This is a genomic window from Micromonospora sp. NPDC002717 (genome assembly GCF_040295705.1).
GTDB lineage: Bacteria > Actinomycetota > Actinomycetes > Mycobacteriales > Micromonosporaceae > Micromonospora.
Genome location: NZ_JBEOVW010000003.1, coordinates 1 through 114,285, shown reverse-complemented (window position 1 = coordinate 114,285; position 114,285 = coordinate 1). Strand labels below are relative to the sequence as shown.

General features: G+C 73.9%; 100 protein-coding genes, 1 tRNA gene and 3 pseudogenes (1 of these 104 only partly in view). 62 read left to right on the top strand and 42 right to left on the bottom strand.

The genetic code is table 11. The features are described 5' to 3' along the window. The 6 genes from pta to ABT006_RS06905 form a co-directional block, all read right to left on the bottom strand. Positions 1 to 706: the beginning of a phosphate acetyltransferase gene (gene pta, locus ABT006_RS06930; protein WP_350703735.1), read on the bottom strand. It extends 1,364 nt beyond the left edge of the window; only the first 706 of its 2,070 coding nucleotides appear in the window; its start codon is at positions 704 to 706; its stop codon lies beyond the left edge, outside the window. A gap of 142 nt (positions 707 to 848) precedes the next feature. Further along, on the bottom strand, positions 849 to 1,028 hold the full coding sequence (locus tag ABT006_RS06925; RefSeq protein ID WP_350680287.1) for a DUF6104 family protein: 180 nt from the start codon (positions 1,026 to 1,028) through the stop codon (positions 849 to 851). Between the two features lie 156 nt (positions 1,029 to 1,184). After that, the gene (locus ABT006_RS06920) at positions 1,185 to 4,922 is read right to left on the bottom strand and encodes a multifunctional oxoglutarate decarboxylase/oxoglutarate dehydrogenase thiamine pyrophosphate-binding subunit/dihydrolipoyllysine-residue succinyltransferase subunit (RefSeq protein WP_350703733.1); all 3,738 of its coding nucleotides are present in this window, start codon (positions 4,920 to 4,922) and stop codon (positions 1,185 to 1,187) included. Between the two features lie 281 nt (positions 4,923 to 5,203). Continuing rightward, positions 5,204 to 6,016 (bottom strand): DUF2705 family protein, encoded by an 813-nt coding sequence (locus tag ABT006_RS06915; protein WP_350703731.1) that lies wholly within the window; start codon positions 6,014 to 6,016, stop codon positions 5,204 to 5,206. Next, positions 6,013 to 6,948, bottom strand: coding sequence for an ABC transporter ATP-binding protein (locus tag ABT006_RS06910; RefSeq protein ID WP_350703729.1), 936 nt, complete (start codon positions 6,946 to 6,948; stop codon positions 6,013 to 6,015). Before ABT006_RS06910 ends, ABT006_RS06915 begins: the two co-directional genes overlap by 4 nt. Positions 6,949 to 7,079: 131 nt before the next feature. Continuing rightward, the gene (locus tag ABT006_RS06905) at positions 7,080 to 7,742 is read right to left on the bottom strand and encodes a hypothetical protein (RefSeq protein WP_350703727.1); all 663 of its coding nucleotides are present in this window, start codon (positions 7,740 to 7,742) and stop codon (positions 7,080 to 7,082) included. Positions 7,743 to 7,903: 161 nt separating this feature from the next. Between ABT006_RS06905 and ABT006_RS06900 the strand changes: the two genes are divergently transcribed. From ABT006_RS06900 to ABT006_RS06835, 15 genes and pseudogenes are all read left to right on the top strand, one after another. Further along, positions 7,904 to 8,677: a GNAT family N-acetyltransferase gene (locus tag ABT006_RS06900; RefSeq protein WP_350703725.1), complete on the top strand. Its 774-nt coding sequence runs from the start codon at positions 7,904 to 7,906 to the stop codon at positions 8,675 to 8,677. Beyond that, entirely contained in the window at positions 8,674 to 9,729 is a 1,056-nt protein-coding gene (locus ABT006_RS06895) for a lysophospholipid acyltransferase family protein (RefSeq protein ID WP_350703723.1), read from the top strand. The genes ABT006_RS06900 and ABT006_RS06895 overlap by 4 nt, the downstream gene beginning before the upstream one ends. A 115-nt stretch (positions 9,730 to 9,844) precedes the next feature. Next, positions 9,845 to 10,675 carry a DUF4097 family beta strand repeat-containing protein gene (locus tag ABT006_RS06890; protein WP_350703721.1) on the top strand — a complete coding sequence of 277 codons (831 nt, stop codon included), beginning with the start codon at positions 9,845 to 9,847 and terminating at the stop codon, positions 10,673 to 10,675. Continuing rightward, complete coding sequence (locus ABT006_RS06885) at positions 10,672 to 11,289, top strand: PadR family transcriptional regulator (RefSeq protein WP_350703719.1); 618 nt, start codon at positions 10,672 to 10,674, stop codon at positions 11,287 to 11,289. The genes ABT006_RS06890 and ABT006_RS06885 overlap by 4 nt, the downstream gene beginning before the upstream one ends. A 75-nt stretch (positions 11,290 to 11,364) precedes the next feature. Continuing rightward, positions 11,365 to 12,066: a response regulator transcription factor gene (locus tag ABT006_RS06880; RefSeq protein ID WP_350703717.1), complete on the top strand. Its 702-nt coding sequence runs from the start codon at positions 11,365 to 11,367 to the stop codon at positions 12,064 to 12,066. Further along, a pseudogene (locus tag ABT006_RS35075) lies at positions 12,063 to 12,228 on the top strand (two-component sensor histidine kinase); the annotation flags it as partial. The gene ABT006_RS06880 and the pseudogene ABT006_RS35075, both read left to right, overlap by 4 nt. A gap of 182 nt (positions 12,229 to 12,410) precedes the next feature. Next, positions 12,411 to 13,622 (top strand): annotated as a pseudogene (locus ABT006_RS06875) (HAMP domain-containing sensor histidine kinase); the annotation flags it as partial. A 62-nt stretch (positions 13,623 to 13,684) separates the two neighbouring features. Beyond that, complete coding sequence (locus ABT006_RS06870) at positions 13,685 to 15,367, top strand: trypsin-like peptidase domain-containing protein (RefSeq protein ID WP_350703713.1); 1,683 nt, start codon at positions 13,685 to 13,687, stop codon at positions 15,365 to 15,367. 173 nt (positions 15,368 to 15,540) lie between these two features. After that, positions 15,541 to 16,212, top strand: coding sequence for a BON domain-containing protein (locus tag ABT006_RS06865; protein ID WP_350703711.1), 672 nt, complete (start codon positions 15,541 to 15,543; stop codon positions 16,210 to 16,212). Between the two features lie 188 nt (positions 16,213 to 16,400). Next, the gene (locus tag ABT006_RS06860) at positions 16,401 to 17,462 is read left to right on the top strand and encodes a glycosyltransferase family 4 protein (protein WP_350704148.1); all 1,062 of its coding nucleotides are present in this window, start codon (positions 16,401 to 16,403) and stop codon (positions 17,460 to 17,462) included. Between the two features lie 123 nt (positions 17,463 to 17,585). Continuing rightward, positions 17,586 to 18,419: a patatin-like phospholipase family protein gene (locus tag ABT006_RS06855; protein WP_350703709.1), complete on the top strand. Its 834-nt coding sequence runs from the start codon at positions 17,586 to 17,588 to the stop codon at positions 18,417 to 18,419. Further along, entirely contained in the window at positions 18,419 to 19,435 is a 1,017-nt protein-coding gene (locus ABT006_RS06850) for a 1-acyl-sn-glycerol-3-phosphate acyltransferase (RefSeq protein WP_350703707.1), read from the top strand. Before ABT006_RS06855 ends, ABT006_RS06850 begins: the two co-directional genes overlap by 1 nt. Positions 19,436 to 19,444: 9 nt before the next feature. Further along, positions 19,445 to 19,765 carry a divalent-cation tolerance protein CutA gene (cutA, locus tag ABT006_RS06845; protein WP_350703705.1) on the top strand — a complete coding sequence of 107 codons (321 nt, stop codon included), beginning with the start codon at positions 19,445 to 19,447 and terminating at the stop codon, positions 19,763 to 19,765. 47 nt (positions 19,766 to 19,812) lie between these two features. After that, complete coding sequence (locus ABT006_RS06840; protein ID WP_350703704.1) at positions 19,813 to 23,529, top strand: SCO7613 C-terminal domain-containing membrane protein; 3,717 nt, start codon at positions 19,813 to 19,815, stop codon at positions 23,527 to 23,529. Positions 23,530 to 23,672: 143 nt separating this feature from the next. Beyond that, positions 23,673 to 24,722 (top strand): fatty acid desaturase family protein, encoded by a 1,050-nt coding sequence (locus ABT006_RS06835; protein WP_350703702.1) that lies wholly within the window; start codon positions 23,673 to 23,675, stop codon positions 24,720 to 24,722. 56 nt (positions 24,723 to 24,778) lie between these two features. Here ABT006_RS06835 and ABT006_RS06830 read toward each other — a convergent pair whose 3' ends face one another. Continuing rightward, positions 24,779 to 25,546 carry a hypothetical protein gene (locus tag ABT006_RS06830; protein WP_350703701.1) on the bottom strand — a complete coding sequence of 256 codons (768 nt, stop codon included), beginning with the start codon at positions 25,544 to 25,546 and terminating at the stop codon, positions 24,779 to 24,781. A 186-nt stretch (positions 25,547 to 25,732) separates the two neighbouring features. Here ABT006_RS06830 and ABT006_RS06825 point away from each other — a divergent pair, with 186 nt between their 5' ends. Next, positions 25,733 to 26,026, top strand: a complete 294-nt coding sequence (locus tag ABT006_RS06825; RefSeq protein ID WP_350703699.1) for a 4a-hydroxytetrahydrobiopterin dehydratase — start codon at positions 25,733 to 25,735, stop codon at positions 26,024 to 26,026. Then, entirely contained in the window at positions 26,023 to 27,168 is a 1,146-nt protein-coding gene (locus tag ABT006_RS06820; protein WP_350703697.1) for an FHA domain-containing protein, read from the top strand. The genes ABT006_RS06825 and ABT006_RS06820 overlap by 4 nt, the downstream gene beginning before the upstream one ends. 64 nt (positions 27,169 to 27,232) lie before the next feature. Here the strand turns inward: ABT006_RS06820 and rocD are convergent, their stop codons facing one another. From rocD to ABT006_RS06805, 3 genes are all read right to left on the bottom strand, one after another. Further along, positions 27,233 to 28,447 carry an ornithine--oxo-acid transaminase gene (gene rocD, locus ABT006_RS06815; RefSeq protein ID WP_350703695.1) on the bottom strand — a complete coding sequence of 405 codons (1,215 nt, stop codon included), beginning with the start codon at positions 28,445 to 28,447 and terminating at the stop codon, positions 27,233 to 27,235. Next, on the bottom strand, positions 28,444 to 29,259 hold the full coding sequence (gene ddaH / locus ABT006_RS06810) for a dimethylargininase (protein WP_350704147.1): 816 nt from the start codon (positions 29,257 to 29,259) through the stop codon (positions 28,444 to 28,446). Before ddaH ends, rocD begins: the two co-directional genes overlap by 4 nt. Before the next feature lie 408 nt (positions 29,260 to 29,667). After that, a complete protein-coding gene (locus ABT006_RS06805) occupies positions 29,668 to 30,465 on the bottom strand; it encodes a DMT family transporter (RefSeq protein WP_350703693.1) in 798 nt (265 codons plus the stop codon). 138 nt (positions 30,466 to 30,603) lie between these two features. Here ABT006_RS06805 and ABT006_RS06800 point away from each other — a divergent pair, with 138 nt between their 5' ends. Continuing rightward, positions 30,604 to 31,413, top strand: a complete 810-nt coding sequence (locus ABT006_RS06800; protein WP_350703691.1) for an Fpg/Nei family DNA glycosylase — start codon at positions 30,604 to 30,606, stop codon at positions 31,411 to 31,413. Positions 31,414 to 31,425: 12 nt separating this feature from the next. Here the strand turns inward: ABT006_RS06800 and ABT006_RS06795 are convergent, their stop codons facing one another. The 6 genes from ABT006_RS06795 to ABT006_RS06770 form a co-directional block, all read right to left on the bottom strand. Further along, a complete protein-coding gene (locus ABT006_RS06795) occupies positions 31,426 to 32,304 on the bottom strand; it encodes an aminoglycoside phosphotransferase family protein (protein WP_350703689.1) in 879 nt (292 codons plus the stop codon). A gap of 222 nt (positions 32,305 to 32,526) precedes the next feature. Beyond that, the gene (locus ABT006_RS06790; RefSeq protein ID WP_350703687.1) at positions 32,527 to 33,948 is read right to left on the bottom strand and encodes a WGR domain-containing protein; all 1,422 of its coding nucleotides are present in this window, start codon (positions 33,946 to 33,948) and stop codon (positions 32,527 to 32,529) included. Between the two features lie 94 nt (positions 33,949 to 34,042). After that, positions 34,043 to 35,422 carry an FAD-dependent oxidoreductase gene (locus ABT006_RS06785; RefSeq protein WP_350703685.1) on the bottom strand — a complete coding sequence of 460 codons (1,380 nt, stop codon included), beginning with the start codon at positions 35,420 to 35,422 and terminating at the stop codon, positions 34,043 to 34,045. Positions 35,423 to 35,435: 13 nt separating this feature from the next. Continuing rightward, positions 35,436 to 36,584: a carboxylate-amine ligase gene (locus tag ABT006_RS06780; RefSeq protein ID WP_350703683.1), complete on the bottom strand. Its 1,149-nt coding sequence runs from the start codon at positions 36,582 to 36,584 to the stop codon at positions 35,436 to 35,438. 248 nt (positions 36,585 to 36,832) lie between these two features. After that, positions 36,833 to 37,225, bottom strand: a complete 393-nt coding sequence (locus ABT006_RS06775; protein WP_466024093.1) for a hypothetical protein — start codon at positions 37,223 to 37,225, stop codon at positions 36,833 to 36,835. Then, entirely contained in the window at positions 37,222 to 37,689 is a 468-nt protein-coding gene (locus ABT006_RS06770) for a hypothetical protein (protein ID WP_350703681.1), read from the bottom strand. The genes ABT006_RS06775 and ABT006_RS06770 overlap by 4 nt, the downstream gene beginning before the upstream one ends. Positions 37,690 to 38,007: 318 nt before the next feature. Here ABT006_RS06770 and ABT006_RS06765 point away from each other — a divergent pair, with 318 nt between their 5' ends. The 4 genes from ABT006_RS06765 (at position 38,008) to ABT006_RS06750 (ending at position 42,140) form a co-directional block, all read left to right on the top strand. Beyond that, a complete protein-coding gene (locus ABT006_RS06765; RefSeq protein ID WP_350703680.1) occupies positions 38,008 to 38,301 on the top strand; it encodes a DUF6412 domain-containing protein in 294 nt (97 codons plus the stop codon). Between the two features lie 97 nt (positions 38,302 to 38,398). Continuing rightward, the gene (locus ABT006_RS06760; protein ID WP_350703678.1) at positions 38,399 to 39,148 is read left to right on the top strand and encodes a YidC/Oxa1 family membrane protein insertase; all 750 of its coding nucleotides are present in this window, start codon (positions 38,399 to 38,401) and stop codon (positions 39,146 to 39,148) included. Positions 39,149 to 39,220: 72 nt separating this feature from the next. Continuing rightward, complete coding sequence (locus ABT006_RS06755; RefSeq protein WP_350703676.1) at positions 39,221 to 40,633, top strand: carbohydrate-binding protein; 1,413 nt, start codon at positions 39,221 to 39,223, stop codon at positions 40,631 to 40,633. Positions 40,634 to 40,763: 130 nt separating this feature from the next. Next, positions 40,764 to 42,140 carry a chitinase gene (locus ABT006_RS06750; protein WP_350703674.1) on the top strand — a complete coding sequence of 459 codons (1,377 nt, stop codon included), beginning with the start codon at positions 40,764 to 40,766 and terminating at the stop codon, positions 42,138 to 42,140. A gap of 8 nt (positions 42,141 to 42,148) precedes the next feature. On the opposite strand, the gene ABT006_RS06745 is transcribed toward ABT006_RS06750, so the two are convergent. After that, entirely contained in the window at positions 42,149 to 42,820 is a 672-nt protein-coding gene (locus ABT006_RS06745; RefSeq protein WP_350703672.1) for a DedA family protein, read from the bottom strand. An 88-nt stretch (positions 42,821 to 42,908) separates the two neighbouring features. After that, positions 42,909 to 43,511 carry a DUF1349 domain-containing protein gene (locus ABT006_RS06740; RefSeq protein WP_350703670.1) on the bottom strand — a complete coding sequence of 201 codons (603 nt, stop codon included), beginning with the start codon at positions 43,509 to 43,511 and terminating at the stop codon, positions 42,909 to 42,911. A 110-nt stretch (positions 43,512 to 43,621) separates the two neighbouring features. Between ABT006_RS06740 and ABT006_RS06735 the strand changes: the two genes are divergently transcribed. Beyond that, complete coding sequence (locus ABT006_RS06735) at positions 43,622 to 45,274, top strand: alpha-amylase family protein (protein ID WP_350703669.1); 1,653 nt, start codon at positions 43,622 to 43,624, stop codon at positions 45,272 to 45,274. A 50-nt stretch (positions 45,275 to 45,324) separates the two neighbouring features. On the opposite strand, the gene ABT006_RS06730 is transcribed toward ABT006_RS06735, so the two are convergent. After that, on the bottom strand, positions 45,325 to 46,914 hold the full coding sequence (locus tag ABT006_RS06730; RefSeq protein WP_350703667.1) for a DUF4139 domain-containing protein: 1,590 nt from the start codon (positions 46,912 to 46,914) through the stop codon (positions 45,325 to 45,327). 143 nt (positions 46,915 to 47,057) lie between these two features. Between ABT006_RS06730 and fabG the strand changes: the two genes are divergently transcribed. Beyond that, a complete protein-coding gene (gene fabG / locus ABT006_RS06725) occupies positions 47,058 to 47,816 on the top strand; it encodes a 3-oxoacyl-ACP reductase FabG (protein ID WP_350703665.1) in 759 nt (252 codons plus the stop codon). Here the strand turns inward: fabG and ABT006_RS06720 are convergent. Together ABT006_RS06720 and ABT006_RS06715 are read right to left on the bottom strand one after the other, a co-directional pair. After that, positions 47,789 to 48,281, bottom strand: a pseudogene (locus ABT006_RS06720) (hypothetical protein). The gene fabG and the pseudogene ABT006_RS06720 overlap by 28 nt on opposite strands. Then, positions 48,274 to 48,669 carry a hypothetical protein gene (locus tag ABT006_RS06715; RefSeq protein WP_350703661.1) on the bottom strand — a complete coding sequence of 132 codons (396 nt, stop codon included), beginning with the start codon at positions 48,667 to 48,669 and terminating at the stop codon, positions 48,274 to 48,276. The pseudogene ABT006_RS06720 and the gene ABT006_RS06715 overlap by 8 nt, the downstream one beginning before the upstream one ends. A gap of 186 nt (positions 48,670 to 48,855) precedes the next feature. Here ABT006_RS06715 and ABT006_RS06710 point away from each other — a divergent pair, with 186 nt between their 5' ends. Next, positions 48,856 to 49,761 carry a Gfo/Idh/MocA family protein gene (locus tag ABT006_RS06710; RefSeq protein WP_350704144.1) on the top strand — a complete coding sequence of 302 codons (906 nt, stop codon included), beginning with the start codon at positions 48,856 to 48,858 and terminating at the stop codon, positions 49,759 to 49,761. A 517-nt stretch (positions 49,762 to 50,278) separates the two neighbouring features. Continuing rightward, on the top strand, positions 50,279 to 51,076 hold the full coding sequence (gene erm, locus ABT006_RS06705) for an ErmE/ErmH/ErmO/ErmR family 23S rRNA (adenine(2058)-N(6))-methyltransferase (RefSeq protein WP_350703660.1): 798 nt from the start codon (positions 50,279 to 50,281) through the stop codon (positions 51,074 to 51,076). 66 nt (positions 51,077 to 51,142) lie between these two features. Here erm and ABT006_RS06700 read toward each other — a convergent pair whose 3' ends face one another. Beyond that, positions 51,143 to 51,334, bottom strand: coding sequence for a DUF2795 domain-containing protein (locus tag ABT006_RS06700; protein ID WP_350703658.1), 192 nt, complete (start codon positions 51,332 to 51,334; stop codon positions 51,143 to 51,145). 215 nt (positions 51,335 to 51,549) lie between these two features. Between ABT006_RS06700 and ABT006_RS06695 the strand changes: the two genes are divergently transcribed. Further along, positions 51,550 to 52,806: an erythromycin esterase family protein gene (locus tag ABT006_RS06695; protein ID WP_350703656.1), complete on the top strand. Its 1,257-nt coding sequence runs from the start codon at positions 51,550 to 51,552 to the stop codon at positions 52,804 to 52,806. Positions 52,807 to 52,830: 24 nt separating this feature from the next. Here the strand turns inward: ABT006_RS06695 and ABT006_RS06690 are convergent, their stop codons facing one another. The 3 genes from ABT006_RS06690 to ABT006_RS06680 form a co-directional block, all read right to left on the bottom strand. Continuing rightward, complete coding sequence (locus ABT006_RS06690) at positions 52,831 to 55,035, bottom strand: MMPL family transporter (protein ID WP_350703654.1); 2,205 nt, start codon at positions 55,033 to 55,035, stop codon at positions 52,831 to 52,833. A gap of 37 nt (positions 55,036 to 55,072) precedes the next feature. Further along, a complete protein-coding gene (locus ABT006_RS06685) occupies positions 55,073 to 55,618 on the bottom strand; it encodes a TetR/AcrR family transcriptional regulator (protein WP_350703652.1) in 546 nt (181 codons plus the stop codon). A 173-nt stretch (positions 55,619 to 55,791) separates the two neighbouring features. Beyond that, a complete protein-coding gene (locus tag ABT006_RS06680; protein WP_350703650.1) occupies positions 55,792 to 56,223 on the bottom strand; it encodes a winged helix-turn-helix transcriptional regulator in 432 nt (143 codons plus the stop codon). A 77-nt stretch (positions 56,224 to 56,300) separates the two neighbouring features. Here ABT006_RS06680 and ABT006_RS06675 point away from each other — a divergent pair, with 77 nt between their 5' ends. Both ABT006_RS06675 and ABT006_RS06670 read left to right on the top strand, forming a co-directional pair. Beyond that, entirely contained in the window at positions 56,301 to 57,758 is a 1,458-nt protein-coding gene (locus ABT006_RS06675) for an MFS transporter (RefSeq protein WP_350703648.1), read from the top strand. 148 nt (positions 57,759 to 57,906) lie between these two features. Continuing rightward, positions 57,907 to 58,866, top strand: coding sequence for a DNA polymerase domain-containing protein (locus ABT006_RS06670; protein ID WP_350703647.1), 960 nt, complete (start codon positions 57,907 to 57,909; stop codon positions 58,864 to 58,866). Between the two features lie 158 nt (positions 58,867 to 59,024). On the opposite strand, the gene ABT006_RS06665 is transcribed toward ABT006_RS06670, so the two are convergent. Both ABT006_RS06665 and ABT006_RS06660 read right to left on the bottom strand, forming a co-directional pair. Continuing rightward, complete coding sequence (locus tag ABT006_RS06665) at positions 59,025 to 59,687, bottom strand: response regulator (protein ID WP_350703645.1); 663 nt, start codon at positions 59,685 to 59,687, stop codon at positions 59,025 to 59,027. Beyond that, positions 59,684 to 60,829 carry a sensor histidine kinase gene (locus tag ABT006_RS06660; RefSeq protein WP_350703644.1) on the bottom strand — a complete coding sequence of 382 codons (1,146 nt, stop codon included), beginning with the start codon at positions 60,827 to 60,829 and terminating at the stop codon, positions 59,684 to 59,686. Before ABT006_RS06660 ends, ABT006_RS06665 begins: the two co-directional genes overlap by 4 nt. A 243-nt stretch (positions 60,830 to 61,072) precedes the next feature. On the opposite strand from ABT006_RS06660, the gene ABT006_RS06655 reads away from it, so the two are divergent. Both ABT006_RS06655 and ABT006_RS06650 read left to right on the top strand, forming a co-directional pair. Further along, positions 61,073 to 61,576, top strand: a complete 504-nt coding sequence (locus tag ABT006_RS06655) for an anthrone oxygenase family protein (protein ID WP_350703642.1) — start codon at positions 61,073 to 61,075, stop codon at positions 61,574 to 61,576. A 354-nt stretch (positions 61,577 to 61,930) separates the two neighbouring features. After that, entirely contained in the window at positions 61,931 to 62,452 is a 522-nt protein-coding gene (locus ABT006_RS06650; protein ID WP_350703640.1) for a hypothetical protein, read from the top strand. Between the two features lie 624 nt (positions 62,453 to 63,076). Here the strand turns inward: ABT006_RS06650 and ABT006_RS06645 are convergent. The 4 genes from ABT006_RS06645 to ABT006_RS06630 form a co-directional block, all read right to left on the bottom strand. Further along, positions 63,077 to 63,151 (bottom strand) — tRNA-Arg (locus tag ABT006_RS06645). Positions 63,152 to 63,343: 192 nt separating this feature from the next. Then, positions 63,344 to 64,036, bottom strand: coding sequence for a winged helix-turn-helix domain-containing protein (locus ABT006_RS06640; protein WP_350704142.1), 693 nt, complete (start codon positions 64,034 to 64,036; stop codon positions 63,344 to 63,346). A 209-nt stretch (positions 64,037 to 64,245) separates the two neighbouring features. Beyond that, positions 64,246 to 64,911, bottom strand: a complete 666-nt coding sequence (locus ABT006_RS06635; protein ID WP_466024104.1) for a DUF305 domain-containing protein — start codon at positions 64,909 to 64,911, stop codon at positions 64,246 to 64,248. 8 nt (positions 64,912 to 64,919) lie between these two features. Further along, positions 64,920 to 65,753, bottom strand: a complete 834-nt coding sequence (locus tag ABT006_RS06630) for a thioredoxin-like domain-containing protein (protein ID WP_350703638.1) — start codon at positions 65,751 to 65,753, stop codon at positions 64,920 to 64,922. A 100-nt stretch (positions 65,754 to 65,853) separates the two neighbouring features. Between ABT006_RS06630 and argS the strand changes: the two genes are divergently transcribed. The 6 genes from argS (at position 65,854) to ABT006_RS06600 (ending at position 76,155) form a co-directional block, all read left to right on the top strand. Continuing rightward, complete coding sequence (gene argS, locus ABT006_RS06625) at positions 65,854 to 67,518, top strand: arginine--tRNA ligase (protein ID WP_350703636.1); 1,665 nt, start codon at positions 65,854 to 65,856, stop codon at positions 67,516 to 67,518. Between the two features lies 1 nt (position 67,519). Further along, positions 67,520 to 68,905: a diaminopimelate decarboxylase gene (gene lysA / locus ABT006_RS06620; protein WP_350703634.1), complete on the top strand. Its 1,386-nt coding sequence runs from the start codon at positions 67,520 to 67,522 to the stop codon at positions 68,903 to 68,905. An 8-nt stretch (positions 68,906 to 68,913) separates the two neighbouring features. Beyond that, entirely contained in the window at positions 68,914 to 70,227 is a 1,314-nt protein-coding gene (locus tag ABT006_RS06615) for a homoserine dehydrogenase (RefSeq protein WP_350704138.1), read from the top strand. 116 nt (positions 70,228 to 70,343) lie between these two features. Beyond that, entirely contained in the window at positions 70,344 to 71,393 is a 1,050-nt protein-coding gene (thrC, locus tag ABT006_RS06610) for a threonine synthase (protein ID WP_350703632.1), read from the top strand. Between the two features lie 126 nt (positions 71,394 to 71,519). Next, positions 71,520 to 74,795: an efflux RND transporter permease subunit gene (locus tag ABT006_RS06605; protein ID WP_350703630.1), complete on the top strand. Its 3,276-nt coding sequence runs from the start codon at positions 71,520 to 71,522 to the stop codon at positions 74,793 to 74,795. Between the two features lie 115 nt (positions 74,796 to 74,910). Next, complete coding sequence (locus ABT006_RS06600; RefSeq protein ID WP_350703628.1) at positions 74,911 to 76,155, top strand: MFS transporter; 1,245 nt, start codon at positions 74,911 to 74,913, stop codon at positions 76,153 to 76,155. 34 nt (positions 76,156 to 76,189) lie between these two features. Here ABT006_RS06600 and ABT006_RS06595 read toward each other — a convergent pair whose 3' ends face one another. Next, complete coding sequence (locus tag ABT006_RS06595; protein WP_350703627.1) at positions 76,190 to 76,723, bottom strand: hypothetical protein; 534 nt, start codon at positions 76,721 to 76,723, stop codon at positions 76,190 to 76,192. Between the two features lie 139 nt (positions 76,724 to 76,862). Here ABT006_RS06595 and thrB point away from each other — a divergent pair, with 139 nt between their 5' ends. From thrB to ABT006_RS06580, 3 genes are all read left to right on the top strand, one after another. Then, a complete protein-coding gene (gene thrB / locus ABT006_RS06590) occupies positions 76,863 to 77,807 on the top strand; it encodes a homoserine kinase (protein ID WP_350703625.1) in 945 nt (314 codons plus the stop codon). A 294-nt stretch (positions 77,808 to 78,101) separates the two neighbouring features. Continuing rightward, positions 78,102 to 80,126 (top strand): transcription termination factor Rho, encoded by a 2,025-nt coding sequence (gene rho, locus ABT006_RS06585; protein ID WP_350703623.1) that lies wholly within the window; start codon positions 78,102 to 78,104, stop codon positions 80,124 to 80,126. 350 nt (positions 80,127 to 80,476) lie between these two features. Beyond that, on the top strand, positions 80,477 to 83,935 hold the full coding sequence (locus ABT006_RS06580; RefSeq protein WP_350703621.1) for a phosphodiester glycosidase family protein: 3,459 nt from the start codon (positions 80,477 to 80,479) through the stop codon (positions 83,933 to 83,935). Between the two features lie 114 nt (positions 83,936 to 84,049). On the opposite strand, the gene ABT006_RS06575 is transcribed toward ABT006_RS06580, so the two are convergent. Next, entirely contained in the window at positions 84,050 to 84,946 is an 897-nt protein-coding gene (locus ABT006_RS06575) for a phosphatase domain-containing protein (RefSeq protein WP_350703620.1), read from the bottom strand. Positions 84,947 to 85,244: 298 nt separating this feature from the next. Between ABT006_RS06575 and rpmE the strand changes: the two genes are divergently transcribed. Next, a complete protein-coding gene (gene rpmE, locus ABT006_RS06570) occupies positions 85,245 to 85,469 on the top strand; it encodes a 50S ribosomal protein L31 (protein ID WP_350686436.1) in 225 nt (74 codons plus the stop codon). A 106-nt stretch (positions 85,470 to 85,575) separates the two neighbouring features. Then, positions 85,576 to 86,664 (top strand): peptide chain release factor 1, encoded by a 1,089-nt coding sequence (prfA, locus tag ABT006_RS06565; protein WP_350703618.1) that lies wholly within the window; start codon positions 85,576 to 85,578, stop codon positions 86,662 to 86,664. A gap of 37 nt (positions 86,665 to 86,701) precedes the next feature. Here prfA and ABT006_RS06560 read toward each other — a convergent pair whose 3' ends face one another. Then, complete coding sequence (locus tag ABT006_RS06560; RefSeq protein WP_350703616.1) at positions 86,702 to 88,252, bottom strand: GGDEF domain-containing protein; 1,551 nt, start codon at positions 88,250 to 88,252, stop codon at positions 86,702 to 86,704. 43 nt (positions 88,253 to 88,295) lie between these two features. On the opposite strand from ABT006_RS06560, the gene prmC reads away from it, so the two are divergent. The 4 genes from prmC (at position 88,296) to ABT006_RS06540 (ending at position 92,822) form a co-directional block, all read left to right on the top strand. Continuing rightward, positions 88,296 to 89,273, top strand: coding sequence for a peptide chain release factor N(5)-glutamine methyltransferase (prmC, locus tag ABT006_RS06555; protein ID WP_502890871.1), 978 nt, complete (start codon positions 88,296 to 88,298; stop codon positions 89,271 to 89,273). Then, positions 89,273 to 89,917 (top strand): L-threonylcarbamoyladenylate synthase, encoded by a 645-nt coding sequence (locus ABT006_RS06550; protein WP_350704136.1) that lies wholly within the window; start codon positions 89,273 to 89,275, stop codon positions 89,915 to 89,917. Before prmC ends, ABT006_RS06550 begins: the two co-directional genes overlap by 1 nt. Further along, the gene (locus ABT006_RS06545) at positions 89,918 to 90,529 is read left to right on the top strand and encodes an arsenate reductase/protein-tyrosine-phosphatase family protein (RefSeq protein WP_350703612.1); all 612 of its coding nucleotides are present in this window, start codon (positions 89,918 to 89,920) and stop codon (positions 90,527 to 90,529) included. Between the two features lie 181 nt (positions 90,530 to 90,710). Next, positions 90,711 to 92,822 (top strand): transglycosylase domain-containing protein, encoded by a 2,112-nt coding sequence (locus tag ABT006_RS06540; protein WP_350703610.1) that lies wholly within the window; start codon positions 90,711 to 90,713, stop codon positions 92,820 to 92,822. Positions 92,823 to 92,849: 27 nt separating this feature from the next. Here the strand turns inward: ABT006_RS06540 and ABT006_RS06535 are convergent, their stop codons facing one another. Then, a complete protein-coding gene (locus ABT006_RS06535; protein ID WP_350703608.1) occupies positions 92,850 to 94,313 on the bottom strand; it encodes an SDR family oxidoreductase in 1,464 nt (487 codons plus the stop codon). Positions 94,314 to 94,348: 35 nt separating this feature from the next. Here ABT006_RS06535 and glyA point away from each other — a divergent pair, with 35 nt between their 5' ends. The 13 genes from glyA (at position 94,349) to ABT006_RS06470 (ending at position 105,323) form a co-directional block, all read left to right on the top strand. Then, positions 94,349 to 95,638, top strand: coding sequence for a serine hydroxymethyltransferase (gene glyA / locus ABT006_RS06530; protein ID WP_350703606.1), 1,290 nt, complete (start codon positions 94,349 to 94,351; stop codon positions 95,636 to 95,638). Then, positions 95,631 to 96,065 (top strand): hypothetical protein, encoded by a 435-nt coding sequence (locus ABT006_RS06525; protein WP_350703605.1) that lies wholly within the window; start codon positions 95,631 to 95,633, stop codon positions 96,063 to 96,065. The genes glyA and ABT006_RS06525 overlap by 8 nt, the downstream gene beginning before the upstream one ends. A 200-nt stretch (positions 96,066 to 96,265) precedes the next feature. Beyond that, a complete protein-coding gene (locus tag ABT006_RS06520; protein ID WP_350703604.1) occupies positions 96,266 to 96,502 on the top strand; it encodes an AtpZ/AtpI family protein in 237 nt (78 codons plus the stop codon). Positions 96,503 to 96,513: 11 nt separating this feature from the next. Further along, positions 96,514 to 97,311 carry a F0F1 ATP synthase subunit A gene (gene atpB, locus ABT006_RS06515; RefSeq protein ID WP_350703602.1) on the top strand — a complete coding sequence of 266 codons (798 nt, stop codon included), beginning with the start codon at positions 96,514 to 96,516 and terminating at the stop codon, positions 97,309 to 97,311. A 67-nt stretch (positions 97,312 to 97,378) separates the two neighbouring features. Continuing rightward, positions 97,379 to 97,612: an ATP synthase F0 subunit C gene (locus tag ABT006_RS06510; RefSeq protein WP_088975803.1), complete on the top strand. Its 234-nt coding sequence runs from the start codon at positions 97,379 to 97,381 to the stop codon at positions 97,610 to 97,612. 27 nt (positions 97,613 to 97,639) lie between these two features. Then, entirely contained in the window at positions 97,640 to 98,179 is a 540-nt protein-coding gene (locus ABT006_RS06505) for a F0F1 ATP synthase subunit B (RefSeq protein WP_350703600.1), read from the top strand. Further along, positions 98,179 to 99,000 (top strand): F0F1 ATP synthase subunit delta, encoded by an 822-nt coding sequence (locus ABT006_RS06500; RefSeq protein WP_350703598.1) that lies wholly within the window; start codon positions 98,179 to 98,181, stop codon positions 98,998 to 99,000. The genes ABT006_RS06505 and ABT006_RS06500 overlap by 1 nt, the downstream gene beginning before the upstream one ends. Positions 99,001 to 99,092: 92 nt before the next feature. After that, entirely contained in the window at positions 99,093 to 100,748 is a 1,656-nt protein-coding gene (atpA, locus tag ABT006_RS06495; RefSeq protein ID WP_350703595.1) for a F0F1 ATP synthase subunit alpha, read from the top strand. Between the two features lie 10 nt (positions 100,749 to 100,758). Then, positions 100,759 to 101,688: a F0F1 ATP synthase subunit gamma gene (locus ABT006_RS06490; RefSeq protein ID WP_350703593.1), complete on the top strand. Its 930-nt coding sequence runs from the start codon at positions 100,759 to 100,761 to the stop codon at positions 101,686 to 101,688. Then, positions 101,688 to 103,124, top strand: a complete 1,437-nt coding sequence (atpD, locus tag ABT006_RS06485) for a F0F1 ATP synthase subunit beta (protein ID WP_350703591.1) — start codon at positions 101,688 to 101,690, stop codon at positions 103,122 to 103,124. The genes ABT006_RS06490 and atpD overlap by 1 nt, the downstream gene beginning before the upstream one ends. A gap of 214 nt (positions 103,125 to 103,338) precedes the next feature. Beyond that, the gene (locus tag ABT006_RS06480) at positions 103,339 to 104,481 is read left to right on the top strand and encodes an LCP family protein (RefSeq protein ID WP_350703589.1); all 1,143 of its coding nucleotides are present in this window, start codon (positions 103,339 to 103,341) and stop codon (positions 104,479 to 104,481) included. An 89-nt stretch (positions 104,482 to 104,570) separates the two neighbouring features. Next, positions 104,571 to 104,855, top strand: coding sequence for a F0F1 ATP synthase subunit epsilon (locus ABT006_RS06475; RefSeq protein WP_350684044.1), 285 nt, complete (start codon positions 104,571 to 104,573; stop codon positions 104,853 to 104,855). Between the two features lie 12 nt (positions 104,856 to 104,867). Further along, the gene (locus ABT006_RS06470) at positions 104,868 to 105,323 is read left to right on the top strand and encodes a DUF2550 domain-containing protein (RefSeq protein ID WP_350703588.1); all 456 of its coding nucleotides are present in this window, start codon (positions 104,868 to 104,870) and stop codon (positions 105,321 to 105,323) included. A gap of 167 nt (positions 105,324 to 105,490) precedes the next feature. Here ABT006_RS06470 and ABT006_RS06465 read toward each other — a convergent pair whose 3' ends face one another. Further along, the gene (locus tag ABT006_RS06465) at positions 105,491 to 105,886 is read right to left on the bottom strand and encodes a VOC family protein (RefSeq protein WP_350703586.1); all 396 of its coding nucleotides are present in this window, start codon (positions 105,884 to 105,886) and stop codon (positions 105,491 to 105,493) included. Positions 105,887 to 105,918: 32 nt separating this feature from the next. Further along, on the bottom strand, positions 105,919 to 106,491 hold the full coding sequence (locus tag ABT006_RS06460) for a cob(I)yrinic acid a,c-diamide adenosyltransferase (RefSeq protein WP_350703584.1): 573 nt from the start codon (positions 106,489 to 106,491) through the stop codon (positions 105,919 to 105,921). On the opposite strand from ABT006_RS06460, the gene murA reads away from it, so the two are divergent. After that, positions 106,490 to 107,926 (top strand): UDP-N-acetylglucosamine 1-carboxyvinyltransferase, encoded by a 1,437-nt coding sequence (gene murA, locus ABT006_RS06455; RefSeq protein ID WP_350703583.1) that lies wholly within the window; start codon positions 106,490 to 106,492, stop codon positions 107,924 to 107,926. The two genes, ABT006_RS06460 and murA, sit on opposite strands and share 2 nt — an antisense overlap. A gap of 105 nt (positions 107,927 to 108,031) precedes the next feature. Next, the gene (locus ABT006_RS06450; protein ID WP_350703581.1) at positions 108,032 to 108,880 is read left to right on the top strand and encodes a 3-hydroxyacyl-CoA dehydrogenase family protein; all 849 of its coding nucleotides are present in this window, start codon (positions 108,032 to 108,034) and stop codon (positions 108,878 to 108,880) included. A gap of 48 nt (positions 108,881 to 108,928) precedes the next feature. Here ABT006_RS06450 and ABT006_RS06445 read toward each other — a convergent pair whose 3' ends face one another. Together ABT006_RS06445 and ABT006_RS06440 are read right to left on the bottom strand one after the other, a co-directional pair. After that, complete coding sequence (locus ABT006_RS06445) at positions 108,929 to 109,774, bottom strand: ABC transporter permease (protein ID WP_350703579.1); 846 nt, start codon at positions 109,772 to 109,774, stop codon at positions 108,929 to 108,931. After that, positions 109,771 to 110,619: an ABC transporter ATP-binding protein gene (locus tag ABT006_RS06440; protein ID WP_350703577.1), complete on the bottom strand. Its 849-nt coding sequence runs from the start codon at positions 110,617 to 110,619 to the stop codon at positions 109,771 to 109,773. Before ABT006_RS06440 ends, ABT006_RS06445 begins: the two co-directional genes overlap by 4 nt. 151 nt (positions 110,620 to 110,770) lie before the next feature. Between ABT006_RS06440 and ABT006_RS06435 the strand changes: the two genes are divergently transcribed. Further along, complete coding sequence (locus ABT006_RS06435; protein ID WP_350703575.1) at positions 110,771 to 112,777, top strand: ethylmalonyl-CoA mutase; 2,007 nt, start codon at positions 110,771 to 110,773, stop codon at positions 112,775 to 112,777. Between the two features lie 11 nt (positions 112,778 to 112,788). Here ABT006_RS06435 and ABT006_RS06430 read toward each other — a convergent pair whose 3' ends face one another. From ABT006_RS06430 to ABT006_RS06420, 3 genes are all read right to left on the bottom strand, one after another. Then, positions 112,789 to 113,088, bottom strand: a complete 300-nt coding sequence (locus ABT006_RS06430) for a DUF1540 domain-containing protein (RefSeq protein ID WP_350703573.1) — start codon at positions 113,086 to 113,088, stop codon at positions 112,789 to 112,791. Between the two features lie 61 nt (positions 113,089 to 113,149). Continuing rightward, positions 113,150 to 114,085, bottom strand: a complete 936-nt coding sequence (locus tag ABT006_RS06425) for a polysaccharide deacetylase family protein (protein ID WP_350703572.1) — start codon at positions 114,083 to 114,085, stop codon at positions 113,150 to 113,152. Positions 114,086 to 114,097: 12 nt separating this feature from the next. Then, positions 114,098 to 114,285: hypothetical protein (locus ABT006_RS06420; RefSeq protein ID WP_350703570.1), on the bottom strand; the 188-nt coding region annotated here is incomplete at its 5' end.

Below are 114,285 nucleotides of genomic sequence, written 5' to 3'. Positions count from 1 at the left end.
GTGCCGCGCCGACCACGTAGTCGAGCACGTCGCGGCCGAGCGCGTCGTCGTCCCCGGCCAGCAGCGTGGCGCCGAGCGCCGCCGCCACCTCGGCCACCGTCGGCGCCGACACGGTCGGCACCTCCGGGATGGCGTACGCGGGGACCGGCAGGTCCGGCAGGGCCATCGGGCCGGGCACCCGGTTGGCGACGACCGCCAGCACCGTCGCCCCGAGGTCCTCCAGATCGTGGTACGCCCCGCGCGCCGCCGCCGCGATCGCCGCCGGCTCCTGCCCGAAGCCGTCGACCACGGGCACCACCACGCTGCCGAACTCGGTGGCCAGCCGGGCGTTGAAGGCCAACTCGCGGGGCCCGGCGCCGTCGCCGCCGTCGGCGAAGTCGCTGCCCACCACGACCACCGCCGGGCAGCGCCGCTCGACCTCCCGGTAGCGCGTGACGATGCCGGCGATCAGTTCCTCCCGCCGCCCGTCGGCGACCAGCGCGGTGGCCTCGGCGTACGTGGTGCCGCTCAGGTCGGCCAGCGGCAACCCGATCCGGTACCGGTCGCTGAGCAGGGCGAGGATCGGGTCGGGGCCGTGCCCGCCGACCAGCGGCCGGAACGCGCCGATCCGCTCGACCTGCCGGGACAACAGCTCCGCCAGCCCGAGCGCGACGGTCGACTTGCCCCCGCCGGATCCCACGCTGGTCAGGTACACACTCCGGGCCACGCACCCACCCTAGAAGATCGCGTAACCGTCCGCCCGGGACCTTGGACCCACCCGCCCGGGCCGTTGATCATGATGTTTGTTGTCGCCCGCCTCGGCGTGTCGCGGCAACAAGCTCACGATCAACGCGAGGTGGACGGTCGGGTTACTCGTCGTCCTCGTCGTCGAGGCGGGCGAGCCAGGTGGCGAAGCGCTCGATCGGCGTCTCGAACTCGGGGTTCAGGTCGACGAAGTCGCGGAGGCGCTCGCCGAGCCACTCGACGCTGACGGACTCCTCGCCCCGCCGCTGCACCAGTTCCTCGATCCCACGGTCCGTGAAGTACATGCTGTGCGTTCCTCGCTCGTCGGTCTGCTGTGGATGGGCGTTCGGGTCGTCCCGGGACGGAGGCCGGCCGGAACCGCCACGGGCGGCCGGGACGCCGACGGGGCAGAGACCGTCAGCGCGACGGTCCCTGCCCCGGTTGTCGGTGCGGTGCTCAGGTCACGGGCGGGGGAGAGCCGCCTCGATCAGCGCGGTCTGCTCGACGTCGTGCATCTTCGCCGAGCCGACGGCCGGGGCGGCCGCGGCCGGGCGGGAGATGCGGCGCAGCCGGACGTCGGCCAGGTGCTCCAGCAGGTTGAGCGCGACGAACGACCAGGCGCCCTGGTTGGCCGGCTCCTCCTGCACCCAGGCGTAGTCCTCGGCGTTCGGGTACGCCGCGAGCGCGGCCCGGATCTCCTCCACCGGCATCGGGTAGAGCTGCTCCAGCCGGATGATCGCGGTGTCGGTGATGCCGCGCTCCTGCCGGGCCTGGAACAGGTCGTAGTAGACCTTGCCCGAGCAGAGCAGCACCCGCTTCACCGCCTCCGGCGCCGGGGCGCCCGGGTCGCGCAGCACCGGCTGGAAGGTACCGGTGGTGAACTCCTCGACGGAGGAGACGCAGAGCTTGTGCCGCAGCAGCGACTTCGGCGTGAACACCACCAGCGGCTTGCGCTTCGGCGAGAGCGCCTGGCGCCGCAGCAGGTGGAAGTAGTTCGCCGGGGTGGTCGGGATGGCCACCCGCATGTTGTCCTCGGCGCACATCTGCAGGAACCGCTCCGGGCGGCCGGAGGTGTGGTCCGGCCCCTGGCCCTCGTGGCCGTGCGGCAGCAGCAGGGTGACCGCGGAGCGCTGGCCCCACTTCACCTCGCCGGAGGAGACGAACTCGTCGATCACCGACTGGGCGCCGTTGACGAAGTCGCCGAACTGCGCCTCCCAGCAGACCAGCGCGTTGATGTTCTCCACCGAGTAGCCGTACTCGAAGCCCATCGCCGCGTACTCGCTGAGCAGGGAGTCGTGCACGAAGAACCGGGACCGCTCGCCGTCGCCGGTCAGCGACTGCAGGGGCAGGTGGTCCTCGCCGGTCTCGGCGTCGACCACGGCGGCGTGCCGCTGCACGAAGGTGCCCCGGCGGGAGTCCTGACCGGCGAGCCGGACGGTGACCCCGTCGTGCAGCAGCGAGCCGAACGCGATGATCTCGCCGAAGCCCCAGTCGATGTTGCCCTCGACGGACATCTTGGCCCGCCGGTCGAGCAGCTGCTGGATCCGCTTGTGCGGGGTGAAGCCCTCCGGCAGGTTGACGTGCGCCTCGCCGATGGCCTTGACGACGCCGGCGTCGGTGGCGGTCTCCACCTGCGGCTCCGGCTCGTCCTCCCGCTTGGGGCGGCTGAGCTGGCGCGGCATGGTGGCCGCGTCGCGGGTGGCCTTGAAGACCCGCTCCAGCTGCGACTGGTAGTCGCGCAGCAGCTCCTCCGCATCCTCCACGGTGATGTCGCCGCGCCCGATCAGCTCCTCGGTGTAGAGCTTCCGGACGGACCGCTTCGAGTCGATGATCTTGTACATCTGCGGGTTGGACATCGACGGGTCGTCGCCCTCGTTGTGCCCGCGCCGGCGGTAGCAGACCATGTCGATGACGACGTCCTTGTTGAACGCCTGCCGGTACTCGAAGGCCAGCCGGGCGACCCGGACCACGGCCTCGGGGTCGTCGCCGTTGACGTGGAAGATCGGCGCCTGGATCATCCGGGCGACGTCGGTGCTGTAGAGGCTGGAGCGGCTGTACTCCGGGGCGGTGGTGAAGCCGACCTGGTTGTTGACCACCACGTGCACGGTGCCGCCGGTGCGGTAGCCGCGCAGCTGGGAGAGGTTGAGCGTCTCCGCCACCACGCCCTGGCCGGCGAAGGCGGCGTCGCCGTGCACCGCGAGCGGCAGCACGGTGTAGCCCTCCAGCTTGAGGTCTATCCGGTCCTGCTTGGCCCGGACGATGCCCTCCAGCACCGGGTCGACGGCCTCCAGGTGCGACGGGTTCGCCACCACCGAGACCTTGACCGCGTGGTCGCCGTCCGGCGTGGTGAACTTGCCGTTCTGGCCCAGGTGGTACTTCACGTCGCCGGAGCCCTGCGTGGAGCGCGGGTCCAGGTGCCCCTCGAACTCCGAGAAGATCTTCTCGTACGGCTTGCCGACGATGTTCGCCAGCACGTTGAGCCGGCCGCGGTGGGCCATGCCGATGACGACCTCGTCCAGCCCGCCCTCGGCGGACGCCTCCAGCACCTCGCCGAGCAGCGGGATCAGCGACTCGCCGCCCTCCAGCGAGAAGCGCTTCTGCCCGACGTACTTGGTCTGCAGGAAGGTCTCGAACGCCTCGGCGGCGTTGAGCCGGTTGAGCACGTGCTTCTGCTCGTCCGGGGACGGCTTCTCGTACTTGCGCTCGATCCGCTCCTGGATCCAGCGCCGCTCCTCCGGGTCCTGGATGTGCATGTACTCGATGCCGACCCGGCGGCAGTACGAGTCGCGCAGCACGCCGAGGATGTCGCGCAGCTTCATCCGCTGCTTGCCGGCGAAGCCGTTGACCGGGAACTCGCGGTCCAAGTCCCACAGGGTCAGCCCGTGCTGGAGGACGTCCAGGTCCGGGTGCTTGCGGATCTTGAACTCGAGCGGGTCGGTGTCGGCCATCAGGTGCCCGCGCACCCGGTAGGCGTGGATCAGCTCGTGCACCCGGGCCGTCTTGTTGATCTGGCCCTCGCTGTTGACCGCGACGTCGCGCATCCAGCGCACCGGCTCGTACGGGATCCGCAGCGAGGTGAAGATCTGGTCGTAGAAGCCGTGCTCGCCCAGCAGCAGCTCGTGCATGACCTTGAGGAACTCGCCGGACTGCGCGCCCTGGATGATCCGGTGGTCGTACGTGCTGGTCAGGGTGATGACCTTGCTGACCGCCAGCTCGGCCAGGGTGGCCTCGGACATGCCCTGGTAGGGGGCCGGGTACTCCATCGCGCCGACGCCGATGATCGCGCTCTGCCCCTGCATGAGCCGCGGCATCGAGTGCACGGTGCCGATGCCGCCGGGGTTGGTCAGCGAGATCGTGGTGCCGGAGTAGTCCTCCATGGTCAGCTCGTTGCGGCGGGCGCGCCGGACCACGTCCTCGTACGCCTGCCAGAACTGCCGGAAGTCCATCTGCTCGCAGGCCTTGATGGACGGGACCACCAGGTTGCGGCTGCCGTCCGGCTTGACCAGGTCGATCGCGATGCCCAGGTTGACGTGCTCGGGCCGGACCATGACCGGCTTGCCGTCGACCTCGGCGAAGGAGTTGTTCATCTCCGGGTGGGCGACCAGCGCCCGGACCATCGCGTACCCGATGAGGTGGGTGAAGCTGACCTTGCCGCCGCGCCCACGGGTGAGGTGGTTGTTGATCACGATGCGGTTGTCGACCAGCAGCTTGGCCGGGACGGCGCGCACGCTGGTGGCGGTCGGCACGGCGAGCGAGGCGTCCATGTTCTGGACGATCTTCGCCGCCACACCGCGCAGCGGCGTGGTCTGCGGGCCGGCGGCGGTCGGCTTGGTCGGCGCGGGCTTGGCCGGGGCGGCCTTCGCGGGCGCGGGCTTGGCCGGGGCGGCCTTGGCGGCCGGCTTCTCCGGCTTGGCCTCCGGCTTCTTCTCCGCCGGCCTGGCGGCGGCCGGCTGCGCGACCGAGGTGGCCGCCTCCTGCTGTCCGGCGGGCTCCGGCCCGGCGGCCGGCTTCGGGGCCTGCTGTTCAGCGCGGGGCGTGCCGGCGCCGGGCGCCGGACGGTAGTCCGCGAAGAAGTCGTGCCAGGCCGAATCGACGCTGGTGGGGTCGGCGAGGTAGCGCTGGTACATCTCCTCGACGATCCACTCGTTCGGACCGAAACCCGCCAGTGGGTTCTCCTGCGAAGTCTGCTGGGTCGACACGGCCGGTAATCGCCTCTTTCACGCGGGTTTGTGTGTCACGCGGTGTCCCCGTGCCGCCCTGTCTGCGAGCGCCCACGAGACGGCTCCAAGGCTACGCCGTGCGGATGCCGCAGGCATTTCCGCCTCCGCCGCGTGGTCCGTTTCACAGAAGATGCCAGAAGTTGGCCAAACGCTGCGTGTTCCGCCGACTGCTGGTAGGGCCCGTCGTGTCGCCGACCCCAGTACGACGGGGGCGGGGGTGGTGCCCGGCACCACCCCCGCCCCTTCGTCGTCCGAACCCGTCAGGAGATGTCGCGACGGCGGGTGATCGCGACGCCGACCACCCCGCTGACCACCGCGTAGCCGATCAGCACGAGCGCGCCGACCCACCACTCGGGGGTGAAGTCCGTCTGGCCCTCGCTGACCATGACGGTCGAGGCGACGGCCGGCCAGATCACCTGCCACTTGGCCACGGCCTGGTTCTCCAGCACGTTCGCCAGCAGCATGAACAGCAGCCCCACCACCTGCGTGCCGACCAGGTAGAGCACCGCCGCGGTGATCACCGCGCCGAGCTGGTTGGTGATCAGCGTGCCGATCCCCACGCCGAGCACCGTCCAGATCGCGTACGCCAGGAGGTTGAGCAGCAGCGCCCGCTGCACGGCCCACTCGTCGAGCAGGGTGCCGTAGTCGTTGATCGACAGGAAGACCGCCCCGGCGGCCAGGTCGATCACGGTGGTCACCAGCCAGAACCCGAAGCCCAGCAGGCTCGCCGCGACCAGCTTGCTGAGGATCACCGACGTGCGCCGCGGCGTGGACAGGAACGTCGTGGTCGCCGTCTGGTGGAAGAACTCGTTGGTGACCATCAGGATGCCGATCAGCATCACGAACATCAGGCCCAGGTACTGCCCGGAGGTGTAGAGGTTGGCAGCCTGCGCCGCCGCGGACGCCATGTCGCCGGTGACGCCCAGGCTCTCGCCCTTGCCGCTCAGCGTCTCGTCGGCGACCCAGGCATTGAACGCGAACGCCAGCGCGATCGACAGGAACGCGCCGATGGCCAGCCACCACCACGTGCTGGTGGTGCGGATCTTGAGTAGCTCGGATCGGACGAGGTTCATCGGATGCCCGCCTTTCCGGCCGTCAGCTCCAGGAAGACCCGTTCCAGGTCGGGCCGTTCCGTGGTCAGTTCGTGTAGTTCGACGCCGGCGGCCAGGGCGACCCGGCCCACGGTCGGGGCGTCCACCCCGCCCACCAGCAGGGTGCCGTGCTCGTCGACGTCGACGGTGCCCGGGCCGTCCTTCAGCGCCACGGTCAGCGCGTCGGCCTGCGGGGTACGCACCCGCACCCGGACGCCCTGCGCCATCGACCCGATCACGTGCTCGACCGTGCCCTGCCGGACGAGCTGGCCGGCGGCGATGATCACCACGTCGTCGGCGAGCAGCTGCATCTCGGACAGCAGGTGGCTGGAGACCAGCACGGTGCGGCCCTCGTGCGCGAGGTTCTTGAGGAACCCGCGCATCCACCGGATGCCCTCCGGGTCCAGGCCGTTGGCCGGCTCGTCGAGGATCAGCACCCGGGGGTCGCCGAGCATCGCGGCGGCGATGCCGAGCCGCTGCTTCATGCCGAGCGAGTAGCCCTTGAACTTGCGGTTCGCCGCCGGCGTGAGCCCGACCAGCGCCAGCGCCTCGTCGGCCCGCTGCTTCGGCAGCCCCGCCGCCGCGCAGAGCACCCGCAGGTGGTTGATCCCGGTGCGGCCCTTGTGCGCGCTGGACGCCTCCAGCACCGCGCCGACGTGCCGCAGCGGGTCGGTCAGGTCGGCGTACCGGCGACCGCTGATGGTCGCCTGTCCGCCGGTCGGGGTGACCAGGTTCAGCAGCATGCGCAGGGTGGTGGTCTTGCCGGCACCGTTGGGGCCGAGGAACCCGGTCACCCGCCCCGGCTCGACCGTGAAGGACAGATTGTTCACGGCCCGGACGTTCTTGTACTGCTTCGTCAGGCCGGACACCACGATCTGACCGTCACTCGTGGGGCTTCGCTGCCCGTCAGTCATTGCTCTCCTTCGTGCGGGGGCTTCGGGGTACGCCGTGACACAGCGTGGCGGGCGGGCGCAACGAGGTCAATCAGGCGCGCTCCGTAGATCCAACTCCGCCTCAGGCAGGAGGCCCTCCTCCCCAGGAACGACTACCCGCCGGCCGCCGCCACGGCGATCCAGGTCGCCCGGGCCCAGGCCAGAAGGGTGCCGTCGGGGGCGTACAGGCTGGTGTGCACGAGCGCCTTGCGGCCCTCGCCGCCGACCATCGCGCCGGTCACCACGCACTCGTCGCCCGGCTCGGGCAGCGCCGCGACCACCGCCGCGATGCGGCCGAGGACGTACGGCCGACCGGGCGCGATGACGGCCCAGCCGCCGGGGCAGTCCAGCGCCGCCCAGACCGTGGCGGGAGTGACAGACCCCGGCGCGCGGAACGGCGCGGCGGTCCGGCCGTCCGGCAGCCGGCCGGGGAAGATCCGCAGGCCGTCGAGGCGGTCCGGGCCGCAGACGTAGCAGCCCGGGAAGGGGTGGTCGACCAGTCCGGGGTACGCCGCCGACGCAGCCCGCGCAGCCGGCAGGTCCACCGGCGGCACGACCGCGCGGGGATCCTCCGTGGGGCGGACCTGGGCGACGACCAGGCCCTCCGGGTCGCGGACCTCCCCGTCGACGAGAGTGAGCAGGGTCTCCAGCGGGGGCGGGCGGCGCAGCGTCACCTCGACCGGACCGGGGGCGCCGGACGCGGCGGCGAAGACCCCGGCGCTCCAACCGCCGTTGCCCGAGCCCGGCGGCCCGTTGTGGCGCGACTCGATGATCATCAGACACCTCCCGCGGCGCGGCGTCCGGCCCCGTCGCCGGCCCGCCCCCGGCAGCCTCGCACGCCCGCCGGCCGGCCCCGCCACGGGTCGCCGACCGCCGTTCACCTCATCGACACTCCTCACCCCAACGCCCGGCAACCCGGGCCGCCTACACAGGTGCCATGGCCGTTCTGCACGCCGCTGGCGCACCCCTGACGACCAGCGGATACACCCTGCTGATCGCCGACGACCCGAGCGAGGTCGCGGCCGCGCAACGCCTCCGTCACGAGGTGTTCGCCACCGAGCTCGGCGCCACCCTCCGCCCCGACGCCGCCGGGCGCGACGTCGACGAGTTCGACCCGTACTGCGACCACCTGATCGTCCGGCAGGAGAGCACGGGCGAGGTCGTCGGCACGTACCGCCTCCTCCCGCCGGGCCGCACCGACCGCCGGTACGCCGAGACCGAGTTCGACCTCGCGGCGCTCGACCCGCTCCGGGAGCGGTTGGTCGAGGCCGGCCGCTCCTGCGTGCACCCCGACCACCGCTCCGGCGCCGTGATCAACCTGATGTGGGCCGGCATCACCCGCTACCTGCACCTGCGGGGGTCGCGCTGGCTCGGCGGCTGCGCGTCGGTGCCGGTGGCCGACGGGGGCGGGGCCGCCGCCGCGGTGTGGGACGAGGTCCGGGCCCGGCACCTGGCCCCGCCGCCGCTGCGGGTGCGTCCACGCCGCCCCTGGTTCGCCGAGCCGGGCGCGACGACCGGGCCGGCCGACGGTCCGGCGGGGCGGGCCGTGCTGCCGCCGCTGCTGCGCGGCTACCTACGCCTCGGCGCCTGGGTCTGCGGGGAACCCGCGTACGACCCGGACTTCGGGGTGGCCGACTTCTACGTGCTCTTCTCCCTGGACCGGATGAACCCCCGCTACCTGCGGCACTTCCTGGGCGGGGCCGAGCGGTGAGTGCGACACCGCTCTGGCTGCCCACGTCGGGCTGCGGACCGGCCTGCCTCCCGGTCGCCGGCGCGGCGCCGGCCGCGCCGGCGACCCGGCGGGCGGCCCGGCTGCTGGCCGTACTCGGGATGCTGCTGGCGGGCACGGTGCTGGCCGCGCTGCTGCCGGTGCTGCCGGCGGGGGAGCGGGCCGTGGCCGTGCGCGGCTGGGCCCGGGGGACGCTGCGCGCCCTCGGCGTACGCCTGGTGGTGCGCGGCCGGGCGCCGCGGCGGCCGGCGCTGCTGGTGGCCAACCACGTCTCCTGGCTGGACGTGGTGGCGCTGCTGGCCGTCGCGCCGGCCCGGATGGTGGCCAAGCGGGAGGTGCGGTCCTGGCCGCTGGTCGGGCTGCTCGCGACCGCGGCCGGCACCGTCCTGGTCGACCGGGCCCGGCCGCGCGACCTGCCGGCGACGGTGGCCCGGGTCGCCGCCGTGCTGCGCGCCGGCCGCCCGGTGGCGGTCTTCCCGGAGGGTACGACGTGGTGCGGGGCCGCCGACGCGGTCGGCTGCCGCCCCGGCCGGGGGTTCCGCCCGGCCCTGTTCCAGGCGGCGATCGACGCCGGGGCGCCGGTGGTGCCGCTACGGATCGGCTACGCGTGCGCGGCGACCGGCGTGCCGACCACGGCCGCCGCCTTCGTCGGCGACGACAACCTGTTCCGCTCGCTGGGTCGGGTGCTCGCCGCCCGCGACCTGGAGGTCCGGGTGACCGTCTCCGCCGCGCTGCACCCCGCGCGGGACGCCGACCGTCGACTGCTCGCCCGGACGGCCGAGTCGGCCGTGCACCTCGTGCCGCCGCCGGCAGGGTCGGCGGCCCCGGGCGTGCCGGCCCCCGCACCGGCGCTGTCCGTGCCGGTCCCCGCACCGGCGCTGTCCGTGCCGGCGCTGTCCGCGTCGGTCCCCGTGCCGGCATCGTTCCCGCCGGCCGCCGCGCCGGTGCCGTTCCCGCCGCTCGCCGCCTCGTCGGAGCCGGAGCCGCCCGCCGGGCCGGCCGGACCGGAGCGGAGGCTCGACCTGGCTGCCTGACCCGGACGGCGGGGACGTCCGCCGTCCGGCGGCACCGCTTGTCGTATCGCGATGTATCGCGTTACTGTCCTGCCGTGGGACGCGCCGGGCCGGCGCGTCACCGGAGGGAGGACCGATGACCGGCTGGACCGTGGACGCCCCGCAGCGGCTCACCCTGGACGGGCCGGTCACCCGGCTGGACGTCCACCCGCTCGGCGGCCGCCTCAACGTGGTGGCCACCGACGGCCCGGCCCGGGTCGACGTCACCCGGGTCGGTCGCCGGCCGGTCCTGGTCGAGCACCGGGACGGTCGGCTCTCCGTACGCCAGCAGCGGCGCCGGTGGTGGTCGGAGTTCGTCTGGTGGATGGGGCCGCTGTCCCGGCTGACCCGGGCCGACGTCTCCGTCGCGGTTCCCGCCGACGTGCTGGCCGACCTCGAACTGGTCGAGGGCTCGCTGGTCGCGTCGGGCCTGTGCGGCCGGACCCGGGCGGAGGTGACGGCGGGGCGGATCACGCTGATGGGGCTGCGCGGCCCGACGTCGGCGAGGACCACGTCGGGCCCGGTCGAGGCGCTCGGCGTGTCCGGCGACCTCGACCTGGAGACGGTCTCGGGCGAGGTGACCCTCGCCGACAGCGCGGCCGGGCAGGTGCGCGCGGGCACCGTCTCCGGCGCCATCACCTGCGACCTGGACAACCCCCGGCGCAGCGACATCCGGCTCAGCACGATCTCCGGCGGCATCACCGTCCGGGTCCGCGAGGACAGCGACCTCGCCGTGCGCCTGCACACCACGTCGGGCCGGATCACCAGCGGCTTCGCCCAGGTGCGGGGCAGCGCCGCCCCCGGGGCGGTGGTCGACAGCGAGGGAGTGCTCGGCGCGGGCGAGGGTAAGCTCTGGGCTTCCGCCACCTCGGGCAGCATCGCGCTGCTCGCCCGCCCGGTGGACAACCAGGAAGAGGAGCTGCCGTGACCGCCGTGTTCAGTCACGGGCGGCTCCGGCTCTACCTGCTCAAGCTCCTCGACGACGGCCCGAAGCACGGCTACGAGCTGATCCGCCTGCTGGAGGAGCGCTTCCTCGGCCACTACGCGCCCAGCGCCGGCACCATCTACCCCCGGCTGCAACGGATGGAGGCCGACGGGCTCGTCACCCACACCGCCGTCGGCGGCCGCAAGGTCTACGAGATCACCGAGGCCGGCCGGGCCGAGCTGCGCCAGCGGGCCGGCGAGCTGGCCGCCCTGGAGTCGGACATCGCGGCCTCGGTCGAGGACCTGTCCGCGCTGGCCGGGGAGATCCGCGACGAGGTACGCGGCTCGGTCCGCGACCTGAAGCGGGAGCTGCGCGAGGCGGCGCGGCAGACCCGACGGGCCCGCTGGACGCCCCCGGCGCCCGGTCCGGCGCCCGCCCCCGGCCCCGTCGCAGGGCCGGGAACGACGCCGCTCGCCGAGTTCGACCAGCGGCTGGCGGCCTTCGCCGTCGAGGTGGGCGCCCTGGTGCGGGCCCGCAGGCTCACCGACTCGCAGCTGCGTACGGCGATCCGGCTGCTCGACGGCGCGCTGGACGGGCTGCGGCGGCTCCTGCGCTGACCACGGCGGTCGGCTCACAGGCTTTTTCCAGGAAGTGCCCAGCGCGGACGCAGCGAGAGCGCGGATGATGGGCGTATGGCCGCTACCCAGACCGAGGCGCGACTGCTCGTCGTCGAGGACGATCCCAACATCCTCGAACTGCTCTCCGCGAGCCTGCGCTTCGCGGGCTTCGACGTGGCCACCGCGACGAGCGGCAGCGCCGCCCTGCACGCCGCCAAGGACCACCGGCCCGACCTGGTCGTGCTCGACGTGATGCTGCCCGACCTGGACGGCTTCGAGGTCATCCGGATGCTCCGCGAGGGCGGCGCGCGCACGCCCGTGGTCTTCCTCACCGCGCGCGACGCCACCGACGACAAGATCCGCGGGCTGACCCTGGGCGGGGACGACTACGTCACCAAGCCGTTCAGCCTGGAGGAGCTGACCGCCCGGATCCGGGCGGTGCTGCGGCGGACCAGCACCGGCGAGCAGGCGCCCTCCCGGCTGACCTTCGCCGACCTGGAGTTGGACGAGGAGACCCACGAGGTGCACCGGGCCGGTCAGCGGGTGCAGCTCTCGCCGACGGAGTTCAAGCTGCTGCGCTACCTGATGCTGAACGCCAACCGGGTGCTGTCGAAGGCCCAGATCCTCGACCACGTGTGGAACTACGACTTCCGGGGCGACGACAACATCGTCGAGTCCTACATCTCCTACCTGCGCCGCAAGGTGGACAACACCCAGCCCCGGCTGATCCACACCCTGCGGGGCGTCGGGTACGTGCTGCGCAAGCCGGCGGCGTGAACCCGGTCCACCAGGGGAAGGCATGGCTGCGTGGCGTCCCGCTGCGGGTGAAGCTGGTCGCCGCGGTCCTGACCCTGGTCGCCGCCGCCCTCCTGGTGATCAGCTCGCTGACCACCGTCTTCCTCCGGGGCTACCTCATCGAGCAGGTGGACGAGGAACTGAGCCGCACCACCGGCTCGGTGGCCGCGGTGCTGAACCTGTACAAGGAAGGCCGGAAAAGCACCACCACGCTACCCAGCGACTTCATCATCTCGTTGGCCCAGCCGGCCGGGGTGATGTCGCCCGAGTACGACAGCCAAAACATCCGCCCGGAACAGCTGCCGCGGCTACCGAGCACCACCGAGGGGTTCGCCGCGCTGACCGGCGAGCCGCGCACGGTGCTCGCGCAGGACCACAGGTCTCGCTGGCGGATGCTCTACACCCAGTTGGACGACGGCGAGATCCTGGCCGTCGGCCAGCACCTCACCGACGTCGACCAGGCCGTCAAACAGCTGATCTGGATTGACCTGCTGGTCGGCGGGTCGGTGCTGATCCTGCTGGCCTCGATCGGTGCGGCGATCGTCCGGACCAGCCTGAAACCGCTGGTGGAGATCGAGCGTACGGCCGCCGCCATCGCCAGCGGCGACCTCACCCGGCGGGTGCCCGACCCGGAGGAGGGGCAACCCGTCCCGACCTCGGAGTTGGGCCGGCTCTCCCGGGCGCTGAACGCCATGCTGACGCAGATCGAGGCCGCCTTCACCGCCCGGGCCGCTTCGGAGACCGCCGCCCGGGCCGCCGAGACCACGGCGCGGGACGCGGCCGGCGCGGCGCGGGCGTCCGAGGCGCGGGCCCGGCGCTCGGAGGAGCGGATGCGGCAGTTCGTCGCGGACGCGTCGCACGAGCTGCGGACGCCGCTGACCACCATCCGGGGCTTCGCCGAGCTGTACCGGCAGGGCGCGGCGAGCGCGCCGGAGCAGACCGCCGACCTGCTGCGCCGCATCGAGCAGGAGGCGGCCCGGATGGGGCTGCTGGTGGAGGACCTGCTGCTGCTGGCCCGGCTGGACCGGGAACGGCCGCTCGCCCTCGCCCCGGTGGAGTTGCCCGTGCTGGCCAGCGACGCGGTCGAGGCCGCCCGGGTGGTGGCGCCGGAGCGCCGGGTGGAGCTGGAGATCGAGCCCGGGTCCGGCCCGCTGGTGGTCTACGGCGACGACGCCCGGCTCCGCCAGGTGATCGGCAACCTGATGACCAACGCCCTCACGCACACCCCGCCGGACGCCTCGGTGACCCTGCGGCTGCGGGCCGAGTCGGGCAACCTGGCCGTGGTGGAGGTGGCGGACACCGGCCCCGGGCTCACCCCCGACCAGGCGGAGCGGGTCTTCGAGCGCTTCTACCGGGTGGACGCGGCGCGTACCCGGCGGGCCGGCGGCAACACCGGCACCGGGCTCGGCCTGGCCATCGTGGCGGCGCTGGTGCGCGCGCACCATGGCACCGTCGAGGTGGCCGACACCCCGGGCGGGGGCGCGACCTTCCGGGTCCGGCTGCCGCTCGTGCCGGACATCGAGGGTGATGGCGAGTGACTTTCAGCCAACATTCAGGCCGGTTCCAGGCTGGTCGCAGTGCTCCGAGCGAGGGTGGATGTATGACCGAGTACGAGTCCGACCCGCAGCGCCGGCCGGCCGCCACCGACGCCGAGCCGTCGCACCCCACCGCCGAGCTGCCGCGCGTCGAGCGCGCGCAGTCCGACTCCCACCCCGACCCGGCCCCGGCCGCCCCCGGCGACACCGCCGCCCCGGCGTCGGCCGCATTCGCCGCCCCGGCGTCGGCCGCACCCGAAGCGACGGGCGGCGACGCCTTCCGTACCGCCGAGCCGGGCCGGTCCACCGACGCCCCGGTCGCGGGCGACGTCGCGATGCGCGCCCCGGAGCCGGCCCGCGCCCCCGAGGGCGCCACCGCCCCGGACCCGGTCCGTGGCCCCGGCGTCCCGGCCGGGCAGCCCACCCCGGCGGGACCGTTCCCGCCCGCCACGGCCGGCCCGCCCGCCCCGCCCTACCCCGTGTCCGGCCAGGCCCCGGGCGGCCACCCGCACGCGGCCGGGCAGCCCGGCCAGCCGCAGGGCACGCCGTACCCGGGCGCGCCGTGGTACGGCCAGCAGTCCGGCTGGAGCGGCGGGGGACAGCCGGGACAACTGGGGGCGGGCTACGGCCAGCACCCGCACCACCACCCGGGCCAGCCGGTGCCGCCCTGGGCCCCCGCGACGGCGGCCGGCCCCCGGCCGGGCCGGATCGCCAAGCTCGCCGGCGCCGGCGTCGCGGTCTTCGCCCTGATGCTCGGTTCGGGCGTCGCCGGCGGGGCGCTCGCGCTCGCCGTGGACGGCGACTCCGGGACCACCCGCACCTACTCCGCCGCGCCGGTGATCAACAGCGCCGACCTGCCCCGGATCGCCGCCGCCGTGCAGCCCAGCGTCGTCTCCATCGCCACCGACAGCGGCGAGGGCTCCGGCGTGATCCTCACCGCCGACGGCTACGTGCTCACCAACAACCATGTCGTCGCCTCCGCCGGCCAGGACAGCGTCCGGGTGGTCTTCGCCGACGGCAAGACCGCCCAGGCCCGGATCGTCGGCACCGACCCGAAGACCGACCTGGCGGTGGTGAAGGCCGCCGGCGTCAGCGACCTGAAGCCGGCCACGTTCGGCGACAGCGACGCGATGCAGGTCGGCGACCAGGTGCTCGCCCTCGGCAGCCCGCTGGGCCTCCAGGGCTCGGTCACCGCCGGCATCCTCAGCGCTCGCGACCGCACCATCCAGGCCGGCAGCGGCCAGCAGCGGCAGGAGCCGGGCCAGGGCGCCAGCTCGATCGCCGGGCTGCTCCAGACCGACGCGCCGATCAACCCGGGCAACTCCGGTGGCGCGCTGGTCAACACCCGGGGCGAGGTGATCGGCATCAACACCGCGATCGCCACCGCCGGTCAGGGCAGCACCGGCAACATCGGCGTCGGCTTCGCGATCCCCAGCAACAAGGCCAAGGACGTGGCCGGCAAGCTCCAGCGGGGCGAGAAGGTCAGCCACCCGTCGCTCGGGGTCAGCGTGACGGCCGCCGAGGGCGGCGGGGCGCTGGTCGCCGCCGTCACCTCCGGCAGCGCCGCCGAGAAGGCCGGGCTCCAGCGCGGCGACGTGATCACCCGGTTCGGCGACAAGCCGGTCAACGACTCGGACGACCTGGTCGGCGCCGTGCAGGCCGGCAAGGTCGGCGACCGGGTGGCGGTGATTTACAAGCGCAACGGCGCCGAATCCACGGCAACCGTGACGCTCGCCGAGACGTCGTAACACGTAACCGAGACTTTCCTCCTCCCTCCGGCGGCGGGTGGCGGGGCCAAGGGGGTTGGCTCCGTCACCCGCCGCTTCCTCTGACGGCGGTTCGCCCGGTGCGGGTGAGCCGCCGTCACCCGTCGGCCCGGCATCGTCGGTGGCAGACCCGGCGAGGCGTACGGAGGGATGCGATGACCACGGCAGCGGCCGTCCGGACCGACGACCGGATCCAACGGGACGTGCTCGACGAACTGGCCTGGGACGCCCAGGTGCAGCCGAACGACATCGGGGTGACCGTCGCCGACGGCGTGGTCACGCTGACCGGTTGGGTGGACGGCTCCGCCCGCAAGTGGGCGGCGCAACGCTGCGCGCAGCGCGTACGTGGGGTGCGGGCGGTCGCCGACGACATCGAGGTGCGCCTGCCCGGCGAGGCGGGGCATACGGACGCCGAGATCGCGATCGCGGTGAGCCGGGCGCTGGAGTGGGACAGCTTCGTCCCCGCCGAGCTGCTGGACGTCACGGTGGCCAACGGGTGGGTGATGCTGCGCGGCGAGGTGGAGTTCGGCTGGCAGCGGCGTACCGCCGAACGGGAGGTGCGCCGGCTGCGCGGCGTACGCGGGGTGACGAACCTGGTCGAGGTGCGCCCCGCCGCCCGTCCGGACGCCGAGCGGATCCGGCGCGACCTGCAGCGGGCGCTGCTGCGGGGGATCGGCACCGAACGGGTGACCGTCGAGCTGGAGGGGGACACGGTGATCCTCGGGGGCGTGGTCCGTTCCTGGTGGGAACGGGACGAGGCGGAGCGGCTGGCCTGGTCCGCCGCCGGAGTGCGGGCGGTGCGGGACCGGCTCCTCGTGGGCGGGTGAACGCCCGGCTTGTCCGGTTTAGCCGTGCCGTCACCGGGAAACCGCCATCGATCCCGCCGTGTGGGGTGACCGGCCGGAGCGCACATCGACGCCGGCTGCCCACCTGCACCATCGACCGACGGGGAGGACTCGTGGCCGTGAACCACCTGCCGACCGACCGGGCGGCGGAACGGCCGTTGCGGATCGCGATGGTGGTGCCGCCGTGGCTGTCGATGCCCCCGCCCGGCTACGGCGGGCTGGAACAGGTGGTGACCGGCCTGGTGGAGGCGTTGAACGAGCGGGGACACGCGGTGACCGTGTTCGGGGCGGGCCAGGAGCACGGCACCCCCGCCGACTTCGTCTCCACCGTGCCGGAACTGCAGTACGAGCGGCTCGGCGAGGCGCTGCCCGAGCTGGCCCACCTGGCCCGGGTCAACCACCTCGTCGACGCGGCCGACTTCGACGTCGTCCACGACCACACCACGATCGGCCCGCTGGTCGCCGGCCGCCGGGCGGTCCCCACCGTGGCCACCGTGCACGGCAACCCCGTGGGCGAGTACGGCACCGTGCTCAGCGACACCGACCCGGGCGTCGGGCTGGTCGCCATCTCCCACGCCCAGCGCCGGCTCAACCCGCGACTGCCCTGGGTCGGCACGGTGCACAACGCGATGGACGTCCAGGGCATCCCGCACAAGACCGCGCCCAGCCACGGCCCGGTGCTCTGGCTGGCCCGGTTCAGCCCCGACAAGGGCCCGGACGTCGCCATCCGGGCGTGCCGGGTGGCCGGCCTGCCGCTGGTGCTCGCCGGCAAGTGCAACGAGCCGCCCGAACGCCGCTACTTCGACGAGGCGGTCCGGCCCCTGCTCGGCGAGGACGTCCACGTGGTGCTCGACGCCGACCGGGCGGAGGCGCTGCGGCTGCTGGTCGAGGCCCGGTGCCTGATCATGCCGATCCAGTGGGAGGAGCCGTTCGGCATGGTGATGGTGGAGGCCATGGCAACGGGCACCCCGGTGGTGGCCCTGAACCGGGGGGCCGTGCCGGAACTCGTCCGGCCCGGGGTGACGGGCCTGATCTGCGAGGGCGTGGACGACCTGCCCGGCGCGCTGCGTGCCGTGCCCGGCCTCGACCCGGCGGACTGCGTCGCGCACGTGGCGCAGAACTTCTCCACCGCCCAGATGGCCGCCGGATACGAGCACGTGTACCGCCGCTTCATCGCCGACGCGGCCCGGTCCGCCGGGGTCCGGGAGCCGGCCCGGGTGGCCGGGCGTTGACCCCGGTCGGCCGTACCTGACCGGCCTCTCCGGCGGCCCGCTCAGGCCGCGCCGTCCGGCGCGCCGGGGCCGGCCGGCACCGGCACCCGGCGGCCGCTTTCCGGCCCGTGCCAGGATGAGGCCATGGCGCGGGGACCGGTGGCGTTCGTGCTCGGGGGCGGGGGAGTCCTCGGCGCGGTCGAGGTGGGCATGCTGCGGGCCCTGTTCCGGGCCGGGATCCGGCCCGACATGGTGCTCGGCACGTCGATCGGGGCGGTCAACGGCGCCCTGGTCGCCGCCGAACCGTCCGAGGCGGTCACCGACCGGCTGGTCCGGCTCTGGGCCTCGCCCGAGGCGAGCGAGGTGTACGGCGACTCGGTGGCCCGGCAACTGCGCCGGTTCGCCGCCCGGACCCACCTGCACTCGCCCCGCCCGCTGCGCAAGCTGCTGGAGAGCGAGCTGGGCGCGGAGACCACCTTCGCCGACCTCCGGGTGCCGTTCCGCTGCTGCGCCGCGAACATCGAGCGGGCCGCCGAGCACTGGTTCGACAGCGGTCCGCTGGTGCCGGCCGTGCTGGCCTCCGCCTCGGTGCCGGGGCTGCTGCCGCCCGCCCAGATCGGCGACCAGCACTACGTCGACGGCGGGATCGTCAACTCCATCCCGATCGGCGAGGCCGTCGCCGCCGGCGCCGGGCGGATCTTCGTACTCCAGGTGGGGCGGATCGAGCGGGAGCTGAGCCCGCCCCGGCGACCCTGGGAGATCGCCCAGGTCGCGTTCGAGATCGCCCGGCGCCACCGGTTCGCCCGGGAGATGGCGGCCCTGCCCGACGGGGTGGAGGTGCACGTGCTGCCCACCGGCGGGTTGAACCCGCGCGACGACACGCCGTGGGCGTACCGGGACATGGCGGCGGTGGGGCGGCGGATCAGCCGGGCCTACACGGCCTCGCGGCACTACCTGGCCACCCAGGTGCAGCGCTGATGCCCCTGCCGCCGCGGTGGCTGCGCCGGGTGCTCCTGGCCCCCGGCGTGGTGCTGCTCGCCTTCCTGGTGGTGACCACCCTGCCGGTCTGGGCGCTGCTCGCGGCGGCCGCCTCGCCGCTGGTCCCGGGCCGGCTCCGGCCGCTGCGACTGCTCTGGATCGGCTGCGTCTACCTGGTCTGGGACGCGGCGGCGCTGCTCGCGCTCTTCGGGCTCTGGGTCGCCTCCGGCTTCGGCTGGCGGGCCCGCTCGCCGGCCTTCCAGCGGGCGCACTACGTGCTCGCCGGCTGGTTCCTGCGGGTGCTCTTCTGGCAGGCCCGCTGGACGCTGCACCTGAGCATCGACGTGGTGGGCACCGACCCCGACACGGCCCTGCCCGGCCGGCCGGAACTGGTGCTCTGCCGGCATGCCGGCCCCGGCGACTCGTTCATCCTGATCCACGCCCTGGTGAACTGGTTCAACCGGGAGCCGCGGATCGTGCTCAAGGACAGCCTCCAGTGGGATCCGGCGATCGACGTGCTGCTCAACCGGCTGCCCAACCGCTTCCTCGCGCCCGGCCCGGACGGGCGGGGTTCGGTGACCGAGCAGATCGGGCACCTGGCGGAGGGCCTGGACGACGACGACGCCTTCGTGATCTTCCCGGAGGGCGGCAACTTCACCCCGCGCCGCCGGCTGCGGGCCATCGCGCGGCTGCGCGCGCTGGGTCTGGAGCGCATGGCGCTGCGCGCGGAACGGATGCGGCACGTGCTCGCCCCGCAGCCCGGCGGGCTGCTCGCGGCCCTGGACGCCGCCCCCGACGCCGGGGTGATCTTCGTGGCGCACACCGGCCTGGACCGGATGCTCACCGTGGCTGACGTGTGGCGGGAACTGCCGATGGACAAGCGGATCGTCATGCGCTTCTGGTCGGTGCCGCCCGAGGAGGTGCCGACCGGCCGGCAGGAGCGGATCGACTGGCTCTTCGACTGGTGGGCGCGGATCGACGAGTGGATCGCGGCCAATCGGGACGGCGCCGCGTAGGGTGCGCTGGTGGACCAGATCTGCGTGGTGACGACGGTGGTGGACGCGCGGTCGGTCGCCGACGTACTGGCGGCCGCGGCCGTCGCCGGACGGCTGGCGGCCTGCGCGCAGGTGGGCGGCCAGGTGGACAGCACCTACTGGTGGCGTTCCGGGGTGGAGACCAGCACCGAGTGGTCGGTGCAGTTCAAGACCGCGCCGGACCGGGCCGCCGCGCTGGTGGAGCAGATCCGCGCCAGCCATCCGTACGAGGTGCCGGAGATCCTGGTGACCCGGGTGGACAGCGGCGACCCCGCGTACGCCGCCTGGGTGCACGAGCACACCCGCCCCTGAGTACGCGCACTCTGGAGCCGTGACGGGAGCCGGCCGACAATGGCCGGGTGCACAACACCGGTTACCCCTGTCCCGCCTGCGGCGCGCCGGCCTCCCTCGGCTCCGGCTGCTCCGGCTGCGGGCGACCGCCGTACCCGGCCGCCGCCGAGGTGATCCGGCTCGACCGGGAGATCGTCGCACTCGGCGGCGAGGTCGAGCGGGCCCGCGCGGCGTACCAGGGGCTCGCCGACCGGCTGGCGGCGAGCCGGCGGCGCCGGGCGGAGCTGGCCGCCGCGATCCGGGCGGAGTTCCCCGGCCCCGCCGCGCGTCCGGTTCCCGCCGCCGTCCCGGCGTTCGCGCCGGCCCGCCCGGCGCCGGCGTGGCCCGCCGGGGGGCCGGTCGCGCCGGTTCCCGCGCCGGCCGCCGTGGGCGGGGCGGAGACCTCGACCCGGACGGTCCAGAGCCTGCTCTTCGTCCTCGGCGGACTGCTGCTGGGCACCGCGGCGGTGGTCTTCACGGCGGTCGCCTGGGCGGCGGTCGGGGTCGCCGGCCGGGCCCTGATCCTGGCCGCGTTCACCGCGCTCGCCCTGGCCGCGCCGCTGGTGGCGGTGCGGCGGGGGCTGCGCGGCACGGCGGAGACCTTCGCCGCGGTGGGGCTGCTGCTGGTGCTCCTCGACGGGTACGCCGCCTGGACGGTGGACCTGTTCGGGGTGGCCGGCTGGCCCGGCACCCGCTACGCCGCGCTGGTCGGGGGGGCCGGCGCGGCGGTCGCGGCCGGCTACGCCCGGCTCAGCGGGCTGACCGTGCCGTGGTTCGCGGCTCTGGTGACCGCGCATCCGGTGCTGCCCCTGCTCGCCGTCGGGGCCCGGCCGGACGCCGCCGGCTGGGCGGTGGTCTTCGTCGGGGTGGCGCTGCTCGACCTGGCGGTGCTGGTCGCGCTGCGGCCTCGGGGCCCGGCGGGCGGCGCCGCGACCCCGGCCGGCGGGCCACCGACGGTCGCGTCCCCCGGGACCGGGGCACCCACGCCGGCGGTGGCGGTGCCGGGGCCGACGGTCGCGCCACCCGGTGCGGTGGGCGGATCGGGGGAGCGTCCGGTGGTCATCGCCGGGCGCGTCGTCGCCTGGATCGGGTACGCCGGCGCGCTGGCCGTGGCCGCGAGCTGCGCGCTGGTGCCGCTGGCCCTCGGCCGGGCCGCCGGCACCCCGCTGCTGGCCGGGGGCCCGCTGCTGCTGGTGGCACTGACGTTGCTCGGCGCGGCGGTGCTCACCGGCGGTCGGGTGTTCCGCGCCGTCGCCGCCGGGCTGCTGGTGCCGGTGCTGGCCGGGGCGGTCGTCCGCCCCGTCGCGGAGCTGGGGACGGCACCGGTGCTCACGGCGCTGGTCGTGGTGGCGCTGGCCGGCGCGGTGCGGCTGCTGCCCGCCGGCTGGCGGACCGGTCCCCGGGTCGGCGCGCTGCTGGTGGCCGGGGGGACCGCCCAGCTCGCCGTGCTGGGGGCCGTGGTGCTCGCCGGCGGTGCGGTCGGTCGGTCGCTGCCGCCGTGGCACGGTGCCGCCGCCGGGCCGGACATCGCCCGGGGTTGGCAGTTGCCGGTGGTGATCGCGCTGACCCTGGCGGCCGTGGGGCTGCTGCTGCCCCGGGCCGCCCGGCCGGCGCTGGCCGCGTTCGCCGTGGCGGCCACCGTGCTCGCCGTGCCCGCCGGCTGGCCGTCGCCGTGGCCCGCCGTGGTGGCCCTGGACCTGGCTGCGGGGGTGGGCCTGCTGGCCGTCGGGGTGGGGCGGCCCGGCGCCCGGTCCGGGACGACGGTGACGGCGGCGGCGTCCGGAGCCCTCCTGCTCGGGCACGGGCTGCTGGTGGGGCTCGCCGCCCCCGGCGGGGTGGGGGCGGCACTCGCGGTGGTCCTGGCCGCCGGGCTCGCCGTGGCCGCCGCCGGGCGGCGCGGCACGGCCGTCCAACGCGGGATCGCCGGGGTGTCCCTGGCCGTCGCGTCGCCCGCGGTGCCGGCCGTCGCGGCCGTCGCCCTGATCGCGGCCGGCGCGCCGGCCTGGTGGCAGGCGCGGGCGGCGCTGGCCGCCGTCGCGGTGCTGCCGGTCGGGCTGCTCGCGGTCCGCCGGCACTGGCCCGACCTGCGGACGTACGCCTCCGTCGGGCTCGCCGTGGCGGTCGCGCCGGTCGGGTTGGCGCCGGTGATCGTACCGGCCGACGAATCGGTGGCCCTCTACGCCGCCGTGGCGGTCCTGCTGGCGACGCTGAGCGGTGCGGCGCGCTCCGACACCGTCCTGCGGGTGGCCGGCGCCGGGCTGCTGGTGATCTCCCTCGCCGCCGCCGCGCCGGTGGCGTTGACGGTGCTCCTCGCCCCGTACGGCGGGGTGTCGCCCTGGTCCGGGGCGCCTGCGGTCGAGCCCGTCCCGGAGGCGTTCCCGGTCGGCGTGGCGCTGGCCGCGCTGGCGGTGGCCGCGCTGCTGGCGGCGGGGCCCGATCGAGCTGTCCCGGGCGCGGTCCGGCCCGGTGCCGGCAGGTCCGGCGGCGTCGGGGGCGGTGCCGGCACGCCGGGTGCGTTCGGGTCCGGTGCCGGCATGCCAGGCGCCGTCGGGGCCGGCGGCGGAGCGTCGGCGCGCGGCGGGTGGTGGCGGGCCGCGCTCGTCGCGCTGCCGTTCGCGGCGACCGCCCTGCCGGTGCTGCTGGTCGCCGCCGGCGTGCCGTGGCCGGTGGTGCCGGCCGCCACGCTGGCCGTCGGGGTGGTCGCGGTGCTGGTCGCCGCGCTGGCCGCGCCGCGCCCGCTGCTCGCCCCGGTCGGGGTGCCGGTGGGGCTGGCGTTGACCGCCTCCGGGCTGCTCGGGCTGTTGGCCACCAGGGCGGGCACGCTCGCCGGCCTGGGCGTGCTGGTGGTGGCGGCGACCGTGGTCGGCGTGGCCGCCCGCCGGGACGACGCCCGGCTCGTCGGTCGCCTGGTCGCGGTCGCCGCCGCGACCGGTTTCGCGGTCACCGCACCGCTGGCCGGCGGGCTGCCGCTGCGGACGGCCGCGTTCAGCGTGCTCGCCGTCGCGGTGCTCACGCTGGCCGCCGCCGCGCTGCTCGGCGGCCACCGGGCGCAGGTCGGGGCCGCCCCGGCCCGCCGAGGGTCCGCCCCGGCGGCGGTGCTGGACGCGGCCGCCCAGGCGGTGGCGCTGGTCGCGCTGCTGCTCGCGGTCGGGGCGCTCCGGCACGCGGCGGCGGTCTGCGTGCTGTGGGGCGCCGCCGTCGCGCTGCGGGTGTTGCGCCCGGGCGAGCCGGCGGGCCGCCGCTGGTCGTTCGCGGGCATCGCCGGGGGCAGCGAGCTGCTCGGCGGCTGGCTGCTGCTGGCCGCCGGGGGAGTGGCGGTCCTGGAGGCGTACACGGTGCCGGCGGCGGCGCTGGCCCTCGGGGCGGGCGTGGCGGCGCTGCGCACCCGGCCCGGGCTGACCAGCTGGCTGGCGCTGGGCCCGGGGCTCGCGGCCGCGCTGCTGCCGAGCCTGGTGTCGGTGCTGGTGGCGCCGGATCCCCAGCCGTGGCGGCGGCTGCTGCTGGGGGCCGCCGCGCTCGGCACGGTGCTCGCCGGGGCGACCCGTCGCTGGCAGGCGCCGGTGCTGCTCGGCGGGGTCACCCTGGCGCTGCTCGCGCTGCACGAGCTGGTCCGCGGGTGGGACCTGCTGCCCCGGTGGATCTTCCTGGCCGTCGGCGGGTTCGCGCTGATCGGCCTCGCCGCCACGTACGAGCGACGGCGACGGGACCTGGCCCGGCTCCGGGCCGCCGTCGGCCGGATGGGCTGACCGCCGGGGTGCGTGGGGGTAGGGCCTGCCCTACCCCCGCTCGGGGGGTGGACAGGGTTACTCAGCGCAACCGTGCTCGGGAGACTGGACGGCAGGGGCGCGCCGGCCGGCGCGGTACCCGGATCGAGAGAACGGGAGCCGCAATGGTGCTCGCAGCGGTGGCGGACCCGCCGGTACGGCGGGGCAGTGACTACTCACAGTTGTCCCGGCGGATCAGCGGGGCGGGGCTGCTGGAGCGGCGCCCGGGCCGGTACGTGACGCGGATCGTGCTCACCCTGGGCGTCTTCGCGGCGGGCTGGGTCGCGGTCGGGCTGGTCGGGGACTCGTGGGCGCAGCTCCTGGTCGCCGTGTTCCTGGCCGTCGCCACCACGCAGGTCGCGTTCCTCGGCCACGACGCCGGCCACCGGCAGATGTTCCGCCGGCGCGGGCCGAGCGAGGCGGTGGGCCTGCTCACCGGCAACCTGGCGGTGGGGCTCAGCTACGGCTGGTGGGTCGACAAGCACAACCGGCACCACGCCAACCCGAACCACGAGGACGAGGACCCGGACGTCGGGGCGGGCGCGCTGGTCTGGACGTACGAGCAGGCCGCCGCGACGCGCGGCGTCAACCGCTGGCTCGCCCGCCGGCAGGCGTGGCTGTTCTTCCCGATGCTGCTGCTGGAAGGGCTCGCCCTGCACGTGGCGAGCGTGCAGGCGGTCGTCGGGCGGGAGCCGGACGGCGGGTTCCGCACCCCGATGCGGCGCCGGAGGGTGGAGGCGCTGCTGCTGGGCCTGCACGCGGTGGGCTACCTCGGCGGGCTGCTGCTGGCGATGTCCCCGGGCAAGGCGCTGCTGTTCGTCGCCGTCCACCAGGGACTCTGGGGCCTCTACATGGGCTGCTCGTTCGCCCCCAACCACAAGGGGATGCCGATGCCGACCGCCGACGACGAGCTCGACTTCCTGCGCAAGCAGGTGCTGACCTCCCGCAACGTCCGGGGCGGCCGGTTCGTCGACGTCGCGCTCGGCGGGCTCAACTACCAGATCGAGCACCACCTGTTCCCGAACATGCCGCGGGCGAACCTGCGCCGGGCCCAGCCGATCGTGCGCGCGTACTGCGTCGAGCGGGGCATCCCGTACGCCGAGACGGGGCTGGTGGAGTCGTACCGCCAGGCGCTCGCGCACCTGCACGAGGTGGGCCGGCCGCTGCGCGGCTGAGACGCGCGGCGGGGGCGGCGCCGACCGGCGCCGCCCCCGCCTCCGTACGGTCGGGTTCAGGAGCCCATGGACTCGATCAGCTCCTGCGGGGCCTCCTGCGTGTCGCTCGCGGCGGGCTTCTTCACGGTGACCGGGGCGCCGAAGTCCGAGTAGGTGGTGGTCATCATGCCCAGCGACTCGTGCAGCACGCTGGTGTCGATGGCGAACTCGACGAGCCGGCCCTGGTCGTCCACCTTGGCGGTGAACGGGACGGCCTTGGCCTTCTCGCCGAGGGCCTTGATGGACGGGTCGTCGGCCTTCGTGCGGGTGTAGTCGAGGGTGCCGGCGTAGCTGCCGGTGCCCGTCTTCTCGACGTCCACCACGCTCTCGATCATCTGCTTCGCGCCGCCCGGGTCGCCCTCGGGCATCAGGTTGAACTGGCCGCTCTTACCGAGCTTGGTGGTGTCCATGTGCAGCCACTTCTTCGGCATCCCCTGCATACCGGTGATCTTCAGGTAGGCGTCGTCGCCGAGCAGCAGGATCCGGAAGGTGCCCTCCGCGCCCAGCTTCATCGTCATGTCGCCGGTCTTGGTGGCCGGGTCCATCACGCCGCTGCCGTTGACGACCGCCGACTTCAGTTCCATCCGGACGCTCTGCTGGTTGAGCTTCTGCGCGGCGGCGGTCAGCTCGGCACGGGCGTCCGCCGGGGCCGAGCTGGCGGGTGCCGCGCCGGTGCCGTTGCCGGCCGGAGCGTCCGCGTCCGTCTTCGTGCCGCACCCGGTGAGACCGAGGCTGAGCGCGGCGACGATAGCGACCCCCGTGGTCGCCAGCCGTCGAGTGTTCATGCTGAGAATCTCCTCTGGCAGGGTGGGCCGGGGGCGACGCCGGTCGCGGCCCGGCCGGGCCGCCGGTCAGCCTAACGTCCGCCACCCACAGCCGTGGATCTATGTCCCGCCCCGCCGCCTGCCGGGTGGGACACACCTCCCGCCGCTGGTCGGCGTCGTTCCGACCCCTCCCGGTAGGGTCTCCCCATGGCAGACGTGCTCACCGCCGAGGCGGTGCGAGACGAGCTGGGCGGGCTGGCGGGCTGGTCGGGAGACCCGACCGGGATCACCCGCACCGTGGAGCTGGCCAGTTTCCCGGAGGCCATCGCGGTCGTCGACCGGGTCGCCGTGACGGCGGAGGAGCTGGACCACCACCCCGACATCGACATCCGCTGGCGCACCCTGACGTTCCGCTGCGTGACGCACTCGGCGCGCGGGGTAACCCGGCGTGATCTGGAACTGGCCCGGCGGATCGACGAGATCGTGGGGAGCGTCCGATGAGATTCGAGATCAGCAAGGTGCTCGACGCCATCGAGGGGCGGGTCTGCACCGACCCGTCGCTGGCCCGGGCCGTCCTCGACCTGGCCGAGGTGATCCGCTACCAGGACCTCGACGGCGGCCGGCCGGCCAGCCTGCTCCGCCTCGGCATGGTGATCGACGCCCTCGCCCGGGAGCTGGAGGAGGACAGCGTCCCCGTCTACGCGGTCGTCCACCGGGCGCTGCTCTCCGACGCCGACCTCACCTCCAACGAGCGGATGGTGGTCCGCCGGTGGGCCGACGACGGGCTGGTCGAGGTGCTCGACAACCCGGGCGACCGGATGCTGGAGGTGGCCGACCTGCTCGGGCTGCCGGTGCTCACCCGGGTGCGGACGGACGGCCTGCGCGGGCGCTACCCGTGGCTGGTCGAGCAGCCCGGCCGTGTGCTCGCCCCGGTGCCGGGCGCCGGCGGGCCGGCCTTCGTCGCCCACGTCGGCGGCGGGCACACCCCGGTCGCCGGCGACCGGTCGCCGGCCGGCGTGAAGCTGCTCTCCCGGCAGTGGCGCTGCCCGGAGCCGGGCTGCGCGCTCTTCGGCGGCGGGGGCGGCGGGTCCTTCGCCGACCTGGCCCGGGTGGAGCGCAGCCCCGCCGCCCAGCCTCCGCCCTCCCTGCGCGGTGGCGCGCCCACCTGCCCGCGGCACGGCGTCCGGCTCGGCGACGCCGGTCCGCGACCGCGCAGCGAGGTCCTGGCCGTCCGCGTCGGCGGGCTGATCCGGCGCCGCTTCGTGCTCACCGAGGACCAGCCGGCGCTGGTCGGCCGGGCGCCCGACCAGGCCGGCGGGATCGTGCTCGGCCAGTGGCTCAACGACGAGGCGCGCCGGTGGATCAGCCGCAGCCACCTCCGGTTCGAGCTGCGGGTCGGCGAGGTGATCGTGACCGACGTGAGCACCAACGGCTCCGGCATCCGGCCGGGCGGGTCGATGGCGGAGAGCGACCGCGTCCCGCTGGCGCCGAAGCAGTCGCGGGTGGTGGCCGAGGGCGACATGGTCGAGCTCTACCCCGGGGTGCAGATCGGCCGGCCCGGCGAGCTTCCCGCCGGCGCGCCGTACACGCCGAACTCGGTGATGGCCGAGGCCCCCACGATGGCGATGCGCCTGCCCCGCTGACTGTCGGGGAAACGACGGCGGGCGCCGGGACCGTGGTCCCGACGCCCGCCGCTGTCGTACGGGGTCAGCCGGCCAGCACGGCGGCGAGCTGGGCCACCGCGTGGTCGATCTCCTCCTCGGTGATCACCAGCGGCGGGGCGAGCCGGATGGTGGAGCCGTGGGTGTCCTTGGCCAGCACGCCGCGCTCGGCGAGCCGCTCACACGCCTCCCGGCCGCTCATCAGCGCCGGGTCGATGTCCAGCCCCGCCCACAGTCCGCGGCCCCGTACGGCGACCAGGCCCCTGCCGACCAGCGACTGGAGGCCGGCGTGCAGCCGGGCGCCCAGCTCGGTCGAGCGGCGCTGGAACTCGCCGGTGGCCAGCAGCCGGACCACCTCGGTGGCGACCGCGCAGGCCAGCGGGTTGCCGCCGAAGGTCGAGCCGTGCTGGCCCGGCTTCAGCACACCCAGCACGTCGGAGTTCGCGGCCACCGCGGAGACCGGCACGATGCCGCCGCCCAGCGCCTTGCCGAGCAGGTACATGTCCGGTACGACGCCCTCGTGCTCGCAGGCGAAGGTGGCGCCGGTGCGGCCGAGGCCGGACTGGATCTCGTCGGCGACGAAGAGCACGTTCCGCTCGGTGCAGACCCGGCGTACGCCCGGCAGGTAGCCCTCCGGCGGCACGACGACGCCCTGCTCGCCCTGGATGGGCTCGAGCAGCACCGCGACGGTGTTCTCGTCGATGGCGGCGGTCAGCGCGTCCAGGTCGCCGTAGGGCACGACCGTGAAGCCCGGGGTGTACGGCCCGAAGTCGGCGCGGGCGTCCTCGTCGGTGGAGAAGCTGACGATGGTGGTCGTGCGGCCGTGGAAGTTCCCCTCGGCGACCACGATGTTGGCCTCGCCCGGCGTCACGCCCTTGACCTGGTAGCCCCACTTGCGGGCCACCTTGATGCCGGTCTCCACCGCCTCGGCGCCGGTGTTCATCGGCAGCACGAGGTCCTTGCCGCAGAGCTCGGCCAGCTCCCGGCAGAAGTCGGCGAACTGGTCGTGGATGAACGCCCGGCTGGTGAGGGTCAGCTTGTCGAGCTGCGCGTGCGCGGCCGCGACGAGCTGCGGGTGCCGGTGCCCGAAGTTCAGCGCGGAGTAGCCGGCCAGGCAGTCGAGGTAGCGGCGGCCGTCCACGTCGGTCAGCCAGGCGCCCTCGGCGGAGGAGATGACCACCGGCAGCGGGTGGTAGTTGTGCGCGGTCCACCGCTCCGCGTCGCGGACCGCCTCCGGCGTCCGCAGCATGTCCTCGATCACTTGCTCGCCTTTCCCTGACGGAGTCGCAACGTGCAGCACTTCGGCCCGCCGCCGGCCTTCCGCAGCTCGGACAGGTCGACGCCGATGGTCTCGTAGCCCCGGTCGCGCAGCTTCGCGGCCAGGCCGGTGGCCTGCGCGGGCAGCACCACGTGCCGGCCGTCGCTGACCGCGTTCAGCCCGAAGACCTCGGCGTCGGCCAGGGTGGCGTGCACCGCGTCCGGGAAGAGCCGGCGCAGCACGGCCCGGCTGCCGGGCGAGAACGCCTCCGGCAGGTAGGCCACGGTCCGCTCGTCGAGCACGGTGAGCGCGGTGTCCAGGTGGTAGAAGCGCGGGTCGACCAGCTGCATGGTGACCACCGGGTAGCCGAAGACCTCCTGGAGCTGCGCGTGCGAGGCGTGCGCGGTGCGGAAGCCGGTGCCGGCCAGCAGGAAGTCGCCGGCCAGCAGGATGTCGCCCTCGCCCTCGTTGACGTGCTTCGGGTCGTGCATCTCGAAGCCGGCGGCCTCGAACCAGGCGCGGTACGCGGGGGCCTCGTCGGCGCGCTGCGGGTCGCGGAACTGCACGGCCATCGCCCTGCCGTCGATCACCGTGCCGCCGTTGGCGGCGAAGACCATGTCGGGCAGCCCGGGCACCGGAGTGATCTCCTCGACGGTGTGGCCCAGGTCCCGGTAGATCTGGCGCAGCTGCTCCCACTGCCGGACGGCGAGGTCGGCGTCGACCGGGGCCGTCGGGTCCATCCACGGGTTGATCGCGTAGTCGACGGCGAAGTACGTCGGCCGGCACATCAGGAAGCGCTGGCTGGTGGCGTCCATCGTCATTGTCCTGCTCCCAGGGGGTCGGGCGCGCCCCGGCCATCTTCGACCCACGGGGCTGGCGCCGTCCGTCAACGCTATGCGGGCCGGGCCGACAGGATCCACCGGTGATGGTTGCGTGGGGCGGACGATCGTTGCGTATGAGACCGTGCAGCCGTCGAATCGTTGCGTCCTGGCGGAGACGGCCGTGGTCCGGGCCGGCGTGGACCGCTCGCCCGATCAGCCCTGCGACGGAGCGAAGCAGCGCGCCGCCGGTCCAACCGGCCCCGGACGCACTTCGGGGGCGGCGAACCGCCGCCCCCGAAAGGATGTGCCCGGCTGGTGAACCACCAGGCTGGTCGGGCGTCGCCGATGAACCATGAACCACCGGCACTGCCGGCGCACCGCCGGCGAGCCCGACAGTGCCCGCTAGAAGCGGTCCGCAAACTGTGAGTCGAGCCACTCCCGCAGGCGCCCCACCCAGTCGCCGTCGGTGGTCGGCCAGTCGAACTGGCCGGTCATCGCGAGCACGCCCAGCACCACCGCGCCGAGGCCGAACGCGATGCCCAGCAGGGCGTCGGTCTTGCCCGCGATGTGCCGGCGCCGGGTGGCCACGAGACCCAGCACGGCGAGGACCGCGCCGACCGCACCGAGCCCGATGCCGTACCCGGCGAGGGTGCCGGTGAGCACGAAGAGGGCACCGGCGACGCCGACGACCAGGCCGAGCGTGGCGAGCAGGCTGGCCCGGGGCTTCGGGCCGGCGACCACCGACCGCTCCGGGGCGCGGTCGGCGACGCCGTCGCCGTCCCGGTCGACGGGGTGGTCCACCGGGCGGTCCCGGTCCGTCCCGGCGACCCGCGCCGCCGCCGCGTCCCGGTCCAGGTCGACCGTCCGGCCGTCGACGGTCCGTTCGAGGGCCGGGTCCGCGTCGGTGATCCGGGGGTTGCGCCGGGTGTCGTCGTCGGCCGGCCGGGCGGTGGCCGCCCGCGCGACGGCGGCGCGCTCGGCCGCCCGCCGCTCGGCGTCGCCGCCCCGACCGTCGGCTCCGGTCGCCCGACCGTCGGCTCCGGTCGCGGCGCCGCTGCGGTACGTCGCCTGGTCGCTGTCCCGGTCGGTCACCACCGGGCGGTCGGCCCGGCCCGTGTCCTCGGCCCGGTCCCGGCCGCCCGCGTCGTCGTCCGTCGGTGCCGGCTCCGTCCGGCGCGACAGGGAAGGAATCTTGACCACAACACACCTCCTGATGAATGCGCGGCGGCCGATGGAGCGGGTGGCGCCCGCGCGGTAACGAACCCGAGGTACCCAGCCGCGACCTCCGCGACACCCGGCCGCGTCGGCGCCGGCCCCGTCCCGGCTACCGTTGCCGTCGTGCCTGAGGGACACACCATCCACCGACTCGCCGCGCGGCACGCCGAGCTGTTCGCCGGCGACAAGCTGCACGCCGCCAGCCCGCAGGGCCGCTTCGCCGAGGGCGCGGCCCGGCTCAGCGGCACGGTGCTGGAGGCCACCGAGGCGTACGGCAAGCACCTGCTGCACCACCACGCCGGCGAGCTGACGCTGCACGTCCATCTCGGGCTCTACGGCAAGTTCACCGACGGCGCGGGGGACCCGCCGGAGCCGGTCGGCCAGGTGCGGCTGCGGCTGACCAGCGACCGGCACTGGCTCGACCTGCGCGGCCCGGCCGCCTGCGAACTGCTCACCCCACCCGAGGTGGCGGCGCTGCGCGGCCGGCTCGGCCCCGACCCGTTGCGCGCCGACGCCGACCCCGACCGGGCGTACGCCCGGATCTCCCGCAGCCCCACGCCGCTGGCCGCGCTGCTGCTGGACCAGTCGGTGGTGGCCGGCACCGGGCTGATCTTCGTCACCGAGGCGTTGTTCCGGGCCGGGCTGCCGCCGACGCTGCCGGGGCGGCGGCTGCCCCGCGCCGGCTGGGACGCACTCTGGGCCGACCTGGTGACGCTGATGCGGCTCGCCGTCACGCGCGGCCGGATCGACACCGTCCGCGACGCGCACCTGCCCGAGGCGATGGGCCGCGCCGCCCGCGTCGACCGGCACGGCGGCGAGGTGTACGTCTACCGCCGCCCCGGCGCGCCCTGCCACGTCTGCGGCACGCCGGTGGGCCGGGGCGAGCTGGCCGGCCGCAACCTCTACTGGTGCCCCACCTGCCAACCGGCCTGACGCCCGACGCGCTCACCCTGAATCGAGCAGCCAGCGGACCACCTCGACCTGCCGGGGGAAGACCTGCCCCTCGCCGATGCTCCAGGCCAGCGTCTGCCCGACCGTCCAGCTCCGCACCCGCTCCCGGTCCAGCCCCAGTTCCGCGCTCAGCCGGTCCAGCCGGTGCCGGACGGCGTCCGGCGAGTGCCCCAGCTCCGCCCCGCGCACCAGCGGCACGACGCCGAACTCCCGCTCGCCGGTCAGCGGCTTCGGGTCGATCACCAGCCACGGCTCCCGGGTGGCCCGCAGCACGTTGCCGGCGTGCAGGTCCTGGTTGACCAGCACCTGCTCACCCTGGCTGCCGACGAGGTCGCCGAGGAGCCCGAGCGCCGCGTCGAGCAGCCGCCGCTCGTACGGCCGGCCGGCCCGTTCCCAGTTCACCGGCAGCCGCTCGCACCACCCGGCGGCCTCCTCGGCGAGCGGGGTGAACGGCGGGCCGGCCGGTCGCCACAGCCGGGGCAACAGCCCGACCGCCACGTCCAGCGCCGCGTCCGCGGGCAGCTCGTGCAGCGGAGTGCCGGGCACACACCGCTCCACCAGCAGCGCCCGCCGCTCCGGGTCGTGCGCGAGCAGCCGGGCCGCCCCCGCCCCGGCCCAGTGTCGAAGCGCCGTCGCCTCGTGCACGCTGTCCGGGTCCGGGTACTGGAGCTTGAGCACCGCCGGCGTGCCGTCGGGCAGCGCGGCCGGCAGGGCCAGTGACGCGAAGGCGTACGGGAAGGGGCGTCCCACCCGCAGCTGCCAGCGTTCGACGCACTCCGCCAGCCGGGCCGGCAGCACCGCCCGCCACGCCCGGCCCGCCTCGACCTCCTCGGTCCAGCGCAGCCCGTCGGGGATCTCCAGGTCCACGGCCATCCGGTCATCCTCGGCCACGCCGGCGTGTCGCGTACAACCGTTTCCGGGCCGGGGCCGTCTGGAACAGGGAACCCCACGGAGGCCGACGTGACCACCGGAGCCGTGAACAGTCGGGGTTGGACAGCTGGCGTACCGTCCTGAACAACAAGGGCTGGACGGTGCGCTGGACCTGCCGGTGACCGGTCCGGGGGCGGTCCCGCACCGCCCCCGGACCGGAGCATCTCAGCGCAGCCGGCGGATGTCGCCGTACGCCCGGTAGAAGCCGCCCCGGCCGGATTCGCGGACCTGGGTGACCAGGTAGCGCGCGCCCGGCTCGCGGATGCCCTTGGGGAACTGCACCGACCAGTCCGGACGGTAGCCGGGGGAGAGCACGTGCACGCGCAGCCGGCCGCGGTCCTCGACGCACTGCACCACCACGCCGCCGTCGACGTCGCTGGTCACCTCGACCGTCGTCCACGCCGCCGGCTCCGGCAGCCGGGGCGGGGCCTTGACGTCGACCACCTCCGGCACGCTGCCGGCCTCCGCCGCCCGGATCGCCGGCTCGCTGGCGTCGACGCAGGCCAGGTAGCCGCCGGTGGTGACCACGTAGAGCCGCTCCTCGTGGTACTGCATCGAGTAGGCCGAGCCGCAGCCGGTGCCGAGCTTCCACAGCCGGTTGCCGGCCGCGTCGAAGCAGTAGATCGAGGACTGGCTGTCACCGGCGAAGACGAACCGGCCGCCCTCGGCCGTGGCGCAGGAGAAGACCGGGGCGTCGCAGCGGTAGGTGCGCTCCGTGCGGCCGTCCTTCGCCAGCCGCACCACCTCCCGGGTGCCGGTGCCGGCGAACACCGCGCCGGGCTCCTGCCAGCCGAAGAGCACCGAGCCGGTGCGGGTGTGCCACAGCTCCTGCCCGGTGCGCCAGTCGTAGCCGGTCACCCCCTGCGAGTGGCCGTGGTAGACCGCGTCGGCGTCGCAGCGCACCATCCAGGCCGACCGGCCGCGCCCCGCCCGGCGCCAGAGGAACTCGTCCTCGTGGTCGACGGCGGCGATGCCGCCGTCCGCGTCGGAGACGCCCAGCACCCCGTCGTGGATGTCGAGCCAGTAGATGTCGATGTCGGGGGCGATCGCGTACGCCACCCGGGGCACCTTGCCGGACAGGTCGTAGACGTTGCCGTCGTCGCACCCCGCGTAGATCCAGGCGTCGTCGGCGACGATGCACTTCACCCCGTCGGGGAGGCGGACCTGGTCGAGCACCCGGGCGTCGTGGTCGAGCGTGGTGATGACGCCGCGCTCGTTGCCGACCATGCAGGTCTGCCCGTCGACGAAGATGCCGAAGGCCGGGGCGCCGGAGTCGTAGCGCCAGAGCACCGGGGCGGTGCGGGCGGTGGAGCGGGTGCTGACGATCTGTCGCCGGGAGACGGCGCGCTTCTGCCGGGCGCCGCGCACGGCCGGCGCGTATCCCTTGCGGACCTTCTCGCCGATCTTCTTGGCGGCGGCCGCGCGGGCCCGGGCGTTGTCCGGGTATGCCGTGGTCTTGACCTGGCCCTGGTCGCCGATCCGGCCGTAGCGGACGGTCAGCGCGGCGTCGTCGACCACGACCTCGTAGAACTTGTGCGCGCCACCGTCCACTTCGGACAGTTCGAGGTAGGTCGTCTCCTGCGACAAGGGGGCCTCCGAGGGGTCAGCGACCGGCCCGACGTGGCCGGCGCGGCGACAGCGGGCACACGGTAACCGCCACCCCCGACAAGGACCGGCCGGACTACCGGACGGTGGCGGACAGGGCGTCGACGGCCTTGCGGGCGGCGATCAGCACCGGGTCCCAGACCGGGGCGTACGGCGGGGCGTAGCCGAGGTCGAGGGCGGTCATGTCGTCCACCGTCATACCGTTCCACAGCGCCACCGCGAGCGTGTCGATCCGCTTCGCGGCCTCGGACCAGCCGACGATCTGCGCTCCGAGCAGCCGGCCGCTGGGCTTCTCCGCGATCAGCTTCACCGTCATCGGGCGGGAGCCCGGGTAGTAGCCGGCGCGGTTGGTGGACTGCGCGATCAGGGAGACGAACTCGAAGCCGGCCGCCCTGGCGTCCCGCTCGCGCAGCCCGGTGCGCCCCACCTCCAGGTCGCAGACCTTGGTGACGGCCGTGCCGATCACGCCGAGGAAGGTGGCGTACCCGCCGCCGATGTTGATGCCGGCCACCCGGCCCTGCTTGTTGGCGTGGGTGCCCAGTGGCACGTGCACCGGCATCCCGGTGACCCGGTGCACGGTCTCCACGCAGTCGCCGGCGGCCCAGACGTCCGGCACCTCCTGCACCCGCATGCGGCGGTCCACCCGGACCCCGCCGGTGACGCCCAGCGGCAGGCCGGCGGCCTCCGCGAGCGCGGTGTTGGGGCGTACGCCGAGACCGAGGACGACCAGGTCGGCGGGGATCGGCCCCTCGGCGGTGACCACCGCGGAGACCCGGCCGTCGGTCTCCTCCAGGCCGGTGACGGCGAGGCCGGTGCGGATGGTGATGCCGATCGCGCGCATCGCGTCCGTGACCAGCTCGGCCATGTCCGGGTCGACGGTGGACATCGGCTGCTCGCCCTGCTCCACCAGCGTGACGGAGAGCCCGCGCTGGATCAGCGCCTCGGCCATCTCCACGCCGATGTAGCCGCCACCGACCACGACCGCCCGGCGCGGCCGGGGCTGGGACTCCAGCCAGGCGCGCAGCGCCGCGCCGTCGTCGAGGGTCTGCACGCCGAACACCCCGCCGGTGTCGGTACGCGCCCAGTCCGGCTTCGTCGGCACCGCGCCGGTCGCGTACACCAGGGTGTCGAACCGCTCGCGGACCTCGCCGCCGCCCCCGAGGTCCCGCGCGACCACCTCGCGCCGGTCGAGGTCGATGGCGGTGACCTCGTGCCGCGTCCGGACGTCGATGGCGAACTTCTCCCGGAACGTCGCCGGGTCGCGGGCGATCAGCTCGTCCCGCTCGGGCACCAGCCCGCTGATCCAGTAGGGGATGCCGCAGGCCGAGTACGACGTGAAGTGCCCGCGCTCGAACGCGACGATCTCCAGATCGCCGCGGTCGCGGCGGCGGCGCGCCTGGGACGCCGCCGCCATGCCCGCCGCGTCCCCACCGATGACGATCAGCCGTTGCGCCACGGGGACCATCCTGTCACGGACGACCCGCCCCGCGGGTCTGTCGCGCGACGTCGGAGACCACGTCCACGAGCGTGCCGCCGCGGGCGAGGACGGCGCGCTGTCGGGCCGCCCCGCTGCCGTGCCGGCGCAGCCCGCCGACCAGGTCGGTCACCTCGTCCAGGTCGCCGTGCCGCTCCAGCGCCGGGCGCAGCCGCTCGACGAGCTGGTCGAAAAGCTCCCACGCCGGGCGCAGCTCCCCGTCGGTGAGGTCGACGCCGTCGCCCTCCAGCCCGTCGTGCGCCGCCCGCCAGTGCGCGGCGACCAGCAGGTGGTGGTCGGTGCGGATGGCGGGCCGGCCGGCGGCCATGTCGTCCAGCGCGGTCGCCACCATGGCCCGGACCAGCGCGGCGACGAGCACCGCGTCGTCCACGGACGGGCAGACGTCGCCGATCCGGATCTCCACGGTCGGGTACCTGGCCGACAGCCGGGCGTACCAGTAGAGCATCCCCTCGTCGAGCATCACGCCGCTGGCGACGAGCTGCCGGATCAGCCGCTCGTAGTGCTCGTGCGACTCCAGGAACGGGGTGGGCGCCACCGACGGCCAGCGCTCCCACTCGATCGACCGCCAGCTCGCGTACCCGGTGTCCTCGCCCTTGGCGAACGGGGAGTTGACGGTCACCGCGTGCAGCACCGGCAGCCAGGGCCGGACGTGGTTGAGCACCTGCACCCCGGTCTCCGGGTCGGGCACCCCGACGTGTACGTGCATGCCGTTGTTGCCGGGGCCGGGGACCAGCAGGCGGAACCGCTCGACCATCCGGTCGAAGCGCGGCTTGTCGACCACCGGGGGCACCGGCCCGTCCACCGGCCCGGTGCCGATCGCGAGCAGCCGTACGCCGGCCCGCTCGGCGGCGTCGGCGAGCGCGGCACGCAGCACCCCGAGGGAGTGCCGGATGGAGGAGAGTTCCAGGCCGGGCGGGCTGCCGATCTCGATCTGGCTGGTCTGGAACTCCCGCTCCACCTGGCCGCGCAGCTCGGGCGGCACCTGCTCCATGACGAGGTCGACGGCGGGCACCGCGGCCCCGGTGTGCGGGTCGACGAGCAGGAACTCCTCCTCGACACCCACCGTGAGCAGATCCGTCCCCTCGGCCGTCGCGCTCGGGGCCTCCGCCACCTGGCCGGTCATCGCCACCACCGTCCGTTCGCGCCCGGTCGCGGTCCGTCCGTGCCGGGTCGGCCAGTGGTTACCCACCGTGCCGACGCCGGGAAACGCTGCCCGGCGCGTCGCCCGGCGTGTCGCCCGTCGCGTGCGGGCCCGCCCGGCACCCACCGGCGTCGCCGCCGCTGGCGGCAGGCCGGGCGGGGCGGGCGTCGCCGCCGCCGGCGGCAGGCCGCGCGGAGCGGTCGCCGGCGGCCGTCCTCGCCTGCCGGGCGTCACCGTCGGTGGCGGTCGTCCTCGCCGTCCTGCACCATGGCGCGGACCCGGCGCAGGGTCGCGTCCTGGGCCAGGATGGCCTCCCGCCACCGGTCCAGCGTCCGGCGCAGGTCCCAGACCGTGGCCCGGAGCTGCTGCACCTGTTCGCGGGTCGCTTCGAGTTGCGCCCGGGTGACCAGGGCGGTCTCCTCCAGCTCGGCGACCCGGGTGCGCAGCGGCTGCACCAGCGTGAGGGCGGCGTCGGTGAGGGTGTCGGCGGCGTCCGCCTTGAACTTGCCACGCTGCACCACGACGGTCGCGATGGCGGCGAGACCGCCGGCGCCGCCGAGGACCCCGAGGATGCTGAGCAGGACCTGCACCCACTGCGGTGCGCTCGGCGCGGACACGTTCACGTCCCACCTCCGGTGGAGGCCACGCCGCCGCCCAGTCCGGCGGGCTGGGCCGCCTGGGCGGCCCGGGTGAGGGCGCGCAGGTCGCGCACGATCTGTGCGGCGCGCCAGCCCGAGCCGATGGACACCGCTCCGACGAAGGAGGTCGCGGCGACCCCCTGCTGCCCGGCGACCACCGCCACGGCGACGGCGTACATGCCGGTGATCGTGCCGAGCATCAGCACCGAGGCGAGCTCGGTGCCGAGGGCGGTGGAGAGCCGGCCGGGCCAGAAGATGCCGAGCAGCCCGGCGACGCCGGCGACGACGAGGCCGAACTCCCACCCCACCTGGATGGGACCCGGCATCGCCATCTCCACCGACTGCGGTCGGACGTCCAGGGCGATCAGGAGGAGCCCGCAGACGGGGGCGGTCACCATGACGGTGATCTCGAAGGGCTGGTGCCGCGGGCGGATGCGGGTGTGGGGCACGGCGGCTCCTTGGTGGTGATGGCCCACCACCTCGTCGAGGCGGCCCGTCGGGCCGGGCGGGCGCCCGGCCGTGAGGGGGTGTGCCGGGAGGGCCCGCTCCCGCTGGCCCGGTCGGCTCGGCGGCCCGCCCGACGGGTCGGGCGGCGCGTGGGTGACCGGGAGTGACGGCAGGCCGGCGTTGGCCCGTCGATGTCCCAAGTCGTACCACTCCCACGGAGGCTCCGTCCACCCCGGATCTGTCATAAAACCGCAGGTCAGCGCGTTTGGGAGTCGTCGATCGGGCTGGCCGGCGTGACAGCGGGCCCTAGGCTGGTCGGCGTGTCGGGAGCGTGGCGGGTCGTGTTGGGGACGTGGGCGTACGCGCTCACCCACCTGGCCCTGCTCGCCGACCGTCCGGCCGGGCTGCTCGCCGGGGCCGCGCTGACCGCCGTCGTGCTGCTCGCCGCCGTGCTCGCGCTGCACGCGGTGGTCGGCGTCGGCGCTCCCCGGGCCGGCCGCGCCGCCGCCCTGCGGGCCCGGGCCCGCCGTCGCCGGGTGCCCCGGCAGGTCGATCCGGACGCCGCCGGGCGTCCCCGCCCCCGGGCGCCCGGGGCCGTTCCCTCGGCCGCGTAGCGCCGCCGCCGCGCGGCCGATTCCGCCGTCACCCGAGGCTCGGCGACGCCCTGTCGTCCCGTCGGGCCGTCACCCGGAATCGGAACGAGGGGTCACCATGCTCGCCTTCGCACCACTGCACGACGCCGTCGACGCCGCCGGCGGCGCACTCTCCTGGCTCACCACCCTGCTCGCACCGCTGGCGGGCGGCGCCGCCACCGCCGCCGCGATCGTCGTCCTCACCGTGGCCGTCCGGCTGCTGATCTCGCCGCTGACCGTCGCGCAGGTTCGCGGGGAGCGGCGTCGCGCGGCGCTCGCCCCCGAGGTCCGCGACCTCCAGCGGCGGTACGCGCACGACCCCGCCCGGTTGCAGGGCGAGTTGTTCGCGCTCTACCGGGCCAACGGCGCCAGCCCGGTCGCCGGCTGCCTGCCGATGCTGCTCCAGGCGCCGGTCCTGCTGGTCATGTACCGGCTCTTCACGACCGCCGACGGCGGCACGGGGCCGCTCGCCGAGCGGCTCGCCGGGGTGCCGCTGGGTCACCACCTCGGCGACGGCCTGGGCGGCGCGGTGCTGCCGCTGTTCGGCGTGCTGCTGGCAGCCCTGCTCGCCCTCGCGTGGTGGACGTCGCGGCGGATGCGGCGCGCCGCGGCCGCGACCGGCACGGTGGCCGGCACGCCGACGGAGGGACCGGGGGCGGCGGTGCTCGGCCGGCTGCTGCCGCTGCTGCCGTACGCGACCGTGCTGGTGGCGCTGGTGCTGCCGCTGGCCGCGGTGATCTACCTGGTCACCACGACCGCCTGGTCGGCGCTGGAGCAGGCGGTGCTGCGCCGTCCGCAGGTCGCGCCGGCAGGCATCGATCGACATTGACATCTGTCGGGTCGGCACGTACAACTCGTGAGAGAGCGCTCTCTCGACCCGTCCCCGCAGAGAGGCACGTCCATGACACCTGCCCCGGCGGCTCCCGCCGCCCCGCCCCCACGACGCCGGCCGGCCCTGGCGTCGGCCCTGCTCGCCGTTGTCGCCACCACCGCCCTGGCCGGGATGACCGTGACCGCGAACGCCGCCGTGCCGGCACCCGCGCCCGGCTGGAGTCTGGTGTGGAGCGACGACTTCACCGGCGCGGCCGGCACGCTGCCGTCCGCCGCGAACTGGATCATCGACACCGGCACCAGCTACCCCGGTGGCCCGCCCAACTGGGGCACCGGCGAGATCCAGACCTACACCGACAGCACCGCGAACGTCAGCCACGACGGCGGCGGCAACCTGCGGATCACCCCGCTGCGCGACGCCTCCGGCCGCTGGACCTCCGCCCGCATCGAGACCGTGCGCAGCAACTTCAAGCCCCCCTCCGGCGGCGTGCTCGCCATCGAGGGCCGGATCCAGATGCCGAACGTGACCGGGGCCCAGGCGGCCGGCTACTGGCCGGCGTTCTGGGCGCTCGGCTCACCCTACCGGGGCAACTACCAGAACTGGCCGGGCATCGGCGAGTTCGACGTGATGGAGAACGTCAACGGGATCAACTCGGTCTGGGGCGTGCTGCACTGCGGCGTGGCCCCCGGCGGGCCGTGCGACGAGTTCAACGGCATCGGCGCGTCCCGGCCCTGTCCCGGCAGCACCTGCCAGTCCGCGTACCACACCTACCGCTTCGAGTGGGACGCCTCGGTCAGCCCGCAGCAACTGCGCTGGTACGTCGACGGCCAGCTCTACCACACGGTGAGCCAGTCCCGGGTCGGCGAGCCGTACTGGTCGCAGATGACCGGCCACGCCGGCTACTTCCTGCTGCTGAACGTGGCGATGGGCGGGGCCTTCCCGAACGGGGTCGCGGGTTCGGCCACGCCGACGGCCGCCACCGTCCCCGGCCGGCCGATGCTGGTCGACTACGTGGCCGTCTACAGCCGGGGCGGCGGCACCACCCCGCCGCCGACGACCCCGCCTCCCGGTGGCGTGCGGGACGCGTACGCGACGATCCAGGCGGAGTCGTTCAGCGCGCAGAACGGAGTGATCGTCGAGGCGTGCGCCGAGGGCGGCCAGAACATCGGCGCGCTGCGCGACGGCGACTGGGTGCGCTTCGACAACGTCGAGTTCGGCGCCACCCCGCCGCGCGACTTCGTCGCCCGGGTCGCCTCCGGCGCGGCGGGCGGGGTCAGCGGCCTGGTGGAGGTCCGGCTGGACAGCCCGACCGGCCCGCCGATCGGCAGCTTCGCGATCGCCAACACGGGGGGCTGGCAGAGCTGGCGCTCGGTGCCCGGCAACGTCGCCGGACCGACCGGCCGCCGGACGGTCTACCTGACCTTCACCAGCGGCCAGCCCGCCGACTTCGTCAACGTCAACTGGTTCACCTTCCGCCGCTGAGCCGCGGGGAACCCGGGCGGTCGCCGCCCGGGTTCCCCTGCCGGCCACCCCTGGACAGAAACAGTTAACAGTCCTAATAATGGGCGTCAATGTTGATGCCAATGGATGTCGTCCGGGTGTGGAGGGTGCTGTGAAACGGTCCAGGTCTCTGGTGTTGTCGCTGGTCACCGCCGTGGTCGCGGCGGTCGGGGCGGTGTGGGTGGCGATGCCGGCGTTCGCCGCCGGGGCCACCGCGAGCTTCGTCAAGACGTCCGATTGGGGGTCGGGCTGGGAGGGGAAGTACACGATCACCAACGGCGGCGGCACCACCGTCGACGGCTGGGCCGTCACCTTCGACCTGCCGGCCGGGACGACCGTCGGCTCGTACTGGGACGCCCTGCTGACCTCGTCGGGCCAGCGGTACACCTTCACCAACCGGTCCTGGAACGGCAGCATCGCCCCGGGCGCCTCCGTCTCGTTCGGCTTCCTGGGCAACGGGCCCGGCGCCCCGGCCAACTGCCAGCTCAACGGCGCGTCGTGCGGTGACGGCACCGCCCCGCCCACCACCGCGCCCCCGACGACGGCGCCGCCGACCACGCCGCCCCCGACCAGCCCGCCGCCGAACACCGGGCTGCCGAAGCACATCCTCACCGGGTACTGGCACAACTTCGACAACCCCGCCGTGGAACTGCGGCTGCGCGACGTGCCCGCCGAGTACGACGTGGTCGCGGTCGCGTTCGCCGAGGCCACCGCCACTCCCGGCGCCGTCACCTTCGCCGTCGACCCGGGGCTCTCCGCCGCCCTCGGCGGCTACACCGACGCGGACTTCTCCGCCGACGTGCGCGCCCTCCAGTCCCGGGGCAAGAAGGTGATCATCTCGGTGGGCGGCGAGACGGGCCGGGTGGCGGTCAACGACGCCGCCTCCGCCGCGGCGTTCAGCGACAGCGTGCACGCCCTGATCCAGCGGTACGGCTTCGACGGCGTCGACATCGACCTGGAGAACGGGCTGAACCCGACCTACATGGCGCAGGCGTTGCGCTCGCTGCGGGCCAAGGTCGGCAGCCGGCTGATCATCGCGATGGCCCCGCAGACCATCGACATGCAGTCCCCGGGCAGCAGCTACTTCAAGCTCGCGCTGGACATCAAGGACATCCTCACCGTCGTGAACACCCAGTTCTACAACTCGGGGGCGATGCTCGGCTGCGACCGCAACGCCGCGTACGCCCAGGGGACGGTGAACTTCGTCGTCGCGCTGGCCTGCATCCAGTTGGAGGCCGGGCTGCGTCCCGACCAGGTCGGTCTCGGCCTGCCGGCCGGACCGGGCGCGGCCGGTGGCGGCGTCGTCGCGCCGAGCGTGGTGAACGCGGCGCTGGACTGCCTGGCCCGCGGCACCAACTGCGGCAGCTTCCGCCCCCCGCGCACCTACCCGGGCATCCGCGGCGCGATGACCTGGTCGGTCAACTGGGACGTGACCAACGGCAACGCCTTCGCCCGCACGGTGGCCCCCCACCTCGCCACCCTGCCCTGACGGCCCGGTCAGCGGGTGGCGGCGCCGGCGCGGTCGCGGTGGCGGGCGCGCCGGCGGCGGGACTTCTTGACCGCCCACCAGGCGATCATCACCACGAGGACGGCGACGATGCCGTAGTCGAACCAGTCGCTGTACCGCTCGATCTGCTGCCAGCGGGAGCCGAGGGCGTAGCCCAGGCCGACGAAGATCGAGTTCCAGACGCCGCTGCCCAGCGTCGTGAAGGCGACGAACTCGGGCAGCGGCATGCGGTTGGCCCCGGCGGGAATGGAGACCAGGCTGCGCACCACCGGGATCATCCGGCCGAAGAGCACCGCCCACCGGCCGTGCCGCTCGAACCAGCGGTCCGCCTTCTCCAGGTCGTCCCGGTCGACCAGCGGCAGCCGGTCCAGCCAGCGCTTGAGCCGGTCCTCGCCGGCGACCGCGCCCAGCCAGTAGAGGACGAGCGCCCCCACCAGGGAGCCGGCGGTGGCGGCGAGCACCACCAGCACCACGTTGAACCGTCCCTCGCCGGCCAGGTAGCCGGCCATCGCCAGGACGATCTCGCTCGGGATCGGCGGGATGATGCTCTCCAGGGCGACCAGCAGCGCCACGCCGAACGCGCCGGCGGCGTCGATGACCCCCGCCACCCATCCGGTCAGCCCGCCGAGCCGGGTCGGGTCGACGTTCTCGGCGAGTGCCATCGCGATCCTTTCGCCGGGTCCGGGGGATCAGAGTCCTCTACCCCGCGACCCGCCGGTCACACCTGCCCGTGTCCGGAGCCACGCCGGCTCAGCCCTCCGGGTGCAGCGCCGCGTCGGCGGGCCCCCGCCGCCACCCGGTGAACCGGACCCGCAGCCCCGCCCGGGTGGGGGAGCAGCAGTACGGCCCGGCCGTCGCCACCGCCTCCGGCGGCAGCGGGGCGAGCCGCACCAGCCGCCACGGCCCGCCGCCGGCCCGGGCCCGCACGGTGAGCGCGTCCCGGTCGCGGCTGACCCGGACGGTGACCTCCCGCCCGGCCCACTCCAGCACCGGGGCGACCGACCAGTCGGACACCTCCCGGGTCACCACGGCGCCGACCTGCGGCAGGCCGTCGCTGACCTCCACCCCGGCCTTCACCCAGTTCCGCTCGTCGACGCGGACCAGCGCGCCGGCCTGGTCGAACTGCGCGCCGTAGTCGAGGTGGAAGGCCACCTCCACCGCGTCGCCGACGGGCAGCGGCGCGAGCAACGCCGGGGCGTCGTCGTGCACGAAGCCGTACGAGGTGTGCCGCCACAGGTCGCTGCCCCCGGCCGGCTCCACCAGCAGCTCGCCGGCCGGCCCGTGCTCGACCCGCACCGGCTCGTTCCACCACTCGCCCTCGGCCCAGTCGACTTCACGCGCTCCGTCTCCCATGCCGGCGACCGTACCGCCGTCCGGGCCGCGCGCCGCCGCCGCCCGCTTCACGCGCGACGCCGCCCGGTCCCGCGTTTGCCGGACGCGGGGATCGGAGACATTAGGTCGGCATGGCTGACAGGTGGTACTCCGAGGCCGTCGTCTACTGCCTCGACATCGACACGTACGCGGACTCCGACGGCGACGGCGTCGGCGACATCCGGGGCCTGATCGGCCGACTCGACTATCTCGCCCGGCTGGGCGTCACCTGCCTCTGGCTGCACCCCGTCCACCCGTCGCCCAACCGCGACGACGGCTACGACGCCACCGACTTCTACAACGTCGACCCGCGCTTCGGCACCCTCGGCGACTTCGCCGAGCTGCTGCACCAGGCGCAGAACCGCGGCATCCGGGTGATCATCGACCTGGTCGTGAACCACACCTCGGACGAGCACCCCTGGTTCCAGTCCGCCCGCTCCTCGCCGGACTCGCCGTACCGCGACTGGTACGTCTGGTCCGACCAGGAGCCGGACGACCGCCACCAGGGCATGGTCTTCCCCGGCGAGCAGAACGAGACCTGGACCTACGACCGGACCGCCAAGGCCTGGTTCTACCACCGGTTCTACAAGTTCCAGCCGGACCTCAACTTCGCCAACCCGAAGGTGCGCGAGGAGGTCAAGAAGATCGTCTCGTTCTGGCTCCAGCTCGGCGTCTCCGGCTTCCGGATGGACGCCGTGCCGTTCATCATCGAGCTGACCGAGGCGGGCAACCCGAACTTCCCGAAGGACTTCGACTTCCTCACCGAGCTGCGCCAGCACGTGCAGTGGCGCCGGGGCGACGCCGTCCTGCTCGCCGAGGCCAACGTGGAGCCCGACCAGCTCCCGACCTTCTTCGCCGACGCCGGCGGCTCGGCGAACCGCCTGCACATGCTCTTCGACTTCATGCTCAACGGGCGGCTGATGCTGGCCCTGGCCCGGCAGGACCCGGAGCCGATCATCGAGGCGCTGCGGGACACCCCCGCGCTGCCCGAGGGCGGGCAGTGGGCCACCTTCCTGCGCAACCACGACGAGATCGACCTGTCCCGGCTCACCGCCGAACAGCGCAACCAGGTGTACGCGGAGTTCGGCCCCGACGAGAACATGCGCATCTACGACCGGGGCATCCGCCGCCGGCTCGCCTCGATGCTCGGCAACGACCGCCGGCGCATCGAGCTGGCGTACTCGCTCCAGTTCTCGCTGCGCGGCACGCCGGTGCTGCGCTACGGCGAGGAGATCGGCATGGGGGAGGACCTGTCGCTGCCCGGCCGGGAGGCGATCCGCACCCCGATGCAGTGGTCGTACCGGCCGAACGCCGGTTTCTCCACGGCCGACCCGGAGAAGCTGGTCCGCCCGGTAATCGACAAGGGCGACTTCGGCTACGAGAAGGTCAACGTGACCGCCCAGCGCAGCGACCCCAGGTCGCTGCTCGCCTGGTTCGAACGGATGATCCGTACGCTCCGCGAAGCACCCGAGGTGGGCTCCGGCTCGACCACGCACATCGACGTGGCGATGCCGCCGGGCGTGCTGGCGCACCGGGCCGACGGGCGGACCGGGACGATGGTCTTCCTGCACAACCTCGGCACCTCCGACGCCGAGGTGGACCTGAGCATGCTGGAGCCGGAGGCGGACCTCCCCGTCGACGTCCTCGCCGACCGCAACTACGGCGGGGCCGGCAAGCTGGACCGCCTCAAGCTGGCCGGCCACGGCTACCGGTGGATCCGCCTCTGCCGGGGCCGCGGCCTCTGAGCCCGGTTACCTGTCGACCGGTCGTCCGCCCCACCCCGGCGGACGACCGGTCACTCCCGCCAGCCGGCCAGTTCGACCCCCTTGGCGAGTTCGACCCGGAAGCCCATGGTGATCTCGCCGCTCTCGCCCGGCCCGAGGCGCAGCCGCCAGGTCAGCTCGCCCAGCTCGGTACGCTCGGCCGGCGGCGGGGCGAGGGTGGCTTCCCGGACGACCACCGCCTCGTCGCGGGACACCGGAAGCTGGTCGCGTACCTCCACCGTCGCCGCCTGGGGCGTGTGGTTGGCGACGCTGATCCGGTACTCCACCTCCCGTCGCCGGGTCGAGCCGAGCGTGGCCCGGGTGTCTGCGCGCCGGCCCAGCTTCCGCTCCACCCGTACCCGGTCGTCCACCCCGAGCGCCAGTTCGGTCTCCTCGCCGGGCGCCCACGTCGGCAGCCGGGTGGCCGCGACGAAGTCGGCGCCGTGGAAGACCGCCGCCGGGCCGGGGAACAGCGTGTGCGCCGAGGTGTTGCGGACCGTCGCACGCAGGTGCGCCTCGGCCGCGCGGACCGGCGCGGTCACGTGGTCCAGCCGGGCCGGCAGCTCCAGCACGGCGATGGTGGCCCGGTGCGCGCTGCCGTCCGCCGGCACCGCGACCGGGCGGGCCGGCCGGTAGGTGGCGGCGGTGACCCCCTGCTCCACCGTGGCCACGCTCTCCCGCACCCTGGGGCGCGGCGGGGCGGACCGGGCCACACCACCCGCGGCGGCCGGCGCCGCGCCGGGCGCCGGCGGTGGCGGCAGCGCGCCGAAGCTCGCCGTCGACACGGGCATCGGCGGTACCGGCCGGACCCGGTCGAGATACCAGGGCGACAGTTCGGGTACGCCGGTCGCCGCTGCCGGGCGGGCGGTCGAGAGCTGGAGTTCGCACTCCGGCCAGTCCTCGCCGGTGTCCTGGCTGACCAGGCCGAACCAGGTGACGGTCATGGTGTCGTCGACCAGCCGCAGGTCGTAGGAGGGCTGCCAGCGGGCCCCGTCGACCAGGTAGGTCAGCTCCAGGTCCAGCTCGGCGTCGTCGGCGTCCACCGCCACGGTCACCTCGGCGGCCAGCCGGTCCGGTTCCCGCTTGCCGTTCGCCGCCGCCAACTGCCGCTCGACGGCCGCCAGCTCCTCGGTCAGGTCGGCACGTCGCCGGGCCAACCCGCGCCGGCGGCTGCGGGAGTCGGCGAGCTGGCCGGCCACCGAGTCGGCGAAGCCGGCGACGTCGGTCGGGGCGGCGTCACCGGAGGCCAACGCGCGGGCGTACGTGCCGCCGGCCCGCTCGGCCAGCCGGCCGATGAACTGCCCCCGCTGCGCCTCGATCTCGTCCGCGTCGTCGACCTCGGCCAGCTCGTCGGCCAGCTCGCGGCTCCGCTGCTCCAGCTCGCGGACCTGTCCGTCGGTGCTGCGTGCCTGCCGCCACGTCGTCACGTCCACGCCGAGCACGGTGACCGCGCCCCGGCCGCCGACCCGGACCGAGTCCCGCCGCAGACCCAGCGGCAACGGTGCGACACGTACGCGGTGCTCGCCGGCGGCCAGCCGGGTGCTGCCCCGGCGGGTGACCCGGGCCCGGTCCGGGTAGACGGTGACACCGACGACGGGTGCTTCGATCTCCACTGCGTTCACGGCGGCGACGGTAGCCGAACCGTGCTCGTAACCCCGGCAGGCCGCCGCGGGGTGTCGGCAGGACCGGCGTCCCGCGCCCGGCCGGCCCGCCGTACGCCTGGGTTAAGCTCCTCCGATCGAGCGGAAGTTACCGGGAGGTAGGCATGTCGGAGGAGCAGCGGGTCGCCATCGTCACGGGGGCGGCGCGGGGGATCGGGGCGGCCACTGCCCGCCGGCTGGCCGCCGACGGCCTCGCGGTCGCGGTGGTCGACATCGACGAGTCGGCGACCAAGGACACGGTGGACGCGATCGCCGCCACCGGTGGCCGGGCGCTCGGCGTCGGCGCCGACGTGTCCGACCGGGCCCAGGTCGAGGCGGCCGTGGAGCGGGTCGCCGCCGGGCTGGGCGCGCCGACCGTGCTGGTGAACAACGCCGGCGTGCTGCGCGACAACCTGCTGTTCAAGATGAGCGACACCGACTGGGACACGGTCATGGGTGTGCACCTGCGCGGCGCGTTCCTGTTCAGCCAGGCGGCCCAGAAGCACATGGTCGAGCAGAAGTGGGGCCGGATCGTCAACCTCTCCAGCACCTCCGCGCTGGGCAACCGGGGCCAGGCGAACTACTCCGCCGCGAAGGCCGGCCTCCAGGGCTTCACCAAGACGCTCGCCATCGAGCTGGGCCCGTTCGGGGTGACCGTCAACGCGGTCGCGCCCGGCTTCATCGTCACCGACATGACCGCCGCCACCGCCGCCCGGATGAAGGTCGACTTCGACGACCTCCAGAAGCACGCCGCGGCGGAGATCCCGGTCCGCCGCCCCGGCCGGCCGGAGGACGTCGCGCACACCATCTCGTTCCTGGTCAGCGAGGGAGCGTCCTTCGTCTCCGGCCAGGTCATCTACGTCGCCGGCGGCCCCAAGGACTGACCCGCCCCCGCCACGTCCCACCCCGTCCGGGCGAGGCGGGGTGGGTCAGGCGCGGGCGGTGCGGGTGCGCCAGAGCCAGAGCAGGCCGAGCACCGGCAGGACCAGCGGGATGTAGCCGTACCCGCTGCCGAACCGCGACCAGACCGTCTCGTCCGGGAACAGCTCCGGGTCGGCCACGCTGAGGATGCCGACGCCGAGCACCCCGGCCAGTTCCACCGTGCAGCACGCCAGGGCGACGCGCCGGCCGGCGGCACCCGCGCGCGCCAGCCCCACCGCCGCGACGATGTAGATGGCCGCGGCGAGCGCCGAGAGCAGGTACGCCACCGGGGCCTCGTCGAACCTCGTGGCGATCTGGAGGCCGGCGCGGCTGGTGGCGGCGATCGCGAAGAGCAGGTAGACCGCGATCAGCAGCCGACCCGGGCCGGCGTTGGTCCGCGTCCGTTCCGGGGCCCGCACCTCAGCCACCCAGCACCTCCCACGTCTGTTGCAGCCGCACGACGACCACCGGCGTGACCAGGCAGACCGCGCAGACGATGGCCGAGCCCCAGCGGGTCGGCTCCATCCGGGCCAGCACCCAGGCCAGCGGCGGCAGGCAGACCAGCGTCGCCAGGTAACCGAAGAAGGCCCCCGGCTCCCCGGGGCGCTCGCCGCCGCCGAGGGCGACCCCCGCCACCACCGCGAGCACGAGCAGCGCCGCCTCCAGCAGGGCCAGGCCGGCGAACTGCACCCGGTCCGGCGCGCGGTGGCGCAGCGTCGCCACCAGGGCCCAGGCGGCGACGAGGAGCGAGAGCACGATCGAGGCGGTCGCGAGGAGCCCGTCCACCGGCGAACCGGCCGAGGCTGCGCTGGTCATCGGGGCCACCCGGGGCTCGGTTCGGTCACCGGCACAGCCTACTAACCCGCGTAGTACACCCCGCCACCCGCCGCCCCGGACACCCCGAATAGGCCCGGTCACGCGGGCGGGCGCCGGGGCGGGCGACTAGCGTGGACCGGGGCCGCGGGGTGCTGCCGTGGCGCGACGACGACGGTGGGGGTTCTCGTGGTGCGGTTCGGGTTGTTCGGCACCGGTCACTGGGCGGCGGAGACGCACGGCGCGGCGCTGCACGCGCACCCGGGGGCCACGATCGCCGGGGTGTGGGGCCGCGACCCGGGCAAGGCCGCCAGCCTGGCCGACCGCTACGGGGCGCCGGCGTTCACCGACGTCGACGCGCTGCTCGACGCCTGCGACGCGGTCGCGGTGGCCCTCCCGCCGGACATCCAGGCCGACATCGCGGTCCGCGCGGCCGCCGCCGGTCGGCACCTGCTGCTGGACAAGCCGCTCGCGTTGAGCGTCGCCGACGCCGACCGGGTGGTCGACGCCGCGCAGGCGGCCGGCGTCGCCTCGGTGGTCTTCTTCACCGGCCGCTACCAGCCGGACATCGCCGCCTTCCTGGCCTCGACCGCCGCCGTCGGCGGGTGGCACACCGCGAAGGCGGTCCGGTTCGGCTCGATCTTCCAGCCGAGCAGCCCGTACGGCGCCTCGCCCTGGCGGCGGCAGCACGGCGCGCTCTGGGACGTCGGCCCGCACGCGCTGTCGGTCATCCTGCCGGTGCTCGGCCGGGTCACCCGGGTCGCCGCGATGGACGGGCCGCGCGGGCTCGTCCACCTGCTGCTCACCCACGACGGGGGAGCGACGAGCACGATCTCGCTGACCCTGGACGCCCCGCCCGAGGCGGTGAGCCGGGAGTTCGTCTTCTACGGCGAGAACGGCATCGAGACCCTCCCGGCCGGCGCGGGCGACTCGGCCACCGCGTTCGGGGTGGCGATCGACCAGTTGCTGGAGGAGATCGGGTCGGGCACCCGGGACCACCGCTGCGACGTGCGCTTCGGCCGCGAGGTCGTCGCCGTGCTCGCCGCCGCCGAGACCGCCCGCGCCGAGGGCCGCACCGTCGACCTCCCGGTTTGAGGGCCGCACCGTCGACCTGCCGGCTGAGGCGGAAAAGGGGTCGCCGGGCGGCGACGACGGAGCTAGGGTCGCGGGCATGTCCGCGCACGCTCTGATCGAGGGGGTCGGCACGCCGGCCGCCTTCGGGCCACTGCTGGCCCGCCTGCGAGTCCGGCGTCCGGCCCTGGCCGACGCGACCCGCGACTGATCCCGCACCGCACGCACGGCGCCCTCCGCCCGGTCCTGGCCGGGCCATCGGCGCCGCCCCACCGCCGCCCCGGGGTGACACCCCGGGGTGAGTGCCACCCCGGTCACCCGCCCGGGTGACGTGCCGCGCGCCACCCCCGTCTCCGGCCGGGCGGTGGCGTGCCGCGCCGACCCCGGTCTCCGGCCGAGCGGTGGGTGCCGCCGCGCGCCGCCGACCCGCAGTCCCCGCGCCACGCCCAGGGCCGTCCGAGTCCACTCTTCCCTCGGACAGGCCCCCTTCCGGCTGCCTGTCCGCTCCGTCGCCGCACGGCGACAGACAGGACGACGACCCGTGGCGCCCCGCCGTACCCGAGCAACCGAACGCGACCGCTCCCGGCGCGTACTCTCCCAGAACTTCCTCGTCGACCCGGCCGCGATCGCCCGGCTGGTGCACGCCGCCCGACCCCGGCCCGACCGGCTCCTGCTGGAGGTGGGCGCCGGCCGGGGCCAGCTCACCCGGCCGCTCGCCGCCCGCTGCCGGCACCTGCTGGCGTACGAGGTGGACCCCGCCGCCGGCGCCGAGCTGGCCAGGATCTGCGCCGGCCTGCCGAACGTCACCCACCGCCAGGCCGACTTCCTGACCGCGACGCCCCCGCCGGAGGAGTTCGACGTGGTCGGCAACATTCCCTGGTCGCTCACCTCGGCCGTGGTGCGGTGGTGCCTGGCCGCGCCCGGGCTGCGCGCGGCGACCCTGCTCACCCAGCTCGAGTACGCCCGACGCCGCAGCGGCGACTACGGCCGGTGGACCCGGCTCACCGTCCTGACCTGGCCGGAGTTCGGCTGGCGGCTCGCCGGGCGGGTGCCCCGCACCGCGTTCCGCCCGGTGCCCGGGGTGGACGCCGGCATCCTGCGCGTCGAGCGGCGGCCGGAGCCGCTGCTGGCCGCGGCGGCGCTGCCCGCGTACCGGCGGATGGTGGAGATCGGCTTCGACGGGGTCGGCGGCTCGCTCGCGGCCTCGCTGGGCCGGCACCACCCGCGGGCGCGGCTGGCGGCGGCGCTGCGGGCGACGCGGCTCGACCCGGCCACCCCGGTCGGGCACGTCTGGCCGGAGCAGTGGCTGGTGCTGTTCCGGCTGCTGCACGCCAGGTGAGCCGGCCAGCCGCTGGGGTGTGGCGTGCGGGCTTCCGCCCGGCCGGGGGCGGCGGTCGTGCCGCGGTCAGGCCAGCGTGTTCAGGGCCTCGCTCAGCTCGGCGGGGGAGTCGAACTCCTCCCTCGGCAGGGACCGGAGCATCTGGAGCATCTCCGTGCTGACCCCGTTCTCCTGGCCCCAGCGGACCAGGTCCTCCCGGGAGACCGGGTAGTCGAGTCCGGCCAGGTACTCCTGCAACTGCACGCCGGTGACGGTCATGCCGACGGGCTACCCGCTCAGCCCGCCGGCACACCGCCCGTGCCCCGCGGACCCCGGCCCCACGCCCCGCTCGGGTCCGGCCCTCGCTCCCCGGGTCCCGCTCAATGCCCGGTCGGTCCGGTCCCGCGCGGCCCACGTCGCGCGGGACCGGCGGGGTGGCCGTCCCGCGCGACGGCCGGCGGTTTGCCCGGCGACACGCCGGGTAGCCGCCCGCCATGCTGGTTCAGCGGCTCGGCGCGCCGAGCGACTTCGACCCGTTGCTGGAGCGCGTCCGGGACGCCCGGATCGTGATGATCGGTGAGGCGACGCACGGCAGCTACGACTACTACCGGCTGCGCGAACAGCTCACCCGCCGGCTGATCGCCGAGTGCGGCTTCTCCTTCGTCGCCGTGGAGGGGGACTGGCCCGACTGCGACCGCGTGCACCGATCCGTGACGGGCGCCCCGGGCGGGGCCACCGAGCCGCGCATGGCGCTGGAACGCTTCGAGCGGTGGCCGACCTGGATGTGGGCGAACGCCGAGGTCTCCCGGTTCTGCAGTTGGCTGCGGGCGTGGAACGTCGAGCGGCCCGAGGACGCCCGGGCCGGCTTCCACGGCCTGGACGTCTACAGCCTGTGGGAGTCGATGCAGGCGATCTTCGACTACCTCGGCGAGGAGGATCCGGCGTCGCTGGAGGCGGCGCAGGACGCGTACCGCTGCTTCGAGCCGTACGGCAAGCGGGTCGAGGAGTACGGCGCGGCCAGCCGGTTCGTCTCGGCGCGTTGCGAGGAGGAGGTCGTCCGGCTGCTGGCGCGTACCCGCGAACAGGCCGCCGCGGACGGCCCGGACAGCTTCTCGGCCTGGCAGAACGCGGAGGTGGTGGCCGGCGCGGAGCGCTACTACCGGGCCATGGTCCGGGGCGGCCCGGAGTCGTGGAACATCCGGGACACCCACATGGCGGACACGCTGGACCGGCTGCTGGACCGCTACGGCCCGGGCTCGCGGGGGATCGTCTGGGCGCACAACACCCACATCGGGGACGCCCGGGCCACCGACATGGCCGCCGACGGGTTGATCAACATCGGCCAGTTGGCCCGTGAGCGGCACGGGGCCGACGACGTGGTCCTGGTCGGCTTCGGCGGCTACCGGGGCACGGTGATCGCCGCGCCGCGCTGGGGCTCGCCGGCCGAGGCGATGGTGGTGCCGCCGGCCCGCCCGGGCTCGGTCGAGGGCCGGCTGCACGAGCTGATGCCGGAGCGGGCGGTGCTCGTCTTCGGCGGCGCCGACCAGCCGGGCTGGGTCACCGACACCGCCGACCACCGGGCGATCGGGGTGGTCTACGACCCGTCGTTCGAGTCCTGGGGCAACTACGTGCCGACCCGGCTGGGGGAGCGGTACGACGCCTTCGTCTGGTGCGACGAGACCACCACCCTGCACCCGCTGCCCGCCCTGACCACGCCCGGCGAGATGGAGACCTACCCGGCCGGCGTCTGACCGGCCGGGTAGGTGTCGGGCGGGTCAGGCGCGGGGGGCCACCGGGGTCTTCTCGTCGAGGTGGGCGCGCAGGCCCTCGCCCTCGATGTCGACGTTCGGCAGGGCCCTGGCCAGCCAGCGCGGCAGCCACCAGGCTGCCCGGCCGAGCAGCGACATCACCGCCGGGACGATCGTCATCCGCACCACGAACGCGTCGATGGCGACGCCGATCGCGAGCGCGAAGCCCATCGACTTGATCACCGGGTCGTCGAGGAAGACGAAGCCCCCGAACACCGAGATCATGATCAGGGCGGCGGCGGTGACCACCCGGGCCCCGTGCCCCATCCCGTTGATGGTCGCCTGCTGCGCGGTGTCGCCGTGCACGAAGTCCTCCCGCATCCGGGAGACCAGGAAGACCTCGTAGTCCATCGCCAGCCCGAACAGGATGCCGATCAGCAGGATCGGCAGGAAGCTGACCAGCGGGCCGGGCGTGTCCAGGCCGACCAGGTCGGCGAGGTGGCCCTGCTGGAACACCGCCACGGTGATGCCGAACGTCGCGGCGACGGTGAGCAGGAAGCCCAGCGCGGCCTTGACCGGCACCAGCAGCGAGCGGAAGACCAGCATCAGCAGCAGCACCGAGAGCCCGACCACCAGCAGCAGGTAGACCGGCAGGGCGTCGGAGAGCTTCTCGGAGACGTCGATGCCGATGGCGGTCGCGCCGGTCAGCAGCACGTCCACGTCGCGGAACTCGCCGACCGTGGCCCGGACGTCGTTGACCAGGGTCTCCGTGGCCTCGTCGGTCGGCCCCGTCTTCGGCACCACGCCGAGCAGCGCGGTGCGGCCGTCCGGGCTGAGCTGCGGCGGGGCCACCGCGAGGACGTTCTCGGTGCGCTGGATCAGCGCGGTGACCTGCGGGACCGCGGCCGAGGTGGCCTGCGGGGTGTCCCCGGCGACCACCACCGCGAGGCGGCCGGTGAAGCCCGGCCCGAAGCCCTCGGTGATCAGGTCGTTGGATGCCCGGGCGGGCGAGCCGACCGGCGCGGTGCCCGCGTCGGGCAGTGCCAGCCGCATGTCCGGCGTGGGCAGCGCGAGCAGGCCCAGCCCGAGCAGCCCGACCAGGATGACGGGGATCCGGAACCGGGTGACGGCGCGCGCCCAGCGGAACCCGAGCCCGGACCGGTCCTCGGTCGCCGGCGCCGCGGCGCCGGCGTCCGCCCCGTCCCCGGCCGGCACGGACGAGCGCAGCCTGCGGGGGAGCACCCGGCGGCCGGCGAAGCCGAGCAGGGCGGGCTGGAGCGTGATCGCGACCAGCACCGCGACGGTGACCGTGGCGGCGGCGGCCAGACCCATCACGGTCAGGAACGGGATGTTGACCACGGCCAGGCCGGCCAGCGCGATGACCACGGTGGCCCCGGCGAAGAGCACTGCCGAGCCGGCGGTGCCCACCGCGCGGCCCACCGCCTCGTCCGGCGGCAGGCCCTCGATCAGGTTCTGCCGGTAGCGGGAGGTGATGAACAGCGAGTAGTCGATGCCGACCGCGAGGCCGAGCATCAGGGCGAGGATCGGCGCGGTGCTGGTCAGGTCGACCACGCTGCTCAGCGCGAAAAGGCCGGCCATGCCGACGCCCACGCCGATCAGGGCGTTCAGCATGGTCATCCCGGCCGCCACCAGCGACCCGAACGTGACCACCAGGACGATCGCGGCGATCGCGACACCGATCGCCTCGGTCGAGCCGACCTCCGGCACGGCGCTGAGCACCTCGCCGCCGGGCGCGACCTCCCAGCCCTGGGCCTCGGCCCGCGAGCCGACCTGCTCGTACGCGTCGCGCTGGGCGTCGGTCACCTCGTCGGCTCCGGTGGCGAACTGGACCTGGACCAGTGCGTACCGGCCGTCGGGGGAGACCGCCCCCACCTGGAACGGGTCGACGGCGCCGACCACCCCGGGCAGCGTCGCGGCCTCCTGGGCGAGTTCCTTCACCACGGCCTGTCCCTGCGGGCTGCCGAGCGCGCCGTCGGCCGGTGCCTTGACCGCGATGGTGCCGGTCGCGCCGCTGGCCGCCGGGAACTGCTCGGCGAGCAGGTCCAGGGCGCGCTGGGACTCCGTGCCGGGCATGGTGAAGTTGTCCGCCATCGGGCCGCGCAGGGTCGCGGCGGCGAGGCCGAGTCCGACGAGTACGACGAGCCAGATCGCCGCGACGAGTCGCCGCCGGCGCATCGAGCCCCGGCCGAGCCGGTAGAGCAGGGTCGCCATGAGTTCCTTGTCCTCGGTCGTGGTGGTTGGGAACGAGTCAGTCGACGGGCTCCAGCGCCCGTCGTACGAGTGCCAGCAGGGCGGCGCGCAGCTCCTCGTCGGGTACGTCGACGAACTCGCCGCACGTCTCGGAGATGCCGGCGAGCAGCACCAGCGCCGTGATCCGGGCGGAGGGGCGTTCCGGTTGCCCGGCGAACGCGTCGATCAACCGCTCGGAGATCCGCTGGATGTGCGCGAAGGCGGGCTGCTGGAGCAGTTCCGGGAACTCGCCCCGGAGCAGGGCGATCTCGCGCCGGAACCGGACCGCGAGGTCGACGAAGCCCTCGGCGGCGACCCGCTGGGCGTCGGCCCCCCGGTGCGCGGCGATCCGCTCGTCGAGCGCCTCGAGGACCTCGATGGGCCGGGCCATCAGCTCGGTGAGGATGGCCTCCTTGTTGGCGAAGTGGTAGAGCACCGCCGCCTTGGAGCAGCCCACCTCCCGGGCGATGTCCTGCAACGAGGTGCCCCGGTAGCCGGTCACCGCGAAGCGTCGCGCCGCCGCCGCCAGGATGTCGTCGTGTGTCTCCGGTACCGCCCGCGCCATGCCGGTCCACCTCCCCGAACCAGCATGCCTGACCGATCGGTCAGAGCCTGACCGATCGGTCAGATCGAAGGCGTGGCGTTCCCCACAGGCCGTCGGGGTGTGCCGCGGGCCGACGCCCTCCGGCGCCGGTCCGGCCGAGGTTCAGCGGGCGCCGGACGGGCCAGGGTCGTCGCCTAGCCCGCCTCGCCGTGCGCCCGGTCGTACGCGTCGCGCGCGTCGGCGATCGCGGTGCGGTGCCGCTCGGCCCAGTTGGTCAGGGCGACGAGCGAGTCGTAGAGCTCCAGCGCCATGGGGGTGGCGGTGTACTCCACCTTCGGCGGCACGGTCGGATAGACCGTCCGGCGCAGCAGGCCGTCGCGTTCCAGGTTGCGCAGGGTCAGGGTGAGCATCCGGCGGCTGATCCCCTCCACCGTGCGCTCCAACTCGGTGAAGCGCACCGGCCCCTGGGAGGCGGCGACCAGGATGCCGATGCTCCACTTGCCACCCACCCGGTCGAGCACCTCGCGGACGGTGCACGCCCTGGCCTGGCCGGGGGTGAAGGGCGCGTCGCCGGCCGCGCACGCCTGGACCCCGTCCACGGGCACATCGGTGTTCCCCTGGGACATGAAAGTGCCTCCTTACGCTCCGCCTCATGGTCACAGAAGATGGCTCTGGTAACAAACCGTGCACCTAGGAGGCGTCCGTGTCCACCCGTACCGTCGAATACCGCTGGCCGGCGCTGCTCGTGCTCTGCGCCGGCAGCCTGATGATCATCCTGGACGGCAGCATCGTCGCGGTGGCGCTGCCCGCCATCCAGCGGGACCTGGGCTTCACCGCGACCGGCCTGGCCTGGGTGGTCAACGCGTACCTCGTCGCCTTCGGCGGGCTGCTGCTGCTCGCCGGACGCCTCGGCGACCTGCTCGGCCGGCGGGCGGTCTTCCTGGCCGGCGTCGCGCTGTTCACCGTGGCCTCGCTGTTCTGCGCGGTGGCGACCGGCCCGGAGGTGCTGGTCGTGGCCCGCTTCCTCCAGGGCGTCGGCGGGGCGCTCACCATGGCGGTGAGCCTCGGCATGATCGTCCGGCTCTTCCCGGAGCCCGCCGAGCGGGCACGCGCGATCGCGGTCTTCAGCTTCACCGGAGCCGCCGGGGCGTCGATCGGCATGCTGGCCGGGGGCGTGCTCACCGACCTGGCCGGCTGGCCCGCCATCTTCGCGGTCAACCTGCCGATCGGGCTGCTGATCCTGCTGGCCGCCGTACGCCTGCTCGACGCCGACCCCGGCGTCGGCCTGCGCGCCGGCCTGGACCTGCTCGGCGCGGCGCTGGTCACCGGGGGCCTGATGCTCGCCGTGCTGGCGATCGTCGGCACCGGCGAGCACGGCTGGGCCTCGGCCCGGACGCTCGGCGCCGCCGCGCTCGCGGTGGCCCTGCTCGCGGCGTTCGCGCTGCGGCAGCGGTCGACCGGGACCCCGCTGCTGCCGCCGCGGGTGCTGCGCACCCCCGACCTGGTCGCCGCCAACGTCGTGCAGTTCCTCATGGTCGCCGCGTTCTTCGGCTTCCAGTTCCTGCTCGCGCTGGAACTCCAGCTCGTCCTGGATCTCGACCCGACGGCCACCGGGCTGGCCTTCCTGCCCACGCCGGTGACGATCGCGGTGGTCTCGCTCGGCCTCGCGGGCCGGCTGATCACCCGGTACGGCGCGCGGGCGCTGCTGGTCACCGGGCTCGCGCTGGCGGTGGCCGCGTTCCTGCTGCTGGCCCGGCTCCCGGTCGACGGTGGTTACCTGCCCGACGTGCTCCCGTCGATGCTCCTCTTCGGCGTCGCCGGCGGGCTCACCCTGCCGGCGGTCACCACGCTGGCGATGACCGGCGCCGACCCGGCCGACGCCGGGCTGGCCTCCGGGTTGGTCAACACCACCCAGCAGGTCGGCGGCGCGCTCGGGCTGGCCGTGCTCGCCACGCTGGCCGCCAGCCGCACGGACGGCCTGCGGGACGTCGGCTGGGCCGAGGCCGACGCGCTCGCCGCCGGCTACCGGACCGCGTTCACCGTGGCCGCCGCCCTCGTCGCGGCCGCCCTCCTGGTCGCCGTGGTCGCCCTCCGGCGCCGGCCCGCCCCGGTCAGCCGGCCGGCCGCCGAGCCGGCCCTGGCCCGCCGGTCGGCCGCCTGACCGGCTACGACGGTGCGTGACCTGTCTCCTTTCGTGGGGGCAGGAAGTGCAAGATCGCGCGCCACGGGAGCGGCGGCGACCCGTTTCGTCGGGGAGCACACCGCCGCGTCCGGTTGACCGCCGGCCGCCGGGCCGGGAAGGTGGTCGGATGAGCCGCGCTGACGAGACCCGGGACGGCGTGTCGCTGACCAACCTCGACCAGCCGCTGTCCGACGGCGACGACGCGACCAAGCGGGACCTGGTCGACTACCTCGACGCCGTCCACGAGCGGATCCTGCCGCCGCTGCGCGGCCGGCCGCTGTCGGTGATCCGGGTCCGGCCCGGACAGCCGGCGTTCATGCAGAAGAACCTGCCGAAGTACACCCCGGAGTGGGTGCGCCGCACCTCCGTCTGGGCCGAGGCGTCCCACCGCGAGGTCTCGTACGCGCTCTGCGACGACCGGCGCACCCTGCTCTGGTTCGCCAACCAGCGCGCCGTGGAGTACCACCCCACCCTGGCCACGGTGGACGACCTGCACCGCCCCACCCACCTGGTGCTCGACCTCGACCCGCCCGAGGGGGACTCGTTCGGGCTGGCGGTGGCCGCCGCCCTGCTGGTCCGGCAGGCGCTCGCCGACGCCGGGCTCACCGGCGCGGTCAAGACCAGCGGTGCCAAGGGCGTGCACGTCTTCGTGCCGGTCGCGGCGGGCGCCGCCGTGGAGGACATGGCCGCCGCCACCCGGGCCGTCGCCGCCCGCGCCGAACGGCTGGACCCGGCGCTGGCCACCACCGCCTTCATCCGCGAGGACCGGGGCGGCAAGGTGTTCGTGGACTCGACGCGGGCCGGCGGGGCGACCGTGGTGGCCGCCTACAGCCCCCGGCTGCGGCCGGGGGTGCCGGTGTCGTTCCCGGTGGACTGGGCCGACCTGGGCGACGTCGCCCCGGCGGACTTCACGATCCGCACCGTCCCGGCGCTGGTCGCCGACCGCGACCCGTGGGCCGAGCGGATGCCCGCGCCGCAGCAGCTCCCGGCGGACCTGGTCGCGGAGGGGCACACCATCCCGATCGCGCGGGTGCAGGCCATGCACGAGGGCAAGCGCCGGGCCCGCGCCCGTCGCGCCGCCGGCTGACGTACGCGCCGCGGCGCCGGTGAGCGGCGGCCGGCCGAAGGTCCGTCGTCGGCCGGCGCGGCTGGAGCCCTGGCGGCCGGCTGGAGCCCTGGCGGCCGGCCTGAGGTTCGTCGCCGGCGCGGAGCCCGGCGGCCGGCTGGAGTGTCGTCGGCGTGGCGCTACCGCTCGCCGGGTCGGACGAGCCCGCTCTCGTAGGCGATCACGACTAGCTGGGACCGGTCGCGGGCGTGCAGCTTGGCGAGCAGGCGACTGACGTAGGTGCGGGCGGTGTCCGGGCTGAGGTGCAGCGCGGCGCCGATCTCCGCGTTGGACCGCCCGGTGCCGACCTGGGCGAGGACGTCGCGTTCCCGCTCGGTGAGCCCGGCGAGCCGGGCGCCGTCGGGTGCGGGGGAGCGGGCGGCGGCGGCGAGCACCCGGCGGGTGACGGCGGGCGACAGCAGCGCGTCCCCGCCGGCCACGGTGCGTACGGCGGCGCGCAGGGCGTCGGGCGCGGTGTCCTTGAGCAGGAACCCGGCCGCCCCGGCGCGGATGGCGTCGAAGAGGTACTCGTCGTCGTCGAAGGTGGTCAGCATGACCACCTGTACGTCGGCGAGGCCCGGGTCGGTCAGGATGCGCCGGGTGGCCTCGATGCCGTCGGTGCCCGGCATACGGATGTCCATGAGGACGACGTCCGGCCGGTGGGCCCGGACGGCGGCCAGGCCGGCGGCGCCGTCGGCGGCCTCGGCGACGACGGCGATGTCCGGGTCGCGTTCGAGCAGCGCGCGGAGCCCGGCACGGATGAGGTGCTGGTCGTCGACGAGGACGACGCGCAGGGGGGTCACGGCCGGGGCCCGGACAGCGGCAGGCGGATGGACACCCGGAAGCCGCCCGTCCCGGCGGTGCCGGTGTGGACGGTCCCGCCGAGCAGGGCGACCCGCTCGGACATCCCGCGCAGCCCCTGGCTCCCGCCGCCCTCCCCGGGCGGCGCGGCGGCGCCCTGGCCGTCGTCGACGACCTCCAGCGTCAGGTGGGAGCCGGTCGCCCGGACGGTGACGTCGACCCTCGTGGCCCGCGCGTGCCGCAGCGCGTTGGTCAACGCCTCCTGCACGACCCGGTAGGCGGTCGTGCCCACGACCGCCGGCAGCGCGCCGACGTCGCCGTCGACGCGCAGCTCGACGGCGAGCCCGCTGCGGCGGACGCCCTCCGCCAGGGCGGCGAGCTGGTCGACCCCCGGCGGTGGCCGGCGGACGCCGGCGTCGCCGCGCAGGGTGCCCAGCGTCGCGCGCAGCTCGGCCATCGCGCTGCCGCCCGCCGACCGGATCGCCGCCAGCGCCACGTCCACCCGCTCCGGTGCCCGGTCGGCGAGCGCCTCCTGCGCCACCGCCGACTGGAGCGTGACCACGGACATCGTGTGCCCGAGGGTGTCGTGCACCTCCCTGGCGATGCGCAGCCGCTCGGCCTCGACCTGCCGGGCGGCCTCCCGCCGCCGCTCCTCGGCGGCCACGACCACCTGCCGGGCCAGCTCGGCCCGCAGCGAGCGCCGGTGACGGACGGCGTCGCCCAGCGCGACGACGGCCAGCATCAGCGCAGCCTCGGACCCGAGGCCGAAGCCCAGGACGATGCCGGCGTCGTCGCCCTCGGCGAGCCGCGACGCCACCGACGCCGCCAGCAGCGCCCCGCCGACCACCGCCGCCCACAGCGCGCGGCCCCGCTCCGCCGCCGCGAACAGGACGGCGGCGGCCGGCGCGGCCAGGCCGATCGGCGGCAGGTCCAGCGTGTAGTACGCCGTGATGCCGAGCGCGGTCGCCAGCAGCGCCGGCACGGGCCAGGACCGGGCGACCAGCAGCAGGGCCCCGAAGCCGACCGCGAATCCGTACGCCGCCGGGGCCCTCGGGGCGTCGCCGGTGGCCACGGCCGCCGCGACCAGGCAGAAGGTGGCCAGGCCGAGCAGGCCGTCGGCGCGGGTGGGGCGGGATACCGGCACGCCACGAGCGTAGGACCAACCGGGCGCCGGCGCTGTCGCCCAGGCGCGTCCGTCGGCGGCTGTCGGCTACGTCGGGAAGCGACCTCGATCGCGCGGCTGGGCGACCGGGCGGCGTCCGCGCACGCCCGGAAGCGAGCCGGGTTCGCGCTCCTGGGCGGCAGACCGGCGACGGCGGCCGGCCTAGCGTCGACGACGACCAGGCGTACGGCGTCGGAACGGCGCGACGGATCGGCAGGAGGACCCATGACCCGCAACAGGCTGACCTGGGCGGTGCTCGTCGCTCTCGTGTGGACGGCGATGATGTCGTTCGGCGGCGTCGCCGCCGAGACCGTGATGCTCTACCCGAACATCTTCGGCGACCCGCCGGCGTCGCTGGACCGGGCGCGCGAGTTCCTGGTGGCGGGCGGCCCGAGTGACTACTTCCCGCCGCTCGGCGCCACCGTCGTCCTCGCGTCCCTCGCCGCGACGGTGCTCACCTGGCGTGACCGCCGGCTGCGCTGGTGGATCGTCGGCGCGGCAGCGGTGTTCGTCGCCTGCGAGTTCCTGTTCTCCGTGTTCTTCTTCTGGCCGCGCAACGAGATCATGTTCGTCGACCCGGTCGGCACGCACTCCCCGGAGTACCTGCGGCAGGTCGCCGCGGAGTTCGTCGCCGGGCACCGGGTGCGCCTGTTGGGCGGTGCGGTGACCGCCGTGCTGGCGTTCACCGCGCTGCTGCGCTGGGCCCGGTCCACCGCGCCACGGACCTGACGGAGACGGACAACGGGGCGGACGCGTCTGCGTCCGCCCCGTTGCGTGTTCGGTGTGCCCCCGGGCACCCCGCCCCCGGCGGATTCACTCGCCCTGTGGCGACCATGGTCCGATAGGTACTCTCTCGCGCATGATCGCGTTATCCTCGCCGCGCGTTCATGGCGGCTCCGCGCCGCAGTGGCCGTCGCGGCATGCCTCGCGGTCCCCATCGACGAACAGCCGTGCGGTGGGTCGAAGCGGACCGGCGTTGTCGCGTCGACACTCCGCCGCCCTGTCGATCCCGTCTGCGTCGCCAGCCGTGCTGCGGCCCATCCGTGCTCACGGGAAATGAAATGTCATATGAGGGGGAGTTGAGTGGTCAAGGCCAATCTGAAGGTGCTAGCCCTGATTGTTGGTGCACTTCTCTTTTCATCGAGCCTGTCTGGATGTATGAAAAATGAGGAGTCAGGTGGGGAGACGAAGATCTTCGAGATCGACAACACGGAGGAGGTCTTCGGTAGACCGGACGAGAGGGTCCTGACTGTCAGGAAGCACTACATGATCGTGAATCCACCCGAAGACCTGGTGGAACTGAAAGAGTTGGTTGAGGGATACGCCAAGGCTCACCCCATCGAAGGTGAGGCCGAGGTGGCAGACGGCAAGATCAGGGCGTTCTACATGTACTTCTACCGGGAGAGCGACGATCTGCCGAGAGACTGGCAGCCTGACGAAGGTTACCTGAGCACGGATCGGCTGGAGCATCACAAGAACGATCTGATCGTATCGATAACCTGGTCGGATGAAGATCTGCAGAAAAGATACTCTATTTATGACAAGAGCGAGGAGGGGAAGATCCTGAAGTCGATGCGTTTTATTGATGATCGGCTTGTCGAGTAACGCTGCCTGAAACAGGTGTGCAGCCGGTTGCGCCGAAAGCGGGTCGGCCGGCGGATCACCCGCGGAGACTTGCGCGGTCCCGGTTGGTATGTGGCCCGGCGCTGGTGCGCAGTCCGTCCCGCATCGAGATGACGATGGCGTCGGAGGCCCTGGCGGCGGTCACTCGCCCCTACGCGCGGAGCAGAACAGCGGCCCGGTGTCGAGGCGGCCCTGGAGGGACTCCAGCCGCCGCTCCCGACACCGGCGACGTGCCGAGGGCTCCGGCGATGGTCGACCGCACCGGGTCGAACGCCCGACGGGGCGCCTCCACACTTCTTTGCCGTGAAGATGCAGAGCTTGAACAGTGGGCACTCGATGCTTCAGGCCTCGGGTCGCACCGCACGCCCCCGCGCCTTGCTCAGCGGCTCGGCGCGCGCGTCTCGTGGCAGGTGCTGAGGGTCTACGCCAAATGCCTCGGCGGCGGTGACGTAGCTCTCAGGCAGCGCATCGGGAGATTCGGCCGTGGCTCTGGGGCCGCGCCGGAACTTCGGCACAGACGCCCGCCGCCGTCGCCGACGGCCGGACGTACGACTAAGGCCGCTGACCGGATTGCCCTGGTCAGCGGCCTTATGTGGTGCTCATCGGTGGTGCCCCCGGCAGGATTCGAACCTGCGCCCCCGCCTCCGGAGGGCGGTGCTCTATCCCCTGAGCTACGGGGGCTCAGCGACTTGAGAAGACTAGCAAACGCCTTCCCGGAACGCCGAATCGGTATCGGATGATCGAGCCCGTGTCGCCGAGCCCGGCTGCGGGCGGGCCCGGAAACGACTGGTCGGCCCGCTCAGGCTGGTCGGCCCGGTCAGGCCGGCCGACTCCGGTCAGGCTGGTCGGCCCGGTCAGGCCGGCCGCGCCCGCTCAGGCGGCGACGGCGCGGCCGCAGCTGGGCAGCGGGTGCAGCACGACGCGGCGGGGCAGCCGGCGGGGCCACTCGTTGCGGGGCCAGGAGCCGTCGACGATCAGGTGCACCGTCCGCTGCTCCTCGCCGCTGAGCCGCAGCACGAAGTCGCGGGGGAGCGGCGGGTCGACCGACGGCGTGGTGATCATGAAGCGCACCCGGCCGCGGGACGAGACGGCGGAGATGACGTCCGCCGCCGGCATGGTGCCGCGCAGGCGTACCCGGCCGATCCAGTAGACCTCGGCGAGGTGCTCCTGCGCGGCCCGGGTGATGGCCGGGTACTCGCTGCGTACCCAGCGCTCCACCGCGCCCACGCAGAGCCCGCAGGCCCGCTCCCGGGGCTCCCGCGGGCCCAACCCCCAGGCCCGCAGGTACGCCCCGACCGCCCCGGCGTCCATCGGCAGCTCGAAGCGGCGCTGGATGAGGGTGTGCAGGCTCTGCCGCGTCCACAGCTCCTCGTCCAGGCCCAGCTCGTCGGGGTAGACGCCCCGCAGGGCGTCGATCAGTTCGAGTTCCTGTTCGCGGCTGAGCGTTCCCGGCTCGCCCTGCCGCTGTCCGCGACGGACGGCTGCCACCGCCCCGTCACCGCCGATGGTGTGGCGTCGGCACCAGCTGGTGACCGAACGCCGTGCGTCTCTCAGTGCAACCCCCACGTCCTGCGCAACGAGCCCGAATCGCAACTGGTCACGATATGTGTGGAGAAAACTCCCTTAGCGAGGCAATCGGTCAGTACGGCCATCAGGTGATGTATGCCGACAAACCGGGCATCGGCTCCGGCGGGAACGGCGAGAGGCCCGGGTCGGCCGGGGTGAACCGGCGCGACGCGGACCTCTCGACGGATGAGCGGTGCGGCGGGGGCGGGTCAGCCGCCCAGGCGCTTCAGCGCGTTCTGGAGGTTGGTCAGGTCCTTGCGCTGGGTGTTCTTCATGGTCTGGGCCGTCCGGACCACGTCGGGCTCGTCGCTGGCCTCGAGGATGCCGTCGATCATGTGGATGCCGCCCAGGTGATGCTTGATCATCATTTGCAGGAACAGGACGTCCAGCTCCCGGCCCTCGGCCGCGTGCAGCTTCGCCATCTCCTCGGGGGTGGCCATGCCCGGCATCAGCCCGTTCTTGACCATTCCGGTGCCGTCGGGCATCCACGACATCGACGGTTCGCTGCCCGCCGGGTCGAGCTCCCACGAGCGCAGCCACGCCTGCATGATGCCGAGCTCACCCTGCTGGGCGGTGGCGATGTCGCCGCCGATGCTGCGGACCTCCGGGTCCGTGCCCCTGTCGAAGGCGACCAGGCCCATCTCCACCGCCTGCGCGTGGTGGGTCGTCATGTCCCGGGCGAAGCCCGCCTCCGCCGAGGTCTCGCCCGGCCGGGTCAACCCGGGCGTCAGCAGGCCGCCCGCGTACCCGAGGAGCAGCCCGACCACGACGGCGAGAGCCAGCGCGGCGGTGCCCCAGCGGCGCGCGGACGGCCGCCCCTCCTCCGGAGCGGGGCTGGCCGGCTCGGCGGTATCGATCATGGTCGGGGTGCTCATCGTTCTCCTCAGCCCATCTGGTTGCCGTCACGCGGCGCGGTGCCGGTGGCGGTGATGCCCTGGCTGCACAGCGCGGTCGGGCCCTCGATCGAGGCGTTGACCCGCAGCGCCTTGATGAAGTCGTCGATCCGGCTGTCGTCGGCCTTGTCAACCTTGAGCTGGTAGCCCCAGGCCTGCAGGGAGATCGGCTTGTCCAGCCCCTCGAACGGGCTGAGCATCATCTTCTCCTTGCCCTGCACCTTCTCGGTCAGCTTCGCCACCTGGTCGGCGGGCAGGTCGGGGCGATAGGTGATCCACACCGTGCCGTGCTCCAGGCTGTGCACCGCGTGCTCGTTGGCGACCGGGGCGTCGTAGACGTCGCCCATGCAGTTCTGCCAGGCCGCGTTGTGCGGGCCGGCCACCGGCGGCAGGATCGAGTAGGTGATCGGGCCGGTCTGGTGGTTGCCGCCCGAGACGAGTTCCTTGTCCTTCTCGCGGAAGTTGACGATGCCCTGGATGTCGGCCGCCCGGTCCTCCCAGGGCTTGGCGCCCTGGAACGACGCCCAGGCGCCGTACCCGATGATCGACACGGCGAGCACGCCCACGGCGACGAAGAGCGCGATGGGGCCCCAGGAGCGGCCCTGGCTCACCTTCACCGGGGTGACCGGCTTGCGGCCCTTGCCCCCGGCGCCCGGGCGGGGACCCGTCGGCTTGCCGGCCCCGGCCTTGGCGTTGGCCCCGGCCTTGGCGCTGCCGGACCCGGCCTTGCCGGCGCCCGCGGCCGGCCGGCCCGCCGCCGGCTTCTTGCCGGTGCTGACCGTGGTCGGGCGGCGCTCGGGGCCGCCCGGAGTGCTGATGCTCATCGTGCCTCGTCAGGTCGGTCGGTCAGGGGATCCGGCGGGCCGGTTTCACACTCTGGGTCGCCGCCGCGGGGACCGAGTCTACCCCCGATAACATGGATCGGTGACTCCCGCAGAACTCGCCGAGGTCGTCCTCTCCGCAGCCCACGCCGTCTTCACCGAGCGGGGCCTGGACCGCTCCGCCCTGCCGGACTCCACGGCGGTGGAGCGACCTCGCAACCCCGAGCACGGCGACTACGCCTCGACGCTGGCGCTCCAGCTCAGCAAGAAGGTGGGCGTCCCGCCGCGCGAGCTGGCCACCGCCCTCGCCGAGCAGCTCGGGCGGGCCCCGGGGGTCAAGTCGGTGGAGATCGCCGGCCCGGGCTTCCTCAACATCCGGCTCGACGCGGCCGCCGCCGGCCAGCTCGCCCGGACGATCGTCGAGGCCGGCGAGGAGTACGGCCGCAGCGAGCGGCTCGCCGGCCAGAAGATCAACCTGGAGTTCGTCTCGGCGAACCCGACCGGCCCGGTGCACATCGGCGGCGTCCGCTGGGCGGCCGTCGGCGACGCGCTCAGCCGGCTGCTGCGCGCCACCGGCGCCGACGTCGGCACGGAATACTATTTCAACGACGCCGGCTCCCAGATCGACCGGTTCGCCCGTTCCCTGCTCGCCGCCGCGAAGGGCGAGCCGGCCCCCGAGGACGGCTACGCCGGGGCGTACATCACCGAGATCGCCGAGGCGGTCCGGGGCATCCGCCCGGACGTGCTGGAGCTGGACGACGCCGCCGCCCAGGAGGTCTTCCGGACCGAGGGCGTCACGCTGATGTTCGCCGAGATCAAGTCGTCGCTGCGCGGCTTCGGGGTGGAGTTCGACACCTACTTCAACGAGAAGGACCTGCACGACCGGGGCGAGCTGGACCTCGCCCTCGAGCGGCTGCGCGCGCAGGGCCGGGTGTTCGAGAGCGAGGGCGCGACCTGGCTGCGCACCACCGACTTCGGCGACGACAAGGACCGGGTGCTGCGCAAGTCCAACGGCGAGTGGACGTACTTCGCCGCCGACTGCGCCTACTACCTGGACAAGCGCGAGCGCGGCTTCGAGCGGGTCGTGATCATGCTGGGCGCCGACCACCACGGCTACATCGGCCGGATGAAGGCGATGGCCGCCTGCTTCGGCGACGACCCGGAGCGCAACCTGGAGATCCTGATCGGCCAGATGGTCAACCTGGTCCGCGACGGCGCCCCGGTCCGGATGAGCAAGCGGGCCGGCACCGTGGTGACCCTGGAGGACCTGGTCGACGCGATCGGCGTCGACGCCTCCCGCTACGCGCTGGCCCGCTACTCCAGCGACTCCCCGATCGACATCGACGTCGAGCTGTGGACCCGGGCCACCCGCGACAACCCGGTCTACTACGTGCAGTACGTGGCGGCCCGGACGGCCAGCGTGGGCCGCAACGCGGCCGAGGTGGGGCTGACCCGGGGCGACGCCGAGGCGTTCCGCCCCGAGCTGCTCGGGCACGAGAAGGAGAACGAGCTGCTCAAGGCGCTCGCCGAGTTCCCCGCCGTGGTCGCCACGGCGGCCGAGCTGCGGGGGCCGCACCGGGTGGCGCGCTACCTGGAGGAGCTGGCCGGGGCCTACCACCGGTTCTACGACGAGTGCCGGATCCTGCCGCGCGGCGACGAGGAGGCCACCGACCTGCACCGCGCCCGGCTCTGGCTGAACGACGCCACCCGTACCGTGATCGCCAACGGGCTGCGCCTGCTGGGCGTCTCCGCCCCCGAGAGGATGTGACATGCGCGCACACGAGGCCGGTGCCCTGCACGGGGACATCGGCAGCCGGGGGCCGGCGTGGCTGCGTACGCCGGTCGACGTCAACGCGCTGGTGCCGCAGCTCTGGCCGCGCAACGTGGCGCGCGGCGGCGACGGGACGCTCACCGTGGCCGGGCTCGGCGTCGGCGACCTCGCGGCCGAGTTCGGCACGGCGGTGTACGTGCTCGACGAGGACGACCTGCGCTCGCGCTGCCGCGACTTCCGCACCGCCTTCGACGGCGTCGACGTCTACTACGCGGGCAAGGCGTTCCTCTGCCGTGCCGTGGTCCGGATGATCGCCGAGGAGGGCCTGCACCTCGACGTGTGCACCGGTGGCGAGCTGGCCACCGCGCTGTCGGCCGGGATGCCGCCCGAGCGGATCGGCTTCCACGGCAACAACAAGTCGGTCGGCGAGCTGGCCCGGGCGCTGGACGCCGGGGTCGGGCGGATCATCCTCGACTCGTTCCACGAGATCGACCGGCTCACCGCGCTGGCCCGGGAGCGGGGCGTCCGGCCGAAGGTGATGATCCGCGTCACCGTCGGCGTCGAGGCGCACACCCACGAGTTCATCGCCACCGCCCACGAGGACCAGAAGTTCGGCTTCTCCCTCGCTGGCGGGGCGGCGGCCGAGGCGGCCTTCCGCGTGCTCGACGAGGGCGTGCTGGAGCTGCGCGGCCTGCACTCGCACATCGGCTCGCAGATCTTCGACGCCAGCGGCTTCGAGGTCTCCGCCCGCCGGGTGCTCGGCCTCCAGGCGCAGATCCGCGACGCGCGCGGGGTGGAGCTGCCCGAGCTGGACCTCGGCGGCGGCTTCGGCATCGCGTACACGACCCAGGACGACCCGGCCGCGCCACAGGACCTGGCGAAGCGGATGCGCCGGATCGTCGAGTCGGAGTGCGCCGCCGAGCGGCTGGCGGTGCCGCACCTGTCGATCGAGCCGGGCCGGGCGATCGTCGGGCCGGCCGTGTTCACCCTCTACGAGGTCGGCACGGTCAAGGACGTGGACGGGATCCGGACGTACGTGAGCGTGGACGGGGGGATGAGCGACAACATCCGCACCGCGCTCTACGACGCGTCCTACTCCGCGACGCTGGCCTCCCGGGCGTCGGCCGCCGAGCCGATGCTCGCCCGCGTGGTGGGAAAGCATTGTGAGTCCGGGGACATCGTGGTGAAGGATGAATTCCTGCCCGCCGACGTGCAGCCCGGAGATCTTGTCGCGGTGCCCGGCACCGGCGCCTACTGCCGGAGCATGGCCAGCAACTACAACCACGTGCCCCGGCCCCCCGTGGTCGCGGTACGGGCCGGCCAGGCACGTCTGATCGTCCGGCGGGAAACCGAAGAGGACCTGCTCGCATTGGATGTGGGATGACGTCACCTGTGCGCCTGGCGCTGCTCGGCTGCGGCACGGTCGGTAGCGAGGTGGTCCGGCTGCTGCACGAGCAGTCGGCCGACCTCGCCGCCCGGATCGGCGCCCCGCTGGAGATCGCCGGCATCGCCGTACGCCGTCTCGGCCGCGACCGGGGCGACCTCCCGGTCGACCCCGCGCTGTTCACCACCGACGCGCTCGGGCTGATCAAGCGCGACGACGTCGACGTGGTGGTCGAGGTGGTCGGCGGCATCGAGCCGGCGCGGAGCTGGCTCGTCGAGGCGCTGCGGGCCGGCAAGAGCGTGGTCACCGCCAACAAGGCGCTGCTCGCGGAGGACGGCGCGGCCCTGCACGACGCGGCGGCCGAGGGCGGCGGCGACCTCTACTACGAGGCGTCCGTCGCCGGGGCGATCCCGCTGCTGCGCCCGCTGCGGGAGTCGCTGCACGGGGACCGGATCAACCGCGTCACCGGCATCGTCAACGGCACCACCAACTTCATCCTCTCCGCCATGGACGCCACCGGCGCCGGCTTCGCCGAGGCGCTGGAGGAGGCCACCGAGCTGGGGTACGCCGAGGCCGACCCGACCGCCGACGTGGAGGGCTTCGACGCGGCGGCCAAGGCGGCCATCCTCGCCTCGCTGGCGTTCCACACCCGGGTGGGCGCGGCCGACGTGCACCGGGAGGGCATCACCGAGGTCACCGCCGCCGACGTGGCCAGCGCCAAGGCGATGGGCTGCACCATCAAGCTGCTCTGCATCGCCGCCCGGGGCGCCGACGCCGCCGGCCGGGAGACGGTCAGCGTGCGGGTGCACCCGGCGATGATCCCGCTGACCCACCCGCTGGCCAGCGTCGGCGACGCGTTCAACGCGGTCTTCGTCGAGGCCGAGGCGGCCGGGCAGCTGATGTTCTACGGGCGGGGCGCCGGCGGTGCGCCGACCGCCAGCGCGGTCCTCGGCGACGTGGTGGCGGTCTCCCGCAACCGGCTCGCCGGGGTGCGCTCGGCCAGCGAGTCCGCGTACGCCGACCTGCCGGTGCGGCCGATGGGGGAGGCGCTCACCCGCTACCACATCAGCCTGGACGTGGCGGACCGGCCGGGCGTGCTGGAGGCGGTGGCCGGCGTCTTCGCCCGGCACGACGTCTCGATCGCCACCGTGCGGCAGGGCCCGGCGGGCGGCGACGCGGCCGGCCGGGGCGAGGACGCCGACCTGGTCATCGTCACCCACGTGGCCCCGGACGCGGCGCTCGCCGCCACCGTCGGCGAGCTGCGCGGGCTGGAGATCGTCCGGTCGGTGGCGAGCGTGCTGCGGGTCGAGGGCGGGGCGTGACGGCGTTCGCGTCTCGCCAGGTGGTTAACGACGGGTGCGCCGCGGGCGGGCCGGGCAGGCTGGTCCACGCTGACGGTGCCCCCGGCCCAGCGGGGCGGTAGAGCGAGGAGAGCGACATGTGGCGGGGTCTGATCGACGCGTACCGGGACCGGCTGCCGGTCACCGACGTCACGCCCGTCGTGACCCTGCACGAGGGGAACACCCCGCTGCTGCCCGCGCCGGTGCTCTCCGCCCGGCTCGGCTGCGACGTCCACCTGAAGGTGGAGGGGGCCAACCCCACCGGCTCGTTCAAGGACCGGGGCATGACGCTCGCGGTCTCCAAGGCGGTCGAGGCCGGCAACAAGGCGATCATCTGCGCCTCCACCGGCAACACCAGCGCCTCCGCGGCGGCGTACGCGGCCCGCGCCGGCCTGACCTGCGCCGTGCTCGTGCCGCAGGGCAAGATCGCGCTGGGCAAGCTGGCCCAGGCGCTGGTGCACGGCGCGAAGCTGCTCCAGGTGCAGGGCAACTTCGACGACTGCCTGTCGCTGGCGGCGAAGCTCGCCCAGGACTACCCGGTCGCCCTGGTCAACTCGGTCAACATCGACCGGCTGCACGGCCAGAAGACGGCCGCGTTCGAGATCGTCGAGGCGCTCGGCGACGCGCCCGACATCCACTGCCTGCCGGTCGGCAACGCCGGCAACGTCTCCGCCTACTGGATGGGCTACTCCGAGGAGCTGCGGGACGGCAACGCCACCCGGGCCCCGAAGATGTACGGCTTCCAGGCGGCCGGCGCGGCGCCGATCGTCACCGGCCAGGTGGTCCGCGAGCCGTCCACGATCGCCACCGCGATCCGGATCGGCAACCCGGCGAGCTGGACCAGGGCGCTGGACGCCCGGGACTCCTCCGGCGGCCTGATCGCCGCCGTCACCGACCGGGAGATCCTGGCCGCGTACCGGCTGCTGGCCCGCGAGGTCGGGGTCTTCGTCGAGCTGGGCAGCGCGGCCAGCGTGGCCGGCCTGCTCCAGCAGGCCGCCGCCGGCAGGATCCCGGCCGGCTCGACGGTCGTCTGCACGGTCACCGGGCACGGCCTGAAGGACCCGGAGTGGGCCATCTCCACCGCTCCCGCTCCGATCACCATCGCCAACGACCCGCTGGCCGCCGCCCGCTCGCTCGACCTGGCCTGAACCACGCCTGGTCCCGCCCGTCCTGTGGGCGGGACCGGGAGCGGGGGCGGCCGGTGTGCGCCGCAGCGGGTGCGGGAGACTTCTTCCGCCCCGCAACCGTTCTCTCTCCAGGAGTGAGCCACGCCGATGTCGGTGCTCGCCAGATTCAGCCTCGCCAATCGAGGGCTGATCGCCCTCATCGCGGTGGTGACCACGGCGTTCGGAGCGTTCGCCGTGCCGTCGCTGAAGCAGCAACTCCTGCCGTCGCTGGAGTTCCCGGCCGCGTTCATCGTGGCGGCGTACCCGGGCGCCGGCCCGGAGGTCGTCGAGTCGCAGGTCACCGAGCCGATCGAGAACAGCCTCCAGGGCATCCCCGGCCTGGACCGGGTCACCTCGACCTCGCGCGAGGGCTCGACGACCGTCCAGGTGCAGTACGAGTTCGGCACCGACCTGGACGACGTGGTCAACAAGATGGAGACCGCGCTCAACCGGATCGACACGCAACTGCCGGAGGGGGTCGACCCGCAGGTCATCGCCGGCAGCACGGACGACCTGCCCGCCGTGGTGCTCGCCGCGTCCGGCGGCGCCGACCAGCGCGCCCTCGCGGAGAAGCTGCGTGGCGCGGTCGTGCCGGAGCTGGAGGCGATCGAGGGGGTCCGGTCGGTCGACGTGACCGGCGCCCGGGACGACGTCGTGGTCGTCACCCCGAATCCGGCGAAGCTGGCCGCGACGAAGCTCCAGCCGGCCGCGATCGGCGCCGCGCTGAAGACCAACGGCGTGACGGTGCCGGCCGGCGTGGTGGCCGACGGCACCCGGGCGCTGCCGGTGCAGGTGGGTACCCCGCTCGCCACGCTGGACGACCTGCGCGGCATCGTCGTCGCGCCGGCGGCGGGGAAGGCCGCCCCGGTCCGCCTCGGCGACGTGGCCACCGTCGAGCAGCAGCTCGCCCCGGCCACCGCGCTCACCCGGACCAACGGCAGGGACAGCCTCGGCATCGCCGTCACCGCGGCCCCCGACGGCAACGCGGTGGAGATCTCCCACGAGATCCGGGACCGGCTGGCCGAGCTGCGGGAGGCCTCCGGCGCCGAGCTGACCGTGGTCTTCGACCAGGCGCCGTTCGTCGAGAAGTCCATCGAGAGCCTGACCACGGAGGGCCTGCTGGGCCTGGTCATGGCCGTCATCGTCATCCTGGTCTTCCTGCTGTCGATCCGCTCCACCGTGGTCACCGCCGTCTCCATCCCGCTCTCGGTGGTGGTCGCCCTGATCGCGCTCTGGATCGGCGACTACTCGCTGAACCTGCTCACCCTCGGCGCGCTCACCATCGCGGTCGGCCGGGTGGTCGACGACTCGATCGTCGTCCTGGAGAACATCAAGCGGCACCTGGAGTACGGCGAGCCGAAGCGCGAGGCGATCCTCGCCGCCGTCCGCGAGGTGGCCGGCGCGGTGACCGCGTCCACCCTCACCACGGTGGCCGTCTTCGCGCCGATCGCGCTGGTGGGCGGCTTCGTCGGGCAGCTTTTCGCGCCGTTCGCGATCACCGTCACCGTGGCCCTGCTCGCCTCGCTGCTGGTCTCGCTGACCGTCATCCCGGTGCTCGCGTACTGGTTCCTCAAGCCCTCCGGCGGCACGGTGGACGACGCCGCGGTGCGCCGGGCGGCGGAGGAGAAGGAGCTGCGCAGCCCGTTGCAGCGGGCGTACCTGCCGGTGATCGGGTTCGCCACCCGCAAGCGGGCCACCCGCTGGATCACCCTGGGGATCGGCGTGCTCGTGCTGTTCGGCACGTTCGGCCTGTCCCGTCAGCTGGAGACCAACTTCATCGACGACTCCGGCCAGGACACGCTGAGCATGACGCAGGAGCTGCCGGCGGGCACCGGGCTGGCCGGCACCGACGCGGCGGCCCGCCAGATCGAGGCGGTGCTGGAGCGGACCGACGGCATCGAGACGTACCAGGTGACGGCGGGCGGCGGGGACAACCCGTTCGCGGGCGGCGGCAACAACGTCGCCACCTGGTCGCTGGCCCTCGGCGGCGAGACCGACGCCAAGGAGATGCGGGAGGTCCTGCGGGAGGAGATCGACGCGCTCGGCGCGGCCGTCGGCGAGGTCAGCTTCGGGGCCGGGCAGGGCGGGGCCGCCGCCAACCAGTTGGAGGTGGTCGTCCAGGCCACCGACCCGGAGGCGCTGAACCGGGCCGCCGAGGAGGTCCGGGCGGCGATGGCCGGAGTGGCGGGCGTGGCGGACGTCTCCACCAGCCTCGCCACCCGGGTGCCGCGCGTCGACGTCACCGTCGACCGGGTCGCCGCCGGCCGGGCCGGGCTCACCGAGGCCGCCGTCGGCCAGCTGGTGGCGCAGGCGTTCCGGGGCGCGCCGCTGGGCCAGGTGACCCTGGACGGCGGGCAGCGGGACGTGGTGCTGCGGTTCGCGGGCAAGGTGCCGGTCTCCGTCGAGGAGCTGCGCGCGCTGCCGGTGGGGCGGGTGAAGCTGGACGACATCGCCGACGTCACCGTGGCCGAGGGGCCGCAGCAGGTGACCCGGATCGAGGGTGAGCGCAGCATCTCGGTGACGGGTACGGCCACCGGCTCCAACCTCGGCGCCACCACCCAGGAGCTGCAGAAGAGGCTGGACGCCATCGACGTGCCGGGGGCGACCTTCGCCATCGGCGGCGTCAGCGCCGACCAGGAGGAGGCGTTTGCCGACCTGTTCCTGGCCGTGCTCGCGGCCATCGCGATCGTCTTCCTGATCATGGTGGCGACGTTCCGCAGCCTGACCCAGGCGCTGATCCTGCTGATCTCCATCCCGTTCGCGGCGACCGGCGCGATCGGCCTGCTGCTGGCCACCGGCACCCCGCTGGGCGTGCCGGCGCTGATCGGCGTGCTCATGCTGGTCGGCATCGTGGTGACCAACGCGATCGTGCTGCTCGACCTGATCAACCAGTACCGGGCGCAGGGCATGGGGGTCCGGGAGGCGGTGGTCGAGGGCGGCCGGCGCCGGCTGCGGCCGATCCTGATGACCGCGGTCGCCACCATCTTCGCGCTGCTGCCGATGGCGTTCGGCCTCACCGGGGAGGGCGGCTTCATCTCCAAGCCGCTGGCGATCGTGGTGATCGGCGGTCTGCTCAGCTCGACGCTGCTCACCCTGATCCTGGTGCCGACGCTCTACACGATGGTGGAGCACGCCAAGGAGAGCATCCGCTCCTGGCGGGCGAACCGGTCCGGCGGCGCGACTCCGGCGGCCCCCGCCGCCGGCGTCCGGGACGCCGGGACGGAGCGGGCCGGCGAGCCGGTCCCGGTGCCCGCGGCGCCGTCGGCCGGCGCGGAGGGGGCCGCCCGGCCGGCGCCGTCGGCCGCGCTGGTGGACGGCACGGACCAGTTCGAGGTGCTGCGGCTGCCGAAGAGCCGCAGGTCGCCGCTGCCGCCGGCCGAGTAACGCCCGTACGCCCGTGGACGCCCCCGGCCGGTACCGCCCGCCGGGGGCGTCCGCGTTCGGTCAGGTACCCGCCGGACGCCGTGGCGCGCCGGCCACCGCCCGGTAGGGTCCGGACGTGCCGTCCACCTTCTCGGTCCTCGCCCGCAACCGGAACTTCCGCAACCTCGTCCTGGCCGAGCTGGTGGTCTTCGGCGCCGACTGGTTCGTCATGGTGCCGCTGCTGGTGCTCCTGCCGGACCTGACCGGCAGCGGCGTGTGGGGGGCCCTGGTGCTCGCCGTGGACACCGGCATCGTGGCGTTGCTGCTGCCCTACACGGGCACGGTCGCCGACCGGTTCGACCGACGCAAGATCATGATCGCGGCCAACGTCGCGGCCCTGTTCGGCGTGCTCCTGCTGCTCGGGGTGCGCAGCGCCGGCACGGCCTGGCTGGCGATGGTCGGGATCGGTGTGGTGGCGGTGGCCAAGGCGTTCTACTCCCCGGCGGCCCAGGCCGCCCTGCCCAACGTCCTCGACCCCGACGAGCTGGCCGCGGGCAACGCCGTCGCCGGGTCGGCCTGGGGCACGATGACCATCGTCGGTGCCTCGCTCGGTGGGGTGCTCAGCGCCGCCGTCGGCCCGTACGCCTGCTTCTGGGTGGGGGTGGTCGGCCTGGCGGCCGCGGCGGGCCTGGCCACGCTGATCCGCCGGCCGTTGCAGGCCCCGCGCGACGCCGGGCGACCGGCGCAGCAGACCTGGGCGGCGATCCGCGAGGCGCTGGGCTACATCGGGCACCGGCCGAGGGTGTTGGGGCTGGTCACCGTGAAGAGCGCGGTCGGCCTGGGCAACGGCGTGCTGACGGTCTTCCCGCTGCTCGCCGCGGTGTACGGCGTGGGGCCGGTCGGCACCGGGCTGCTCTTCGCGGTCCGTGGGGCGGGTGCGCTGGTCGGGCCGATCCTGATGCGTCGGGTGCTGAACAACCGGGCCTGGCTGCTGTCCGGGCTGGCGCTGTCCATGTCCCTCTACGGCCTGGCCTACCTCGGCATCTCGGTCGTCGACTGGTTCCCGCTGGTGCTGGCACTGGTCTTCGTCGCCCACTTCGCGGGCGGCAGCAACTGGGTGATGTCGAACTTCGCCCTCCAGGGCGAGGTGCCCGACCGGTTGCGGGGCCGGGTCTTCGCCACCGACATGATGCTGGCGACCCTGGCCATCTCGGTCAGCCAGCTCGTGGTGGCGGCCGTGGTGGACACGGTGGACGAGCGGGTGGTGCTGGCCGGCTGCGGCCTGGTCACGCTGGTCTACGCGGTCGGCTGGCGGATCGCCACCCGCCGGCTCTCCCTCACCGACCCGGTCGCGGAGCCGGACCCGACCCCGGCCCGCTGACCCGCCCGTCGGTCAGCGCTGTCCCGCCCGTCGGTCAGCGCTGTCCCGCCCCGCCCGTGGGCGCGTCCGGCCGGGTCAGGCCGTCCCACTGCGTCGGCGCGTGGCCGGGGACCGCCGTGGGCCACCCCGGCGCGGGCTGCCCGGCCGCGGTCGGCGCGGGCCCGGGGGTCGGTGCGGGCCCGGCGGGCGGCCAGCCGCCCGAGGGGGCGGCCGCCGTGCCGGTCGCCCGCCGCCCGGCGAGCACCGCCGCGATCACCAGGCCCAGCCCGAGGGGGTACGCCACGGCCATCACCACGCTGTACGCCGTGTTCACCAGCTGGAACTCGCGCCACCCGAAGTCGGCGTCCTCGGAATATCCGAAGCTGCCGTCGATCAGGCCGGGAGCCAGCAGGATCCAGGCGAGGGTGAGCACCGAGCTGACGAGCAGCACGCCGAGGCCGAACAGGGCCAGCAGCCGGGGCCGTCGGGGCAGCCGACGCCCCGCCGCCACGGTCAGCACGAGGCCGACCAGCAACACCAGCATCGTGGGCGCCTGCGTGGCCAGCGTCGTCGCCAGGTGTCCGAGCACTCTGCCTCCCGTCGTCGTCGGTCGGGTCAGGCTAGCGGAACAGCGCCGGGCCGGATCACCCACGCGGTGCCGGCGGCGGCCCCGTCCCATCGGGCGGGCGGACGGCCGCGACGTCGGTGCGGAGCCCTAGCATGAGCCAGTGCCGACGACATTCGCCTCCGGTCCGGTCCGGGTCCGGGTTCCCGCCACCAGCGCCAACCTGGGGCCGGGCTTCGACGCCCTGGGGCTCGCCCTGGCCCTCTACGACGACGTGGCCGCCGAGGTCACGGCGGGGGGCGTCACGGTGGTCGTGACGGGGCAGGGCGCCGGGGAGCTGCCGACGGACGACCGGCACCTCGTGGTGCGCGCCATGCGGGCGACCTTCGAGGCGCTGGGCGGCCAGCCGGCGGGCCTGGCGGTGGAGTGTGTCAACCGCATCCCGCAGGCCCGGGGGCTGGGCTCCTCGTCGGCCGCGATCGTCGCCGGCGTGCTGCTCGCCCGGGCGCTGGTGACCGACGGGGAGACCCGGCTGGACGACGCCGCCGCGCTGCGGCTCGCCGCCGGGATCGAGGGCCATCCGGACAATGTGGCGCCCTGCCTGCTCGGTGGCTTCACGCTGGCCTGGACGGAACCGTCCGGGGCCCGGGCGGTGTCGCTGCCGGTCGCCGCCGGCGTACGGCCGACGGTCTTCGTGCCTCAGGAGCGCGGCCTGACGGCGGCGGCGCGGGCCGCGCTGCCGGCCACCGTGCCGCACGGGGACGCGGCGCTGAACGCCGGACGCGCCGCGCTGCTGGTGCACGCGATGACCGCCGAGCCGGCGCTGCTGCTGCCGGCCACCGTCGACCGGCTGCACCAGGACTACCGCGCGGAGGGGATGCCGGGCAGCGCGGCCCTGGTCAGGGCGTTGCGTGAGGTCGGTGTGGCGGCTGTGATCAGTGGGGCGGGGCCGACCGTCCTGGCCCTGGACGGGTTGCCGGAAGGCTATGATCCGGGAACAGACTGGCAGGTCTGGCGGTTGGACCCGGACGGGCACGGAGCACGGGTTGCCCGGGGTAGACTCGGACACGCGGAGCGGGACCCTGTTGCCGCAGGTCGGAAGAGTTGATTACGCTCTAGACTTAGCACAGCCGCGAAGCATGCGATCTTCCTGCGGGTCGGCGCACCCCCGAAGCTTTCGGCGGTCAGCCCGTCACCCCTGCTTAGGCCCACGCCGCACCGCAGTCTTCACAGGTCGCCGCAGACGGCGAGACCTGCTCACCGACGTCGGTGAGTCGGGAAACCGACCGGCTGCTGTGTCACAGACTCCCGCGACGCGTCCATGCGAGGCGGGTGCACCGAGGCCGCCCGGCCACCTTGTTTCGACCCCGGGCAGTCCCGGCCTATCGAGGGAAGGAATCCATTGAGCGACACCACCGACGTGACGTCGGATGTTTCCAACGTCGCTGGCGATGCCACCACCGCCGCCGCCCCCGCCCGTCGTCGGCGCAGCGGCACCGGCCTGTCGGCGATGCTGCTGCCGGAGCTGCAGAGCCTGGCTGCGTCGCTCGGCATCTCGGGCACGGCTCGGATGCGCAAGGGCGAGCTGATCAGCGCGATCTCCGAGCGGCAGGGCGGTGCCACCACCGGGACCCCTCGACCGCGGGCCGAGGTCGTGGCCGCCGCCGCTCCCGCCCGTGAAGAGGTCCGCGAGACCACCGAGCGGCCCGAGGCCGAGCGGCGGGCCGCGGAGCAGGCCCCGGCGGAGCCGGCGCCCGTCGAGACCGAGGCTCGTCCCCGGACCCGGCGCAGCCGGGCAGCCGCCGCCGAGGCGCGGGCCGCCGAGGCCCGGCCCGCCGAGGCCCGCACGGAGGAGGCCGAGGCCGGCGAGCGTGCCGACCGGGGCGAGGGCCGTGGCCGCGAGCGCGCGGAGCGCGTTGAGCGGGCCGAGCGTGCGGAACGCGTTGAGCGTGGCGAGCGGGCCGAGCGTGGCGAGCGCGCCGAGCGGGCCGACCGTGCGGAGCGGGCCGAGCGCGGCGAGCGGGCCGAGCGGGCCGAGCGCGGCGACCGTAACGAGCGGGCCGAGCGTGGCGAGCGGGGCGACCGCAACGAGCGCGCCGAGCGGGCCGAGCGGGGCGACCGCAACGAGCGGGGCGACCGGGGCCAGCGCGCCGAGCGCGACGCCGACGGTGACGACGACGGCGAGGGCGGCGGCCGGCGCGGCCGGCGCAGCCGGTTCCGGGACCGTCGCCGCGGCCGTGGCGAGCGGGCCGAGGGCGGCGGCGAGGGCGGGCGCGAGCCGCAGGTCGGCGAGGACGACGTGCTCGTCCCGGTGGCCGGCATCATCGACGTGCTCGACAACTACGCCTTCGTGCGGACCACCGGCTACCTGGCCGGCCCGAACGACGTCTACGTCTCGATGTCCCAGATCAAGAAGTACGGTCTGCGGCGCGGTGACGCCATCACCGGTGCGGTGCGCGCCTCGCGCGACGGCGAGCAGCGGCGGGACAAGTACAACCCGCTGGTGCGGCTGGACACCATCAACGGGATGGAGCCGGACGAGGCGAAGCGCCGGCCGGAGTTCTACAAGCTCACCCCGCTCTACCCGCAGGAGCGGCTGCGGCTGGAGACCGAGCCGCACATCCTCACCACCCGGGTGATCGACCTGGTCATGCCGCTCGGCAAGGGCCAGCGCGCGCTGATCGTGTCGCCGCCGAAGGCGGGCAAGACGATGGTGCTGCAGGCCATCGCGAACGCGATCACGCACAACAACCCGGAGTGCCACCTGATGGTGGTGCTGGTGGACGAGCGCCCCGAAGAGGTCACCGACATGCAGCGGTCGGTGAAGGGTGAGGTCATCGCGGCGACGTTCGACCGTCCGCCGCAGGACCACACCACGGTGGCGGAGCTGGCGATCGAGCGGGCGAAGCGCCTGGTCGAGCTGGGCCACGACGTGGTCGTGCTGCTCGACTCGGTGACCCGGCTCGGTCGGTCGTACAACCTGGCGGCGCCGGCCAGCGGCCGGATCATGTCGGGTGGTATCGACTCCACCGCGCTCTACCCGCCGAAGCGCTTCCTGGGTGCGGCCCGCAACATCGAGAACGGCGGCTCGCTGACCATCCTCGCCACCGCGCTGGTGGAGACCGGGTCCATGGCGGACACGGTCATCTTCGAGGAGTTCAAGGGCACCGGCAACGCGGAGCTGAAGCTGGACCGGAAGATCGCCGACAAGCGCACCTTCCCGGCCATCGACATCCACCCGTCCGGCACGCGCAAGGAGGAGATCCTGCTCGCGCCGGAGGAGCTGGCCATCATCCACAAGCTCCGCAAGGTGCTGCACTCGCTGGACTCGCAGGCGGCGCTGGACCTGCTGCTCGACAAGCTCAAGCAGACCCGCACCAACATCGAGTTCCTGATGCAGATCGCCAAGTCGACGCCGGGGGAGTGACCCTCCCCGGGTGAGACCGACGAGAAGGGCACGGCCACCGCGGCCGTGCCCTTCTCGCGTTCCCGGGCGCCCCGTGCCGTCCGCCCGCCCGCCGTCCGTCTGCCCACGACAGTCGCATTCGGTCACCACGCCCGTCGCGCGCTCCGTCTGGCTGTGTCGAGTACGGGCTCGGTGGCAGTGCGCGCTGTCGAGCTGCGGGCGGACTCGCGGACACCGACGCGGCCCCTCGCAGGCGGGGCGGGGAGCGGCTCCGGTTGGTCGTGTGGACGGGGCACCGAGGGGTGGAGTTTTCCTTCGGTTTGGTTGACGGGTATTGAAACTTCTATTCACAGTCCGGTTGACTGTGGCCCATGCGTACCCGCAGACGATCTGCCCGTCTCGCCGGCGTCCTGCTGTTGACGCCGCTGCTCACCATGGCCGGCACCGTGCCGGCGACCGCCGGTGCGCCGGATCCGGCCACCGACCCCTCCGCCACCGCGGCCGAGGACGCGCCCCGCGCCTCCTCGTACCCCGCCGACTCCGTCACGCTCTCCGGCGGCATCGAGCCAGCCGGCGGCCTGGAGACCGCCAAGACCACCCGCCCGGTCGCCCCGGGCCTCCAACTCACCTCCTTCGACCGGTACGACGCCGACGGCTGGCTGCGCGCCGACGCGCTCACGGCCGACCTCACCGGCGGCGTCACCGTCGACTACGTGAACTCCGGCGCGGTCAGCCGGGCCGAGCCGCTGCGCCGCGCCGTGGACGCCTCCCGCGCGGTCGCGGCGGTCAACGGCGACTTCTTCGACATCAACAACTCGGGCGCCGCCCAGGGCGTCGGCATCCGGGACGGCGAACTGGTCCAGTCCGCGGTCAGCGGGCATCGCAACGCCGTCGCGATCACCACCGAGGGGCTCGGCCGGGTGATCGAGGTCAACTTCGACGGCAGCGCGACGCTGCCCACCGGCCCGGTGACGCTGACCCAGTTCAACAACATGATCCAGGCGAACGGGATCGGCGTGTTCACCGCGCTCTGGGGGTCGTACACCCGGGAACGCGCGGTCGCCGGCGCCGCCCGCGTCACGGAGGTCACGGTGGTCGACGGCCGCGTCGCCACCGTCGGCACGACGGCCGGCAGCGGGCCGATCCCGGCCGGCACCACCGTGCTGCTCGGGCGCGACTCCGGCGCGGACGCCCTCGCCGGGCTGCGCCCCGGCGACCCGGTGACGGTCGCCTGGCAGCCCAAGGCCGCCGACGGCAGCACCCTGCACGCGGCGGTCGGCGGCGGCAACGTGCTGGTCCGGGACGGCGTGGTGCAGAACATCGCCGACGCGTCGCTGGCCCCGCGCACGTCGGTCGGCTTCTCCGCCGACGGCCGGCGCATGATCCTGCTGACCGTGGACGGCCGCCAGGTCGACAGCCGTGGCGTCACCCAGACCGAGATGGGCCGGATGATGGCCGAACTCGGCGCCCACCACGCGCTCAACCTCGACGGCGGCGGCTCGTCCACGCTGCTCGCCCGGGAGCCGGGCGCGGCGGCCGTGCAGGTGGTGAACAGCCCCTCCGACGGCACGGAGCGCGCGGTGCCCAACGGCCTGGCCCTCTACGCGCCCCAGGGCAGCGGCCGGCTCACCGGGTACTGGCTGGAGACCGCCAGCGACCCGACCAGCGCACCCGGCGTCGCGCCGGTGCGCGGCGGCCGCCCCGACCGGGTCTTCCCCGGCCTCACCCGCCGGCTCACCGCCGCCGGCCACGACGAGACGTACGGCCCGGCGGCCGGCGCGCCGAAGTGGCGGGCCAACCCGGCGGCGCAGGGCACCGTCGACCGCGAGGGCACCTTCCGGGCCGGCCTGCCCGGCCGTACCACCGTCACCGCCTGGCGGGACGAGGCCAGCGGCACCCTCGACCTCACCGTCCTCGGCCCGCTGGCCCGGATCGACTCCACCGTGGACCGGGTCGGCCTGGACGGGGCGCAGGGCAGCGCGCTGTTCGGCGTGGTCGGCTACGACGCCGAGGGCAACACCGCCCCGATCGAGCCCGCCGACCTGAAGCTCGACTACGACCGGGACCTTCTCAAGATCACCCCGACCGCCGACGGCAACCTCGCCGTCACCGCGCTGCGGGACACCGGCTCGGCGCTGGTCACCGTGCGCGTGGGCGGCAGCAGCACCGTGCTGCCCGTCACCGTCGGGCTCACCGACGTCCCGGTGGCCACGTTCGACGACGCGGCGGCCTGGAAGTTCAGCCAGGCCCGGGCCAGCGGTGCCGTCGCCCCGGCGCCGGGGCGCACCGGCACCGGCCTGAAGATGACGTACGACTTCAGCCAGTCCACCGGCACCCGGGCCGCGTACGCCGACCCGCCGGCCTGGATCGACGTTGCCGGCCAGCCGCAGGCGTTCGGCATGTGGATCCACGGCAACGGCACCGGGGAGTGGCCCAGCCTGCACCTGCACGACGCGCAGAACACCCAGCACGTCCTGCGCGGGCCACTGATCACCTGGAAGGGCTGGAAGTACGTCGAGTTCGCCGTGCCCGCCGGCGTGCAGTACCCGGTGCGGATCCGCCGGTTCTACGTGGCCGAGACCAACGCCGCCGCCCAGTACCGCAGCGAGGTGGTCATCGACGACCTGGTGGCGAAGGTGCCGCCGACGGTCGACGCTCCGGCCGAGGCGCCGCGCACCGACCGGGTGGTGCTCCGCGACGGCACGGTCGACGGCGCGCCCTGGCGCTTCGCGGTCATGTCCGACGCGCAGTTCGTCGCGGCGGACCCGGACAGCGACCTGGTCGCCCAGGCCCGCCGTACGCTCCGCGAGGTCAAGGCCGCGAAGCCGGACTTCCTCGTGATCAACGGCGACTTCGTGGACACCGCGTACCCGGCCGACTTCGCGCTGGCGAAGCGGGTGCTGGACGAGGAGCTCGGCGGGGAACTGCCGTACTACTACGTGCCCGGCAACCACGAGATCATGGGCGCACCGATCGCCAACTTCCGGGCCGCGTTCGGTGACACCGAGCGGGTCTTCGACCACAAGGGCACCCGGTTCGTCACGCTGAACTCGTCGACCGGCTCGCTGCGCGGCGGCGGCTTCGACCAGGTGCGGATGCTGCGCGAGGCGCTCGACTCGGCGGCCGGCGACCCCGCCGTCGGCTCGGTGGCGGTGCTGCACCACCACCCGCCGCGCGACCCGAGCCCGGCCAAGGCCAGCCAGCTCGGCGACCGGAAGGAGGCCGCGCTGCTGGAGCAGTGGCTGGCCGACTTCCAGCACCGCACCGGCAAGGGGGCGGTCTTCGTCGGCGGGCATGTCGGCACGTTCCACGCCGACCGGGTCGACGGGGTGCCGTACCTGATCAACGGCAACTCGGGCAAGAACCCGTCCACTCCGGCCGACCAGGGCGGATTCACCGGGTGGACCGAGTTCGGAGTGGACCCGGTGAGCCCCGCCGAGGCCGACCGGGCCCGGCGGAACCCGCTCGTGGAGGGACCGCGCTGGGTCGCCGCCGAGTTCCACGCGCACGTCGACGGGCTCGCGGTGGCCGCCCCGGCCAGCGTCGCCGTCGACGCCCCGGCGACGGTCACCGCCACGGTGACCCAGCCGGGCGGGCGTACGGTGCCGGTGGCGGCGCCGGTGAGCGCGGACTGGTCCGCCTCGCCGAACCTGCACGTCGGCTCGGCCGCCGGGCTGAAGCCCTGGCACGTGGCCCGCTTCGACCCGGCCACCGGCACGCTCACCGCCCTGCGCCCCGGCGCGCAGGTCACGCTGGCGGTGGAGGTCAACGGCGTCCGGGCCGAGGCGACCGTCACCCTGACCGCCGCCGCCCAGGCCCCCGCCGCCTGAGGGTGAGGAGGGCGCCTTCCTGACGCCCGCGCACAGGAAAGGCCCCTGCTGGCACCGCCCGAGGCCCGCACCGATCCCGGTGCGGGCCTCGGGTGTCGACGGGGCCCTCCGATCTCAGAAGTCGCCCTCGGCGACCTGGAAGACGGTGAGGCCGAGGGCGCGCCACATCCGCACCACCTGCTGGCGGTCGTCGAAGACGCCGACCACCCGGTAGCGGTCCCTGACCTCGTGCTCGTAGATCTCCTGCTTGACCACCGAGTCCTTGCGGTTGTCGCCGACGGCGCGCAGGTGCAGGTCGAGGTAGGGGACCCCGACGTGCCGGGCCAGCCACGCCTCGGTGGCGGGCCGGGCGGTGGCGTCGCGGCCCGAGCAGAAGACCACCCCGTACCCGGCCGCGTGCATCGCCCGGACCGCCGCGATCACCGCCGGGTTCGGCTCGTCCTCGTCGACCCGGGTCATGTCGTACGGGCTGCGCGAGACGTTCAGCGCGACCGTCCCGTCGATGTCGACCAGCACGATCTCCGGCGGCCCGGTCGACGGGGCGTGCACCGTGGCCGGCCGCCCCGTCCGGGCCTGCGGCACCGGCAGCGGCAGCGCGCGCCCCTCCAGGTAGCGCTCGTGCAGCCGGCGGATCCACGCCTCGCCGACCCGGTCGGCCTCCGGGCGGGCGGCGTCGCGGCGCAGGCACTCCGCCAGCGGCACGTCGGTGAAGTCGTGCACCTCGAACTCGGCGCCGTGCCGGGCGGCCAGGTCGGCCCAGTCCCGCAGGGTCCGCGACCGCAGGTTGGTGTCGTCGACGCAGACGTCCGCCCGGGCCCGCAGCAGCGCCTCGACCTGCGCCCGCTGCACGACGGTCACCTGCCACTCCGCCCACTGGGTGAACAGCCGCTCGCCGTGCAGCATCCGGCGCAGGTCGTCCCGGTTGACCCGGACCACGGACGGTTGCAGCGTCCGGGCGAACGTGGTCTTGCCGGAGGCGGGGAGTCCCCGGGTGGCGATCAGGCGGGCCATGGCTCCTCCGTGTCGTACGTCTCGGTGGCCGGCGGGCCGTCGCCGCCGTACCCCGGGCGGGGCACGAACGGCGGGCGGCCGTGCCGGGTGAATGCCCGGCCAGGCGGCGGGAATGCGGGAGACGGGGCGCGCGTTGTCGATGCCGGAGCAGCCGTGCGGCCCGATTGCCGGGCCGGCGCCGGCCCATGGCACACTGGTCAATCGGCCACCGGTTCCGGTTCACGCCCGAGCCCGTCGCGCACGAGGCGACGGACACCGACGGCGACCCGGCGACCATCCACGAAAGGACCGAGGCGACATGAAGCCCAACATCCACCCGGAGTACGTGACCACCGAGGTCACCTGCTCCTGCGGCAACACCTTCAGCACCCGCAGCACCGCCAAGGGCGGCTCGATCCACGTCGAGACCTGCAGCGCCTGCCACCCGTTCTACACGGGCAAGCAGCGCGTCCTGGACACCGCCGGGCGGGTCGCGAAGTTCCAGCAGAAGTACGCCAAGGTTCAGGCCAAGAAGGCCAAGTAACTCCTCGTTCGGCGCCCGCGCCCGGTTTCGTGCCGGTCGCGGGCGTCGTCCGTATCCGCCCCGGTTCCGCCTCCCGTCCCGCCGTCGTCGAAGGAGCTTCCCCCGCATGAGCAGTGAGCGCCTGGCCGCCCTCCTCGACGAGTACGCCGAGCTGGAGAAGCGGCTGGCGGACCCGGCCATCCACGCCGACCAGGGCACCGCCCGCCGGGTCGGCCGTCGGTACGCCGAGCTGGTCCCGCTGCACAAGGCGGCCGGGGAGCTGGAGCAGGCCCGCGCCGACCTCGCCGCCGCCCGGGAGTTGGCCGCCGAGGACGCGTCCTTCGCCGCCGAGGCGGAGTCGATCGCCGCGACCCTGCCGGCGCTCGAGGAGCGGCTGGCCGAGCTGCTGATCCCGCGCGACCCGCACGACGCCAAGGACGTGATCGTCGAGATCAAGGCCGGCGAGGGCGGCGAGGAGTCCGCGCTCTTCGCCGGCGACCTGCTGCGGATGTACACCCGGTACGCCGAGCGGCGCGGCTGGCTCACCGAGGTGATCGACGCCCAGGACTCGGACCTCGGCGGGGTGAAGGACGTCTCGCTGGCGATCAAGACCAAGGGCGTGCCCGAGGGCGGCAACGGCGTCTGGTCCCGGCTCAAGTGGGAGGGCGGCGTGCACCGGGTGCAGCGCGTCCCGGTCACCGAGTCGCAGGGCCGGATCCACACCAGCGCCGCCGGCGTGCTGGTGCTGCCCGAGGCCGAGGACGTCGACGTCACCATCGACCCGAACGACCTGCGCATCGACGTGTTCCGCTCGTCGGGTCCGGGCGGCCAGTCGGTGAACACCACCGACTCGGCGGTGCGGATCACCCACGTCCCGACCGGCATCGTGGTCTCCTGCCAGAACGAGAAGTCCCAGTTGCAGAACCGGGAGCAGGCGATGCGGATCCTGCGCGCCCGGCTGCTGGCGGCGGCCCAGGAGCAGGCCGACGCGGCCGCCTCGGACGCCCGCAAGGCGCAGGTGCGCACCGTGGACCGCTCGGAGCGGATCCGCACCTACAACTTCCCGCAGAACCGGATCACCGACCACCGGATCGGCTACACCGCGTACAACCTGGACCTGTCCCTCGCCGGGGACCTGGACGGCGTCCTCGACGCCCTGACGGAGGCCGACCGCGCCGCCCGCCTGGCCGGCGACACGGAGCTGACCCGCCGCTGACCCGCCGCTGACCCGCCGGGCTGAGGAGAAGGCGGGGTCAGGAGGCGCGGGGGCGGGTCTTCGCGCGAAGCATCTCGCGGTCGGCCGCCTCGAAGGCGGCGCTGAGGGCGTCGCGCAGGCCGGGGCCGGTGGCGCCCACCTCCGCGAAGCCGACGCTGACCCCGACCGGCGTGCCGGGCACCAGCGACTCCCAGTCCTCCGCCCGCACCGCCGCGTCGATCCGGCGGCCCACCTCGGCCGCCTCGGCCATCCCGGCGTGGGGGAGCACCACCACGAACTCGTCGCCCCCGTAGCGGGCCACGAAGTCGCCCCGACGCATCACCCGGTTGATCACCCCGGCGACGCGCTGGAGCACCAGGTCGCCGGAGTGGTGCCCGTGCCGGGTGTTGACCGCCTTGAAGCCGTCCAGGTCGCAGACGCCGATCACCACCCGGTCGCCGCCGGCGACCACCGTGGCGATGTAGCGCTCCAGCCGGCGCCGGTTGGGCAGCCCGGTCAGCGGGTCGGTCAGCGCCTCGCCCTCGAAGCGGGCCGCCTCGCGGCGCATCTCCTCGTGGTCGATGCGGGCGGCGATGCCGTCGATGTAGACGTCCCGGAGCCGGTCGTTGCGCTGGGCGGCCAGCCGGAACGCCAGCCGGTCGGCCCGGTGGGCCGCCGCGTGGTCGCCGGAGCGGGCCAGGGCGATGCTGCGCAGCCGCGCCGGCTCGGCCGCGCCCAGCGTCTCGCTGGAGACCTGGACGGTGTCCAGCCGGGTGACCGCCCCGATCGGCCGGCCCTCGGCGACGGCGAGGCAGACCTGGCCGAGCTGGCGCATGTCCCGGGCCCGGGCGCTGTCCCCGCCGTGGCCGAGCAGCCGCGCCGGGGCGGCGTCCGTGCCGACCTCCAGCCGGTCGCCCAGGGCCCCCCGCCGGGCGGCGGCGTAGCCGTACGCGGCCAGGCTGCTCGGGCGCAGCCTCCCGGCCCGGCCGCTGCGCAGGAACCGCTCCAGGTCGGCGGCGACGTCCCGCAGCACCCGCAGGCAGCCGTCGCTGTCGCCGTTGTGGTCCAGCGCCACCGCGTTGCGCAGCCGGATGCCGGGGGCGGCGAACGTCTCCTCCGGGATCCCGGCGGCCGTCCCGAGCTGCCGGGCCCGCTCGATGGCGCCGAGGGCGTAGCCGTGGAAGCTGAGGTAGGAGTAGGCCATCGCGAGGTCGTGCCAGCCCCACGCGGTGTCCCGGTCGGGATCCGGCACCGCGCCCAGCGCCCGGGCGGCCTTCACCAGGTGCGTGACGCAGCGGTCCAGCGCGCCCTGGTGGTGCGCGGCGAGCGCGGCCAGCGCGTTGAGGTGCCCGTGCAGGTAGGGCTCGGCGAGGTCGCGGACCGCGCTGGAGGCCTCCTCGACCGCCCGCGTGTACTCGGCCGTCCGGCCCAGGTTGATCACCGCCGAGAGGCGCTGCACCAGGGCGTCCGCCCGCGCGTACGGGTCGGTGGTGGTGCCGATGACGCGGTCGAGGATCGCGTACGCCTCGGCGGAGCGGCTGGACTCCTGCAACGCCCGCGACCGCGTCAGGGCGTCAACCTGGTCGGTGACCCGGTCGAGCCAACCCACCCGCGACCTCCTGTCGGTGTGCGCCCGGACGCATCCGCTCGTGATGTCCGGGGCGACGCCTCATGATTATCTCGTGACGACCGCACCGCAACAGCCGTCCGAAGGGACGAGACGACAACGCCCTTCCGTGGCGGTGTCCCGGGCGGCCCGGGCGCTGGCCGAGGCCGGCGTCGAGGCGGCCCGCGCCGAGGCGGAGCAGTTGGCCGCGTACGTGCTGGGGGTGCCCCGGGGGCGGCTCGCGCTGGCCGACGACCTCACCGCCGACCAGCTCGACCGGTTCGACGGGCTGGTCGCCCGGCGGGCCGACCGGGAGCCGTTGCAGCACCTCACCGGCGTCGCCGGCTTCCGGCGCCTGGAGCTGGCCGTCGGGCCGGGTGTCTTCGTGCCCCGGCCCGAGACCGAGCTGCTCGCCGGCTGGGGGATCGCGCGGGCCGGGCTCCTGGCCGCCCCGGTGGTGGTGGACCTGTGCAGCGGCTCCGGCGCGATCGCCCTGTCGGTCGCCCAGGAACTGCCGGCCGCCCGGGTGGTGGCGGTGGAACGCTCGGCCGACGCGCTGCCCTGGCTGCGGCGGAACGCGGCGACCCGGGCGGCGGCGGGGGACCGGCCGATCGAGGTGGTGGCGGCGGACGTCACCGCCCCGGACCTGCTGGCCGACCTCGTCGGCCGGGTCGACGTGCTGCTCTGCAACCCGCCGTACGTGCCCTCCGACGTGCCGGTGCCGCCGGAGGTGGGTCGGCACGATCCGGCCAGCGCGGTCTTCGGCGGGGCGGACGGCCTGGCGGTGATCCGCCCGGTGGTCGCCCGGGCGGCGGCCCTGCTGCGCCCCGGCGGGGCGCTCGGCGTCGAGCACGACGACACGCACGGCACGGCGGTGCCCGACCTGCTGGCGGCGGACGGCCGGTTCGAGGCGGTGGCCGACCACCCGGACCTGGCCGGGCGGCCCCGCTTCGCCACCGCGTCCCGCCGGGCGGACGGCCCGCACGCCGCCGCCCACGCGGCGTGGCAGACTGACTCCTCGTGATGCTCTACGACTGCCGGTCGCCCGCCGACCGGGACCGCGGCATCGCTGCGGCCATCGAGGCGGTCAAGAACGGCGAACTCGTCGTCCTGCCGACGGACACGGTCTACGGGATCGGCGCGGACGCGTTCACCCCGTACGCGGTCAAGGCCCTGCTGGACGCCAAGGGCGGCCGGCACGTGCCGCCGCCGGTGCTGATCGGCTCCCGGCACACCCTCGACGGCCTGGTCTACTCGCTGCCCCAGGCCGCGCGGGATCTGGTGGAGGCGTTCTGGCCCGGCGCGCTGACCATCGTCGTCGAGCACTCGCCGAGCCTGCGCTGGGACCTCGGCGACACGTCCGGGACGGTGGCGGTGCGGATGCCGCTGCACCCGGTGGCGCTGGAGGTGCTGCGCGAGACCGGCCCGATGGCGGTCGCCTCGGCCAACAAGACCGGCCAGCCGGCCGCGCTCACCGCCGAGCAGGCCCGCGACCAGCTCGCCTACTCGGTGCGGGCGTACCTGGAGGCCGGGCCCTGCCCGGACCCGGTGCCGAGCACCATCGTCGACCTCACCGGCGAGGTGCCGCAGGTCCTCCGCCAGGGCGCCGTCCCGCTGGAGAAGCTGCGCGACGTGGTGCCGGACATCCTCGTCGGCCAGGGGGTCTGAGTGCCGCCGTTCACCGTGTTGCACGTCTGCATGGGCAACATCTGCCGGTCCCCGATGGCCGAGCGGCTGCTGGCCCTCGCCGTCCGGGAGCGGCTGGCCCGGCGGGAGGCCGACCCGGGCCGCGCCGACGAGCTGGTGCACAGCCACAGCGCGGGCACCGGCGGCTGGCACGCCGGTGAGGAGATGAACCCGCCGGCCGCCCGCCAGGTCACCACCCGGGGCGGCAGCACCGACGGCTTCGCCGCCCGCAAGCTCCGCTCGGACCACATCGACGCCGCCGACCTCGTGCTCACCGCCACCGCGGACCAGCAGGAGTACGTGGTGGCGCTGCGCCCCGACGCCGCGGCGCGCACCTTCGTGCTGGGCGAGTTCGGCCGGCTGCTCGCCGCGGTGGACGCGGCCGGGCTGCCCCCGGCCGAGGCCACCCCGGAGGGGGTGTACGCGCGCGGCGTGGCGCTGGTGGCGGCCGCCCACGCCGCCCGGGAGGGCACCACCGCTCTGCCCACCGACGATCTCGACGACCCGTGGGGGCGCGGCGACCAGTGCTTCAGCCGGGTGGCCGACGAGATCGAGGAGACCGTCCACCCCCTCGCCACCGCGCTCCTGCCGTAACCGACGCGCCTCGCCCCGGGCAGGCTCCGTGGCCGTTCACCCGCGCCGCCGGGCTTGTGCCGTAATCCGCCGGAGTTACCCTCGCGCGTGAGTTTCCTGCGGGTTTGGGGGAAAGGGGCGGTGGAGAGGGCCTTTCAGGTCATTCTGGGTGGGTCCTGACCGGCTCCTGCGGGGAGAGCTGATGACCCGGGCACACCTCGAAAGACTGTTCACCGTGCTGCTCGCCGGCGTGCTCGCCGGCGTGGCGCTCGCGGCGGCGGCCCTGCCGACCGCGCTGGTGTTCGGCATCGGGTTCTCGGCGCTCGCCGCGCCGTACTCGGAGCTGCCCAGCACGCTGCGCACGCCGCCGACGGCCCAGCGCTCCAACCTCTACGCCGACGACGGCACCACCCTGATCACCTCCTTCTACCAGGAGGACCGGGTGGACGTGCCGCTGGCCGAGGTCGCGCCGGTGATGCGGCAGGCGATCATCGCCGCCGAGGACGTCCGGTTCCACGAGCACAGCGGGGTCGACCTGCGCGGCGTGGTGCGGGCCTTCACGGTCAACCAGGGCAGCGGGGAGACCCGGCAGGGCGCGTCCACGCTGACCATGCAGTACGTCCGCAACGTGCTCAGCAACGACCCCCGGCTCAGCGAGCGGCAACGCGCCGCCGCCACCGAACTCAGCACCGCCCGCAAGATCCAGGAGATGCGGTACGCGCTGGCCCTGGAGCGGGAGCTGACCAAGGACGAGATCCTCGCCCGCTACCTCAACATCGCCTACTTCGGGGCCGGGGCGTACGGGGTGGCCGCCGCGAGCAAGCGCTACTTCTCCAAGGCACCGGCGGATCTCACCCTGGCCGAGGCCGCGCTGCTGGCCGGGCTGGTCCGCTCCCCGCACACCGACGACCCGATCAACGGCGACGCGGACGCGGCGCTCGCCCGCCGGGGGCACGTGCTGGACCGGCTGGTCGAGTCGGGGCAGGTCCCGGCCGCGGCGGCGGACCAGGCCCGGGCCGAGCAGTTGCACCTGCGCCCCAGCCAGACCCCGAACGACTGCACGGCGGTGCCGGAGGAGCACGCCGACTGGGGCTTCTTCTGCGACTGGTTCACCCGCTGGTGGAACGCCCAGCCGGCGTTCGGCGCGACGGTCGACGAGCGGCAGCTCACGCTGCGCCGGGGCGGCTTCACCATCGTCTCCTCGCTCGACCCGGCCGTGCAGCGCGCCGCCACCGAGCAGGTCCGCCGGATCTACTCCCTGGACGACCGCCGGGCGGCGCCGACGGCGGTGGTCCAGCCCGGCACGGGCCGGGTGCTCGCCATGGCGGTGAACCGGAACTACAGCGTGGCCGGCAACCCGGCCGGGCAGAAGAACCACCCGAACACGGTCAACCAGTTGGTCGCCGGGGGCGGGGCGATCGACGGCTACCAGGCCGGCTCGACGTTCAAGATGTTCACCATGCTGGCCGCGCTGGAGTCCGGGCTGCCGCTGGACACGGAGTTCGACGCGCCGGAGCGGATCGTGACCGGCTTCCCGTCGACCGGGGCGGCGAGCTGCGACGGGTACTGGTGCCCCCAGAACGCCAACAGCGACATGGACGGCGAACACACCATGTGGACGGCGTTCGGCAGCTCGGTCAACACCTACTTCGCCTGGCTGGCCGAGCGGGTCGGCGCGGACCGCGTGGTGGAGATGGCCGAGCGGCTCGGGATCGTGTTCCGGGCCGGGGACGACGCGCGGCTGGCCCGCCACGGGGCGCGCGAGTGGGGACCGTTCACCCTCGGCGTCTCCGCCACCACCCCGCTCGACCTCGCCGGCGCGTACGCGGCGGTGGCGGCCGAGGGGATGTGGTGCGCGCCGCTGCCCGTCGTCTCGGTGACCGACGCGGCGGGCCGGCCGGTGGCCGCCGCGCGGCCGGACTGCCGGCAGGTGGTCGACACGGACGTGGCCCGGGCGGCGGCCGACGCCGCCCGCTGCCCGGTGGGCGACCAGTCGATGTACCGGGAGTGCGACCGGGGCACCGCCGAGGGGCTGCGCCGGCAACTCGGCCGCCCGGTGGCCGGCAAGACCGGCAGCTCGGACGGGTACGCGACCGAGACCGTGGTCGCCTTCACCCCGCAACTGGTGGTCGCCTCGATCGCCACCAACCCCGACGACCCGCGCGACGCGGTCGGCCAGCGGGTGCAGGGGCAACTGGTCGAGGCGGTGGGCGAGACGCTCTCCTTCGCCCTGCGCGACGAGCCGGTCCGGGACTTCGTGCCGCCCAGCGAGGCGACCGCCTTCCGGATCACCGGCGCCCGCACGGGCAACTGACCCACCCCGGGCGGGCGGGCCGGGGGGTCAGGGGGTCTGCTCGGCGCCCCGGGCGATGTTGCGGGCCATCCCGCCGAAGACCACCGCGTGGAAGGGCGCCACCGCCCCCCAGTACACGTGCCCGGCCAGGCCGCGGGGCAGGAACACCGCCCGCTGGTGGTAGCGGCTGCGCTCGCCGTCGAGCGGGGCCACCCGCATCTCCAGCCAGGCCCGGCCGGGCAGCCGCATCTCGGCGCGCAGCCGCAGCAGCTCGCCCGGGACGATCTCCTCCACCCGCCAGAAGTCCAGCGCCTCGCCGACCCGCAGGCGGTGCGGGTCGCGCCGGCCCCGGCGCAGCCCCACGCCGCCCACCAGCCGGTCCAACCAGCCCCGGGCGGACCAGGCCAGCGGGAACGAGTACCAGCCGTGCTCCCCGCCGACGCCCTCGACGACCCGCCACAGGGCCTCCGGCGGCGCGTGCACGGCCCGCTCCCGTACGTCGGTGTAGGCGGTGCCGCCGGACCACTCCGGGTCGCTGGGCAGCGGCTCGGCGGGCGCGTCCGGGCCGCTCGCCGTCGACCAGCGGGTCTCCACCTCGCCGTCGCGCACCTTGGCCAGGGCCAGCGCGACCGCCTGGTCGAAGCCGGTCAGCCCCTCCGGCGGGTCCGGGACGTGGGCGGCGATGTCGTGCTCGCCGGCGACGGCCTCGTGGACCAGGCTCTCCACCAGCGGCCGGGCGATCGCGTTCGGCACCGGGGTGACCAGCCCGACCCAGTACGAGGAGAGCGCCGGGGTCAGCGGTCGTACCGGCACGACGATCCGGCGGCGCAGCCCGGCCACCCGCGCGTAGTGCTGCATCATGTCCTCGAAGGTGAGGACGTCCGGCCCGCCGACGTCGAAGGCGCGGTTGACCTCCGGCGGCAGGCTCGCGCAGCCGACCAGGTAGCGCAGCACGTCCCGGACGGCGATCGGCTGGATCCGGTTGCGGACCCAGCGCGGGGTGACCATGCCCGGCAGCCGTTCGGTCAGGTGGCGCAGCATCTCGAAGGAGGCCGAGCCGGACCCGATGATCACCGCCGCCCGCAGCACCGCCGTCGGCACCCCGCTGTCCAGCAGGATGCGTCCCACCTCGGCCCGGGAGCGCAGGTGCGCCGACGGGACCTGGCGGTGCGCCGCCGGCTCCGGCCCGCCGAGGTAGACGATCCGGCGTACGCCCGCGGCGCGGGCCGCGGCGGCGAAGTTGGCCGCCGCCTCCCGGTCGGCGGCCTCGAAGCCGGCCTGCCCGAGCGAGTGCACCAGGTAGTACGCGACGTCCACGCCCTCGAACGCGGCCGCCAGGGTCTCCGGCCTGCGCAGGTCGCCCTCGGCGATCTCGGCGCGCGCCGCCCAGGGCACGTCCCGCAGCCGGCCGGCCCTGCGGGCGAGGCAGCGCACCGTGTGCCCCTCGGCCAGCAGCCGGGGCGCGAGCCGCCCGCCGATGTAACCCGTGGCTCCGGTGACGAGGCATCTCACGGCTTCCAGTGTGCGGCCCAATAGACTCTGGCGCTGTGGCTACTGAGACGGGCACCTTCTGGGGGCCGGACTTCGACCAGCTCCGCGCGACGGACCCGGAGATCGCCGGGGTGGTGCTGGGCGAGCTGGACCGGCTCCGGGGCGGCCTCCAGCTGATCGCCAGCGAGAACCTCACCTCGCCGGCGGTGCTGGCGGCGCTCGGCTCGACGCTGACCAACAAGTACGCCGAGGGCTACCCGGGCCGGCGCTACTACGGCGGCTGCGCCGAGGTCGACCGGGCCGAGGAGATCGGCATCGCCCGGGCGAAGGAGCTGTTCGGCGCCGAGCACGCCAACCTCCAGCCGCACTCCGGGGCGAGCGCCAACCTGGCCGCGTACGCCGCGCTGGTGCAGCCGGGGGACACGGTGCTCGCCATGGACCTGCCGCACGGCGGCCACCTCACCCACGGCAGCCGGGTGAACTTCTCCGGCAAGTGGTTCCACACCGTCGGCTACACCGTCCGGCGGGACACCGAGCTGATCGACTACGACGAGGTGCGCGACCTGGCCCTCGCCCACCGCCCCAAGATGATCATTTGTGGCGCGACGGCCTATCCCCGGCTGATCGACTTCGCGCGGTTCCGCGAGATCGCCGACGAGGTCGGGGCGTACCTGATGGTGGACGCGGCGCACTTCGTCGGGCTGGTCGCGGGGAAGGCCGTCCCGTCGCCGGTGCCGCACGCCGACGTCGTCTGCTTCACCACGCACAAGGTGCTGCGTGGGCCGCGCGGCGGCATGATCCTCTGCCGGGAGCCGCTGGCCCAGCGCATCGACAAGGCGGTCTTCCCGTTCACCCAGGGCGGGCCGCTGATGCACGCCGTCGCCGCCAAGGCCGTCGCGCTGCGCGAGGCCGCCCAGCCCGAGTTCCAGGCGTACGCGGCGCAGGTGGTGAGCAACGCGCAGGCGCTCGCCGCCGGGCTGGCCGCCGAGGGCATGCGCCCGGTCTCCGGGGGCACCGACACCCACCTCGCCCTGATCGACCTGCGCGAGGCCGGGGTGACCGGCGCGGACGCCGAGGCCCGCTGCGACGCCGCCGGCATCACGCTGAACAAGAACGCCGTCCCGTACGACCCGCAGAAGCCGATGGTGGCGTCGGGAATCCGCGTCGGCACCCCGAGCGTGACCACCCAGGGGATGCGGGAGGGGGAGATGCACCGGATCGCCGGGCTGATCGCCCGCGCGGTGCGCACCGATCCTGCCGCCCCGGGAGGCGCCGACGAGCTGACCCGGATCGCGTCCGAGGTGACCGCGCTGGTCGCCGACTTCCCGGCGTACCCCCGTGGCTGAGCCCGGGGTGCGCGAGCCGGCGGCGACCGCGGCGGCCGACCGGCGCTGGCGGCTGCGGCACCTGCCGGTCCTGCTGGCCGCCAGCGGCCTGCTGATCGCGGTGGCCGCGCTGGTGGGGGCGCTGGCCGGCGGCGCGGACGCGGCGCTGGGCGCGGCGGCCGGGGTGGGCGTCACGGCGGTCAGCTACACCCTGACCACGGTGGTGCTGGCCTGGGCCGACTCGGTGAATCCGCAGCTCGTGCTCCCGTTCGGCCTCGGCCTGTACGCGGCCAAGATGACCCTGCTGGGCGTCGTGATGGTGGCCGTGGCGTCGACCGGCTGGCCCGGGCTGATCCCGCTCTGCCTGGGCATCGCCGCCGGCGTGGTGGTCTGGACCGGCGTGCACATCTGGTGGCTCACCACCGTGCACGCCCGCCGTCCCCGCTGAGCCCGCCGCAGGTGGCGGGCACGGCGGTGTCCCACCGCCCGGACGGCGCGGAAAAGTGTCCGCCACCGGTCATTTGCACGCTGGCGGAAGGGGAGTAGCGTGCCCACAGACGACGCTGCCCGCCACCGGCCCACACAACGACGGTTGTGCGGGGGGCGAGGCACAGCCTCGTATTCCCGGCTGATATCGTTCGCCCCGTCATGGCTGGTGACCAACCCCCCCGACCCAGTGGCGGCCCGGACGACGTTCCGACCGGAGCCGGCCAGGGTTGGACCGCGCTCACATACCTGATCGCGGGCATGCTCGTGTGGGGCTTCATCGGCTGGCTGGTCGACCAGTGGCTCGACACCGGCGGCATCGCCACCGGGATCGGCGTCGTGCTCGGCATGGCCGGGGGGATCATCCTGGTCGTCCGTCGACTCGGCACGCCTACTTAGGAAGGGACGCGGTGTTCGGACAGGCGAACGTCCTGGCAGCGGGCCAGGCGGCATTCCCACCCAGCGTGGAGGACTTCTACCTGCCCAGCATCCTGCCCTGGGGTGCGCACGACTCCTACTGGTTTACCAAGATCACGGCCATGGTCTGGATCGCCGTCGGCGTCCTGATCATCTTCTTCCTGGCCAGCTACCGTAAGCCGCAGCTGGTGCCGACGAAGAAGCAGTGGCTCGCCGAGTCGATCTACGGCTTCGTGCGCAACAACATCGCGGTCGACATGATCGGGCACGCGGGTGTGCGGTTCGCGCCGTACTTCACCACGCTGTTCTGCTTCATCCTGCTGACCAACCTCTTCGCGATCGTGCCGCTGTTCCAGATCTCGCCGAACTCGCACATCGCCTTCCCCGCCTTCCTCGCGGTGATCAGCTACGTGCTCTTCATCTACGCCGGCATCAAGCACCACGGCGCCGGGAAGTTCATCAAGAACTCGCTCATCCCGCCGGCGCCCTGGTACATCCTGCCGCTGCTGATCCCGATCGAGTTCTTCTCGACCTTCCTCGTCCGGCCGTTCTCGCTGGCCGTGCGTCTCTTCGCGAACATGTTCGCCGGCCACATGCTCCTGCTGGTCTTCACGCTCGGCGGCTTCGCGATGCTCAACGCCAACGCCTGGCTCGCACCGGTCTCGGTGCTGTCCTGGGCGATGACCGTCGCGCTCACCTTCCTCGAGTTCCTGGTGATCGTCCTGCAGGCCTACGTCTTCACCGTGCTGACCGCCAGCTACGTGCAGGGCGCGCTCGCCGACGAGCACTGATCCACCTCGCACCAACAGTTGTCGTCCCGCGTGACCGTCACGCGTGATAACCAGGAGGAACCCACTAATGGACATCTACGCCGCGGTAGAGGGCAGCACCGCCGCCATCGGCTACGGTCTCGCGGCCATCGGCCCGGGCATCGGTGTCGGCCTGGTCTTCGCCGCCTACATCCAGTCGACCGCCCGCCAGCCGGAGTCGTCCCGGATGACCCTGCCGTACGTCTGGATCGGCTTCGCCGTCATCGAGGCGCTCGCGCTGCTGGGCATCGCCTTCGGCTTCATCTGGCAGGGCAACCTCTAATCCCGCCCCTCGACCGGGAGGTCTTCCATGTTCCTGCTCGCCGCTGAGGGTGGTGAGTCGACCCACAACCCGATCGTGCCGATCTGGCAGGAGATCGTGGTGGGCGGCATCGCCTTCGCCCTGCTCTGCGTCGTGCTGATGAAGTTCGTCTTCCCCCGGATGGAGCAGACGTTCCAGGCGCGGGTCGACGCGATCGAGGGTGGCATCAAGCGCGCCGAGGCCGCGCAGGCCGAGGCGAACCAGCTGCTCGAGCAGTACCGGGCGCAGCTGGCCGAGGCGCGCACCGACGCCGCGAAGATCCGGGACGACGCCCGGGCCGACGCCGAGGGCATCCGGCAGGACATCCTCGGCAAGGCGCGGGAGGAGTCCGACCGGATCATCGCGGCCGGCAAGGAGCAGCTCGCCGCCGAGCGGGCCACCATCGTGCGCGAGCTGCGCACCGAGGTCGGCACGATCGCGGTGGACCTGGCCAGCAAGATCGTCGGTGAGTCGCTCGCCGACGAGGCGCGTCGCAAGGGCACCGTTGACCGGTTCCTGAGCGGTCTCGAGAGCGCGGGGGCCCGCTGATGCAGGCCGCCAGCCGGGAGTCGTACAAGGTCGCGGCCGAGCGCCTCGACGCGTACGTCCGCGGCGCGGAGCCGTCGGCGGTGGCCACCACCGCCGACGACATCCTCTCCGTCGCCGACCTGCTGCGGCGCGAGCCGCGGCTGCGCCGGGCGCTCTCCGACCCGGCCCGCTCCGGTGCGGACCGCACCGCCCTGCTCGGCGAGCTGCTGCGCGGCAAGGTCGGCGCCGAGGCGCTCGACCTGGTCGCCTCGCTGGTCGCCGGCCGCTGGTCGGCGCCGTCGGAGCTGCTCGACGGTGCCGAGCGGCTCGGCGTGGAGGCGCTGCTGGCCAGCGCCGACTCCGCCGGCGACCTCGGCGAGGTCGAGGACGAGCTGTTCCGCTTCGGTCAGGTGGTCTCCGGTCAGTCGGCGCTCTCCAACGCGCTGGCGGACCCGATCGCCCCGGTCGGGCAGCGGGCCGCCCTGGCCCGCGAACTGCTCGCCGGCAAGGCCCGCCCGATCACCCTCCGCCTCGTCGAGGCGGCGCTGGGCGGGTTCGGGGGACGCTCCTTCACCGGGGCGCTCACCCGACTGGTCGAGCTCGCCGCCGACCGGCGGGACCGGCAGGTGGCGTACGTGACCGTCGCGGCCCCGTTGAGTGACGAGGACGAGCGCCGGCTGGGCGCGAGCCTCTCCGCGATATACGGTCGAGAGGTTTCCGTCAAGCAGACGGTGGACCCCGGAGTTCTCGGTGGCGTGAGCGTGCGGGTCGGCTCCGACCTGTACGACGGCACCGTCCTGCGCCGCCTCAACGAGAGCCGCAACGCGCTCGCGAAGCGCTGAGGTGGCACCGCCGCCCAGCGCCTGTGATTAGACGCCATTCGGACCGGTCGGTACTAGGTATCCCGGGCCCCTGATACTTAAGGAAGCAGAGGATGGCCGAGCTGACCATCTCGACGGAGGAGATCCGCGGCGCCCTGGAGCGCTACGTCTCCTCCTACTCGTCCGAACTCTCCCGCGAGGAGGTCGGCACCGTCGCCGACACCGGCGACGGCATCGCCCACGTCGAGGGCCTCCCCTCGACCATGACCAACGAGCTCCTGGAGTTCGAGGACGGCACCCTGGGTGTGGCGCTGAACCTCGACGTCCGGGAGATCGGTGTCGTCGTTCTCGGTGACTCCGCCAAGCTCGAAGAGGGGCAGCGCGTCAAGCGCACCGGCCGGGTGCTCTCCGTGCCGGTCGGCGACGCCTTCCTCGGCCGCGTGGTCAACGCGCTCGGCCAGCCGATCGACGGCCTCGGCGACATCCCCAACGAGGGCTTCCGCGAGCTGGAGCTCCAGGCCCCGAACGTGATGGCCCGGCAGTCGGTCGACGAGCCGCTGCAGACCGGTCTCAAGGCCGTCGACGCCATGACCCCGATCGGCCGCGGTCAGCGTCAGCTGATCATCGGCGACCGGAAGACCGGCAAGACCACCGTCGCCCTGGACACCATCCTCAACCAGCGGGAGAACTGGCGCTCCGGCGACCCGAAGAAGCAGGTCCGCTGCATCTACGTCGCCATCGGCCAGAAGGCCTCCACGATCGCCTCGATCAAGGGCATCCTGGAGGAGGCGGGTGCGATGGAGTACACCACCATCGTTGCCTCCCCGGCCTCCGACCCGGCCGGCTTCAAGTACCTCGCCCCGTACACCGGCTCGTCCATCGGGCAGCACTGGATGTACGGCGGCAAGCACGTCCTGATCGTCTTCGACGACCTGAGCAAGCAGGCCGAGGCGTACCGCGCCGTGTCGCTGCTGCTGCGCCGCCCGCCGGGTCGTGAGGCGTACCCGGGTGACGTCTTCTACCTGCACTCCCGCCTGCTGGAGCGCTGCGCGAAGCTCTCCGACGAGCTGGGCGGGGGCTCGATGACCGGCCTGCCGATCATCGAGACGAAGGCCAACGACATCTCGGCCTTCATCCCGACCAACGTCATCTCCATCACCGACGGCCAGATCTTCCTCGAGACCGACCTGTTCAACCAGGGCGTCCGGCCGGCCATCAACGTCGGCACCTCGGTCTCCCGGGTCGGTGGCGCCGCGCAGGTGAAGCCGATGAAGAAGGTCGCCGGTTCGCTGCGGCTGAACCTGGCCCAGTTCCGCGAGCTGGAGGCGTTCGCCGCCTTCGCCTCCGACCTGGACAAGGCCTCCCGCGCCCAGCTGGAGCGTGGTTCCCGCCTGGTCGAGCTGCTGAAGCAGTCGAACTACTCGCCGTTCCCGGTGCAGGAGCAGGTCGTCTCGGTCTGGGCCGGCACCGAGGGCAAGCTGGACGACATCCCCGTGGGTGAGATCCGCCGCTTCGAGTCGGAGTTCCTCCAGTACCTGCGCCACAAGCACGAGGGTGTGCTGGCCGGGATCGCCGACAACAAGTGGGACGACGAGATCGTCGGCTCGCTCGACCGCGCCATCACCGAGTTCAAGCAGCTCTTCCTCGGCAAGGCCGACGAGCGTCGGATCAACGAGGCCCCGGCCACGCCGCTCGAGGGCGAGGAGAACCGCGAGACGGTGACCCGCTTCCGCGACGGCACGACCGACCGCCCGGTCGAGAACCAGTAAGGGCTGATTCATGGCGGCCCAGGTACGCGTTCTTCGTCAACGGATCCGCTCGGCGAAGGGGATGAAGAAGATCACCAAGGCGATGGAGCTCGTGGCGACGAGCCGGATCGCCAAGGCCCAGGCCCGGGTGGAGGCGTCCCTGCCGTACGCCCAGGCCATCACCGGTGTGCTCACGGCGCTGGCGTCCAACGCGCGGATCGACCACCCGCTGCTCACCCCGCGTCCGCGGGTGCGGCGGGCAGGTGTCCTGCTGGTCACCTCCGACCGTGGCCTGGCCGGCGGTTACAGCTCCAACGCGATCAAGACGGCGGAGTCGCTGATCGCCCGGCTCCGCGCCGACGGCAAGGAGCCGGTGCTCTACGTCATCGGGCGCAAGGGCGTCGGCTTCTTCCGGTTCCGTGACCGGCCGATCGAGGAGAACTGGACCGGGTTCTCGGAGCAGCCGACGTTCGCCGACGCCCGCGCCGTGGGCGAGACGCTGATCAAGGCGTTCACGGCCGGTGCGGACGACGTCGACGGCGGCGCCGGGCCGGACGGGGTGCTCGGGATCGACGAGTTGCACATCGTCTACACCGAGTTCCACTCCCTGATGACCCAGACCCCGGTCGCGAAGATCATCGGGCCGATGCAGGTGGAGGACCGTCCCCGGTCCGAGGGCCTGCTGCCGGCGTACGAGTTCGAGCCGGAGGCGGAGGCGCTGCTCGACGCGCTGTTGCCGAAGTACATCAACACGCGGATCTACGCGGCGTTGCTGGAGTCGGCGGCCAGCGAGTCGGCGGCCCGGCGGCGGGCGATGAAGAGCGCCACCGACAACGCCGAAGAGATGATCGAGAAGTACACGCGTGAGATGAACTCGGCCCGCCAGGCCGGGATCACCCAGGAGATCAGCGAGATCGTCGGCGGCGCGAACGCGCTGGCCGCGTCGGGAAGTGAAGTGTGATGACTGCCCCAGTAGAGACCAAGACGGCCACGGGTCGCGTGGTCCGGGTCATCGGCCCGGTCGTCGACGCCGAGTTCCCGCGCGACGCCATGCCGGCCCTGTTCAACGCCCTGCACGTGGACGTGACCCTCTCCGGCGGCGAGAAGACGCTGACCCTGGAGGTCGCCCAGCACCTGGGTGACAACATGGTCCGCGCCATCTCGATGCAGCCGACCGACGGCCTGGTCCGCGGCGCCGAGGTGCGGGACACCGGTTCGCCGATCACCGTTCCGGTGGGCGACACGGTCAAGGGCCACGTGTTCAACGCGATCGGCGAGTGCCTCAACCTCACCGAGGGCGAGACGCTCAGCCCGGACGACCACTGGCAGATCCACCGCAAGGCCCCGGCCTTCGCGGACCTGGAGCCGAAGACCGAGATGCTGGAGACTGGCATCAAGGTCATCGACCTGCTCGCCCCGTACGTGAAGGGCGGCAAGATCGGCCTGTTCGGCGGCGCCGGCGTGGGCAAGACGGTGCTCATCCAGGAGATGATCACCCGTGTCGCCCGGAACTTCGGTGGTACCTCGGTCTTCGCCGGCGTGGGTGAGCGCACCCGTGAGGGCAACGACCTCATCGCCGAGATGACCGAGTCCGGCGTCATCGACAAGACCGCGCTGGTCTACGGCCAGATGGACGAGCCGCCGGGCACCCGGCTGCGGGTGGCGCTCTCCGCGCTCACCATGGCGGAGTACTTCCGCGACGTGCAGAAGCAGGAGGTGCTGCTCTTCATCGACAACATCTTCCGCTTCACCCAGGCGGGTTCGGAGGTCTCCACGCTGCTCGGCCGTATGCCGAGCGCCGTGGGTTACCAGCCGACCCTGGCCGACGAGATGGGCGAGCTCCAGGAGCGGATCACCTCCGTCCGGGGCCAGGCCATCACCTCGATGCAGGCGATCTACGTGCCGGCGGACGACTACACCGACCCCGCCCCGGCCACCACGTTCGCCCACCTCGACGCGACCACCAACCTGGAGCGGTCGATCTCCGACAAGGGCATCTACCCGGCCGTGGACCCGCTGGCGTCCTCGTCCCGGATCCTCGCCCCGGAGTTCGTCGGCGCCGAGCACTTCGCGGTGGCGACCGAGGTGAAGCGGATCCTGCAGAAGTACAAGGACCTGCAGGACATCATCGCCATCCTCGGTATCGAGGAGCTCTCCGAGGAAGACAAGATCACCGTGCAGCGCGCGCGGCGGATCGAGCGCTTCCTGTCGCAGAACACCTACGCCGCCGAGCAGTTCACCGGCGTGCCGGGCTCGACGGTCCCGATCAAGGAGACCATCGAGGCGTTCAAGAAGATCAGCGAGGGTGAGTACGACCACTTCCCCGAGCAGGCCTTCTTCATGTGCGGCGGTCTGGAGGACCTGGAGCGCAAGGCGGCGGAGCTGATGAAGGGCTGACCTGTCGGTCCTGAGAAAGGCCGTCCCGGCAATGCCGGGGCGGCCTTTCGTTCATCTTCGGGCCTTATGATCGCCGCTGCCCGGTTCCGCGCGGTCGGCGATCAAGCCGAACGCGAGGTACCGTCGATCCGCGCGCTCGCCGGAGCGAGCGTCGATCTGTGCAACCAATCGGCTGCGTGCGCCCGTCTCCTGATCGTGGGCGTGACGAACGGAGATGATCGTGGGTAAGGCCGGCAAGGGCGGCGGCAGGTCGTCCGTGTGGTCGGGGGTGCCGCGGTGGGCCCGGGCCTGCACCGTGTTCGGTGCCGTCCTCATGCTGCTCAGCGGCGTGGTCCTGGTCGGCGCCGAGGCGCTGATGGCCCGCTACGAGGGCGCGGTGGGCAAGGCCGACCTCTTCGGCGACCAGGCCGCCGGGGCGAAGGAGCGCAAGAGCGACATCAAGGGCCCGCTCAACATCCTGCTGGTCGGCATCGACCCGCGCAACCCGGAGACGCCGCCGCTGGCCGACTCGATCATGGTGCTGCACGTGCCCGCCGAGATGGACCGCGCCTACCTCTTCTCGATGCCGCGCGATCTGCTGGTGGAGATCCCCAAGTTCAGCCGGGCGGAGTTCAACGGCGGCACCGACAAGCTCAACGCGGCGATGTCGTACGGCAGTCGGGTGCCGGGCGGGAACCCGGACGCCGCCCGGGGCTTCGAACTGCTGGCGATGACGGTGCAGAAGGTCACCGGCATCAAGCGCTTCGACGCCGGCGCGATCATCAACTTCAACGGCTTCCAGAAGATCGTCGACGCGATGGGCGGCGTCGACATGTACATCGAGCGCGAGGTGCGCTCCGAGCACCGCGAGCCGAGCGGTAAGCACCGCAAGGGCAACCCGTACGGCGAGGGCTACGTCGGCCCCCAGGCGGTCTACAAGAAGGGCAACCAGCACCTCAGCGGCTGGCAGGCGCTCGACTACGTCCGGCAGCGCTACCCGAAGAACGGCGTCCCGGACGGCGACTACGGCCGGCAGCGCCACCAGCAGCAGTTCGTCAAGGCCATGGCCGGCCAGGCGCTGAGCGCCGATGTGGTGACGAACCCGATCAAGCTGGACCGGGTGCTGCGGGCGGCCGGGCAGTCGCTGATCTTCAGCGGCCGTGGCAACAGCGTGATCGACTTCGGCATCGCCCTGAAGAACATCCGCCCGGAGACGATCCAGATGGTCAAGCTGCCCGGCGGCGGCGTCACCGAGAACGGGAAGTACCGGGGCGAGCGGTTCCAGCCGGCCGTGGAGGACTTCTTCACCGCCCTCCAGAACGAGCAGCTGGACGCGTTCCTGTTGGAACACCCCGACTTCCAGAACAAGGCCAAATAGCCGTGGCGCAGGTCTCGCCACCCGCGTTGGGGGCGCGTCCGCGGCAAGACTAGACTTTCGACAATCCGCCGCCGCAGCAAGGAGACAGCGTGGCACAGCAGCTTCACGTCGAGCTCGTAGCCGTCGAGGAGAAGGTCTGGTCCGGTGACGCCGAGATGGTCGTCGCCCGGACGACCGAGGGTGAGCTGGGTGTGCTGCCGGGGCACGCGCCCCTGCTCGGCCAGCTCGCCGAGCCCGGCCAGGTGCGCATCAAGCTCGCCGGTGGCGAGCAGGTCTCCTACGAGGTCGCCGGCGGCTTCCTCTCGGTGACCGCCGACGGCGTCACCGTCCTGGCCGAGAGCGCCACCCCGGTTTCCGCCGCACAGAGCCGCTGAGCCGCACCGCCGATGGGGATCGTCGAAGGGATCGGAATCGGCGTAGCCGTCATCCTCGGCGCGCTCCTGATCCTCTTCGTCCGGCGGGCCGTCGTCACACGTAGCGGAGGCATCATCCGGCTCGGCGTCCGGACCTCCACGATGCTCGACGGCCGTGGCTGGTCCCCCGGCTTCGGCCGGTTCGTCGGCGACGAACTCCGCTGGTACCGGGTCTTCAGCCTCGCCATCCGTCCCACGCGGGTGCTCTCCCGCAAAGGGCTGGCCGTGGAGCGCCGGCGGCTGCCGGAGGGGCAGGAACGCCTCTCCATGCCCGCCGACTGGGTCATCCTCCGCTGTACCAGCAACCACGCCCCGGTCGAGATCGCCATGGCGCGATCCACCGTCACCGGGTTCCTCTCCTGGCTCGAGGCCGCCCCTCCGGGGGCGGTCTCGCCGCGTCTGGCCTCCCAGGACTGGCCCGCTGCCTGACGTCCCCTCGTCCTTGGGGTTTCCGGGGAGCCCACCCGCTCCGGGCGGTCAGGCTTGATCCCTCCGCGGGCGGGCTCCCCGGAAACCCCTGCCGTCGCACTGTCCGCGGTCCGGCGCCCTCTTACACCACCTGCACCGTTACCGGTCTCGTCAGGTGACCCGCTGAACTACTCGGGTGGTGAGGCGACCAGTTCGACCTCGTACCCCTGGTTGTCGGTCAGGTAGGCGGCGTAGGTGTCCGGGCCGCCGGCGCGAGGATGGCGGTCCGGGAAGAGCAGCGTCCAGCCGTGCGCCGGCGCCGCCGCGACCAGCCGGTCCACGGCGGCCGGCGGACCCGCGTGGAAGGCGAGATGGTTGAGCCCGGGGGCGAGCCGATCGTGGACCGACCCGGACAGCGCCGGCGAGCATTCCAGCACCAGGTACGTCGGGCCGAGCCGCCAGGAGCGGCCGGCCGGCCACTCCTGGAACGGCGTCCAGCCCAGCTCGCCGAGCAGCCAACCCCAGCCGCGGACGGCGGCGGCCAGGTCGGGCACCCAGACCTCGACGTGGTGCAGCGCGCCCACCGCGGCGTCCGGCGGGAGGGGATGCTGCGCGGTCAGCGCCTACCGCCCGGCACCCATAGCACATCTCCGCCCGGATTGGCCGATCTTGCCAAGATGAACAGCAGGTCAGAGAGCCGGTTGAGATACTTTGCCGGGAGCGAGCTGGTCCGCTCAGGGTCGTGTGCGACCAGGGCCCACGCCGCCCGCTCGGCGCGTCGGGCGACCGTCCGCGCCACGTGCAGCAGCGCCGCGCCCGCGGTGCCGCCGGGGAGGATGAAGGAGTCGAGCTTGCTCAGGCGTGCGTTGTACTCGTCGCACCAACCCTCGATGCGCTCGACGTACTCCTCGGTGACCCGCAGCGGCGGGTACTTCGGATCCGGCTCCACCGGGGTGGCCAGGTCGGCGCCCACGTCGAACATGTCGTTCTGGATCGACGCCAGGACGCCCCGCAGCTCGTCGTCGAGCTGCCCCAGCGCGAGCGCCACGCCGATCGCGGCGTTGCACTCGTCGACGTCCGCGTACGCGGCGATGCGCGGATCGGTCTTCGGCACTTGTTCGTTGTTGCTCAGCCTGGTCATGCCGGCGTCGCCGGCCTTGGTGTAGATGCGCGTGAGGTGGACGGCCATGACGCACAGCCTACGGATACCGGATCTGCCGATCCCGGTGCGCCCGGGCGCCCTCCGGCCGGGCGGGGTGGGCCCCGGGCACGCCGGTGACCCGGCGGTCAACGACGTCGACGTCATCCGGGTGCGCGGCGACGCCCGCCTGGCCGGCACGGTGCACGTCGTCGGCGCGAAGAACTCGGCGCTGAAGCTGATGGCCGCCGCGCTGCTCGCCCCGGGACGCAGCGTGATCACCAACGTCCCGCGGATCACCGACATCGCGATCATGGGCGAGGTGCTCCGCCGGCTCGGCTGCGGCATCCGCTTCGACGCCGACGACCCGGTCGACCCGATGGTCGCGCACGGCGGGGTGGCCCGGTCCCGGTCGGTCGTCATCGACGTGCCCGAACAGCCCGGCACCGAGGCCGACTACGACCTCGTCCGCCGGCTGCGTGCCTCCATCTGCGTGCTCGGCCCGCTGCTGGCCCGCCTCGGGTACGTGCGGGTGGCCCACCCCGGCGGAGACGCCATCGGCTCGCGGGGGCTGGACATGCACATCTCCGGGCTGACCCGGATGGGCGCGGAGATCTCGGGCGAGCACGGCTTCGTGATCGCCTCGGCGCCGCACGGGTTGCACGGCGCGGAGATCATGCTCGACTTCCCCAGCGTCGGGGCGACGGAGAACCTGGTCATGGCGGCGGTGCTGGCCCGCGGGGCCAGCGTCATCGACAACGCGGCCCGCGAGCCGGAGATCGTCGACATCTGCACCATGCTCAACCAGATGGGCGCGCGGATCTCCGGCGCCGGCACGTCGACGCTGCACATCGCGGGGGTGCCCGGGCTGCGGCCGGTGCGGCACGCCACGGTGGGGGACCGGATCGTGGCCGGCACCTGGGCCTTCGGCGCGGCGATGACCCGGGGGGACGTCACCGTGACCGGGGTGGAGCCGGGGTTCCTGGAGGTCGCGCTCGACAAGCTGGTCTCCGCCGGCGGCCTGGTGGAGACCAGGGGCGACGCGTTCCGAGTCCGGATGGACGACCGGCCGAAGGCGGTGGACGTGGTCACCCTGCCGTACCCGGGCTTCGCCACCGACCTGCTGCCGATGGCGATCGGCCTGGCGGCGGTCAGCGACGGCGCGTCCCTGATCACCGAAAACATCTTCGACGGCCGGTTCATGTTCGCCAACGAGATGATGCGGCTGGGCGCGGACATCAAGACCGACGGGCACCACGCGGTGGTACGCGGCCGTGAGCGGCTCTCCGGCGCCCCCGTACGCGCCACCGACATCCGGGCCGGCGCGGGGCTGATCATCGCCGGGCTCTGCGCCGAGGGGGTCACCGAGGTCTCCCACGTGCACCACGTGGACCGGGGCTACCCGGACTTCGCGGCGGACCTGCGGGCCCTCGGCGTCGAGGTGGAGCCGGGCACCGCGCCGGAGGAGCCGGACCTCACCATCTGAAGGCCCCGCCGCTGCCGTCCGCCGCCCGGGCGACACGCCTTAGCATCCGTTCAGGCGTGCCGACTAGGGTGCTGGCAGACACTCATTCAGGCGAGGGAGAAGCAGATGGCGGGTCGACTCGCGGTCGTCGGGGCCGGGCTGATGGGCTCGGGCATCGCCCAGGTGGCGGCGCAGGCGGGCTGGCAGGTGACGCTGCGGGACCTGGACGACGCGGCCACCAAGCGGGGCGTGGACGGCATCCGGAAGTCGCTGGAGAGGTTCGCCGAGAAGGGGAAGATCGAGGTGTCCGACGTCGAGGCGACGCTCGGCCGGATCACCCCGACCACCGACCTGGAGGCGGCGGCGGACGCGGACATCGTCGTCGAGGCGGTCTTCGAGAAGATCGAGATCAAGCACGAGGTGTTCCGGGCGCTGGACAAGATCTGCCGGCCCGACGCGATCCTGGCCACCAACACCTCGGCCATCCCGGTGACCCAGATCGCCACGGCGACCGAGCGGCCGGAGGCGGTCGTCGGCACCCACTTCTTCTCACCGGTGCCGATGATGAAGCTCTGCGAGCTGGTGCGTGGCTACAAGACCAGCGACGAGACCCTGGCGACGGCGAAGGCGTTCGCCGAGGGGATCGGCAAGACCGTCGTGGTGGTCAACCGGGACATCGCCGGCTTCGTCACCACCCGGCTGATCAGCGCGCTCGCCATGGAGGCGGTCAAGCTGGTCGAGTCCGGCGTGGTCTCCGCCGAGGACCTGGACACCGCCTGCAAGCTCGGCTTCGGCCACGCCATGGGTCCGCTGGCGACGATCGACCTGACCGGCGTGGACGTGCTGCTCAACGCCACGAAGAACATCTACACCGACACCGCGGACGAGAAGTTCTTCCCGCCGGAGCTGCTCCAGCGCATGGCCACCGCCGGTGACCTCGGCCGCAAGTCCGGCAAGGGCTTCTACACGTACTGAGCGGACGCGGCGGGGGCGGGCACCACGGGTGGCCGCCCCCACCGCGCCTCAGCCGTCGCGCCGGGTCGTCCAGCGGAAGGTGGTCAGGCAGAGCACCAGCCCGACGACGCACCAGGCGGCCAGCACCAGGGCCACGCGGGTCAGCTCGAAGGAGCCCGCCGGCTCGCGGGCGCCGAACGCCTCCGGCAGGAAGACCGAGCGCAGGCCCTGGCACATCCACTTCAGCGGGAAGAGCGCCGCCACCTGCTGCATCCAGCTCGGCAACTCGGTGAAGACGAAGAACACGCCGGAGATGAACTGGAGCACCAGCGCGACCGGGGTGACCACGGCCGAGCCGCTGCGGGCGGTGCGGGCCAGTGACGAGATGGCGATGCCGCACAGCGTGCAGGCGGTGACACCGAGCACCGACACCCAGCCGAAGGTGAGCCACTTCGCGGCGGTGCCGGGCAGCTCCAGGTCGAACAGCGCCACCGAGACGGCGAGCAGCAGCACGGTCTCCGCGATGCCGATGGCCACGACCATCAGGACCTTGCCCGCGAACCAGACCCACTTCGGCATCGGCGTGCCCCGGTACCGCTTGAGCACCCCCCGGTCCCGCTCGATCGGGATCCAGATGCCGAGGTTCTGGAAGCTGACGGTCATCAGGCCGGTGGCGATCATGCCGGTGATGAAGTACTGGGTGTAGCTGACCCCGGGCGCGATCCGGTCGTCGAAGATCGCCGCGAAGATCACGATCATGATGACCGGGAAGCCCATCGTGAAGACGACGGACTCCCGGCTGCGCAGGAACTGGGTGATCTCCAGCCGGCCCTGCCGCAGGCCGAGGGCGACCGGACCGGGCCGTCGGGCCGGGGCCGTGGCGGCCGGTGGGGCGGGCTTCGTCGTGGTGGTCATCGGTGTCCGATCATCCGCAGGTAGACGTCCTCCAGGGTCGGCCGGGTCACCGTCAGGCCGGGGACCTCGCCGCCGAAGCGCGCGGCCAGTTCGGCCACCAGCGCCGTCGGCGTCGCGCTCTCCGCCGTCTCCAGCGCCCCCTCCGGCGTACGCCAGGCGACCGTCGCGAGGGCCGCCTGCCGGTTGCCCAGCCGGTCGGGTGCGGCGACCTCGACCAGCCGTCCGCCGGCGATCACGCCGACCCGGTCGGCCAACGCCTCGGCCTCGTCGAGGTAGTGGGTGGTCAGCACGATGGTGGTGCCGGCGGCGGCCAGGTCCCGGATCAGCTCCCAGAACTCCCGGCGCGCCTCCGGGTCGAAGCCGGTGGTCGGCTCGTCCAGGAAGAGCAGCTCGGGTCGGCCGACGATGCCGAGCGCCACGTCGAGCCGGCGCTTCTGCCCGCCGGAGAGGGTGTGCGTACGCGCCCTCGCCTTGCCGGCCAGCCCCACCCGCTCGATGACCTTGTCCGGGTCGTCCGCCCCGGCGTAGAAGCCGGCGAAGTGGCGCACCACCTCCGCGACGGTCAGCTCGTCGAACTCGCCCGTGCCCTGGAGCACGATGCCCACCCGGGAACGCCAGTCGGCGGCCGGCGCGGCCGGGTCGCTGCCGAGCACCGAGACCTCGCCGGCGTCGCGCCGACGGTAGCCCTCCAGGATCTCCACGGTGGTGGTCTTGCCGGCGCCGTTGGGGCCGAGCAGGGCGAACACCTCGCCGCGGCGGACGTCCAGGTCCAGGCCCGCCACGGCGACGTTGTCGCCGTACGCCTTGCGCAGCCCCCGGACGGAGATCGCGAGCTCGTCATCCATGTCGTCAAGTGTGCGTCCTGGCCGTGGCCGTGACCCGGCCGGGGTGTGGCGGTCCGGCCCATGCCGGGGGCTTCGCACCCGGGCGTCCGCTCCATGGAGCTGTGTGGTTTTCCACAGCGCCGGTGACTGAACGGTAACTTAGACTCCCGCCATGGACGAGAAGGCTCTCCCGGGTCGGCTGCCCGAACGCGACCGCCCGTGGGTGATGCGCACGTACGCCGGGCACAGCTCGGCCGCCGCCACGAACGCGCTCTTCCGCCGCAACCTGGCGAAGGGGCAGACCGGCCTGTCGGTCGCCTTCGATCTGCCGACGCAGACCGGGTACGACCCCGACCACGAACTCGCCGCCGGTGAGGTCGGCCGGGTGGGCGTCCCGGTGGCGCACCTCGGCGACATGCGGGCCCTCTTCACGGGCCTCCCGCTGGCCGAGATGAACACGTCCATGACCATCAACGCGCCCGCGATGTGGCTGCTCGCCCTCTACGGCACGGTCGGCGCGGAGCAGGGGGCCGAGCTGGCCCGCTGCGCCGGCACCACGCAGAACGACATCATCAAGGAGTACCTCTCCCGGGGCACCTACATCTTCCCGCCGGCGGCGTCGCTGCGCCTCACGGCCGACGTCATCGCGTACACGCTGCGGGAGATGCCCCGGTGGAACCCGGTGAACATCTGCTCGTACCACCTCCAGGAGGCCGGCGCGACGCCGGTGCAGGAGGTCGGTTTCGCGCTCTCCACCGCCGTCGCGGTGCTCGACGCGGTCCGCGACTCGGGCCAGGTGCCCGCCGAGCGGATGGGCGACGTGGTGCAGCGGGTCTCCTTCTTCGTCAACGCCGGCGTGCGCTTCGTCGAGGAGATCGCCAAGATGCGGGCCTTCGGCGCGCTCTGGGACGAGATCACCCGCGAGCGCTACGGGGTGGCGAACCCGAAGCAGCGCCGGTTCCGCTACGGCGTGCAGGTCAACTCGCTGGGCCTGACCGCGGCGCAGCCGGAGAACAACATCCAGCGCATCGTGCTGGAGATGCTCGGCGTGACCCTGTCCCGGGACGCCCGGGCCCGCGCCGTCCAGCTGCCCGCCTGGAACGAGGCCCTCGGCCTGCCCCGGCCGTGGGACCAGCAGTGGTCGCTGCGCATGCAGCAGGTGCTCGCGTACGAGTCGGACCTGCTGGAGTACCCGGACCTCTTCGAGGGCTCGCACGTGATGACCGCGCTGGTCGACGAGATCGTCGCCGGGGCGCGGGTCGAGCTGGAGAAGGTGCTGGAGATGGGCGGCGTGGTGGCCGCCGTGGAGACCGGCTACCTCAAGAGCGCGCTGGTCGCCTCGCTGGCCGAGCGGCGGCGCCGGATGGAGGCAGGCACCGACGTGGTGGTCGGGGTCAACCGGTTCGCCGAGACCGAGCCGTCGCCGCTGACCGCGGCCGGTGCCGAGGCCGTCGAACAGGTCGACCCGGCGGTGGAGGCGGCCGCCGTGGCCTCCGTACGCGAATGGCGGGCCGGGCGGGACGCGGCGGCCGTGGACGCGGCGCTGGCCCGGCTGCGGGCGGACGCCGCGACCACCACGAACCTGATGCCGGCGACGCTGGAGTGCGTGCGGGCCGGCGTGACCACCGGCGAATGGGCCGGCGCGCTGCGGCAGGTCTTCGGCGAGTACCGCGCCCCCACCGGCCTGGCCGGCGCCGCCGGGGCCGGCGGGGACGCCACCCTGGCCGCCGTCCGCGAGCGGGTCGCCGCCACGGCCCGTGAGTTGGGCAGCGGCCGGCTGCGGCTGCTGGTCGGCAAGCCCGGCCTGGACGGGCACTCCAACGGCGCGGAGCAGATCGCGGTACGCGCCCGCGACGCCGGCTTCGAGGTGGTCTACCAGGGCATCCGGCTGACCGCCGGGCAGATCGTCGCCGCCGCCGTCGAGGAGGACGTGGACCTGGTCGGCCTGTCGGTGCTCTCCGGCTCGCACCTGGCCGCGGTGCCGGCGGTGCTGGACGGGCTGCGCGCGGCCGGCCGGCCGGACCTGCCCGTGGTGGTCGGCGGGATCATCCCGGCCGGCGACGCCGCGCAGCTCCGGGCCGCCGGGGTGGCCCGGGTCTTCACGCCGAAGGACTTCGCCCTCACCGGCATCATCGACGACCTGGTCACCGTCGTTCGCGAGGCCAACGGCCTGAGCTGAAGGAAGGGCGGTCAGCGGGTGACGTAGGTCATGCAGTCGGCCATGTCGTTGTCCGGGCCGACCTTGATCGCCGGCGCGTGGCACTCCAACTGGTCGTTGTGCCGGCAGTCGGCCCGCTGGCAGGCGCCGACCTGCGCGATGAGGCCGTCCACGCCGGCCCGGACGGCGGGCATCTCGATGAACGTGTGGCAGTGCGCGTGGTCCATGCTGCCGATCGTGATGGCGAAGGCGTGGCAGTCGCCGGTGTGGTTGTACGCGCAGGCCGAAACCACACACTCCTGGACGCGGGGCATCTCCATCGCTGCGGTCATGCCGACCTCCTCTAGAGTCTTGCCCCGACTTTAGGCTTTTGGTGGGGTTGGCGAGGCGGATTCAGCTCTGCCCGAGCACCTCCGACAGCGGAGCCGGCTCCAGGCCGCGCTCGGCCAGCCCCGCCAGGATGTGCGGCAGCGCCTCGTCCGTCATCGGCGCGTTCGCCTCCGTCACGTGCAGGACGATCACCGACCCGGGGCGCACCCCGTCCAGCGCCGCCCGCACGACCGGCCGCCACGACTTCGCGAACGGATCGCCGCTCACCACGTCGCCGTCGACCACGGTCACCCCCAGCGGCGCCAGCGCGTCCAGCGCCTTCCGGTCGTGGCACAGCCCCGGGAAGCGGAAGTACCGGGTCTGCCGCCCGCCGTACGCGGCCACCACGTCGAACGTCCGCGCCACGTCGGCCGTCATCTCCCGCTCGGGGATGCGGGGCAGGCCGTAGCAGTCCGGGGTGAAGGCCAGGTGCCCGTACGTGTGGTTGGCCAGCTCGAAGCGCGGGTTCGCGGCGAGCCGTCGGGTCACCGCCGGGTACTGCTCGACCCACTTGCCGGTCAGGAAGAACGTGGCCGGCACCCGCTCCCGCTCCAGCAGGTCGATGATCTTCAGGTTCGCGTACGACCGCACCGCGCCGCTGCGCAACTGGTACCGCATCGCGTCCGTCATGTCCGCGTCGAAGGTGAGCGCCACCTTGTTCCCCACACGCGGCCCGTGGTCGACGACGGGCGGCCTCGTGCCGGGCGGGGTCGCGCCCGGGGTCGTCGTGCCGGGCGGGGCCGTGCCCGGGGTCGTCGGGGCGGGTGCGGCTGCGCCCGGGGTCATCGGGGCGGGCGTCGGCCCCGACGACGGGGACGGTGGCTGCGCCGCGGAGATCGGGACGATGCCGGCGGCGGTCGGGGTGCGGAGGGGGACCGGGCCGGTGAGGAGCGCCGCGGCGGCGAACACGGCGGCGATTGTGGCGGCGGCGAGCGGAAGGCGAGGGGTCTTCACGGGCACCGGGAGATGATGTCAGCGCTTCGTGTTCTCCGTGTGCCGGGCGTGGGGTGGTGTGCGGTCGTGGTGTGGGTGTGGGTTGCGGTGCGTGGTGGTGGGGGTGTGGCCCGCCGTGCCCGGCTCCGGGCGGTCAGGCTTGATCCCTGCGCCGGGCACGGCGGGCCACACCCCGTCGGTGGTCGCGCGCCGTCCGTGCCTGGATG

Excerpts from the sequence above, each read along its gene's own strand:
- ABT006_RS06925 (WP_350680287.1), bottom strand. The coding sequence starts at position 1,028 with ATGTACTTCACGGACCGTGGGATCGAGGAACTGGTGCAGCGGCGGGGC.
- ABT006_RS06915 (WP_350703731.1), bottom strand. The coding sequence starts at position 6,016 with ATGAACCTCGTCCGATCCGAGCTACTCAAGATCCGCACCACCAGCACG.
- ABT006_RS06910 (WP_350703729.1), bottom strand. The coding sequence starts at position 6,948 with ATGACTGACGGGCAGCGAAGCCCCACGAGTGACGGTCAGATCGTGGTG.
- ABT006_RS06905 (WP_350703727.1), bottom strand. The coding sequence starts at position 7,742 with ATGATCATCGAGTCGCGCCACAACGGGCCGCCGGGCTCGGGCAACGGC.
- ABT006_RS06900 (WP_350703725.1), top strand. The coding sequence starts at position 7,904 with ATGGCCGTTCTGCACGCCGCTGGCGCACCCCTGACGACCAGCGGATAC.
- ABT006_RS06890 (WP_350703721.1), top strand. The coding sequence starts at position 9,845 with ATGACCGGCTGGACCGTGGACGCCCCGCAGCGGCTCACCCTGGACGGG.
- ABT006_RS06880 (WP_350703717.1), top strand. The coding sequence starts at position 11,365 with ATGGCCGCTACCCAGACCGAGGCGCGACTGCTCGTCGTCGAGGACGAT.
- ABT006_RS06870 (WP_350703713.1), top strand. The coding sequence starts at position 13,685 with ATGACCGAGTACGAGTCCGACCCGCAGCGCCGGCCGGCCGCCACCGAC.
- ABT006_RS06865 (WP_350703711.1), top strand. The coding sequence starts at position 15,541 with ATGACCACGGCAGCGGCCGTCCGGACCGACGACCGGATCCAACGGGAC.
- ABT006_RS06860 (WP_350704148.1), top strand. The coding sequence starts at position 16,401 with ATGGTGGTGCCGCCGTGGCTGTCGATGCCCCCGCCCGGCTACGGCGGG.
- ABT006_RS06855 (WP_350703709.1), top strand. The coding sequence starts at position 17,586 with ATGGCGCGGGGACCGGTGGCGTTCGTGCTCGGGGGCGGGGGAGTCCTC.
- ABT006_RS06850 (WP_350703707.1), top strand. The coding sequence starts at position 18,419 with ATGCCCCTGCCGCCGCGGTGGCTGCGCCGGGTGCTCCTGGCCCCCGGC.
- ABT006_RS06835 (WP_350703702.1), top strand. The coding sequence starts at position 23,673 with ATGGTGCTCGCAGCGGTGGCGGACCCGCCGGTACGGCGGGGCAGTGAC.
- ABT006_RS06830 (WP_350703701.1), bottom strand. The coding sequence starts at position 25,546 with ATGAACACTCGACGGCTGGCGACCACGGGGGTCGCTATCGTCGCCGCG.
- ABT006_RS06825 (WP_350703699.1), top strand. The coding sequence starts at position 25,733 with ATGGCAGACGTGCTCACCGCCGAGGCGGTGCGAGACGAGCTGGGCGGG.
- ABT006_RS06820 (WP_350703697.1), top strand. The coding sequence starts at position 26,023 with ATGAGATTCGAGATCAGCAAGGTGCTCGACGCCATCGAGGGGCGGGTC.
- ddaH (WP_350704147.1), bottom strand. The coding sequence starts at position 29,259 with ATGGACGCCACCAGCCAGCGCTTCCTGATGTGCCGGCCGACGTACTTC.
- ABT006_RS06795 (WP_350703689.1), bottom strand. The coding sequence starts at position 32,304 with ATGGCCGTGGACCTGGAGATCCCCGACGGGCTGCGCTGGACCGAGGAG.
- ABT006_RS06780 (WP_350703683.1), bottom strand. The coding sequence starts at position 36,584 with ATGACCGGCCAGGTGGCGGAGGCCCCGAGCGCGACGGCCGAGGGGACG.
- ABT006_RS06760 (WP_350703678.1), top strand. The coding sequence starts at position 38,399 with ATGCTCGCCTTCGCACCACTGCACGACGCCGTCGACGCCGCCGGCGGC.
- ABT006_RS06755 (WP_350703676.1), top strand. The coding sequence starts at position 39,221 with ATGACACCTGCCCCGGCGGCTCCCGCCGCCCCGCCCCCACGACGCCGG.
- ABT006_RS06745 (WP_350703672.1), bottom strand. The coding sequence starts at position 42,820 with ATGGCACTCGCCGAGAACGTCGACCCGACCCGGCTCGGCGGGCTGACC.
- ABT006_RS06740 (WP_350703670.1), bottom strand. The coding sequence starts at position 43,511 with ATGGGAGACGGAGCGCGTGAAGTCGACTGGGCCGAGGGCGAGTGGTGG.
- ABT006_RS06735 (WP_350703669.1), top strand. The coding sequence starts at position 43,622 with ATGGCTGACAGGTGGTACTCCGAGGCCGTCGTCTACTGCCTCGACATC.
- fabG (WP_350703665.1), top strand. The coding sequence starts at position 47,058 with ATGTCGGAGGAGCAGCGGGTCGCCATCGTCACGGGGGCGGCGCGGGGG.
- ABT006_RS06715 (WP_350703661.1), bottom strand. The coding sequence starts at position 48,669 with ATGACCAGCGCAGCCTCGGCCGGTTCGCCGGTGGACGGGCTCCTCGCG.
- ABT006_RS06700 (WP_350703658.1), bottom strand. The coding sequence starts at position 51,334 with ATGACCGTCACCGGCGTGCAGTTGCAGGAGTACCTGGCCGGACTCGAC.
- ABT006_RS06695 (WP_350703656.1), top strand. The coding sequence starts at position 51,550 with ATGCTGGTTCAGCGGCTCGGCGCGCCGAGCGACTTCGACCCGTTGCTG.
- ABT006_RS06690 (WP_350703654.1), bottom strand. The coding sequence starts at position 55,035 with ATGGCGACCCTGCTCTACCGGCTCGGCCGGGGCTCGATGCGCCGGCGG.
- ABT006_RS06685 (WP_350703652.1), bottom strand. The coding sequence starts at position 55,618 with ATGGCGCGGGCGGTACCGGAGACACACGACGACATCCTGGCGGCGGCG.
- ABT006_RS06680 (WP_350703650.1), bottom strand. The coding sequence starts at position 56,223 with ATGTCCCAGGGGAACACCGATGTGCCCGTGGACGGGGTCCAGGCGTGC.
- ABT006_RS06670 (WP_350703647.1), top strand. The coding sequence starts at position 57,907 with ATGAGCCGCGCTGACGAGACCCGGGACGGCGTGTCGCTGACCAACCTC.
- ABT006_RS06655 (WP_350703642.1), top strand. The coding sequence starts at position 61,073 with ATGACCCGCAACAGGCTGACCTGGGCGGTGCTCGTCGCTCTCGTGTGG.
- ABT006_RS06635 (WP_466024104.1), bottom strand. The coding sequence starts at position 64,911 with ATGAGCACCCCGACCATGATCGATACCGCCGAGCCGGCCAGCCCCGCT.
- ABT006_RS06630 (WP_350703638.1), bottom strand. The coding sequence starts at position 65,753 with ATGAGCATCAGCACTCCGGGCGGCCCCGAGCGCCGCCCGACCACGGTC.
- lysA (WP_350703634.1), top strand. The coding sequence starts at position 67,520 with ATGCGCGCACACGAGGCCGGTGCCCTGCACGGGGACATCGGCAGCCGG.
- thrC (WP_350703632.1), top strand. The coding sequence starts at position 70,344 with ATGTGGCGGGGTCTGATCGACGCGTACCGGGACCGGCTGCCGGTCACC.
- ABT006_RS06605 (WP_350703630.1), top strand. The coding sequence starts at position 71,520 with ATGTCGGTGCTCGCCAGATTCAGCCTCGCCAATCGAGGGCTGATCGCC.
- ABT006_RS06580 (WP_350703621.1), top strand. The coding sequence starts at position 80,477 with ATGCGTACCCGCAGACGATCTGCCCGTCTCGCCGGCGTCCTGCTGTTG.
- ABT006_RS06575 (WP_350703620.1), bottom strand. The coding sequence starts at position 84,946 with ATGGCCCGCCTGATCGCCACCCGGGGACTCCCCGCCTCCGGCAAGACC.
- rpmE (WP_350686436.1), top strand. The coding sequence starts at position 85,245 with ATGAAGCCCAACATCCACCCGGAGTACGTGACCACCGAGGTCACCTGC.
- prfA (WP_350703618.1), top strand. The coding sequence starts at position 85,576 with ATGAGCAGTGAGCGCCTGGCCGCCCTCCTCGACGAGTACGCCGAGCTG.
- prmC (WP_502890871.1), top strand. The coding sequence starts at position 88,296 with ATGTCCGGGGCGACGCCTCATGATTATCTCGTGACGACCGCACCGCAA.
- ABT006_RS06550 (WP_350704136.1), top strand. The coding sequence starts at position 89,273 with ATGCTCTACGACTGCCGGTCGCCCGCCGACCGGGACCGCGGCATCGCT.
- ABT006_RS06540 (WP_350703610.1), top strand. The coding sequence starts at position 90,711 with ATGACCCGGGCACACCTCGAAAGACTGTTCACCGTGCTGCTCGCCGGC.
- ABT006_RS06520 (WP_350703604.1), top strand. The coding sequence starts at position 96,266 with ATGGCTGGTGACCAACCCCCCCGACCCAGTGGCGGCCCGGACGACGTT.
- ABT006_RS06510 (WP_088975803.1), top strand. The coding sequence starts at position 97,379 with ATGGACATCTACGCCGCGGTAGAGGGCAGCACCGCCGCCATCGGCTAC.
- ABT006_RS06505 (WP_350703600.1), top strand. The coding sequence starts at position 97,640 with ATGTTCCTGCTCGCCGCTGAGGGTGGTGAGTCGACCCACAACCCGATC.
- ABT006_RS06500 (WP_350703598.1), top strand. The coding sequence starts at position 98,179 with ATGCAGGCCGCCAGCCGGGAGTCGTACAAGGTCGCGGCCGAGCGCCTC.
- atpA (WP_350703595.1), top strand. The coding sequence starts at position 99,093 with ATGGCCGAGCTGACCATCTCGACGGAGGAGATCCGCGGCGCCCTGGAG.
- ABT006_RS06490 (WP_350703593.1), top strand. The coding sequence starts at position 100,759 with ATGGCGGCCCAGGTACGCGTTCTTCGTCAACGGATCCGCTCGGCGAAG.
- atpD (WP_350703591.1), top strand. The coding sequence starts at position 101,688 with ATGACTGCCCCAGTAGAGACCAAGACGGCCACGGGTCGCGTGGTCCGG.
- ABT006_RS06480 (WP_350703589.1), top strand. The coding sequence starts at position 103,339 with ATGATCGTGGGTAAGGCCGGCAAGGGCGGCGGCAGGTCGTCCGTGTGG.
- ABT006_RS06470 (WP_350703588.1), top strand. The coding sequence starts at position 104,868 with ATGGGGATCGTCGAAGGGATCGGAATCGGCGTAGCCGTCATCCTCGGC.
- murA (WP_350703583.1), top strand. The coding sequence starts at position 106,490 with ATGACGCACAGCCTACGGATACCGGATCTGCCGATCCCGGTGCGCCCG.
- ABT006_RS06460 (WP_350703584.1), bottom strand. The coding sequence starts at position 106,491 with ATGGCCGTCCACCTCACGCGCATCTACACCAAGGCCGGCGACGCCGGC.
- ABT006_RS06450 (WP_350703581.1), top strand. The coding sequence starts at position 108,032 with ATGGCGGGTCGACTCGCGGTCGTCGGGGCCGGGCTGATGGGCTCGGGC.
- ABT006_RS06445 (WP_350703579.1), bottom strand. The coding sequence starts at position 109,774 with ATGACCACCACGACGAAGCCCGCCCCACCGGCCGCCACGGCCCCGGCC.
- ABT006_RS06440 (WP_350703577.1), bottom strand. The coding sequence starts at position 110,619 with ATGGATGACGAGCTCGCGATCTCCGTCCGGGGGCTGCGCAAGGCGTAC.
- ABT006_RS06435 (WP_350703575.1), top strand. The coding sequence starts at position 110,771 with ATGGACGAGAAGGCTCTCCCGGGTCGGCTGCCCGAACGCGACCGCCCG.
- ABT006_RS06430 (WP_350703573.1), bottom strand. The coding sequence starts at position 113,088 with ATGACCGCAGCGATGGAGATGCCCCGCGTCCAGGAGTGTGTGGTTTCG.